Genomic DNA, 115,343 nt, shown 5'->3' on the forward strand with positions numbered 1-115,343 from the left:
CGGAGCAACTGTATGACTTTCCTTTTAGTTCCCATCTAACTGTTAAAAAAGGTTTCTTGTTTGCTGCAGAAAAAACAGTGCAAGGCCAATGTGATGACCCTGAACTGGAAGCAGCTGTTAGGAAAAGTATAACATTCGACGGAAGTCCCATACTCGTGATTATCCAGATACATGACCCTACGATAAGGTCTAACGTCATTTTGACAGTCAGCGACTCTTCCTACTACTTACTATACCGGAAGGCATTTTCGGGCAACATTACTATAAAAACAACGAGGGAACACAGGGAAATACCTAAAAGTGATAACGATTTCAGAGTTATAGACGATGGGATTTTTAAAATAAATCCCGATAATTTTTCTGATGAAGATATAGAAAACATCTTTCGGTACCTAGTGTTTAAACGGAAGACACTAGTCCTATCTCAAGAAGCAGGCAGAAAGGTCACAGGGAAAACTTCATGTTATATAGCCACATTAGCATACGGCAACATACTTAACAAAAATGTTGAGGAGTTTCGCCTGTTCCGTGATGTATTTTTAGCAAGATCTAAAGTAGGGAGGATTTTTATACCAAAGTACTACCGGTACTCTCCCATCCTCATAGACAAAGTCAAGTATAATGCTTGTATCAAAAGTACAATTAAAGCTATTCTAGACTGTGCCCTGCATTTTATAAGGTTCTTAAACAAAAAGAAGCAGTTACAGCTAAAAAGACGTTTTAACAAGGAAAATGCAAAAAGAAAACATGTGCACATTCCATAGTAAGCGGCTAGAATGCGAAAGGAATTAAAGAATCCCCAGTTAAGGCACGTTACTCTGGCTGTGTAAGTGAGCGTTCGAGTTCTATTTGTAGATATGAATCTGGACGGCTTTTTCTACTCGCTGGGATAGAGGTACCTCAGCGAGCCACTTCTGGAACTGAACGAAACTCTCATCACCTGCAGAAAAGGTAACAGTTCCCTCTTTTACTCTCACAAACTTATCAATGCCTGCTATGGGGTTTATGCAGAAGACAGCGAGGATTGTTTCCACTGTCATTTCTGATTCCGGGTGGCATCTTACCCTGTATTTTATGCCACGTTCTTTTTCCTTTTTTGAAGGGATTTCAAAAATTGTGTTTGACTTTATAAAATTGTTCTGACAGAGAGCATTCGGGAAAATGAGCACAACGGAATTATCAGGAAGGAAGTTGAAGAGATAAATATAACCGTCAGCGGATGATTTCACCGTGATTTGGAGTTCGTCCCCATCTTTCAGGAAATTTTTGTTGAGGCCTACCTCCAGCGACAGAGCAGGATTTCTTTCTCCTGACGGCTCTGCGACGTTGGCTTTAAGTTTTACCCGATAGTGGTAAATATTTTTCTCAAGTTTTTCAACTTTCGAGTACAGAATTTTTTCATCAACTATGTGACCAGTGGTGGATAGAATGGAAAATATGCTGTAAGCGGTCTGTTCTTCCACATCATTACCTTTCTCGAAGATGCGGTCATTCAGTGCAGAGGCTATCAACACCTCTGCAGGTATGGCTTTTTTAACAGCTCCTTGCCTGGCGGCGTTGAGCGTTTTTTCTCTTGCAGTTGATATTGGGACATCAGTTGTGAAGGCGAGGGTTGTATCTATATAAATCCATTTGCTCTTCTTACTCTCCTGTCCCAAAGAGCTTTTCGGGATGGTGATGAGCAAAATGATAGACAGTAAAGCAACAACGCTGATAGTTAAATTGTTTTTACATTTGCTCATGTTCTCCTCTGTCTACTTACCTGTTAATATATTTCAATCCTGAGAAAATGACAATTGATTATTAGAAGATCACTGTTTGATTCAAGAAATGGTAGACACTTTGATTGCACATTTTACAATAATCTGATATGAAAAGATCAAGAACTACTATTCTTACTAGCTCCATTATTTAAGGCTAACTCCATCACTTCCCTATATAAATCGTAATTATTTTTATTCTATTAATTTTTCTTTTCTCCATCAATAACATTAGCCTTATAAAATATATACAATGTGAATAAGCTGTAAAAAAAGGAGTGAAACAGCCAGAAGAGAGGTATAGAAATATTTATTCAATATCTAGAACAGTAGGGGGTAACAAAGGGTTTGTTCAATCTCCAGAAAAAAGTCTGAGGGAATATCCATTTTTAATTACAATAAAATGGAAGAAAGGTCTTAAAGTCCCATTTTACCTTGAAAGCAAAGCTCAGTTAAACTCCTGACTTCTTAATATATCATTTTGATGTGATAATTAAAGCTGAAAAAATAGATATTTTTTTATTTTCGGCGTTGTTAATATTATCTCCCGAGGAATTTAGATCAAAAATTTTTACTTGGTCACGGAATGTGTAAATTGATAAAAAAGAAAAGAATAATAAATCTATTTAAAACATATTGATAAAATTAGTAATAATTATTTTCCCTACATCAGTGAGTATGCTCTCAGGGTGAAACTGTAAGCCTATTATTGGGTATTTCACGTGCGCAATTCCCATTATAACGCCATCTTCAGTCCACGCGATTAGTTTCAATTGATCTGGTAATGAGTTTTTATCTATAATTAATGAATGATATCTTGTGGCTATAAAAGGTGAATCAATGCTTTTAAATATGGAATGACCATTATGATAGATTTTTGATGTCTTTCCATGAAAAACACTACCTGATTTAACTATATTAGCACCAAATGCGTATCCTATAGCTTGATGTCCAAGACAAATTCCCAGAATTGGAATTTTATCTTTGAAGTATTTTATCAATTCAACAGATATTCCAGCATTTTCTGGTCTACCTGGACCTGGAGATATTATTATACAATTTGGTTTTAATTTTTCAATCTCGCTAATGTTTATTTTGTCATTTCTGCTAACAATAACATCATTGCCCATAGAAGCTACAAGCTGGAATAAGTTATATGTGAAGGAATCATAATTATCTATCAAAAAGATTTTTTTTGTCATTATCTCCCCGTAACCTTTTATTTTTCAATATCTATATTTGTTGCAGCAAAAAGTGCAGAAAGTTTATTGATTGTCTCCTGGTATTCAAACTCCGGATCGGAATCAGCTACGATACCGGCGCCAGCCTGAATAAAGCCTCTATTTTTGTTTATAAAAATTGTTCTGATTGCTATGCAGAAATCCATGTTACCGTTAAAATCGAAGTAGCCAACAGCCCCGGCGTAGACACTTCGTCTTAAATCTTCGAGTTCATCTATTATCTCCATTGCTCTGATCTTGGGTGCGCCCGTTACTGTGCCTGCTGGGAAACATGCTGAGAATAGTGAAAAAGCATCTTCATTATCCATCAACTCTCCCTCGACTGTTGATACAATATGCATGACTTTAGAATATCTACCAATTACCATTAATTCTGTTGGCTTAACCGTACCGGGCTTGCAGACTCTGCCAAGGTCGTTTCTTCCAAGGTCAACGAGCATAATGTGTTCTGCCCTCTCTTTTTCACTATTTATGAGTTCGATTTCAAGTTTTTTATCCTCATCTGGTGTCTTCCCTCTTGGACGAGTGCCAGCGATAGGCCTTGTAATAGCCACTCTGTTGATTAATTTAACAAGTGTTTCAGGAGAGGAACCAAGTATATAATAATCACCAAATTTTTGATAATACATATAAGGTGATGGATTGGTAATTCTCATTTTTTTGTATAGAAGGTATGGATCATTTTCTATTTTAAATTCAAATCTCTGAGACAAAACCACCTGGAAGATGTCTCCTTCAAAAATATAATCCTTGGCTTTTTTAACTATGTCTAGGAAGTAATTCCTTTCCATACAGTTTGTCATGTAATTTATTATTGGTTTATCGTCTAGTCTAATGTTATTTTTTGTTGATAGAAGTTCCCTTATTTCTGAAATTCTGTATTTATCAAGGGTGTCATAGTACTGGATTAAATATAAATTTTTCTCAAAATGGTCGACTACAAAAATTTCCGAAGGAAATATGAAGAATAAATCGGGAAAACCTGTATTGTCTGGATTTTTGTCAGGTATTTCTTCGAAAAATCTGATAAAATCATACGATATGAATCCAACTACTCCTCCTGAGAATACTGGAAATGTATGATGGTGTCTCCCAGATGCGACAAGCTCCTTTATAATTTTATAGGGGTTATCTTTTATTTTAAGGATTTCATTATTTTCAATAGTTATATTCTTACCTTTACTGCAAGCGGTCAGGAATGGTCTGCCGCCTAAGATTGAGAATCGACCTGTTTCTACATTTTTATCAAGGGATTCGTATAAAAAGGAGTATTTCTCGCTTATATAAAGTCGTTCATAAATCTCTGTCGGGTTCATAAAAAGATTTAGCTTGTTAATTGATAAATTTTTTCTAGGCAGATGTATCTTGTTCATTCCAGTACTAATAAATTTGGTTTATAGAATTTTGTTTTAACTCCTTATAATCGACAATAATTCCGTTTAATTCCAGATTTCTAGCTATTTTTAAATAATGGTCAATTTCCTTTTTTGTTTCAAAATTTTCTATATCCATAAGTACAGGCAGATATGTCTTTTCTTTCATATATAATATCGCTTCAATATCAGGAATTACTCTATTATGAACTGTCAGTGTACCACTTTCACACAAGATTACATTTAAATTTCCTTCATAAATTATATATTCAACAGACAGCAGGTATTCTTCGATGGATGCTGCAGGTGCCTTTTTGACTATTACTGGTTTTCTCGTTTTTCCTAATGCCCTGAGCAGTGAAAAATTTTGCATCTGGTTTTGTTCAATTACATAGGCATCAACATACTTTGAAGCAACTACAATCGAATCTGGTGAGTTTATTGAAAATATAATGGCAACATCCTGTAGGGTGTCGATAAATTTTTTTAAAAATTCAATATCGGATGGTAAGATATATTTGTTTTTTAGGTAGATTATTTTTATTCCTTTCGATATGAATTTATTTATTGATACCTTAATTTCATTTAAATTTACATTTTCGATATTGAAGGAAATAATTGGCGTAAAAGTTAAGGCTGAAATTTCTGTATTTTTGAGTTTTATAGAATACCCTTCTGGTTTGATCTCTCTGTGTATTAGTTTATATGATTTTGTAAAGTCGTAAACCTTGCTGATAGAATCGAAGGAAATTAGTTCTACCATATCTATTTTTTTAGAATCGGGGATATGAATTACAAGAAGTTCTTCCTCTCCGCCCCTTAGTATTCTTATCTCACTGGGATTTATATTAAATTTATTAAGAAAACTCTCCTTATCAAATTTTTTACTCTTTTCAAGAAGAGCTACTATCACTGCCATTACAATGCTTCCTGGTATTGTTTTATTAAATCTTCAATATTTTCATTGTTTCTAATAGCCTCAATTATTTTTGAACCGATGATTACCCCATCGGCATATTTTTTTAATTGTGTAATATGTTCCTTTTTTGAAATGCCAAATCCAACAGCCACTGGTTTATCTACTAATTTTTTTAATTTTTGTAGAAACGAAAAAACCTCCGAGTTCAACTGGTCTCTTGCACCTGTGACACCTGTTAGTGATACACAGTAAATAAAACCGGTAGAATTTTCATTGATCAGCTTTATCCTTAGCAGGTCAGTTACAGGAGTAACCAGGTTTATAAAATTTATACCTTTTGTGTCATAATTTTTCTTAATCTGGTTAATTTCTTCTACAGGTAAGTCAGGTATGATAATACCATCGAATCCTGCTTCTTTCATATCTGTAAATATTCTATTAAGGCCGTAGGCTATTACAGGATTGTAGTATGTCATCATAACCAGGGGCATTTGAAGGTTGATTTTGCATACTTCATCGAACATTCTTGTGATTGAAGCACCATTCCTAAGAGCCATTTCTGATGCATACTGTATGGTTTTTCCATCAGCAACAGGATCGGAAAATGGAATTCCAACTTCTACAATATCTACATTTAGTTCACTGAACTTTTTTATAAGGTCAACACTTTCAGCAATAGAGGGGTAGCCGAAGGTTAGATACAGAATTAGAGCGATTCTGTTATCTTTTTCAAGCTGATTGAATTTGTCTTCTATTTTCATCTTCCATCTCCCAGAATAATGCCCAGGTCTTTATCACCTCTACCAGATAGGTTAACGACAATTATTTTGTCTCTTTCAGCTATCTTCGACAGTTTTTCTGCATATGCAAGAGCGTGTGATGGTTCCAAGGCTGGTATAATTCCTTCATACATTGTAAGATTTTTAAATGCCTGCACTGCTTCTTCATCGTATGCAACGGTGTATTCGACTCTGCCCGTATCCCTCAGGTAAGAATGCTCAGGTCCCACACCCGGATAATCAAGCCCTGCAGAAATTGAGAATGTTTCCTCAATTTGTCCATCATTGTTTTGTAAAACATAGCTGAAACTTCCATGCAAAGCTCCTGGTTTACCATAATTTAATGATGCTGCATTTTTATTTTTATTCATTATACTCCCACCTGCCTCAACCCCAATGAGTTTTACTGATGTATTCTCAATAAAGTGGTAGAATATACCAATTGCATTGCTTCCTCCACCAACACACGCTACGATATAATCAGGTAGACATCCCTCTAGTTCTAATATTTGTTGCTTTGTTTCTTTGCCAATTACAGATTGGAATGTCCTTACTATTACCGGATATGGATGTGGACCAACTACAGAGCCAAGGAGATAATAGGTATCTCTAACATTTGTAACCCAATACCTTATTGCCTCATTGATTGCATCTTTTAATGTACCTGTACCTTTATCTATTGGAACTACCTTAGCCCCAAGAAGCTCCATTCTCTGGACATTGATCCTCTGCCTTAATGTATCCTTAAGCCCCATGAATACAATACATTCCATTCCAAATAATGCACAGGCAGTTGCTGTTGCAACACCATGCTGTCCTGCACCTGTTTCGGCGATTATCTTCTTCTTCCCCATTTTTTTTGCGAGGAGTATCTGTCCGATCGTATTATTTATCTTGTGTGCTCCTGTGTGTAAAAGATCTTCCCTCTTAAGGTATATTTTGGCATTACCAACATTTTTTGAATATCTTTCTGCGTAATAAAGAGGAGTTGGTCTGCCAGCATAATGTTTCAAATAGTAATCTAATTCCTCCCAGAAGAATTCATCATCGCAAATGTCTTTGAATGCTTCCTCGAGTTCTTTTAAAGCGGGTATAAGTGTTTCGGGTACATACTGACCTCCGAACTTTCCGAAATACCCCCTTTCATCAGGAAGTTTATTCATACCTATATCCTTTCACATTTTGTATAAAATTCTTTACCAGCTTTTCATCCTTTTTCCCGGGTTTAGATTCAACTCCGGATGAAACATCGACCGCATAGGGTTTATATATTTTCAGTAATTCAACGACGTTTTCTGGATTTAATCCACCAGCAATTATATAGTCTCCTTCAATATTTTTTAACATTTCCCATTTAAATTTTATCCCACTGCCAGTGCCAGGATCAAGAAGTATCATGCTGGCTGAATTATATTTTTTTGCAAATTCCTTTATATCATCCGGGCTAGTTTCATTAGTAATTTTTAATCTCTTTATGTAGCGTTTATTGAATGACTCACACAGTTCCGGTGTTTCTTCTCCATGAAATTGAAGAATATCTACGGGCACTTTCTTCAATAATTTTTCTATGAAGTTATAAGAATTATCCATGAGTACAGCAACTGTGATGACAAATGGTGGTATAGAGCTTATAATTTCTCTGGCAGTATCGATGGAAACTTTTCTTTTTGATTCAGCAAAAATTAACCCAATGGCATCAGCTCCATATTTTGCAGCTATTAAGGCATCTCCAGTGTTTGTAATACCACAGATTTTCACCCTTATCATGGGTCAGTACTCCAGTAGGTTTTTTAAAAATTCTTGTTTATTTGTTGATTTCATTAAAGATGTGCCAATAAGTATTGCATCAAACCCAGCCTCAGTCAGTAGTTTAACATGGACTTTTGACTTTATCCCACTCTCGCTGATTTTTATTATATCATCTGGAATTAGCTCTATCAGCCTTAGTGAATTCTCTAAATCCACTTTAAAAGTTTTAAGGTTTCTATTGTTTATACCAACAATGTACGCTCCACAGTCCAGAGCAATTTCAAGTTCTGATCTATCATGTACCTCCACTACCGGATCAATCGAAAGGTTTCTTGAAATTTTTATATAATTTTTCAACTGTTTTTTTGATAGAATTGATGTGATCAAAAGCATCGCATCTGCTCCTGCATAGCATGATTCATAAATTTGATATTCGTCGATTATAAAATCTTTCCTTAAGACAGGTACACCAGAAATATTATCTTTTATCTGTTTTAAATGTTTAATAGAACCTCCAAAATACTTTTCATCAGTAAGTACCGAAATGCAGCTTGCTCCCCCTTTCACATAGTCTTTAGCAATTTTAACTGGGTCAAAATCTTCTGCTATTATCCCAAATGAAGGAGATTTCCTTTTTACTTCTGCTATAATTTTAATTTTATCCCTTTCCCTTAATTTTTTATAGAATCTCCCTTTACTATAATTATCTGCTCTGATAGGCTTTAATGGGTTTTCGCGCTTTAAATGTTCCACTTCATGCCTTTTTTTCTGTACTATTTCATCAAGTATGTTCAAGCCTCACCTCTTGTAAAACGAATTAGTTCATTTAGTTTTTCCATTGCCCTGCCTGAATCAATAGATTCTTCTGCCATGGTGATTCCATCCTCTATTGATCCTGCTTTGCCTGCCACGTAGAAACCTGCAGCGGCGTTAAGGACAATGGCATCTCTGTATGGACCCATTTCACCTTTTAATAACCTCAATGTGATCTCCGCATTTTCCTTTGCATCACCACCTTTTATGGATTCAATAGGATGTCTGGAAATACCAAAATCTTCTGGAGTGATTTCATAGCTTTTTACTTCATTGTCTCTAAGTTCATAAATGATGGTGCTATTGGAGATGGATATTTCATCTACGCCATCTTTGCCGTAAACAACAAGGCAATGCTTGTGTCCCATCTTTTTAAACACTTCGATGACTTTTTGTATAAGATCTTCCGAGAAAACCCCCATCAATTGTCTTTTGACATTTACAGGATTTGCCAGTGGTCCAATAACATTGAAAAGCGTTTTGAATTTTAGCTCTCTTCTTGGATTCATTACATTTTTCATTGCGGTGTGAAAAACAGGTGCAAACAGGAAACCGATTCCAATCTCTGTAATTGCCTGAACAGCTTTCATTGGGGGTATACTTATATCGACACCGAGTTCAGCCAGTAGGTCTGCACTACCACATTTACTTGTAATTGACCTGTTGCCGTGTTTAGCTACCCTCACACCTCCACCGGCGAGAACGATAGAAGCTACTGTGCTGATATTAAAGGTGCCTTTTTTATCGCCACCGGTACCACATGTATCTATCAAATCATAACAATCCAGATGAAATTCACTCACTTTATCCTTGAGAGATTTTGCAAATCCATATAATATCTCCGGAGTTTCTCCCTTTAATTTAATTGCAGTTAGTATGGCACCAATCTGCGCTTCCGTCATCTCTCCATTCATCATTTTATTCGCTAACAAATATGCTTCTTCCTCATCAATCGGTGACGGGTCCTCTACAAATCTTATCAATAATTGTTCAACTTCCATTTTTTAACCCTCCTATTTAAAAACAAAAAAGCCGTGGTAGTTATCCACTATCCACGGCTCCCAAAAAGGAAATTGATAGAGCCTACGGATAGTGGACAAATCCTCTCTGCCACCACCACCATTTTAATAGATAACCAAATTCTATTTTTAATTTAAACTTGCTACTCACACTCATGGCAATCAATAATATATAATAATTTAATTAAGTGCAATAAATAATTAATCATTTTATATAATTAAATTTATAGTTATAGTGTTGAAATTAAAGTTAAATTTTATTATAGAATAAAGTGAATTAAATTAAGAATGCTAATGTTTTCCTTGTATTGAAGGCGTTATTTTATTACCATCGTGTCGGACTTTTATTTTGTGCTGTTTTCTGAAGAGTAAAAATTAAAATTATTAGGTCAAAATGAAAGATAAATTAAAGAATAAAGATAGTGTACGTTTAAATAATAGTTACTTAGCTAAAGGCTTAGAGGGAGTTGTAGTAAAAGAGACTACTATATCTATGGTTGATGGTGTTAACGGGGTTTTAATATATCGTGGCTATGATGTCAAGGAGCTGGCAGAATATTCAAATTTTGAAGAAGTAGCTTTTCTTATTTATAATGGATACCTGCCTACATTTAAAGAGTTAACTATTTTTCAGAAAAAACTCAGAGAGTATAAATACCTTGATAAAAAATATATTGATTTTCTTCAAATTATTTCGGAAGCCCATGACTATATGGATATTCTAAAAATTGCAGTTGCATACATAGGTGCTTTGGAAAATGAAAAAGATGATATTTTTAATATATCCTGTAGACTTGTATCAATAATGCCAATGATTTTATCCTATTCTTATAGAATAAAAAATAAATTACCAATTATTGAGCCGTCTGATAAGTTGACTCATATAGAAAACTTTTATTATATGTTTCATGGCAAGTTGCCTGAAGATGATATAAAGAAAGCTCTTGATATATCAATGATTTTACATGCAGAGCAGGGTATAAATGCTTCGACATTTTCTGCTTTAGTAATTTCTTCCAGCATGACTGATATTTATTCTGCTATCTCTGGAGCAATTGGTTGCCTCAAAGGATATCTTCATGGTGGTGCAAACAGAAAAGTATTGGATATGCTTGATGAGGTTGGCTCAGTGGAAAATGTTTCAGAATATGTTGAAAATTGCATAAAAAATAAAAAAAGGGTAATGGGATTTGGACACAGAATATATAAGACCTATGATCCACGTTCTATAGTCTTAAAAAAAATTGCTACTAATTTATCTAAGAAATATAGTTCCAAGTACCTTGATATTGCGATTAAAATGGAAGAGGAGGTTGTGAAACGACTGGGTCCTAAAAAGATTTTCCCAAATGTTGATTTTTATTCTGGCATAGTATATGATATGCTCGGATTCCCCAGTGAGGTTTTTACTCCGCTGTTTGCTGTGGCAAGGATTGTAGGATGGACAGCTCATATTATGGAATACAGAAAAGATAACAGAATATTTAGGCCCGTTGCCAAGTACACAGGACCTGAGAATCTGAAATATGTTCCAATTGAGGAGAGAGGATAATGGGAAAGAATGTAGTTGAAAAAATTATTTCCAGAAATATTGGTAAGGATGTAAATCCTGGAGAGATAGTCCTTGTAAAATCCGATATTGCCTTTGTGCAGGATGGTACAGGACCACTTATGATCAACGAGTTTCACAATATGGGTTTTAGAGAAATAAAAGCGCCAAAGACTTTTCTTTTTTGTGATCATGCATTTCCAAGCCCGAGAATGGAGTTATCAAATACTCAAAAGAAGATGTTTGAGTTTGCAAATAAATATAATTCAAAAATTTTTTACGCATGCGAAGGTATAAGCCACCAGATTGTTTTTGAAGAATATGCTATTCCAGGAAATATAATTATTGGTGCAGATTCCCATACTTGTAGTTTGGGTTGTCTTGGATGTCTTGCTACGGGAATGGGCTCAACGGATGCTGCGATAGCCTTTGGACTTGGGAAAGTCTGGTTAAAAGTGCCTGAAACGATTAAAGTTATTCTTAATGGCAAGTTACAAAAGGGAGTAACTGCTAAAGATGTTATCCTTTCTTTAATAGGAAAAATAGGGGCGGATGGTGCAATATATAAAACTTTGGAATTTTTAGGTAGCTTCGTAAGAAGTAGTACAATGGATGATAGGTTCACATTGTGCAATATGGCAGTAGAATGTGGAGCAAAAACCGGGATCGTGCCGCCGGATGATATAACTTTAGAATTTTTAAAAGAAAGGGGAAGAGAAGTAGATATAGGCTGGCTTACACCTGATGAGGATGCTGACTATTGTGAAGTTGTCGAAGTGGATGTTTCAGAGATTGAGCCTGTTGTCGCATATCCTCATCGTGTTGATAATATTAAAAAGGTAAAGGAATTTGAGAATGTAAAGGTTGACCAGGTCTTCATTGGTACCTGCACAAATGGCAGGCTAAGTGATCTGAGAATTGCCGCTGATGTTATTAAAAAGGGGAAAAAGGCTCCTTGGGTAAAATTTATTGTTGTTCCAGCTTCTAAATCAATTTACAAGCAATCTGTGAAAGAAGGGTTGATTGACGTGTTTATTGATTTTGGTGGAATTGTTTTACCACCAGGATGTGGTCCCTGCGTGGGGACACATGAGGGAGTATTAGCGGATGGGGAGGTAGCCTTATCAACTCAAAATAGAAACTTTAGGGGTCGAATGGGTAATCCGAATTCAGAAATATATCTATCATCACCGTTAACGGCTGCTGCAAGCGCTATAACAGGGTATATAACCGACCCGAGGGAGTTTATATAAATTCTTTAGGAGATTATAACATGAAGATAAGGGGTAGAGTTTGGAAATTTGGTGATTCCATATCAACTGATGACATTACTCCAGGTAGATTTTTTCACTTGCGTTCAAATTTATCCGAATTGTCAAAGCATACATTAGAGGATGTTCGAGAAGAGTTTGCTAAGAACGTAAAACAGGGCGATATTGTAGTCGGTGGCATGAATTTTGGCCTCGGCTCATCTCGAGAGCATGCCGCCCGTGTATTCAAAGTACTCGGAGTATCCTGTATTATTGCCAAATGTTTTTCGAGGATTTTCTTCAGGAATTGTATAAACATTGGTTTGCCCGTCATTGAGTTGAAAGAAGCTGATGAAGTAACGGATGGTAATATACTTGATGTTGATCTTGAGAATGGGATCTTGAAAAATGAAACAACAGGCAAAGTTTATAACTTTCCAAAACTACCATCGTTTGTTTTAAAAATTATTAATACCGGCGGCATTGAGGAAATGATAAAAGGGTATGGGGATATAGAGGTATAATTAATTAAATATTTGATTGCAGGTGGTGAATAAAATTTCTATTTCACTATCGAACAAATCCTCATTCTCTCAAAACTACTTAAATCATTCTATTATCATGTATAACAATAAAATGGATTAAATAGATAGTATTACTTCTTAATAGTTTTTCTCCACCCAATTAAATATCCTTTCCTCTGATATTCCCAGACTACCTGTCTGACAGTGGAGTTCTGCTGCCTCTTTTTCGGTAAATAATAGATAATCTTTTGGGCATTTGAGCTTTTCATATAAAAGTTTTGCCTGACTGAATTCATCCTTTTCGCTATCTACGACCAAAAATTTGCACTTTATTTTATCGACAACATCTTCATTGGTATATTTTTTCAATTCAATAATAAGGTCATAAGGGTTGTCAACGCCATGTTTCCACATGGTATCCGCTATGCCCCATTTTATCAAAGGTATTTTTTCAGCTACCTGGCTTATTAATCTGTTGAAATATTCTCTCCCCTTCTCAAGTTGTGTTTCAAAATCAGATATCATTTGATTTAAGTAACCTATTATTATATCACTCCATCTGTAAACACCCGGATTGGCAATACAAAAGCTAATTCTTTTTTCAAATGCAACTGCTCTCGGTGTCAGTGACCCGCCCATACTTATACCCATAAGTCCGATTCTTTTTCTGTCCACAAATTTGAGATTACTTACAAAATCTACGACAGGAGTTATTACTTTTTCCCAGTCCGGTCTAAAAGGCAATCCAAGGATTCTTAAGCCTTTACCAATCCCAGGTCCGTCAAAAATTAAACAGTGCATTCCTCTTTTATTGGCTGCTTCGCCGATATATTTACATTGCTCTGCCCAGCCGTCTCTTCCCTGATGAACAATCAGTATTGGTGCTTTACCTTTTACATTTGCTTTAAAAAGATAACCTGGGAGATTTTTTCCCTCATAAGGGATATTTACTACTTCAATAGGTAATTTAAGAAGCTTAATCCCACTTTTGTAATTATTGAAACTTCTTATAGCAATCTTTTTTATTTTTTTGTCATAAGGATTCGGATATCTATGGAGTGCAGCGATAAAGTAATTTGACGAACGCAGATAACACTCGCCTGCACTGATATTGTGACCATTGGATTCAAATTCTTTTGCTAGGTTTTCAAGCCTTTCTGAAGTTTTCATCCATTCCTCAGCCCATGAGTAGGGATTTGACATATCAACTTTTGAGACAGTTTGCAATACTTCTCCAACATCAGCAAGCTTTTGCCAGCTATGATTCAGATAATATAAAAAGACCTGATCTAGAATAGGATCAATAAAACCAAATTCATACCAGTGTTTTTCTCTTTTTTGATTTTTAAAAAAGTTGACAGAATCACTGTTCATGTTCACACCATTGTTCAACAATAATACACCGCTTAATAAACCAAGAGATTTCAATAATTCTCTTCTTGTAATTTTTTCCTTCATCTTTGCCTCCTTATTTAAAGTCCCGGCAGGAATATAAACAGAATGTAGTCATTCCGTCGTCTTTCCCAATTGGGAAGAACCTTCTTTGTATGATGGTATAATTTTTCTGTAATGTATCTAAGCTTGCTTTCTATCTAAAATTTAAACTATTTCAAATTCATCGAGATAATTAGGGATGATAGTTTCCCAGCCAAACATTGCATTAATTCTGCTTGCAAGTGCCTTAGATTGGTCTGGCTCTCCGTGGATTATAAAAACTTTTTTAGGTGGATTGTAAAAATTAGATAGCCATGCAAGTATTTCATTGTAATCTGCATGGGCAGAAAATCCTGTTATATTTTCAACTTTTGCGCGAACAGGTATATGTTTTCCATGTATTTTTACCGTTTCTGCCCTATCGAGTATCAATCTTCCCCTGGTTCCTTCCGCTTGGTATCCTATGAATAGAACGGTATTCTTTTCATCAGGAAGTAATCTTTCGAGGTGATGCAGGATTCTTCCACCGGTAACCATACCGCTTGCAGAAATTATAATGGCATTTGATTTAAGTTTATTAAGGGATACTGATTGTTCTCTTGTTTTCATAAAATGAAGATTACTAGTCTGAAATATATCTTCACCCCCTATCTCAAGAACTTTGGATTCGAGATCATAATCTTCAAAATGTTTTCTAAAAATGTTTGTAGCTTCTATTGCCATGGGACTATCTATGTATACAGGGAGCAAAGGGATTTTTCCCTCTTTCTCAAGTTCTCTGATGTAAAAGAGTAGCGTCTGGGTTCTGCCGACAGCGAAGGACGGTACAACGAGGATTCCACCTCTATCCGCACTTTGATTTATGACTTCTGCCAACCTTTCCTTTATATTATTTCGCTCATGTAGTCTATTTCCGTAGGTAGATTCTATTATAAGGTAATCTGTTCCAAATACTGTATGTGGGTCTCTTAGGATTGGTTGTCCCGGTCTCCCAAGGTCTCCTGTAAATAGGATTCTTCTTTCATTGCCTTTTATCTTTACCCTTATGTCAGCGAACGCAGACCCAAGGATATGTCCTGCATCTCTAAAGGTAACGTCAATATTGTCAGCTAGCTTTATTGTTTTGCCATAAGGTAGTGGATTAAATAAGCCTATAGCTTTTTGTGCATCTTCTGAGGTATAAAGAGGCAATGCTGGAGTGTGTTTTGAAAACTTTTTGAAATTCGCATATTCGGCATCTTCCTCCTGTAGATGAGCAGAATCCAATAGCATTATTCTGCATAGATCAGTAGTTGTTGAGGTTGCGATTATCTCTTTTCTAAAACCATATTTTACTAATCTTGGAATATATCCGGAATGGTCTATATGAGCGTGTGTCAGGATGATTTTATCTATTGTGTTTACATCAATTGGAAAATCTTCCCAGTTCATCAGTCTTAATTTTTTTAAGCCCTGAAACATACCGCAATCAATTAAAAATCTGGAATTGTCTACTTCTAAGAGTGTTTTGGAGCCTGTTACAGTTCCGGTAGCTCCCATGAATTTTAATTTTACCATTTATTTCCCCTTATATTCGTATTTTATAAATCCCGGTTGAAATTGAGCATTCCATTTATCAATTGCATTTTTAAGATTGGTTAGAAAACCTCTATGATGAGAAGATAAATTCTTGATTAATTCTCTTACCCATATTCTCTGGCTTTTTTCTCCATAGTTACAGTTAAAATTATTTATCTGGATATTATTTTCTTTAGCATAACTTGTTATCCATTTTTTCTTTACTATAATCAAAGGTCTTATAATATTGACAGTTTTATTAAACATATATTCCTGAATTGAAAGTGATAATAGATTCCCATGATATATAAGATTTAATAGTCCAGTTTCAATATAATCATCTTCATTATGCCCCACTGCAAGTGCATTAAATTTGTTTTGATAATAATAAGTGATCAGACGTTTTCTTCTTTCTTTTGAGCATGTATAGCAACCAACTTCATATCCCTCTCGTATTTTTCCATCCAGTATAGTGAAGGGTACGTCCCATTCTTCTAAATATTTTTTGGTTTTTTCTATAATTGTGTCATCAAGCCTCGTCTCAGGTATTCTAACATGTGCTGCTTCAATGTATATATTATATCGTGATGAGTTACGAAGTCTTTTAAATAGGTGTGTTAAAACGAGGCTGTCGATTCCACCGGATACTGCAATGAGAATTCTATTGTTGTGACTTATTAATTTGTATTTATAAATAGAACGGCTGAAGAATGAATACAAAGTAGCCATTATTATTGTCTTAGTTTAAAAGTCATAATATCACCGTCCTGAACAATGTAGTCTTTTCCCTCTATTTTGATTTGCCCCGCTTCTCTTAGCTTTGACTCCGATTTTACTTTCTCGAATAAAGACCAATGCCTAACCTCAGCTTTGATAAATCTTTCTTCAAAACTTGAGTGAATAATACCAGCTGCTTTAACAGCGGTGGTACCTCGATTGATAGTCCACGCTTGGCAAATATTTGATTCTATTGTGTAGAAAGTTATGAGTTCAAGGATCGAGTATCCTGCTCTGATAAGTTCGTTTATACCAGGTTCTTTCAGGTTCCATTCTTTTAAAAAGTATTTTTTCTCTTCATCCGATAATCTTGAAAGCTCATACTCCAATTTAGCGGATAGTGTTAAAAATATATTGCCGGTTGAAAGTGTAAATTCTTTGAATTTTTTTGTTATTTCTGATTCCGTTCTTGATACTATTTCATCTTCACTTACATTTCCAACTACTATAACAGGTTTGGTAGTTAATAAACCCAATTCTTTTATAAACGGAATCTCTTCAGGGCTTGCATGGTACGTCTTTGCAAGTTTACCCTGATTTAGTAGAGAGAGTAGTTTCTCGAGAATTTCAAGCTGTTTTTTTGTTTTTTGGTCACCCGCTTTTGCTCTGTGTGATATCTTGTTTATCCTGTTTTGCACTACTTCGATATCTCGTAGAATAATTTCTGTCTCGACAATTTCGTAATCCCTTTGAGGATCAAGTATAGAATCGATATGGGAAATACTGTTATCCTGAAAACATCGTACTACATGTATAATCGCATCCACACTTTGTATATGGCTTAAGAATTGGTTACCAAGCCCCTCCCCTTTTGAAGCACCTTTGACAAGCCCTGCTATATCTACAAATTGTAGGGTTGTTGGGATTACTTTTTGAGGTTTATAAACCTGCTTTAATATTTCTAACCGCATATCAGGTAATGGAACAATTCCAATGTGCGGCTCTATTGTGCAAAAAGGGTATTTTTCCATTGGTACCGAAGAGTTTGTGAGAGCATTAAAAAGTGTTGATTTACCAACATTGGGTAGTCCGATTATTCCACATTTGAATCCCATAATAATACTCTTTTTACTCCAAGATAAAAATATTTATTTTATTTTTTTTCTCATAGATATTTTTAAAAATTAGTCTTGTTTAACATTTTTAGACCATTTGCAATTCTAAATTATTTAGGTTTTTAAAGTTTAAAAGCATGTCTAAGTTTTAATGATGAAAACAGTGAAAAATCTGAGCATATTTCTTTTATTAATCATTATCCTTGCTCCTCTTATAGCAAAAGATAGTGTATTTGTGAGTATTGCTTTTGTTGGCGATATAATGGTTAGTGAATCGCCACCTGATAGTGGCAAGTGTTTATTGGCTGAAGCTAAACCGATACTTGAGAAAGCTGATATAACCATAGGGAATCTTGAAGGTGTTCTATGTGATAGTTGTCATCCAAGATACAAAGGTAAGAATGCCTTCAATTTCCGTATGCCAGAGTATTTTGCAGATGTTTTGAGATGGGCTGGTTTTGATGTTATGCATATCGGGAATAATCACATAAGAGATTTTGGAGATGATGGACTAAGAAAGACAAAAAGGATTTTGACTCGGTCAGAGCTAAAATATATTGGATTGCGGGGGGATGTTGTAAATTTTAGAATAAAAAGCGTAAATGTTTCTATTGTGGGCTTCAGTGTTTATAAGGATATGTATAGTCTTCTGGACAGTAACGAGACAGTAAACGTGATAAGAAAATTGAGTAAGGATTTTGATATTTTAATTGTGTCCTTTCATGGGGGGAGAGAAGGTAAAGATGCATATCTTGTCCCTGATAGTATGGAGTATTTTTTCGGTGAGCCGAGGGGGAATCTGATAAAATTTTCCAGATGGTGTATTGATAACGGAGCGGATCTTGTTGTGGGACATGGTCCTCATACCCCCAGAAAGGTTGAGCTATATAAGAACCGTCTGATCGCATATAGTCTTGGGAATTTTTGTACATGGAAACGGATTAAGCTCAATGACAATTTGGGATACGCCCCTCTTTTATGGGTTGAGCTTGGCGAAGATGGAAGGTTTATATCGGGTAAAATATATTCGTATGTCCAGTATCCGCCTGGTGGGGTTCGTGTTGACCCGGAAAATAGAGCCTACAGATTCATGATTGATCTATCTGGTGAGGAATTTCTAAAATGTGGAGAGTTCAATTATTAATTAGTTATATTCATAATTTTTTATAATTTTCACCTGTTATGAATAATCTGTTTGATGTAATTTTAATCGGTGCAGGTCCAGCAAATCTTTTCGCTGCTGATGTTCTTGCTGAGGAAAATCTGACTGTACTTGTTATTGAAAAAGGGGATACCCCTGATAAGAGGAAGAATGTGAGTTATGGCGTCGGTGGGGCTGGAGTATTTTCAGACGGAAAATTAAACCTTACTCATAGGATAGGTGGAGACCCTTCGAGTTTTGGTCGATCAGCTGATGAAGTAGAGGAGATAATAAATAAGATCGACTCCACTTTTACAGAACTTGGTGTGGAAGGAGGTTATTCAAAGACAGATGGACAGAAGCTTAACGAACTTTTAAAGAAATCATCTGCTGCCGGGGTAGAGTTTATTTATTCCAAGCAGAGACATATAGGGACTGATAGGCTGAATATTGTAGCTAAAAATTTTTATGATAAGCTTTTATCAAAGGGTATAGAGTTTTCAGTCAATAGCGAAGTCATAGATATTAAGAAAGTGGATGGTTTGTTTAATGTTATATGTAAAGATGGAAGCTATAAAGCAAAAGCTCTAATTGCAGCACCGGGCAGAGCAGGAGCTTACTGGTTAAGAGAGGTCGCCAGAAAGCTTGGAGTTAGGACGGTCTATGGTCCTATAGATGTAGGCATAAGGGTTGAATTCCCAGCTATTATTTATGCCGAGATTGCCGAGGTTATGTATGATGCGAAATTTCGATTTTATACTAAATCATACGATGATCTGGTTAGAACCTTTTGTACGAACCCCAATGGTTATATAGTAAAAGAGGAGTATGATGAATTTGTACTCGTCAATGGACATGCGAAATGGGGTTCGAAAACTGATAATACAAATTTTGCATTGCTATCAAGAGTGGTATTAACTGATCCTGTGGAAGATACAACAAAATATGGGAGAGATATTGCCAGACTTGCAACTACTATTGGTGGAGGTAGACCAATTATACAACGTTTGACGGACTTCATATCTAGAAGGCGTTCGACGCCTGGGAGGCTTTCAAAGTCTACTATAACTCCGACTCTTCTTGATGCAACCCCCGGTGATATAGCAATGGCTTTTCCCCATAGAATAGTGAAAAATTTAATCGAGGGTCTGGAGCTACTTGATAAAGTAATATATGGTTTGAATTCCAGTAATACTCTATTATATGCTCCAGAGATTAAATTTTATGATACAAGGTATATTGTTAATAAATTTATGGAAACGAATTTGAAAAACTTTTTCGTGGCGGGAGATGCCAGTGGGCACAGCAGAGGAATAGTTTATTCGGCAGTCACAGGTATCTTTGCTGCAAAAGGCGTATTAAGGAATCTTTCTAAGAGATAGATAAAGATAAATGGCTATGCAATAGTTTATGATTTGATACTTTTGGGACTTATGAGTATTCTTTACAAAAAAAGAATTTTTATTATATAACACATAGGAGGCTATGAATAAAGAAAAATATTTCACACAAGTTCAGCAGGAGATCTGTTCGTTACTTGAAAAAAATCTTTGTGTAAATGATGCTCGTAAGAGAATATGTGAAATTTTACGTAAAATTCCTGGATATGACTGGGTTGGTTTTTACATTGCTGATAATGAAAAGCAGATTTTAATTCTGGATCAGTTTGTGGGAGAACAGACTGAACATGTGAAAATTCCGTTCGGCAAAGGTATATGTGGTCAATCGGCAATAAGTAGTAAAAGTCTTGTAGTTAAAGATGTATCCAAAGAAGATAATTATATCGCTTGTAGTTATGATGTAAAATCGGAAATAGTGATACCTATTTTCAAGGATGGAGTGTTTGTTGCACAGCTTGATATAGATTCTCACAATTCAGGAAATTTTGATAATGTTGATAAGGAATATTTAGAGAAAATTTGTGATAAAATTTCCTGTTTGTTCTAACGGAACTTTGCATAAATTTATATGTAGACATAGGTGATTTTTTTAATAATTTGAGTTATTTATGAGAAAAATACTTAAGCGATCATCATTAATAGCCATAATTTCCCTTTTTGTAATCTTTTTAATCATCTACGGACATAGGATAATTGCATCTGTTAATGATCTACGATTAAAGCTGGATGTCTTTAATGATATATTGAGAATTATTAACGATCAGTATGTTGAAAAACCTGACTGGGATGAGCTGATGGAGGGGGCATTCAGGGGTATGTTGGAACGACTTGATCCACATTCTGTTTATATTTCAGCTGAGGAACTGAAGGATATACAGGAGCAATTTGAGGGTAAGTTTGAGGGAATAGGTATAGAGTATGATATACTTGATGGTTATATAACAGTGATAGCTCCAATTGCTGGTAGTCCGTCAGATAAGGCAGGGTTGCAACCAGGTGATAAGATAATTAAGATTAATGGAGAGTCTGCATATGGGATCACACGGGAGGATGTTTATAAGAAATTAAGGGGACCAAAGGGTACAAAAGTCACAATTACAATTAGAAGAAAGGGGAGTGAAGATTTTGATGTAGTAATTATAAGAGATGAGATACCGATTTATAGTGTGCCTGCATATTTTATGGTCGATGATTCAACAGGTTATATAATGATTACAAGATTTAGTAGTACCACTTCTGATGAACTCGAAAAGGCGTTGCAAGAGTTAGAGAAGAAAGGAATGAAACGGTTATTGCTGGATCTAAGAAATAATGGTGGTGGACTGCTAGATCAGGCGATAAAAGTAGCTGATAAGTTTATACCCGGTAGGGAAGTAATTGTATACACAAAGGGCAGGATTGAGAGCGCAAATCAGGTTTTTTATACAATGGATGATGATCATCACCCTCTTTTTCCTTTGATTGTTTTGATAAATAGAGGCTCTGCAAGTGCAAGTGAAATTGTCGCCGGTGCTGTCCAGGATCTTGATAGGGGGTTGATAGTTGGTGAGGTGAGCTTTGGTAAGGGACTAGTTCAGAGACAATATCCAATGAAGGATGGCTCTGCTGTGAGAATAACTGTAGCGAAGTATTACACACCAAGTGGTAGGCTTATTCAAAGACCTTATGAAAACGGAACTATAGATTATTTTAGATCACTTGCCGATGAGAACAGGGATTCCATAATGACTGAAAAAGCAACTGAAGAGTTGCCAAAATATTTAACAAAACATGGAAGAGTAGTTTATGGAGGTGGTGGAATAATTCCCGATTATCATATAAAATATAAAGTGGAGCTTAATAGTGAAACTATTAGGCTTGTTAGGTCACCAGAAAGATTTATTTTTGAATATGCAAATAGTCTAGTGAAGCAGGATAAATTCAAGTCTATAGATGAGATGTCTTTTTTTTATGAGCATGTGATTGATGATTCTCTTTATTTGGAGTTTAAAGATTTTGTAATGGGTGAAGACTCAACGTTTAATTTCGACAAAATCGATAAGGATAAAGAATATTTAAAGACCCTAATAAAAGCTGAAATTGCAAAAGAAATGTGGGGTTATAATAGCTATTATAAGGTTTTGAGGATAAGTGATAATCAGGTTATGGAATCAATCACTTATTTCCAGGAAGCAAAAGAAATGATATTGCGATATAAATAATTTTTTAGTAATGTTTATTGTATTGACTTTTAGGGATTATTAAATTAAAATTGCCTTGCTATTTAAAGAAATAAAATTTTTGAAAATATGGAGGAAGGAGAGACATGCTTATTGAATTATTCGTAAAAGGCGGTATCTTTATGTGGCCAATATTGATCCTGTTTATATTTGGCCTGGCAATAGTGTTCGAAAGAGTATATACTTTGACAAAAGCATCGGTAGGTACAAAGAGGTTTTTAACAAGAGTTAAGGCAGCTTTAGAAGAAGGTGGTATTAATGCTGCTTTAAAGGTATGTGAAGAGACTCCTGGTCCGATAGCTGAGATTTTCCATGCAGGTTTATCCAGAGCAGATGAGGGTAGTGAAGCTGTTGAGAAAGCTATAGAAAGCGCAGGTTCCATTGAGATGGCATTTCTTGAAAGAGGTATGATATGGCTTGCTACCGTTGTTACATTAGCACCAATGTTAGGGTTTACAGGGACAGTTTCTGGTATGGTTAGAGCATTTAGTGATATAGAAAAAGCGAATGATATTTCCCCATCGATTGTTGCTGGTGGTATTTCAGAAGCTCTATTAACCACTCTATTTGGACTTGTGGTAGCGATTATTATACAATTTTTCCATAATCTTTTTGTATCCCAAGTCGATAAAATCATCATTGATATGGAAGAAAGTTCAATTAGTTTAGTTGAAACCATATCTAAACTGCAAAAAAAGAAAGAGTAAAAAATGGCTTTAATAAAGAAAAAGCCAAGAAAGAGTGAAATACCCACTGCATCCTTGGCTGATATTGCATTTCTAATTTTGATTTTTTTTCTTGTTTCCACAACTATAGATATGGATAAAGGTCTTGGGTTGGTTTTACCTGCGAAAGGACAGGAAATAAAAGTAAGGTCCGAGAATATTTGCAATTTATTAATAGATGCACAGGGGAATATTTTGCTGGATAAGAAGGAAATAGATATAAAGGATATTAAACCAAAAGTGGAGTCAATGTTAGCCAAAAATCCAAAGCTAATAATTTCAGTAAAATCTCACCCAAGAACTGATTACCAAGTTTATATTTCAGTAATTGATCAACTTAAGCAGGCAAAAGCAACAAGGATTTCTATAGCCGAATAAGAGGTAACCTATGCGATTTAAAGCAAAACATAAAGCGGAGACCGAGATACCAACAGCGTCTCTCCCTGATATCATTTTTATGTTGTTACTGTTTTTTATGGTCTCATCGGTTCTACGTCAATACGAGGGATTAAATGTTGTATTACCATCGGCGAAACAAATTGAGAAACTTGAGACCAAAAGACACGTTTCTTATATCTGGATATCAAAAGGTGGACTGATTTCTATAGATGGAAAATTGGTTGAAATAAAGAGTATCAGAAACATTATGTATGAAAAGCGTGTTAGCGATCCTCAGTTAATAGTATCGATAAGGGCTGATAAACAGGTGAAAATGGGGTTAATAGCTCAGGTACATAATGAATTAAGAGAAGCTGATGCGTTAAAAGTTAATTATTCTTCAAAGACTGCTTTATAGAGGGTAGTGGGAGATGATTCTTAGAAAAAAGCCGGAGGCAAGCTTAAAGTTAAGATATAAACTCATTATAAGGACTGGATTCGTTATCAGTCTGGGATTGATCATTGTGCTATTTGCAGCAATACCAAAGACAGGTCCGAAGAGAAGCATAAATAAAGAAGTTAAAATATATGTTGAAACAGAAGAAATTCCTGAAACACAGCAGCAGATTGAGTCAGCTCCACCACCATCACGACCAAGTATTCCAATAGAATCAGAAGATGAAAATTTATCAGAAGATATTACTATTGAGGAAACAACTGATTTGGATAAATACGAAGTATGGGATACCCCTCCTCCACCACCATCGGAAGAGCAAGATAAACGGTATATATTTATACCTTATGACGAGCCACCGGAACCAATAGGTGGGTATTCTGCTATACAAAGAAATGTAGTTTATCCTGAAATTGCTCGAGAAGCTGGTATAGAAGGGACAGTGGTTGTTCGAGCGTTCGTTAATGAGTTTGGTATTGTTACAGATTGTATAGTAATGAAGGGTATCCCAAATACGGGTCTGGATGAGGCTGCTGTGAATGCTATAAAGAAGACCCGTTTTAAACCAGCCAAACAGAGGGATAGAAACGTTGGTGTTTGGATTTCTATTCCTGTTGTATTCAAACTAAAGAGCTAATTTTCAGCTAGCTGTTTTTTCGAAAAAAGTATTGTAATGAATGCCTAACCGGCGAAATAAATATAAAATTCTCGATAAAGTAAAATAAGTTATATAATTGTTTTTATTTATTAGAATTGTGCATCAACAAACATATATAAAACTCTTTAGAGTAACACAGTAGTTAGATTGTTAAAGATACAGCATAAAAATTATCATTAATTATCTTTTGCCCCATCCAGAATCCACTGTTCAATTATTGAAATGTCTGAATGAGAAAGTTGATTTCTACCATACGGCATCCTTTGTCCTATAGGAGGATTTTCACTTGCTATTTTTTGATACAGTAGACTGTTTTCTGGTCGGTATGGTATTACAACAGGTCCGTTGTTACTCTCCCCGCTCATTAAGTCTTCGTAGGTGGAAAGGTTTAGATTGGCGCTACCATTTTGCCCGTGGCATTCAATACAATTGAGCTCAAAAATTGGTTTTATGTCATAAGTAAAACTAATTGACTCCTTTTTATTTTCATTATCGCAAAGTTGAATTGATATTGTTAAGACAAAAAGCGATGTTAATATAATCTTTGTTTTCATTTATTCCCCCTGTTATATTTTTATTGATATACTTGATGAAAAGATGTATCCCATTTCCCCAAGGCTATGTAATGCAAGGTCTATGTTATATCTTCCGAGATTATACCCACAACCAATAGATGATCCACCGAAAAACGATGTGAAGGTCTGGTAGGTTGAGATCTGAAACCTATTGGTGGATGTCCCCCATCTAAGAAAAAAATTATTGGTTATGATAAATTCACCTCCGACCTTCACTGTGATATTCTGAATGTCAGTTGATTCTGCCTGGAGGCCGATTCTAAGGGGAAGATGAGCTAATTTTTTTGAAACGGATGCTATATATTGGTTTGGTATTTGTTCGTCATAGTTTTTGCCAATTGCCAGTAGTTTTGATAGTATGGAGAAGCCCACTGAAAAAGTTGTTTTTGGCTCATATATTATAATGCCGATACGGGAGAAGAAAAAAGACTTTGTAATTGATTCTATATTTGTATTGAAATAGATGAATGATATTCCATAGTTTATTTTTCTTTTTATATTTGATGTGTATGTTGCTGACAAGATGAAATCATTTACCGAATATTTACCGGAAAAATTACCCTGATTGTCATAACCGTTAAAGTTCCCATAATTAACAAATTTACTACCTATGGCCAGACTTCTTTTTGAATTACTGAATAATAAAATGAAGTTAGTGCTATTTATATCAAGCAGGTAATCTGTATAGCAAGCCGATATCTGTTGATCAGCAGTCGATATAGTAGCAGGATTAAGGTATAATCCACTTATGTCACCAATAAAAGAGGAGGTAACGTTGTTACTACCCCACCCTTTTGCGTCCGATGGCAAATTGATCGATCTTATTATTGACATTGATAAAAGGGTTTCATTCGACAGTATCAAGGTAGTTATTATACATATCAGAAATTTCATTCTCATCTTCATGACTCTTTAATTTAGCAATTTTATTTCTAAATTTTATAGTTATAAAAATTATTATAGTCAATAGCGGTAAAATGACCCAGATGACCCTGTTTATATCAAAATACAGTAGTTTTTTGTAATATTTATCGAGGTATTTTATCCATAAATCTTCAAATTCTTCAAGATTAAGTCCTGTTACATTCTGGAATGCAAGTCCAAAAACTTTCAGATTTTTTGAAAGTTCAACAATTTTCCATACAGTTTGGTCGTCGAATATATGAACTAAAAATTCAATAATGGTTGCCGATTCTTCATAGGCAAGTCTTGCCTGTTCTGGATTCATTGTGAGAAATTTTTCCAAATCACTCATTTTTATTAATTGTTTTGAGGCTATGGCTCTGGCGATAATTATTTTATCACTTATTCTTAGATCTTCTGAGTAGTATTTAGCTATTCCTTCATTAAACCATGATGGGAATATGTTCAATGGTGCGATCGAGTTCTGAAGCATATGAATTATCTCGTGCCTTAGAACTCTGGTGTATTCACTTAAATTGTTATGGGCAAATTCGGGAGATTTTATTACTATTAAATTTTGTGGGAAAATTGAAACTGCTTCTGACCAATCCGGTAGCGGGGTTTTTGTAAAGTTTGTGTACTCTTGTTTATTATGAGCAATTTTTATTGTTAAAGTGTCTATGGAAATTTTTAAATTTTGTTTTTTCAAAAAGCTATTGATAAAATTACGGCAATAACTACTGGTATAATCAATTAGTTTTTTATCATTTATTCTTCTGCTTTCGACATTTATAACCATTGGAACAAGTGTCTTAAAAAGTATTAAAATTGTGAGATTAAGATATAGTATCTTTTTCATTATAATAAATCCAAGGGATCTATATCGATACTTATTCTTGATTTTCTACTTATCCTGTGGTAAAGTGATGAATTGAGGAGGTTTTTTATAATTGTACGAAGTCGAATTCCCTTTGGATCTTCTTTTTTGCTGGATTTAATTAATATCATGTATCTGTATCTATTTTTCATTTTGAATATAGGTGCCTCGGCAGGTCCTATTACATCTACCTTGCCCTTATTGGTATCCAGGAACTTTTTTATCTTAATTGCGGCAGCTTTTGCAGCGTCGCTTTTTGTGTTTGATATTATGATATTAGCCATCCTGCTAAATGGTGGGTAGTTTAGAGCAATACGTTCGCTTAGTTCGAGATTTTGAAAGATTTTAAAATTAAACTGTGCAGCATATTTAATTGCAATGTTGTCGGGATTAAAAGTTTGTATTACCACCTCACTCTTGATATCACCTCTGCCAGCTCTACCAATTACCTGGTATAGAAGTTGAAATGTTCTCTCCCTGGCTCTAAAATCTGGTAGATTCAGTCCTACGTCGGCATTTAGAATACCAACAAGTCCAATATTCGGGAAATCGAGTCCCTTTGCTATTATTTGTGTTCCGACGAGTATTTGAATGTCCCCTTTTTCAAAGTTTTTCAGTGTTCTTTCAGTGAATCCTCTTTCCCTTGCTGTGTCTAAGTCAAGTCTTGTTATTGAGATACCATCGAATAAACTGCTTAGTGCCTCTTCTACTTTTTCTGTCCCATATCCAGGATATACAAGATGTGTACCCCCGCATTTATTACAGAATGATGGTGGATTCATGTAATAACCACAATAATGACATACCAGTTTTTTTTCCCTTTTGTGATAAGTCAATGTTATACTGCAGTTGAGACAGATTGGGGTCCAACCACAGTTGAGGCACATTATAAAATTAGAGAATCCTCTTCTATTCTGTAATAATAATATCTGATTATTTTTCTTGAGGTTTTCTTTTATTTTATAAATCAATAGCTTCGATAATGGAAAATCTATGTTTTCAACTTTTTCATACTCCTTTTTCATATCAACAATATGAACCATTGGATTAGGGCTTTTTGAATATTTCGTAGTGATTTCAAGTTTTTGATATTTTCTTGTTATGGCATTATAAATGCTTTCCATACTTGGAGTAGCAGAGCCCAGTATTACTGTTGCATTATTTATTTGAGCTCTAAAAAGAGCTGCGTCCCTTGCATTGTATTTTGGATCCATACCAGTTTGTTTATAGCTCTGATCCTGCTCTTCATCTATAATTATGAGTCCTATGTTTTGAAGTGGCAGGAAGATGGAGCTTCTCACACCAACAACAATTTTAATCTTTCCCTCTCTTATTTGATTCCAGATGGTAAACCTATCCTGTGAAGAAAGATTACTGTGCCAGATGGCAACACTTGCACCAAACTCTCCTCTGAATCTTCCAGCGAAGTAAGTAGTAAGTGTAATTTCCGGGACAAGTATGAATACACCTTTATTTTTTAGGATTGTGTCTTTTATTAATTTTATGTAAATCTCAGTTTTACCGCTACCTGTGACCCCGTGAAGTAGGAAACATCGGAATTTATTTTTCTCAATGTTTTCCTTAATAGTATTATATATATTCTGTTGCTCTGTAGTTAAAATTACCTCTTTTTGTTTGAGATCAAATTGCTTCCATAGTTTACCGTAATCATATTCAATCTTTTCTATTTTTATGTATCCCTTTTTGACGAGTGCGTCAAGGCTACTCCTTGAGAAGTTTTTCAGTTTGCCTTTTTCTAAAAATTTATTAGTAGAGAGAAATGAGACTATTTCATATTGCTTTGGTGACCTCTTTAGTAGAACCTGTAGCTCATCCTTAGAAGGTTCCTTAATTAGTCGAAAGATGGTTCTTTGTGGTGGATTTTTCTGTTTGAATAATACCTTTTCCTCAATAAATCCATTTCTTTTTAGATAAACTATACCCTTTCTAAAGTAATCTGAATTGAAGTGCTTTATGGCCGTTGAATACAATATTTCTCTTTTATCTTTAATATATGATAGGATATCCTGATATTTTATTTTTTCTAAATCCGCACTTTTTTTTGAGAATATTAGTTTTCTGTTTTTTACTAGCCTTATCTCTTTTGGGACAGCTTGCATTAGTACTTTCCCAATAGGAGTTTGATAGTAGTCAGATACCTTCATCAGAAATTTCAATAACTCTTCAGGTAGGATTGGAGCAATATCAATAAGTTCTTTTATGTATTTCAGTTCCTTTTTGTAATCCGATTCAGTTTTTATCTGAACTATAAAGCCTGTATTCAGGCTATTTCTAACGGGGACTATTACTCTCTGACCAGGTTTGGCAAGTTCCTGTAAGTCTTCAGGAATTGTGTATGTAAATAGATTGAAACTCGGTAGAGGAATTGCTACATCAGCAAAAAGATTTTTCATATAAAAAAGATAGTAAATTTATATAGGAAAATATAGCTTTTTGAGACTTTTAAATTTTAAGATTTTACAACCCAGAGTTTAATAGTTGCTGTAACCTCTGAATGCAATTTTATTGGGATATCATAAATACCAAGTGCTTTTATAGGTTCTTCTAATAAAATATTTTTCTTATCTATGTCAAATCCCTTTTCCTTTAGACTTTCTGCTATCTCATGGGATGTTACAGAACCAAATACTTTATCTTCTTCTCCTACCTGTACTGGAATGGTCAAAGAAATTTTTTGGAGTTTTTCCGCTAGCTGTTTTGCTTGTCGCAGTTTTTTCTCCTCCTTAAATTTTTGCATATTTAATCTGTTTTCAATAATCTTCAGGTTTTGTTTTGTAGACTTTATTGCAATGCCTTTTGGAATTAGGAAATTTCTTGCATATCCATCCTTTACTTCAACCTCATCATAAGCCTTTCCCAGGTTTTCATAGTCCTGAAGTAAAATTATTTTCACTTTTTATCCTCCATATTCAAAATAGTTTACATGTGTTTTACATCAGTTTGATAAGGCAATAATGCAATGTTTCTTGCCCTTTTAATAGCCTTTGCCAGTTGCCTCTGATGTTTGGAACAAGTTCCAGTTATTCTGCTCGGTATTATTTTCCCCTGTTCAGTTACAAATCTTCGTAGCAGTCTGTAATTTTTGTAGTCAATCTTTTCATGAGGGTTCTCACAAAATTTGCAAATTTTCCTTTTATTTAAAATCGGCATGCTTTTACCTCCATTTTTTTCCTATTTATTCTCCAGTTTTTCGGCTTTAGGTTTTTCCTTCAGCCTTACGGTAATACATGATAGTATCCCTGTTTTTAATCGCATCCATCTTTCGAGGACTTTTGGAAGATCCGTATTTTCTGTTTCATATTGCACTAAGTAGTATTGACCATATCTTTGTTTTTCAATTGGATATGCAAGTTTTCTTTTGCCCCAATCTTTCATAACCAAGACATTGCCACCCATTTTCTGTATTTCTTCTTTTACATCATTAAGGATTTGAGTTACTCTTTCCGCCTCATAGTTTGAATTTATTATGAATAGATTCTCGTAGTATCTCAAGGTTTTCTCTCCTTATTTTTATTTAATAAGTGGTGCTATGACGAGACTAACAACAGACATTAATTTTATTAATATATTTAAGCTAGGTCCTGCGGTATCTTTAAATGGATCACCGACGGTATCGCCTGTTATGGCAGCTTTATGAGTATCACTTCCCTTACCACCGAGATGTCCTGCTTCAATATACTTTTTTGCATTATCCCATGCTCCGCCAGCGTTTGCCATAAAGATTGCCATTAAGACACCTGTAACAGTTACACCAGCTAGGAGTCCACCAAGCATCTCTTTGTTGATAAAACCAAGAATAACGGGTATCGCTACAGCCAGAGTTCCCGGCAATATCATTTTTTTTATTGCGGCGGCAGCAGAAATATCAACGCACTTCCTGTAATCAGCTGTGGCTTTGCCTTCCATTAGACCTTTAATTTCTTTGAACTGTCTCCTTACCTCTTTAATCATATCGAATGCTGCTTCACCAACGGCTCTTAAGACAATTGATGTGAACAGGAACGGTAGCATTGCCCCCATGAGTAAACCTGCTATTACATATGGATTTGTGAGATCAATTGTTTTGATACCAGCGGATGTTTGAAATGCAGAGAATAATGCTAATGCAGTTAGTGCTGCAGAGCCGATTGCGAATCCTTTACCGATAGCAGCTGTTGTATTTCCAACAGCATCGAGCCTATCTGTTCTAGCTCTCACATCACTACCCAGTTCAGCCATTTCGGTAATACCACCAGCATTATCGGCCACAGGTCCATAAGCATCAATGGATAGCTGTATTCCAGTAGTAGAAAGCATTCCAACCGCTGCAATAGCAATTCCGTATAGTCCAGCAATGTAGTATGCTATCATTATTGCAGCAGCGATAAAAAGAATAGGTAAGAGTGTGGAAAACATTCCAATGCTTAGTCCAGCAATTATGTTTGTTGCATGACCGGTCTGGGATTGTTCAGCTATCCATCTTACAGGTTTTCTTAATTCAGAAGTATAATACTCTGTTAATAGTCCAATTGCGACTCCAGCTACTAGTCCAGAAACTATTGCTACAAAAATATTTAGAGCACTTAATTGCCCATCTTTAGCGAAATAGAAAATTATCGGATAAGAAATTAAAAGCATCAAAATGTCAGCAGTGAAAATACCTTTGTTTAGTGCAACTTGTGGGTCCCCCTCTTCGCGGGTTCTGACCAAAAACGTACCGATAAGTGAACAGATTATACCCACTCCTGCAATTATTAATGGTAGTATTACATAGTTTATGTTAAAAAGCGCACCGAGAACCATTGTACTTACAATAGATCCGACGTAACTCTCAAAAAGGTCAGCTCCCATACCCGCTACATCTCCTACATTATCACCAACATTATCAGCAATTACCGCGGGATTTCTTGGGTCATCTTCTGGTATACCAGCTTCGACTTTTCCAACAAGATCTGCGCCGACATCAGCAGCCTTTGTATATATACCTCCACCAACACGTGCAAATAGTGCTATCGAGCTTGCTCCGAGGCTGAACCCACTTATAATTGGTAAGACAAGAGAATTAAGTAAATCCTCGCTGCTCCCAAAGCTCTTTGTATATATAAGAAAAAGAATACTCAATCCAATAACACCAAGCCCCACAACACTCATACCCATAACGGTGCCACTTGAAAAAGCAACTTGAAGGGCTCTATTTAGGCTAGTTCTTGCGGCTTGAGCTGTGCGTACATTAGAAAGAGTAGCCGTTTTCATTCCTATATAACCAGCTAAGGCTGACGAAAAGGCACCCAGGATAAATGATATAGCAACTAATCTATTCCAGCCTTTATTACCTACCACTAACAGTATGGCAACTGCTATTAAGAAGAATATAAGTGTTTTGTATTCACGGAAGAGAAATGCAGTGGCTCCTTCTCTTATGTATTGAGCAATGGATTTCATTTTATCGGTACCTGCATCCTGTTTTGTTATCCATATATTTTTTATAATGGCATAAATGATCGCGAGGATACCGACTGCCATTGGTGCAACTACCCATAAGATTGAATTATCCATTTGAAACCTCCTTCTTTAAATTGTCCGTTTTTTCTAGAACTGTGGTATTGTATTTACTCATAGCAAAGTCTATTCCTTTTTCGGAAATATCCATTATAGCACTATAAAGTTTGCTAAAAACTTCCTTGACAATTATAAGTTCATCTTCTCTGAAGTCTTCCAATACAAATACCTCGCTTGGGATACCAACTGGCTGGGGTCCGATACCCAGTCTTATTCTTGGGATGTTTTCAGTTCCCAACTTTTCAATAATCGATTCCATCCCTTTATGACCGCCGGATGATCCTAATTTTCTTATTCTAATAGTTCCGAGAGGAAGATCAATATCATCATATATTATAACCATATTTTTCGGTTTAATCGAGATGAATTCAGAAATCCTAGAAACTGCCATTCCACTATTATTCATATATGTTTTAGTTTTAAAGAAATATAAATCCTTATCTTTGTATTTTTGAGTGTGAAAATATGCGAAATATCTTGTGTTAAAATATTTTTTCTTTTCTCTTTTTGCAATGTAATCGATGGCCATATGTCCGAAGTTATGTCTATTTTTATTGTATTCCATTCCAGGATTTCCAAGTCCAATGAAAATGTAAATATTCATTTCTTATTTTTCCTCTTTATCCGGTTCCTTCTCTTCCTCAGCAGATTCCTCTGTCACTTCTTCCTCTACAACCCCGACCTCAGCCTCAGCTGCTCCTGTAGGTTTAACAATAGAAACTATTGCTACATCCTGAGGTGTTAGAATCTGTAGATTTTCCAATTTCAGATCCCTTACATAAATCGCATCCCCTAAGTTTAGTTGAGTAACATCTATTTCTATTGCATCAGGTATCATGTCAGCTTCGCATTTTATCTTAAGTGACCATAGGTGTTGTTCAAGTATTCCACCAAATTCCTTAACCCCTATTGAAGTACCGACGACATGAATCGGAACTTCTACCTCTATAATCTCTTTCGCTGTTACACCCATAAAATCCACATGAATAATCTCGTCAGTTATAGGATGATGTTGTAATTCCCTAATTAGTGCTTTGTGTGTCTTATTGTCAAGTTTCAGGGTTATCATATGGGTTTTTTTATGTATTACTTTTATCAAATCTTTTTTATCAACATATAAAGGGATAGGCTTTTCCTTGTGAAAGTAGTAAATACCTGGTACTTTACCATCCCTTCTTAACTTATTTGTCTCACCTTTTGTTAGAATTTCTCTTTTTTTTGCCTCAAGTACTATTTCTTTCATCATGTTAAAACTCCTGATTTAGAATTCAAATAAAATGCTTATAGATTCTTCGTTGTTTATCCTTCTAATAGCCTCAGCCAATAGTGGCGCAGCCGATATTATTTCAAGCTTTGGGAAAATTTTACTATCATTAATTTTTATTGAATTTGTAACAATAACCTTTTCTATTGGTGATTTCATTATTTTCTCTTTTGCTTGCCCTGAAAAAAGGCCGTGTGATGCGACAGCTATAATTTTATCGCATCCTTTTTCTTTTAGTAATTTGCTCGCCTCAACGATAGTACCACCAGTATCAATCATATCATCAATTATAAGAGCATTTTTAGGGCTTTGGTCGCCGATTATATTTAATACCTCAGCTTTATTAGGTCCGGTTCTTCTCTTATCTATTATCGCAAAAGGAAGATTGAGCACTTTTGCGTATGATCTTGCAAACTTGATACCTCCCACATCTGGAGAAACGACTGTAAAGTGGTCACTTTTTACAATATCTTTTAACCTGTCTATAAAAATTGACTTGGCGTATAGATGATCAAATGGAATATTTACAAAGCCTTGTATCTGGATTGAGTGAAGGTCCATTGTAAGGATTCTGGATGCTCCAGCCGTAACTATTAAATCCATTAATAGCCTTGCAGAGATCGGTACCCTGGGTTGATCTTTTCTATCCTGTCTCGCATATCCACAGTATGGTACAACTGCGGTAATTCTTTTAGCAGATGCACGTTTGGCGGCATCCAGAATCAATAGTAATTCTAGAATATTGTCCGATGGAGGTACTGTTGGTTGTATGATAAATACGTCCTCACCTCGGATGTTCTCTTCTATTTTAACCCATATTTCTCCGTCGCTGAAATTCCTGATAGTTATCTGGCCGGGTTCAACATCTAATTCTTTACAAATTTCGAAGGCAAGTTCTGGGTTGGCTCTACCGGTAAATATTTTACCGTTAAATTTCATCTTTTCTCTACCTCATAAGCTTTAAAAATCTGCTCGGGGACCAGGATTCGAACCTGGATAAACGGCTCCAAAGGCCGCTGTCCTGCCGTTGGACGATCCCCGAATAAAATTTACTTTTCAATACCTGGGAAGGGCTATGGATGTATGGAAATTTTTGAAATTCTTTTCCACCTCTTTTGCTGAGGCTATGTTTTCGTATATCCCAAACACAGTCGAGCCACTTCCCGACAAGCCGGCATATATTGCTCCAGATTTTAAAAGTTCCTGTTTTATTCTGCCGACCTCTGGATGTGTTTGAAAAACTATATCTTCAAATTGATTTTCAAATAACTCAAAATTGAATCCATCACTATTAAAAAGAGTATCAAATTTATGTCTATAGCTTTTTTTTGTCAAGTCAAATTGAGTGTATGCCCATTTAGTTGATATATTTATTCCAGGATATACAATCAGGAATGTATAAGGGAATTTAACCTTTATAGGCGTTAGAATTTCTCCCCTGCCCTCGACAAGCTGTAATCCGCCTCTTATAAAAAAAGGAACATCACATCCTATATAAAGAGCAATTTCTTCCATCTGTTTATTTGATAATTTTAGATCATAGAACATGTTAAGAAATTTTATTATAGCTGCTGCATTAGAACTGCCCCCTCCGAGGCCAGCACCATATGGGATATTCTTTTCTACGGTAATTGCAAAATTATCTTGTAGGCTAAATTTTTCTTTCATTAAGTATGTTGTTTTAATAATTGTATTATTCTTATCTGACGTATAATCAGTTCCTTCTATTAACAATTTCATACTTTTAGATGGAGTGATGTATATATTGTCATGAAGGTCTATTTCTATAAAAACTGAACTCAATGAATGGTAACCGTCTTCATATTTACCAGTAATTCTTAGGCAGAGGTTTATTTTTGCGTAAGATTTTAGCTCAATAGTTTTTGCTGTTTGTATACGGGAGGGCATCTTTTAACCTTTTTAATATATTGTCCTTTTGTAATATATCAACAATTTTTACAAGTTCAGGTCCATGTAACTGACCTGTAGTAGCTACACGGACAGACATCCATAAATCCTGCCCCTTTATTTTTGTTTCCTTTGAAATTTCTCTCATTATTTCTATAAAGGTTTTTCCATCTATCGATTCAACTTTTTGTAAATGGTTTATCAGTCTTTCTATAACAATCTTTGATGATGGTTTTTTTAAAATCGATAAGCAATCTCTGGTTGTGTAATCAACTTTATCCTGGTAAAATATTTTTGCCTTTTCAGTAATTTCAGATAAAGTATGTATATTATCTTTTGTTGCATTCAAGACTTTTTTTAGCTTTTCGACATCTTGTAAGTAAGATTCGGGTACGAATTCCTTAGAGTATTCTATTAATTTTTCAACTGGCATGTTTCTTATATAATATCCATTCATCCACTTCAATTTCTCCAGATTGAATACTGCCCCGGCTTTATTCACTCTCTCAAGGGAAAATAATTCTATTAAATTTTCCATTGAAAAAATTTCTCTATCACTCCCTGGATTCCATCCAAGCAATGCAAGGAAGTTTACTAAGGCTTCGGGTAGATATCCCTTTTTTCGATAGTCCTCGACAGCTATATCTCCTTGCCTTTTTGAGAGTTTACTTCTATCTGGATTTAAAAGAAGTGGTAGATGGGCAAATTTAGGTTTTTCCCATCCGAGATACTCGTATAGAAGAATGTGCTTTGGTGTACTGGGTAACCATTCTTCTCCTCTTATTACATGGGTTATTTTCATATGGTGGTCATCCACAACATTTGCAAGATGATATGTGGGAAAGCCATCAGATTTTACAAGAATCTGATCATCTAGAACACTCGCGACGAATGATACTTTCCCTCGTATTAAATCATCAATAACTATGTTTCCATGAAGTGGGCTTTTCATTCTTATAACGTGGGATTCGCCGGCTTCTACTCTTTTCTTAGCTTCAGCTTCCGGGATAGATCTGCAATAGTTATCATAACGAGGCGGCTCGTTGCGAGCAACCTGTGCTTTTCTTAATGTTTCAAGACGTTCTGGGGTGCAGAAGCAATAGTAAGCATTCTTATTTTCTAAAAGTATATTTGCGTATTTTTGATATAAAGGAATCCTTTCAGATTGTATATATGGACCATATTTGCCATTGAATCCAGGTCCCTCATCAGGTATGATACCTGCCCATTTCAGAGTCTCTATCAAGTTTTCAATAGCTCCTTTTACCTTTCTTTTTTGATCTGTATCTTCAATTCTAAGTATAAACTTGCCATTATTCTTTTTTGCAAAAAGGTAATTGTACAAAGCCGTTCTTAATCCACCAACATGAAGATAACCAGTAGGACTTGGTGCAAATCGTGTTCTGGTCATTTTTTAGTTTGCCCTTGCCTTTGAATTTTTAATAAGCCAGAAAATTATATAACCTGCAATAATAGTAAAAACTATTGATGTAATCAATATATTATATCTTGAAAGGATAGACTTTATCTCTTCTATATTTTTCCCGATAACTATTCCCAATGACATAAGGAAGCTTGACCACAATATCACGCTCAGCGTATTCAATAAAAGTGATTTTTTGAAATCAATTTTTAAAAAACCAGCTGTAAGTGTTATGAAAAATCTAGTGCCAGGGAGAAAACGATTAACAAAGATTAGCCAGTAGCCATATTTTTTGAAGTGATTCTCTGTTTTTATTATCTTTTCATGGGAAAAGAATCTGAAATTTCTCCTTTCAAAGTATTCTCTTCCCCATTTGCAGGCAAAGTAGTATACCATGATAAAACCAAAGATATTTGCCGCAATGACCAGAAAAAGCGTTAGAATGGGGTTTAAAGTCCCTACTCCAGCTAAATATGCCGAAATTACAAGGAAAGTATCTCCTGGTACAAATGGTGTAACATATTCCATAAAAAGCAGAATAAATAGAATTGCATAGATGATTATTATAGGTAGTGATTCTAATGATAATAATAAGTTATCCATTTTTTTTGAGCAATAACGAGGTGGAAAAAGCTGCTATGCCTTCCTTTCTGCCGATGAAACCGAGCCCTTCTGTCGTGGTTGCCTTTATTGAAATCCTTTCCCGGTCAATTTCAAGTATTTTGGAGATATTCATGCGCATTTTTTCTATATATTGATTTATCTTTGGCTTTTGTGCTATAATTGTCAAGTCTATATTAATTATTTCAAATTCCTTTTTCCGAACGAGTTCATTCACTTTTTTAAGTAATATCATGCTGGATATGTTTTTAAATTCGTTTGAGGTGTCAGGGAAATGTTTACCAATGTCTCCAAGTGAAGCAGCTCCAAGTAATGAATCTATTATGGCATGGGTTGCAACATCGGCATCAGAATGTCCTCCAAGTCCCAGTTCAAAGTTTATTTCTTCACCGCAAAGGATTAATTTTCTGTCCCTCTGAAAGGGGTGAACATCTATACCGTTACCTATTCTGAAATTCATGGAATATTCCTTTTTTAATTATTATCTCTGCTATCTCAAGGTCTATAGGTGTTGTTATTTTTATATTGATCTCCTCACCAGGGATGACTTTTACCTTTCCACCAATTTTCTCAACAAGATAAGCATCATCTGTACCGATTATATTGTTCCTAATTGCATAGTTGTAGGCTTTTAATAGTATTTCTTTTTTGAAAATTTGTGGCGTCTGTACACTGACAAGTTTCGATCTGTCCCTTGTTTTTATCACCAAGTTTTTATTTATTTCTTTTATCGTTTCTTTTGGGCTAAGTCCGGGAAAGACTCCGTCGCAGTTTTTTAACTCATTAATTAGTTTTTTCAGTAAGCTCTGACTCACAAATGGTCTAACTCCATCATGTACAAGAATTGAATCTGCATCATTACTGACGTTTTTCAGGGCATTATATACCGAGAATTGTCTTTCAGGACCACCTTGGATGATTTTAACCGGGACATCCACCTTATTTTGTATATCCTTGGGCAATTTATTAGTATCGTATCCTTCAGGTATGACAAGTATTAATTCTATAAGGTTTATACATTTTGAAACGTTTTCTATAGTGTATGAAACAATCGATCTTCCTGCTATTGTTATAAATTGTTTTGGTAGGAGCTTACCCATTCTTTTTCCACTTCCAGCTGCTACAATGATTCCTGAAATTTTCATTGGTAGTACTATAATATTAGCATTGCATCGCCGAAGCTAAAAAATCGATATTTTTTTTCAATAGCTTCACGGTAAGCTTTCATGATAAGTTCATGGTCTGCAAATGCAGATACCATCATTAGAACTGTTGATTTGGGCTGATGGAAGTTTGTTATCAATGCATCGATGATTTTAAACTGATATGGTGGATAAATGAATTTATCTGTCCAACCTCTTTTTGGGCTTATCTGGAAACCTGAAACGCTTACAGTTTCAAGACATCTCACCACACTTGTTCCTACCGCAATAATCCTTTTGCCTCTTTCTTTTGCTTCGTTAATTGCAAGTGCTGTTTCGGGAGAGACTTCGAAATATTCGGAGTCCATTCGGTGTCTCGATAGATCCTCAACAGTTACAGGTCTGAATGTTCCGAGACCAATATGAAGTAAAATTGGAGCAATCTTAACCCCTTTCTGTTTTATTTTTTCAAGAAGTTCCTTGGTGAAATGTAGACCAGCCGTGGGAGCGGCTACTGCGCCTCTTCTTTTTGCGTAAACTGTCTGGTATCTTATTTTATCTTCCTCTATTGGTTCCCTTTTTATATATGGTGGTAGTGGTGATTGCCCAATTTTATCTATTAATTTATATAACTCCTCCTGTGTAATGTTTGTAAATCTTACAACTCTACCTCCAGATACAGTGTTGTCAATTACATCACACTGGACACCATCAGCAATAGTGAGTTTATTGCCTATTCTAACTTTTCTTGCTGGTTTTACAAGTACTTCCCACAAGTTATTTTCAAGCTCCCTTAAAAGAAAAACCTCAACCTTTGCATCTGTTCTATCTTTGACCGCAAAAAGACGAGCTGGGAAAACCTGTGTTTCATTTATAACAAGTAAATCACCCTGTTTAAAATAATCTACGATTTCATAAAATTTTTTATGTTCTATTTCACCGCTATCACGGTGAACTACCATAAGTCTTGAATGATCTCTTTTTTCAAGAGGATGTTGTGCAATTAACTCCTCTGGTAATTCATAATCAAAATCTGATAGTTTCATTTTACCTCCTGCTTTTTATTGAAATAATCTTCCTTGGGATCCTTTTTCTTTTATGTTAAAATATTGATAAGCTCGAGGGGTTACCTCTCTTCCACGAGTGGTTCTTTTAAGTAAGCCTTTTTGTATTAAGTATGGTTCATACACATCTTCTATAGTTTCTGGTTCTTCGCCAACTGCCACTGCCAGGCTATTCAACCCTACAGGACCGCCGGAAAATTTATCCAGTATGGTCATAAGAATAAGCCTGTCCATAGAATCCAAACCGAGTTCATCTATATCAAGCATTTCGAGAGATTTCCTGGCGACATCGATTGTTATTATACCTCCTGCTTTTACTTGAGCATAATCTCTTGTTCTCTTCAAAATGCGGTTTGCAATCCTTGGTGTACCCCTTGCTCTTTTTGCAATTTCCTCTGCTCCTTCAGGGGTTATTCTTACATCTAATATTTTTGCACTTCTAAGGACAATTTTATACAATTCTTCAGGAGTATAATAATTAACTCTTAAAACAACTCCAAACCTATCTCTCAGTGGAGATGTAATTCTACCAAGACGAGTTGTGGCACCAATGAGTGTAAATCCTTCAAGATTAAGCTGAATGGTTCGTGCATTTGGACCCTTATCGATAACAATATCTATATGGAAATCCTCCATAGCCGAGTATAGATATTCTTCGACTACATTATTCAGTCTGTGTACCTCATCAATGAAAAATACATCCCTATGCTTGAGGTTAGTTAACATACCTGCAAGGTCACCTGGTCTTTCTATAACGGGACCTGATGAAACTTTAATATTACTGTCGAGCTCATTTGCTATGATATGAGCCAGGGTTGTTTTCCCCAGGCCAGGTGGACCAAAGAGCAGGACGTGATCCAGTGGTTCTTTTCGCTCATTGGCCGCTTTTATATATAACTTCAGGTTTTCTACAACAGATTTCTGACCTATGAAATCCTTGAAACTTGTAGGTCGTATACTTTTTTCTATCTCTATATCGTCTTCTATCTGCTTTGGATTTAAAAGTTCATCTTTCAATTGATTCCCTGCTTATTTTTTAATGTAAACAAATTGTTGTTTTATGTAGGTAACGAGTTTATTTTTTAAATTCTTTAAAATATCCTCTCTATTGTCCTTCTTATTCATAATAAAGAACGTTTTGTAATTTAATAAAAAAAGTCCTCTAAATCAATTAGAAAGGGAAATTTGACAAATGTTAAAATAATGTTCTAATTTTTAGTATAATTATTAAATTAAATGCGATAATTTGTGATTTTCTTGAAACTAATATGGAATCGAGAGGGTAATGAGGGTAAAGTTAATATTTTGGTTTACCATAATTCTTTTTGGTTATTCTTGCTCGATCATATCCACAGGCCGGGTCAGTTTAAATGATCATGAGAGGCCAGATTGGATAGATAATATTCCCGAGGGCTATTTTGTTGGTGTATCAACAATATCGGGTGATATTTCAGTTGCTAGGGATAAGGCTGTTTTGAATGCAAGGAAGCAGATAGTAGAATCTCTCGGCGGTATAGTTCAAAGTGAGTTTATTGATTATATTTACGAGGGTAAGGATACCCAAGGGATAGATGAGTTTTCAAAATCTAAAATAAAAATTTTAGCGAAAAACATTGTAAGTGTAGTACCCGAAAAAATATTTATCGAAAAGTTAGAGACAAGAAGGGGATATAAAAAAAGAATTTTATATCGTGCCTACGTTCTTGTTCCTTTTTCCAGAAAAGATTATGACAGGTTCACTCTAGAGCTTATTGCTAGCACAACATTAGCTGGAAGAAAACTTCTTGATGAAGCAAGGGAAAGTGTATCCAGTGGTGACATAATTTCTGCAGTTAATATTCTTAAAAATATTGAAAAAAATATAAATCCTATCTTTGAATTAACAGGAATCAGGCCTTCTTTAAAGCTTGATTTAATGTATTTGAAAGAAGATATAGACAAATTGAAAAGAGATGTGAATAATAAACTTATAATACAACCGGCAAAAGATTTTTATACTGGCGTATGGGGTAATGGCAAACTTAAAGTACAGGTTAAAATTAGCCTTATAAGTAAAGGCAAGTCGATACCGATTCCAGAGGCTGGAATAAAATTTGAATTACTGGAAGGCTCTGCTGATATTACAGAAAGTGCAATTACGAATAGGAATGGGATAGCTGAATGCATAGTAAGTGAGATAAAAAAACCGAATGATATAGTCATAATGGCAAGCACAGATTTTAACCCCTCCGCTGGTTTAAGCAATAAAAAATGTAAGATTTATATTAAATTAAACAATTCTGTTTGTTCCATTATCAGAGAGAAATACATCAGCCAGAATGAAACACCCTGTATTTTCAGAGATATTATACTATCAAAATTTGCTGATAAAAATTTCGATATTTATGACTTAAGTGACCAGATTTCGGTTAATTTTGCCGATTATGATGATATTACCCTAGAAAAGGTAAGACTTTTTGTTAATGATAAATATCAGTTTATTGCTCTTGGGTACATGTATATTACACGATATAAGAAGATAGATGACGGTTTCTATTTTGTCTGGGCTAATACTGGAATCAAATTCTACAATCTGAAAACGGGACAATTGTTGGTAGGTTTTACAAGGGAAGAGAAAGTTGCTGGGAACTCAATGGAAGACGCTGAAATAAAAGCTGTAAGGAAGGTAGCGGATAATTTGTTTAAACAAATAGAAAGAGATCTGGGATTTAATTAATTCTGTTTGCAGTAAAGTTGTCCACAGGCTCCTTTAATAGAGCGACCCTGGCTCCTCCTTACAGTAACTGCAAAGGGAGCTTTGTATATTTCTTCAATGAATTTATCCATAGTTTTTTCATCCGACGATTGAAATTTTGAAAATTCATTTTCGTTAAAAGGAATTATATTCAACTTGCATGGTATACCTGATAAGAGTGATTTCAACCTTTTCGCATCATTAACTGAATCGTTGAAACCTTTAATTATAACATATTCAAAAGTTACTCTTCTTTTCAAATTTGAAGTATAATAGTTTATTGCTTTTAGGATATCCTTGATTGGGTATTTTTTATTTATTGGCATTATTTTATTTCTTTGCTCATTTGTTGTAGCATTTAAAGATATTGCCAGCTTAAACTTATGCCTTTCGTTGGCTATTCTATAAATTATCGGGACAATACCGCAGGTAGAGACGGTTATTTTTCTTGCCGATATTTCAGGACCAAGTTCACTATTAAGAATTTTAATACTTTTTATTGTATCTTCATAGTTTAAAAGAGGTTCTCCCATCCCCATGTATACGATATTGGTTATTTTTCTATCCTTAGTTCTATTTATAAATAAAAATTGATCGAGTATTTCCCCGGCTGTGAGATTTCGTTTCAATCCCATTCTGGCAGTTGCACAAAAAGTGCAGCCAAGATTACATCCAACCTGTGTTGACAGGCATACTGTCCTTCTGCCTTGACTCTCCATGTACACTGATTCTATATAGTTTCCGTCAGTAAGTCTGAATAAATATTTTTCCGAATTATCATCGGGAGATTTAATAACTTCAACGGGTTCTACAAGATTTATTATTGTCTTTTTCTCAAGATAGTTTCTCAATATCGCTGGTAGGTCAGTCATTTCTTCAAAACTTCTTGCTAATTTCCTGTATAGCCAGATATGTAGCTGTTTCGCCCTGTAGGGTTTTTCTTTCAACTTTTTCATAAATTCAGTCAATTCCTGAATATCCCAACCCTTTATTACTATTTTATCTCTATCAACCGAATTTCTCATTAAGAGCTCATATATAATGCCATTATGAATTTAAAAATCGACGAACTATTATTAAAGTAATTTAATCCAGATTGACATTTGTGAGGTCTGGGAGTAAATTTTCTAAATTAGATTTTGTTATTTCTCAAAAAAGGGGGGTGATAAGATATGCTTAATTATATCTGGTTGTTTTTGATTATAGTATCGATTGTTGTTGCTGCAGTAAATGGCAGGTTAGATGAAACGACAAAGGCGGCGCTTGACTCTGCATCATCTGCAGTGGAGATTTCTTTTGGTATGATTGGTATTATGGCTTTGTGGCTTGGTATTATGAAAATAGCCGAAGAGGGAGGGCTCATAGAGATACTTTCAAAGATTCTGAGACCTCTTGCAAGGTTTTTGTTTCCCAATATACCAAAGGATCATCCTGTAATTGGGCTGATGCTTATGAATCTCATAGCAAGCTGGTTGGGTCTCGGTAATGCTGCTACTCCTCTAGGATTGAAGGCAATGGAGTCATTGCAGAGATTGAATAAAAAGAAGGATACCGCTACAAACGCGATGGTAGTTTTTCTCGCTCTTAACACTGCCAGTATTTGTATAATACCAATGACAATAATAGCTATCAGGAATGAACTGGGTAGCCTTAGACCGTATGAAATTATTGGAGCTACATTTCTTTCAAGTCTATGTGCTACTATTGCTGCAGTAATTGCAGCTAAATCCTTCGAAAGGCTTAAAATATTTAAGGAAAATGATCCTGATTTGCTTGAATAGAAGGATTAAAATGTATAATAAAGTTAGATTAATTTTTATTATTTATTGTGGTTATATCGCATCACTCTTTGGAGGTAAATAGATGAAGGAATCAATTTTTGTGGTTCTTATTAAAGCTTTCTCAACTATATTAATACCTCTAATGCTTTTTACAATCCCTATATGGGGTTTTGTTAAAAAAATAAATGTATATGAAGTATTCATAGATGGTGCTAAGGATGGTTTTAAAATTGCGGTCAGAATAATCCCATATCTTGTTGCTATAATGGTTGCGATTGGAATGTTTAGAGCATCTGGTGCTATGGAGATCTTTGTGAGGATTTTCTCACCGATAACATCATTGATAGGAATGCCTGCAGAAGTACTACCGGTAGCTATAATGAGACCTCTTTCGGGAAGCGGTACTCTTGGTATTATAACTGAGCTATTAAAATCATTCGGACCTGATTCTTTTATTGGAAGACTTGCATCTATTATGTTTGGCAGCACTGAGACAACATTTTATGTGCTTGCTGTCTATTTTGGATCTGTGGGGATAAGAAAGACGAGGCATGCGGTAGCTTCAGGACTTGTTGGAGATTTTACAGGAATTGTAATGGCAGTACTCTTTTGCAGATTTTTGTTTGGCTAAAGATTTTCTATTAATAAAGCGCAGCCGAGGCCTCCAGCTGCACAGGAAGAAACGAGAGCATATCTACCATTTTTCTCTTTTAGTGTTCTTACAGCGTTCATTACTAATCTTATCCCAGTTGCAGAAAAGGGATGGCCAAGGGCAATTGAGCCACCAAAAACGTTTACCTTTTCCTCTTCTACTCTTCCATCTGGAGGTTCTATATTTAAAATTTTTTTACATAATTTTTTATTATTGAGGCATTTTATTGTTGCGAGTATTTGAGAGGCAAATGCCTCGTGAATTTCAAAGATATCGATATCGTTGAGAGTTAATTTATCTTTTTCTAATAATGTTGTTATCGCATAAATCGGAGCGAGTAGTAGTTTTTCATCATTGTCTGTAGCGGAGAACCGATAATTTTTTATTTTAGCCAGTGGTTTTAGATTAAATTTTTTTAATCCACTTTCCGAGCATATCAAAATAGTTGCTGCCCCATCCGTTACAGGGCTTGAATTACCAGCGGTGAGTTTACCGTTTTTCTTGAAAACAGGTTTTAATTTAGAAAGTTTTTCAAGAGATGTATCCGGTCGCAGAGTTGTATCTACTGAAATTTTCTCAGAGCCAATCTGAATATTTAAAATATCTTCTTTAAAAGTCCCTTTCATAAAAGCTTCGTAGCCTTTTTTATGGCTCTTAAGAGAAAATTCATCGAGTTCATGTCGATTAAGATGGAAAATATCAGCAAGAATTTCCCCATAGTCTCCCATGCGAAGGTTTGTTGATAATTCTCTAAATTCAGGTATTGATGGTATCAGGTACTTTGGCCGTATGGATGAAATCATTATAAATGCTTTTTCGAGAGGATTTTTCTCTTTTGAAGCCTTATATAATGATTGTATAAATTCAGTTCTATAAGGGACTGACATAAAAGAGATGGAATCAACTCCACCGGCAATAAGAAAATCTGCCTGTTTTGTATTAATACTTTCAACAGAGGTGGTGATTGCTCTGAGTCCTGATATGCAGGCAGTATTTATTGTATATGCGTTAATTTGTGGATCAAGACCAAGTTGATAGACAACCTCCCTTGCTATATTTGGCCCTTTTAGATATGGTATTACATTACCCAGTATTATTCCATCAGGTTTGAAATTTTTTAAATTTATCTTCTCAATTATACCCTTTACACAAAGTGAAGCGAGCTCAACAGGTGTTTTATCCCGGTAATAGGTGAGTGCTTTTACAAAGGGTGTTCTCACAAAGTCGACAATATAAATATTGCTCTCCTTACTTAAATTGGATTTTCTGTATCAAAGAATTCAGCCGGGATTCCAAAATTTTTTCTAATATAGTCGGTAATTGCAATTATTCCAAATTTCTCGGTAGCGTGATGTCCTGCTGAGATGAAATGGATTTTTTCTTCTTTGGCAAGATAAAAGGTTTCCTCGCTAACTTCTCCCGTAAGATACAGGTCTAATCTTTCATCAATGGCTTTTTTTATCTCCTTCTGTGCGGCGCCGGAGATTATCCCTATTGTTTTTATTTTTTCCCTGCCAAAGGGAAAAATTATAGATTCCTTTTTTATTTTATTTTTTACTATCTCAAAAAATATTTCTGCCTCTGTTAACTCAATCTCACCTTTTATACCGATATATTGATCTTTTATCTGACCAAAAGGTTCTACTTTTTTTAATCCGAGTTCTTCTGCAAGGAGTATATTGTTTCCTATTTCAGGATGGGCATCAAGGGGTAAATGATAAGCTAAAAGGTTTATATCGTGGCTTAACAGAACTTTTAATCTCTCTTTGTAGCTACCTTTTATCAGAGGTGTATTGTTAAACCATATAAGCCCGTGGTGAACAATTACTGCATTTGCGCCAACTTCAGCTGCTTTTTCAAATAATGCAAGGGAAGATGATACTCCTGTTACAATTTTATTTATTGATTGACTCCCTTCTACCTGCAGGCCGTTCGGACAGTAATCAGCGAATGAATTTATATTTAGATATTCGTTTAGGTTGTTAACCAATTCATCTCTATTCATGATTGTCTTCCTCCTTTCTATTGCATAACGCCGAGAATTTGGGGCGTAGCATAATCACGTTCTTATAATTCACTTGTTGTGCTCCTCTTAATTATTAGAGCTGGTACAGCACAAGCCGCACATGCCTCTCAGTGGCAATTTCTATTCTTGCTTTCTCCGGCTCGAGAGTATCGGCGTTACCATAATGCCTAAACACAATCCTGCAAGCATGTTTCCAATGAGTGCTATAGTAGATTCTACTAGAATAAAGAAACTGTAAGGTATAAGAAAAAGTTAAAAACATTATTAAAATATGCGTTAATCATTTCTCATTAGCCAGCGCACTAGGTTTATTGTTTGCCATAAATCTGATGAATAATTCCATTTTCCATACTTAACAATTTTACTATGAATATTGGATGAATCAAAGACAAAAGAAACATTATATCTTACTTCAATTTCTCAAGACGCGTATCAATATTATATAAAAAAGATTAAGACAATAAAATAAAATTAAAAGCTAAACTAATTATTAACCCATGCTATGCAAACTTAACCAACTTAACTTATTCATAACAAGCAATATTAAATCGTCATTTCATCAACTGTAATAATCTCTGCATATTTTAAGTAAGGGCATTTACCATTCTGAATATGTTTTAAAGCAAACTACGAAGTATATATACAAGTAATAATGAAAGCAGAATATCAATGGATTCTAATTGCGTTGTTCTATAACGTTAAATGGCTACATAAAAATCCCTTATAGTGTGACTAGATCAAAAAAATTGCACTATTTTTACTTTTACAAAATACCTTCGATGTATCTCGACTATAAACCAATTATTTTTGTTTAATAAGCTTAGTTTCTTCACAAGTTTTTTAATATCCGGTGTCTCTATCCAGTCTTCTGGAAAAGTTCATCCGTATGGTGGTACGGTAGAATTGATTGAATTAAGGATAATGAGTAATGAGAGCATGGCCCGTGGACAGACTATACACTGTAAGATTTTTGGAAAAGGAATCAAAGATAAGGAGAAAAAACATGGCCTATCCCGATTAGGGATCCTACGGACACATTACCCCAATGCTAATGCCGATGTAGAATCCTCTCACAGATTAATCGAAGACGAATTCTACTGCATAGAATCATTCAGCTCAGTAAAAGATTTCCTTGTTAAAGCTTCATCCTACCAATTCTATTTCAATTTCCTGAGAAAAAACTCATATAAAAAATTCAAGACCCCGCTTGATATCCTGAAAGATTATAAAATATCCCCAAGTATCGCATTTATGCCTCCTCTCCCGAATAGGGATTCTACGAATAATAGTCGATAAATTACTCGGCAAAAATCCATTAACCATTTACCTTAACCTTAAATTCGGTTTGTACCACCATGTACCTGAACATCTCGCAAGTACAAAACAAAATACCTGAAATGAAAATAGCTGTTGATCTTGACGGTACTATTGTTGAGCATAAATATCATTAAATAGAAGAGGGGAATTTTTTTACTTTTGAAACTTTAAAACAACTATAAAAAAGGGATCATCAAATTATTTTATGGACTTTTAGTTATAGAAAAGAACTGGAGGAGTTCGTGAAATATTGTAGAAAGAAATGGTTTGAATTTTACGCAGTAAATAAAAGTTATCCTGAAGAATAATTTGATTCTGAGACGTGTAGCAGGGAAATTTATGCTAATATTTTTATTGATGACAAAAATTTGGGTGACTTTCCCGGTTGGAGCGAAGTTTGGAAAATGTTGCATCCTGAAATTTATAGCAATAATGTTGACTTGAAAAAGGGAAAAAAGAAAAATAATTTTGTAAAAAAATTTTGAGAAAAATGATATTGTATTTAAATTAAATTATAATGAAAAGCGTTTTGAGAAACCTATATTTTTTATTTTGATGCCATTATTCTTTAATTGTCGTGATAGATGAAAAATGATGTGAATTTATGGTTAACGAAAGTAAAGACAATTACATTTACCGCACTGTTTTTCATTTCGGCGACTGGCTTTACTCAAAAGTGAACGGGATAAACCCTGATTTCTCAAGCCCGGGTTATAAAAAGATTATTATCGCACCATACGTAAATGACACTCTGAAATATGTAAATGCTTTATATAATAGCATATATGCATATATGGTAAAATAGTTTCAAACTGGAAATTTGAACAAAACCGGTTTATACTTAATGTTGAAAAACCCTTTAATACAACGGCAAACATAATTTTGCCATGTAATAGTTTTGAAAACATTGAGATTATAAAGGGAGAAAAAATCAACAAAGACAATATCTCAATAAAGTCAAACCGTGCCTGCATTAATACTGGATCGGGAAAATATACATTTACAATATCTGTTGAAAAATTAATTCAAAATTAAAAGTACATGAAAATTAAATCACTGATAATAATCATACTTATTGTTAATAGCTGCTTGAATTTATTTGCGCAGGAAAAAAGTCTGGTAAATACTTATCATAGCAAATATGCCCGTGTATTTCCGGTAGAAATGGATGATGTTGAGTTAAAAGGAGGATTTTGGGGGCATTGGTTTGATATCTGCAGAGATTCCATGATTACCCATATGTGGAAAATTTACAGTGATCCTGAAATGGCACATGCTTATCAAAATTTCAGAATTGCAGCCGGCCTTGATACCGGACATTTTAAAGGACCTCCGTTTAATGACGGCGATTTCTATAAAATGTTAGAAGCTATGGCTTCAGTTTATGCAAAAACCAAAGACAGTTATTTAGACAGTTTAATGGATACTATTATTTCGATTATAGGGCTGGTTCAACGTGAAGATGGTTATATTCATACCCCAGCATTGATTGAGCAAATTAATCATCCCGATAAAAAGCCCGAATTTAAAAACAGAATTAATTTTGAAACATATAATCTGGGGCATTTGATTACTGCAGCCATTGTACATTATCGCGCTACCGGAAAAACTACCATGCTTCAAATTGCAGAAAAGGCTGCTATGTTTTTATATAATTTTTATAAAAATTATCCAGTCGACTTTGCAAAAAGTACCATATGTCCGTCACATTACATGGGTATAACCGAATTATACCGTACTACCGGCAATCCTGTATATCTCGAATTAGCAAAAGGTTTAATTGAAATCAGAAATCTTGTGGGTGATGAGGGTACTGATCAAAACCAGGATAGAATCCCGTTTAAAAAACAAAGAAAAGCTGTAGGACATGCAGTTAGAGCAAATTATCTATATGCCGGAGTTGCCGACATATATGCCGAAACAGGCGATGATTCATTATTTATTGCCTTAAACAGCATCTGGAATGATATTGACAAACATAAATTATACATAACAGGCGGTTGCGGTGCATTATATGATGGGGTTTCGCCCGACGGAACTACCTACAATCCATCTGAAATTCAACAAGTGCACCAGGCTTACGGCAGAGAATATCAATTACCCAATATCACCGCACATAATGAAACATGCGCCAATATTGGTTATGTACTATGGAACTGGAGAATGTTTCTTATAACAGGAAATGCCCGCTACATCGATAAACTTGAACTGGCAATTTACAATAGCGTTCTTTCAGGTGTCAGTCTGAACGGTAAAAGATATTTTTATACCAATCCTTTGTGTGTTGTCAATAATCTGCCTTTTACACTTCGATGGTCAAAAGTAAGAGAAGAATTTATATCATTAAGTAATTGCTGTCCCCCAAACCTTCTCAGAACTATTGCCGAAATATACAACTACATATATGCCAGAGACGATTCAAGTGTATGGATAAACCTGTATAATAACAGTGAATTATCGGTCAGACTAAACAACAATAAAGAAATAAAACTCAAACAGGTTACCGGCTTTCCATGGGATGGAAAAGTTACTGTTAAAATAACAAAAGCGTCAGGTGGAAAAATACCAATTAAAATAAGAATACCCGGCTGGTCTGATGAAACAATTATAAAGCTTAATGGGAAAAAATATAATACAATAATAAAGACGCAACCATTTTACTATACCGTTTCAAGGGAATGGAAAGAGGGTGATAAAATCGATATTTATTTTGATGTATCGCCTAAAATTATTGTCGCAAACCCACTGGTTGAAGAAGACGCCGGCAAGGGTGCCATCAAGGCCGGTCCAATAGTATATTGCCTTGAATCACCTGACCTGCCTGATAATGTAAATATACTTGATGTACATATCCGGGCAAAAATGAAATTTCAAACAGAATATATAACAATTGAAAATTTTAAAATCAAAGCACTTAAGGGCAAAGTAAAAATAATACAGAATATACCCCATGATAAACTTTACGATAATATAAAGCAACCCATAGTTAAAAATGCCACGGTTAGATTTATTCCTTATTTTGCATGGCAAAACAGAGGAAAATCGGAAATGACAGTCTGGATGCCGATTGATTATTAAAGACATTGCCCGTAAATTGCGGGCATTTTTTTATCTTTCTCCAATTTATATAAAAACACGCCAAAAAGCACAGAAAAGGTAAGTAAAAAAATTATTAGAATAATCTACTAATTCTGCGTGAAATTAATCCTTCATTCATTTTGAATTTTAGTATTTAATAACTTTTATTTTAAATGTACCTATTTGGCTGAGTTAGCCCTCAAAATAAGTGGACAAAATCAAAGAGAACTACACTTTTATGGACATGAAAAAGAGAACATTTACAATTGAAGAGAAGCTCAAAATAATAAAAGAGGCTTCGGAAAATGGCATAGATGTCACATTGAAAAAATACGGGATATATAAGGCTTCGTATTATTCGTGGAAACGCAAATTTGAACAAATGGGCGAAGAGGGGGTTAAAACATGATATGACACCTGCTCAATTGAAGCGTATACGAAAACTTGAGAAAGAAAACCAAATGCTTAAGCAATTACTTGCCGAGAAAGAGCTTGAATACAAATTACAGGAGGAATTGTTAAAAAAGAGATATGCCCCGAGGAAAAGAAGGAACTTGTAAACAAGTACATTTCCCGGGGTCTAAAGAGAGATAAAGCTCTTTATATTGCATGTATTAGCAAACATAAGTATTATTATCAACCTTTAGGAGGCAAAAAAGGTAAAAAGGCAACTGAGCAAACATTGAAACTTACAGATGGCAATACTGAAAAGGTTGATAATAATGAAGTTATAAAAGAGATAAAAAAGATAAAAGAAGATTCAGACAAAAATTATGGGTATCGAAAAATGACCTATGAATTATTATTGCGAGGTTACATAATAAATCATAAAAAAGTTTACTGACTAATGAAAGAGAATCAATTATTGCAAGAAAAACGTAAGAAACAAAATAGAGAATTTGTAAAATACAGAAAGGTTTTACCCACACAACCATTAGAATGTTTTGAAATGATGTTTGGGTAGAAAGAGACAAAAGGCATTGCTATATTTTAAGTGTTATTGATACTTTTACAAGAGTGGTAGTTGGATGGACATGTGGATTTAACATAAAACGAGAGCAAGTAAAAAACTATGGGAACGTATTATAATAAATCATTTAATACTATTTCAGCAATGGTATATTCTCATTATCCTGAAATACTAAACTTCTTTGATAATAGAAGCAGAATCATTTAACGCTAAGATAAAAGCTTTTAGAGCTACTCAAAGAGGGGTTATTGATATACTATTTTTCTTATTTCGGCTTGCTAAAATTTATGCTTAATCCACAACTTTATGAAGTGTTCCGTTAAAACCTTGCAAAATTTTTAAAATGGTACCTGTAAAAAAAATTCAAACAGATTTTTTAAGAGGAGGTTGGATAATATATATCCCTTTTCTCAAGTACAATCAATATAAAATCATAGATTTTCAACTATCGACCTAAAATTTTTAACAAAAATTATCAGAAATAAATCTAGTTTATTTTATAATACCTTTGGCACATATTTCAAAAGTGTATTTATAATCTTTTGCAGGTATTTGATATTTTTCAAGGGGTGCTGCAAGGTAATCCCACGATGTGTTGCCTCCTACTCCCATTTGAATCAAATCGATATTTAAGGTAAGGTAACCGGGATTAACAAGCTCATTTGTATGTTTTGCATTGTTCAAATTTTCTTGTGTCCATGGCCAAACACTCATTGACAATAAACTGTCGGCCTTAATAATAAGATTTTGCTTTGGGTTTTTACCGTTATACAGCATCATCCATCGTACATCAGTTCTGTTACCTGTTTCCTGTGGCATTATATAAGGTTCGTTCATTTCCTCCACAGTCATTTCATAAATGCCCACATCAGCACCATATCTTCTATCAATATAATTTTCTTGAGGTCCTCTTCCATAGTATTTAACCATATTAAGATTATTATTAATGCCACACTGCATACCAATTGCAGGTATATTAGGCAGGGTTGTATCAATTATATCAAGAAAGTATCCCACTTTAATTATTCCCGTTTTATAAATAGTATATTTTAAGGACAATTCCGCTCTGTTTTTAATAACCGTAAAACCTGATAGTATTCCTACAGAATCATTGTTATTGTATAAAACATCAATCCTGTTTAGCTTAACACCGGTCTGATACCATTCTTTCAACTTTTTATGAGGTTTCCATCCTCTTCTGTCATTATCGGTTAAAGGTCTTGTAAAATCAGGTTTTAAAGGCTTATTTATATATTTAATGCCATTAACCGAAAATTCTGTAATTAAGCCATTTTGTTTTGAGATTGTTACGATAAACTCTTTATTTCGTATGTGATAAGTACTATCAGACTCTTCAAGTTCTAATCCGGAATCTTTAATTAAGCTCTTAAGTTTAAGCAACGGTAAAGATGTAAGATTAAACTGATTAGAAGCAATTTCGAATCCTTTCGGAGCCCAGGGTTTTTCACTTTTCAAACAAAATGAAATTTTCATTAGATATTCTTTCCCTTTTTTAAATTTGGGGAAAAAAGATTTAAAACTTATAATTGTATCTTTACCGGCTGCAAGATTAATCGAAGGTAAATATTTTTCGACTTTTAAGACTCCATCTTCAAGTATTTGTATTTTAACAAAATACCGTTGAAGTGAAACTGAAGCATGCCGGTTAACAATTTTTACCAAAACATCAGAGGTATCGATAAGAGAACATTCTACGGGTTGGAATACTCTTTTACATTCATACATAGCAGGTTTGGGTCTTCCTGAAGGGTCTACTATTCCATTTATACAAAAATTCCCGTCATGATATTTCTCGCCAAAATCACCCCCATATGCATAATACTCATTTCCTGCAGAATCTTTTTTAAGGATTCCCTGATCTTTAAAATCCCATATGCATCCGCCAATAATCCTGGGTAGTGAACGAAACAAATCCCAAAAATCTTTCAGATTTCCTGTGGAGTTTCCCATAGAATGGGCATACTCCGAAAAAAATATTGGTCTTTTATCACCAGCTTGATTAACAAGTAATTCCGGCGTAAAAATTCCCGGATAGAACCTACTTACAACATCCACATAATACTGATCTACAGGCACCTGAATACGATGTGCATGATCTTTCGGATAACCTGGCGAACCTGGCGGAATATAACCCTTGACTCTATGATTTCCCTGAGCTGGTTCGTAATGAACAAATCGGGTTATATCAAAATCATGAATCCACTCGGCCATTGCCGCATGATTCGGTCCTCTACCCGACTCATTTCCTAAACTCCAGGAAATAACCGAGGGATGATTTTTATCCCTTTCCACCATCCTTATGGCTCTTTCCATAAAAGCATTTGTCCATGCAGGATCGTTGCTTAATTTACCGCCCAGTCCATGGGTTTCAAGATTCGCTTCATCTATTACCAAAATTCCATATTCATCACATAAATCGTAAAAATAAGGATGATTAGGATAATGACTTGTACGAACACAATTAAAATTAAACCTTTTAAGAGTAATCAAATCCTGTTTAATATCATCTTTAGTCAATGCTTTACCTCTTACGGGATTATGATCATGTCGATTTACCCCATACAACATGGTTTCTTTTCCGTTAATTAACAATTTTGAATTTTTCTTTGAAAATTCAATTTTTCTGAACCCTACTCTAGTACTTTTAGTTTCCAGGATTTTTCCTTCATTATCTTCAAGGGAAACAACAAGAGTATACAAATACGGGGTTTCATCACTCCACAGATGGATGTTATAAAGAGTATCTTCGAGAATTCCGAACTTTACGTTATCAAGTCGCGGGTATGATTCATAAAGTATTCTTTCGGCCTGACATTCCATTTTACTACTTACCAATTTTTTCTCGGCATCAAATAAAAAAGCTTTAACTTTATAACCTTCGATCTTTTTTCCTGTAAAATTTTTAAGACGTGGCCGCAAGCTCAAAATAGCCGAAGTAAAAGTACTGTCAATTTTAGCTTGCCAGTGAATGTCAGCAATTCTTAATGAAGGTTCTGCGATTATCATAACATCACGAAAAATTCCACTCAACCTCCAATGATCCTGATCTTCAAGATAGGCACCGTCGCCCCACCGCATAACTTCTACTACAATTAAATTTTCATTATCGTAATCCAAATACGGAGTAATATTAAATTCGGACGATAAAAAACTGTCTTCACCATATCCTGCAAATGCACCATTCACCCAAACTTTATAAGCAGTGGCCACACCTTCGAAACGTAATGTTATATTCATTCCTTCCCAACCGGCTGGTATTCGAAAATATCGCTGGTAAATACCTATGCTATTATCTTCAACCGGTAGATATGGCGGGATAACAGGATAGAAAGGATAACGTGAACTGCGATATATTGGAAAGTCGTAACCTTTCATCTCCCAATTGGAAGGGACATCAATTTCTTCCCATTTTTCATAATATTTTTCCGTAAAATCTTTTGGTATTAAATCTTTATCTGACAAAGAAACATGAAAAAATTTCCATTTACCGTTCAAATACTTCACCCGGTTACAATATTCCGGATAATATTTTAATGCTTCTTCGACAGTGGAAAACGAACAATAAACTGACCGGGACCTATCACGGTTCAAAGATGTTATATATGAATCTTCCCACGGTTGGCAGGTATATTGGCGCGGCGGAGGGTAATTACCCGCAAATTTTCCATCTACCATTTGAGCATGAATAGAAAAAATTTTAAATATTAATAAACTAATCAAAACCTCTTTAATGCATTTATATCTCATCATTAATCTTTTTATTATCAATTTCATTTTTATCGTAATCAATAGTTTTATTACCGGTAACCAACTTTATTGCATAGGGTTGTAAAGCAGTTGTGATAGTTTTTTTTCTTATTACTTTACCTTTATTTCGTGCCACCACTTCAATTTCGCCCGGTTCATAATTTGCACGCCACATTACATGGTATGTCGAATCGTTTTTACTCCTGTCAATTGCATGGTATTTATACAATCTCTTATCATAAGAGGCACAGTAGCTCTTTCGGCAAAAGATTGTGCATAAAAACTCGACATGGCAATTGAACAAATTTCTATATTATATTTTTCCGCTTCATTCAAAAAATCATTTCTAAAAACAGGATCCAATAACTTATTATCAAAAGTATCTCTATTCCCAAGACCACCCATATCAACTTCAACTCCATCAGCTCCAATTTCAGCTGCTAATTTAAACGATCCCGGTTTTTGTCTTTTTAAAATCATCCAGTCACATATCCCTACTTTATACTTTTTTTACTTTCAGAAAAATTATTTTTATTTATTCCTTTATATGCAGAGATAAAAGGCATAGCAACAGTAAAAATCAATCCGCCTTTTATAATTTCACGTCGTTTCATATTAATTAAAATTTTGTATTAAAACCATTCTTTAATTAGTCAGGCCATTTACCATCTACAATAGGCTCCAACACAAGTTGCGAAGGATCTACCTTTACATATTTAATCCTCTCTCTTCGCCAGGCGTAAACGATATGAACCATTCCTTCATTATCTAGAATTACGGAAGGGTAGGAATATCGACCTTTTGAATTCTCAAGAATTAAAGCAGCATACCAATGAATTCCATCGTAGGATACTGCAACGTTTAAAGGTGTACGAAGCCGCTTGCTATGATTGTATACAAGTAAAAACCTTCCGTCGGCAAGAGTTACTCCATCAATTCCTGAATTATTGTTAGGCAAGGATGTCTTATTTAGAGGGTTCCAAGAAAATCCACCATCGTAAGACCAGCTCTCAAAAATTGCTCTATTTTTACTTCTGCATAATGCCTGCAATGTATCGGGACTATGAACCAATATTGTTGGTTGAATAACCTGAATTTCTTTGAAAGATTTTTTAATATCCTGCGTCTTTAACCAGTTTTTTCCAAAATCAAAGGTAAATTCAAAATGAATGTTCCAACCTCTGTTTTCTGTACTAGAGGGACAAATTAATTTATTATAACCTAACAAAACAGGTTTATTTTTGACTGGACCTATAAAGCCGTAAGGCAATTTAATTTGTTTACTCCATGTCAAACCATTATCGGCGGAGATACGCATATAACCTTCCCACGATGAGGGATTGGGACCAATTTTATAAAAAAGAAATAACTTCTTGTCAGGAGCATAAAACAAAACCGGATTCCAGCATGGGTATCTCAAAGTATCATTAATAATACCGTTAGCCACTTCAATAGGTATAGACCATTGCCCATTTATCTTTCTACTAAACCATATACCAACATCTGGTTGACCCTCATGCGTACCACCAAACCAGGCTGCAACCGGACCATCAGATGTAATAGCTACTGTAGCAGCATGACATGAAGGAAAAGGAGCTTTATCAAAGATAAATTCCTCTTCCACAATACCATTTTTAAAATTTTGTTGCGAAAAAGATATTATAAATAAACTTAATAAAAAAAAACAGCAAGCAAAATTTTTTACACATCATCTCCTCCAAACTTCATTTATTGTTATAAATCGCCACCATTTATTAATTTAATTACCTAACTTAAAATATTCTATTCATTCCGGGCAATACTATATTCTCCCGATTTCAAATTAGTCTCAGTTCTTTTTGTTCTTCTTTATAATATTCACATAAGAATAAACATATGAAAAATAATAAATCTCATCAGTAAACATATTGGATTCTGGGTATTGTCAATTTAAAAATTCAACTACAAGTAACCAATCTCTACCTTCAACCGGAGGTGTTATAGTTAAAGAACTTTTTCTTTCTATAATACTACTATGCGTTTTACTACCATTCTCGGGATTATACCATAGCAATCTGAGTTTTTTCCCTGGTAGAAGTTTCGCATTTATACAAAACTTCCTTCCAGTATAGATATAAAACAGGGCGTATTTCTCGTTTCGCGCAGATGCTATATATTCGTATTTCTGTCCCCTGTTTCCGCAAACAAGATTTGTATCTGGGACTAATTTGAAGTAGAGATATTTCTCCATTAGTTTTCGGAAATATTTCATTTGTCTGGCACCATCACTATTTAAAACATCAAACCAGTATGCTCTTACACCATATGCTTTATGACTATCCCCTGGTCTATAAAATTGCATTACTGAATTATGACCATAGGTAAAACCGCATGCACCTGCCAGTACTGACCAATAAGCGTATCTACGTACATCTCTTGCTGTCCAGCGCGGTTGAGTTGTATCATGAAGACCCTGTGGAATATCTTCATATGATGGTTCGCCGTCCAGTGTTGGTTTTGCTGGTTGTTTATTATAATCCATAAAAACATACTTCCAGTTATCCTCACCAAATTGCAAACCGGAGGTATCTTGATCATACCTTTTATGGCCCGATTGGAACATGTTAAAATCAAGCCAATTTTCATTATGAAACCATAATGAAGAGGATGTTCTCCCGAAGGGATGAAATGAAATCACTTGATTTTTGCATTTTTCGTGCAATGTGTTTCCAAGTGTATTCCAGATATTTGTTGAATCACTACCGAGTGCATCGCCACCATTAAGCCATATAATATTGTTTTTCATTCCATACCGACTTGCCAGAAAACTTGCATATCGCTCTATTTGTTTCGAATTGACCATGCCTTTTCTTACATTACTTCCCCATATAGGGACCAGTGCAAGATATAATTTGTGTTTATCAGCCAGATTAACAACGAAATCAAGATGATCCCAGAAGTCATATTCATCACTATTTTCAAATGAATTACCAGGGGTAACAAGAGGTTTTGAAATGTCCTTACCAGTAAAAGCTGAATCACCATAAAAATTTACAGGTCTCTTTAAATCGTGAATAATCATAATTTGAATAACATTAAAGCCTTGTTTTTTTCTTATCTTGAAGTATTTTTTAATATCCTCGCGTGATAACTTTTTAAGTAGTAACCACCCAGTATCTCCGAGCCAGAAAAATGGCTTTCCGTTTTCCGTAATGAAATATCTACCGTTTCCCGAAATTCTTAAAGAAGGAGTTTCCTCTTTAATCAAACAGTCAGACAAGGGATACAAAATAATACAAAAAAATAGAAAAACGCTTATTATTAATCGTTCAGTTTTTACAGACATCGTTTTTATCTCTATAATTTAATTACTCGATAATTATTCAATTTGGGTCTTGCTATTGAATTTTGATTACTATACGCTGATATCTCGTCAACGGTGGTGTACCGTTGTCCGTTACCTCACAGATGATATGAATGGTATCTCCTTTCTTGGCGTCTGCGGGTACGACAAATGAGGCATTCTGCTGGTCCGCATTTGCGATCTTGACGGTTCCCTCATAGGTATCTGCTTCCTCATACTGCCACCAACGATAGGTCAAAGCGTCTCCGTCGGGATCTGTGGACCATTTAGCACTTAGTAGAATTTTCTCTCCAGGACGAGCTTTCAAGTCGAGCGGATGGGCAAGCTTGACCACAGGTGGATGATTGGCTTCTTCATAAGACTTTACGCACCAGTCAGCTCGTGCTGCAAAGTCATTTTGAATTGCATCAATCCAACGCCACTGGGGCTTGAAATAGGCAGTAAGTAGAGTGTCGTTCTGGATTTTCTTTCTCAGGCGACTGCGTCCCCAGGCTGTTCTGGTATACCATCTTCCTTCAGGATATTGGTAGCCAGGCTCCAACACAGGATCGAGCCAGGTATTCTCGCGCACGCGTACGAACCGGCCGCCCCAGCCACCCCAGTCGGGTGACTCGGTACTTCGCAGACCGTTTGGGACTACATGCAGAAAAGCAGGGGAGTCACCCTCAGAGCGGAAGCTTCCATCATCGTTCGCCTTGTACAAGGCGAGGAGAGGTCCGCGGTCCTGCAAGATGTTTTGCATCATCCATTCTGCGGAAAAGTAAAGCTTCATTTCCTGAGGTATCGCCCGCCTCTGATGTTTGTACGCCATAGCAAGGAACTGGTCAGAGGTGATTGTGAGAATGTTGTACTTTCCCCAGTGCGGACGGATGTAGCTCTGATAGGTACTATCCTGCTCCCAGATTAAGTAAAGCCGGATCTTCTTCGCGACCTCTGCCATTTTATCAGGGTGCTCTTCTTCGATGGTTTTGAGAGCCCTGGCGATGGTATTAGGACCGCCCCAAGCCTGAAGCCAGATCGGACGGCAGTCTGTTTCATCCAGAAGGACATTTACAATGAGTTGTGAGCCGGGGGTAATCTCATCCATTTCACCCTCAGTGTTCACATTCCCGACAGCAGTGCGTGACTTCAGATACTCCGGTGTGGGATACCTGCTGTCGTGTTTAATAAGATTTGGATATACCTGTGCGTAGGCATTCAGATATGGCTTGATCCAGTCATCCCCCGCCCATTTATGTCCACGCCAGTGGTATTGCGAACTGGAGAGAATTATTGCTTCAACGTCAAATTCATTGGCATATAGCAGGAACCGTACCATAGAACACATGTCGTCGATCTCGCCATCGGTTGTGACGATAACACGAGGTCTTTCATATCCAATTTTACTCTGGGCAAATGCGTAGCAGGCATAAAAGATCAGGCTTAAAAAAATAAAAATTCTCATATACCGGTTCATTTTATTACCCTCCCTCTTATAATGAAATAGCTCCCCTTTTACAGAGACTGTAAAATATTTTTACAGATGTAATTTACATTAGACCAAATAAAAATAAGTATTTTAGCTGTGCTTATAAATGTCCCATCCTAAGTAATTTCCTATTGCTTCTTCTAGTATTTCAGCAACTTTTCCGCGTACCATTGCTACATGGTGCTCAAAACCATTCTTACATATATATTTCAATAACTGCTGAAGATTATTAACTTCTGTTACAGCAATACCGCCATCCATTCCATATTCATCTGCGGTGAACTTGCCAACGCCAAGGTATGATTTTATAGTACCCCTCAAATCATCTGTTGAGATACGAAAGAATGTGAAATCACCAGGGGCAACGGGTCCTTTTACAGCACCGAAAGTATCTTCTTGACCCAATACTGTACCTAATACATCCAAGGAACCTATTGTAGGTGTATTCTGCATGAAGCTCTTTGGATAGTTACTGCAGTGTGTGCAGACGCATTTGTTTCTTTCTTGAGCAAAGTTGTTATTCCAATCAAGCAGTGCGGATGGATTTCCAGAAGCTAACGTTAATGCGTACATAGAAACAGCACCAGTAATGTCCACTTCACAGGCGCTTGGCATTAATCTTTCACCCAGCATACTCATTGTCAAACATGATGCACACCCAAAATTATGTTGCAATGAATCCCAGCATTCAATAGCACTAGCATCAATTTCATTTGCTTGTAACCAGTTTTCTACCGCAATAGTAAATTTAGCCTGACGAATTATTTGTTCTTCTTTTGCTCGTGGATCAATTTTGCCATAGGCTTTAATTTCATTAATCTTGGACTTTAATTCTGCAGAATTATTATCTATTTTATTAGCAGATCCAATGATTTCGGAAAGATCTACTGTTACTACTGTTATACCTGATGCCTGAAGGAGCTTTTCGCTTGCACGCATTGTCTGAAAAGGGGATGGACGAGCACCAATTGCACCTATACGAGCATTCCTAAGCCCATTTACAACACGACAAATAGCAGCAAACTTTCTTACATCTTGATCGAACATCTCACTGTCTAACGGATAGGTGTGGTACGTTGTATCAGTAAACTTTATTCCATACTGATAAAAATTATTGCAAACACTTATTTTACCACAGAAAGCATCTCTTCGGCTATAGACATCTACTTTGTCATTATCATCATCACAGGCCTGAACAAGTATGGGTACATTTAATCCTGATAATTTGATTGCATTTACAATTCCTAATTCATTACTAAAATTTGGAAGAACTACAATAACTCCGTCTATTTTCTCCAGATTTTCACGGAAAAATTTCGCACATTTCTTGCCGTCTTCATAAGTATCGACAACGCCACTGGGAGTTTCTGTTGTAGGTAGAATGACATAATCATAGCCTAACTTTTCCATTTTGCGTAACAAGACCTCTCTAGCTTCTTGGGCAAGCTTTACGTTGAAAATATCTCTTGTGCCTACGATGAGGCCAAATGTAAGTTTTTGTTTGTACGCCATTGTTTACCCTCCTTTATATTGGTTTTTGTTATAAGATAGTACGTTGTATTGCTTTTTTCCAGCCATTATAAAGAGATTCAACTTTTTCTATTGACATCTTTGGTACAATATATTCATTTCCTTTTCGCAATGAAGTAACGTCTTCGAATTTAGTCCATCGTCTTAATGCGAATCCATTCATAATCACCGCACCTAAGGCTGATGCTTCCTCAATTGGTGAAACATTAATTTTTCTCTGTAACATATCCGCTTGAAATTGCATCAAGAATTTATTCCTAGTTGGTCCGCCATCAACGCGTATCTCAGTTATTTCGATACCAGACTCTTGAATAAGCGTTATTAAATCTTTTATTTGGTAGGCAATTGATTCCAACGCTGCACGTACTATGTGCGCTTTTGTGGTTCCACGATTCATTCCACAAATTAGTGCTTTTGCATTGTGATTCCACCATGGTGCACCTAATCCTGCAAATGCCGGAACAAAATAAACTCCATCTGTACTTTCAACACTATTTGCAATTTCCTCTGTTTCTTCTGCAGATTGAATAAGCATTAAATTATCTTGCAACCACTTTATTGTACCACCAGTGCAATGAATGTTGCCTTCATATTCATAAAAAACTTTTCCAAGAGAAGAAAATGCAACCGAGGTTACTAAACCTCGAGGGGGTAGCTGTACTTTTTCACCTATGTTTATTGCGATAGAAGAACCTGTACCATAAGTGGCTTTTCCCATTCCGGGAGAAAAACACATTTGCCCTACCAACGCTCCATGCGAATCACCTAATACCCCCGCAATGGGAACTTCGGGTAATAAACCGCTCATGTTTGTTGTTCCATAATGTGCATCGCAAGGTAGTACTTCTGGCATCATGGATCGTGGTATTGTAAAGAGCTCTAGTAATTCGTCGTCCCAATCCAGAGTATTTATATTAAATAGAAGTGTACGCGAAGCATTGGTATGATCAGTTGCATGTATTTTTTTTGAAGTAAGATTCCAAATTAGCCACGTATCTATCGTCCCTAAAATCAGGCGACCTTCGTACGCCGCTTGTCTGGCATTTTTCACATTATCGAGTATCCATTGAACCCCACTTGCTGGGAAATAAGGATTAATTATTAGTCCTGTTTTTTCTAAAACTTTTTGCTCATGTCCTTGCGCAATTAAGTCTTCACAAATTTTTGCACCACGATTACATTGCCAAACAACAGCATTATAAATTGGTTTCCCCGTAAACTTATCCCACACAACAACTGTTTCACGTTGATTTGTTATAGCTACAGAAGAAACCTCATTTGGAGTAATTTTACTTTTTTGCAATAGTAGTTCTACAGATTTGTATGTGTTATGGAGAATTTCTTCTGCATCATGTTCAACCCAACCAGGTTGAGGATAATATTGCTTGTGCTCAACTGATGCTCGAGCGACTAAGTTTAATTTCTCGTCAAATAACATTGATTTTGTTGCTGAAGTACTTTGATCTATGGCTACTATATATTTCATTGATTCTATCCCTCCTATAGATTTGTTGGTTTTTGACATTCAATAAAATTTAATGCTGTCTTAAAAATACCTTCACTGTCTAAACCATAATATTTGAATATCTCTGGAGGTTTACCATGAGCAGCAAACTCATCTGGTATACCGAGGATTTTAACAGGTACTGGATGATTTTGGGAGACTACTTCTGCCACAGAACTCCCCAAACCGCCGTAAATACTATGTTCTTCAACCGTAATAATTTTACCTGTTTCTACTGCAGCTTTTATCACAATATCACTATCGAATGGTTTTATTGTATGCATATCAACGACCCGAGCTTTTATGCCTCTCTCATGCAGCATTTTCCCTGCTTGGTAGCAGTGGTAAACAGTTTCTCCTGTCCCAATTAATGTCAAATCATTACCATCAAGAAGTTGGTTTGCTTTACCAATTTTAAATTCTATATTTTCATTTTCATATACATTCGGCACTGCATTTCTTCCAACACGAATATAAACAGGGGAAGGATAATCGATTAGCTCCTCTACTAACCGCTTTGTTTGATAGATATCGCATGGTAATACAATATTTAAACCGGGAAATGTTCTAAGTACTGCAATGTCATGAAGACTGTGGTGAGAATATCCTAATGCACCGTAACTAACTCCACCACTAACACCCAAAATTTTTACAGGATACCCTGAATAAACAATGTCTAATTTTATCTGTTCTAATGCGCGAGCGACGTAAAAACATGCTGGTCCACAAACAAATACCTTTTTCCCAGCTGAGGCTATCCCGGCCCCAACTCCAACGGCATTCTGCTCCGCAACACCGAGTTCTACAAATTGAGATGGAAGTTCTTTTGCAAAAGAATTAAGTGTTACAGAACCGCGGGCATCTGTGGTAATTGCAATAATGTTTTTATCCTTTTTTGCTAACTCCAATAGTGTATCTGTAAACATTCTTCGACATGGTATCGTATTTGTACCTGACATAGTCATACTCCACTAAGATCCTTCTAATTTTTGAATTTGTTCATCTATTTCTGCCATTGCTATTTTAAATTGTTCTTCATCTGGTACACCGTGATGCCATTTTGCTACTCCTTCGATAAATGATACCCCATAACCCTTTGTAGTCCTGGCAATTATCAACTTTGGCTTTTTATTTGTATAATCCAATGAGTCAAACATTTTGATTAGGTCTTCAATATTATTCCCATTTACCTCAAAAACTTGCCAACCGAATGCTTCCCACCGCGGCTTTAAGGGTTCCAATGTCATCACATCCTCTGTTCTTCCACTAATTTGTAACCTATTTCTGTCAATAATAGCTACCAGATTATCCAATCTGTAATGACTTGCTGCCATGGCAGCCTCATAAACTGAACCTTCATCTAATTCTCCATCTCCCATTAATACATAAGTATGAAACGTTTTCTTATCCATTTTAGCAGCAAGGGATACTCCTACTCCGAAGGATAATCCATGCCCTAAGGCACCAGTATTTAATTCAATCCCTGGAATTTTATTTATCGGATGGCCAGCAAGTGGTGATTTAAAAGAACCGTATGTATCAAGAAGACTATCCTCAAAAAAACCAGCTGAAGCCAATGTAGTATACAATGCTTCTACACTATGGCCTTTACTCATGACAAAACGATCTCTATCATCTTTCTTTGGATTCTTTGGGTCAATGTTCATTACATGAAAATATAAAACAGTCAATATTTCTATGCATGACAAAGAGCCACCGGTATGTCCAGATTTAGCTAAATAGATAATTTCAAGTGTTTTTTTTCTGATTTTAGCCGCTCTAAGTTCTAATTCTTTGATTCTGCTTGTTCTTAACATTATCCCCTTACCTCGCTATAGTTCAAAAGTCTACTTAAGTTACTTCAATCAAAAGGAACTAATTCATTTAATACAATGGGTATTAAACGTAATCACACAGCAACCACAATGATATCTTATCTTTCATACTATTGGCTATGTCTGGATGATTAATGCCAAGTTCTTTATGGCTTTCCATACACTGATAAGCATTTCTGAATTGTTTGTATAAGATAGTCACTTTTGGATTACATGTTTTTTTCATATTCTTTCATCTACTGATAAGGTTTTTGCATCTGCCATTATATTTTTTTCATTAAATAACTTTAGATGCAGTAATTATAACGAGACCAATCAAGTATAAGGTGAACATAATCGCAAGAATTTTATTGGTTCCTGGAGGTGCATCTTTAAACTCTTTCCATACAAATACACCCCAGAGCATTGCCACAACCGGTGCAGCATTACTGAGTGCGTACGAAACAGCTGGATCTCCAGCACCTACTGCCATAAAACTGACTGCCATGCCCGATGCCCAAATAAATCCGCCTAATACGCCTATTAAGTGTGTTTTCAGGTTACCTGAAAAATATTGTTTTATTTTAACAGGTTCGCCTTGAACTGGCTTTGCCATAAAAAATGGATTGAAAATAAATGTTGTTAGGAAAGCGCCAAGTGTGAAGAAAAACACTCCATTAAAAGGTCCGAGGTTTCCCATTCCTCCAGTTACGAATTGTGGATCAAGAGATTTCACAACAAATCCGTAGAAGAAAGCGATAAAGAGACCGGCCAGGATCGATAAAACAATACCCTTTGTGGATGTCTCCTGTTTTTGAGAAGTTAGTTTTTTATAAGCAACCATAATTAAGTAAATTGCAATTAAAACTATAATGACGCCAATGAGTAACATTACTGTTGGTAAAACCGATACCTTAGCGCCACCACTTACTTCAATAATATAATTGAAGATAATCCCACCAAGCCATGCAATACCTCCGCCGATCGGAAACGCAACTGCCATGCCTGCTACAGCAATCGCGGCTACGAGAAGCAAATTTCCAATATTCCAGACTGTGCCGCCAAGCATCGCATAAAAAATACTTTGTAAATCAGCCTGTTGCATGTCTACCCAAAAAGCCCTTCCATGTTTGCCGAGGCTTCCCAGAGTAAATCCCCACAAGAGCGATGTGAGTACCAATCCGGTTACAAAATCCCAATAGAATAATTCAAAACGCCAAGTTTTCGCTGCAAGTTTTTGAGTATTAGACCATGATCCCCAACAAATCATACAAAAGATGAATGCACATACGGCCAACCAATAATTACTTATTAATACCATAAGATCCTCCCTTTGATGTTTATATTAATTTTTTGACTAAACATGCCTTACACAAAAACCTTCAAAAATGAATATTAATTTATTGTTTTCATAAAACTATTGTTACATAAAAAATGAATAAATATTTAATATTATCGAATCAATAACATACTTTTTGTCTCTTTGAATCTACCTGCATACAGTTTATAAAAGTATAAACCACTTGGTAAACTAGAGGCATTCCATTTTACTTGATATTTCCCTGCAACCTGTTTCTTTGCTACCAAACTCACTATTTCTTGCCCCAGAATATCATAGATTTTCAATGTGACAAACGAATTGAACGGAATTTCATATTCAATGACTGTCTCGCTATTGAAAGGATTTGGAAAATTTTGATGTAACTTGAATGCTTTCGGAATTATGTCTGATTTCGATGATTCTACGCCAGTATTATTATTTACATTGATAATAATGCGTCTATATGCATAAAGATTAGGATTGCCTGAATCATGTAGTTCTAGAATTATATGTAGTTCCGCACTGTCTGCACCTGATGGAATATTTACCTTAGGAGTATCTGTGGTACTATTTTTAATGGTTACTTTTTTCTTATATGTACTTGGATTCATATAATAGAACCATTTGAACGAAAGCGAATCACCATCAGGATCGTATGAATCTTTTGCACTCAGTGTGATGGTTTCTCCAGGTCTCGCATTCATTATTAAAACCTTTTTAGTGGAATCACCATTTACTATTGCAACAGGATGATGGTTTACTTCAGAATAATTACTTGTTATCGACCAATCCATTCGCGTTGCAAAATCATTGTATATAGCATTCTTCCATCGACTTATAGAACCACTCCCTTCTGAAGTATTACCATACATGTAGTAGGGATCATATTCTTCTTCACCACTCACGGCTGACATACCTCGAATACCAGCCTTTTTCTCACGGTCAAATCGACCACCCCAGCCACCCTGCCAGACTTCATCGGGATTGTTGAGACCATTGGGAAAAACATGGAAGAATGACGGTGAATCTCCTTCTGTTGCCCATTTTCTATCAGGATATACGGCACCCAAAGGACCATGATTCTGTATATTAGTATCTATCCAAGTATCACTGTATTGCCAACCATAGACTCCTGTAGCCCTTATATAAATCACCTCTGGAAAATTTTTAGCTATCCAAGCGCCTGCATCATCTTGACCGAGAACATCATAAACGCGTATTTTACTTAAAAATTTTTGAACTTCTTCAGGAGTTCTTGTATTCTGTACTTTCCATAGTGCTTGAGCAAGTGTGTTAGCACCACCCCAACAACATATCCAAACAGGTCGTGGATCATCCTTATCAACAGCAGATATGATTAGTTCAGAACCAGGACTATCTTTGCCTGGACCAACATCGTCCATACCATAGCTGCGTTGACCCAATTTGGAAATGGACTGTAGGTATTCAAGAGATGGATAATCGGGATCATGTACTTTGAGATTGGAAACAATCTGCCCATAAGCATTTAGTATATCAATCAACATGTTTATATTTGATTGAGACTTTTTCCAGCAGCTGGTTGTTACAATAATCCCTTCAACATCGAATTCGTTACTCATTAGTAGAAAGTGAACCATCGATTGCTGGTCATCCGGATCTGCTCCAAGATCAGTCATGATTATAATTCGTGGTTTTTGTTGTATTCCATGTGCAAACTCTTGTGAAATCAGCGATAATAAAATTAACACTGGGAAAAAAATGGTTCTCATAATTATCATTATCCCCAATGCAATTATATTCTAGTAATAGAAGGAATGCTACATCTATTTCGGATAGAATATGCTGGATTCCTAGATTTTAAAGACTTTTGATGGCAATTAACCTGCGATACTTTTATTGAAACCAGAGAACTGAACCATCAGGCTACAGTTGCTATTAAAAAAGCGTTTCATTTATTCTGTTTCATTAGATCATGTCGCGTATTCAGTAATATAAAAATATTAACTTATTATTGTTGTTAATTATCAGAGATTATGATTTGAAGAATTAGTATGCCGGTTTTTATAATCACATAATTATATTCATCATTAATATATGGACGGATTCAACACGGAGGGTAATCCTGTTGAATCCGTCCATGAGATAATATTTGAAATTACTTGAGTAACAACATTTTTTTGGTCATCACATCTGAACCCGATTTCAGTCTGTAAAAGTAAATACCGTTGGCTAGATTTGTTCCGTCGAAATAAACGGTGTGTGTACCTCCCGATTTCTTCTCATTAACCAATTTAGCAACCTCATTGCCATGCAAATCGAAAACAGTCAATGTAACATAACCCGGTCTGAAAAGGGTGTAATTGATGACCGTGATTGGATTAAATGGATTCGGATAATTCTGCATAAGTTCAAAAGTCGCTGGTGTAGCGTTTGGTTCACTGGCTATCCTATTAGCAACTGATGCGTGGGTGATTCGGATCTCATCAACAGCAATCCATCCCCAGCCACCCTCAAAGGCATCCACAACCTCAATAATAACTTTCTGACCCGCCAGATCTGAAAGGTCGAGCTCAAAGGAATCTGGCTCTGCTCCAGCTTCTAGTGCTGTGGCTGCTATCAGTAAACTGGCTAGCAGTGAATTATCGTCAGCGGAGAGTACTGCTATACCACAGGAGTTTGTAGCGTAGCCTTCTCCTTCGACTGGATCAAATTCCGGGGCTATTCGGCTATCGCTACCGCCTGCAGCCCAAACCTTCAGAACTGCTCCCTCACCTAACAAAACGGGAGGAGATGTGGCAATCTGATCATTGTCTTCGGAGTGTAGATTGTCACCCCATTGGCTCAAATTGTAGGTATTGAGGTAACTGGACTGACCGCGAGCGTTTGTAAAGTCATAAGGCGGTTCGCCAAACACAGCTTTAAACGGATCGTTGCATGGACCATATTGTAATACGCCATCTACAACATGACAACCTTCTATAACTGCAGGCTGTTGGCCATCAAACTGGTTGGGAGGACCAATAGTCCAGGCTACACCAGCATACGGTAGACCTGTTTCTGGTGCTGCATTTGGCTCTGCTGGAGTCGTTACACCTGTTATTTGCTCATCACCAGCTATATCTGGATTATCGGCAGCAGGAGTCGCCGGTATTAAACACCTCAATTGAAATCCATGATCGTTTCCGTTTTCAAAATCCCAAACAACTACGTCATTGGTGGCGGACTTGATCAGGTATGGATCAGCTGAAAAGGCAAAATTCAAGTACATTAACATTAGCAAAACAACCAAACCTGGTAAAATTCTCCTCGTTTTCATAAGCATCCCCCTTTTTTTAAATTAATAATACACCTAACCGTCTAATAATTACAGTATCATCAAGAATAGTTATTTTCTTCACCTCCTTTCCCAATGGTCTAAAACTTCAACAACTGGCTCACCAAATTCTTCGTAAAAATTGTCTTGACAATTAACCTTTGTCATATTATTTTATTATATGAATAGTTTAAGGACTACCTTTTTTGAGAGCAGAATATGCTGAATTCCGAGAATTTAAAGACTTTCGATAGTAGTCGTCCTGAATTTAAACCTTATGGATTCACGGTAGAAAAGTGGATTCCTAATCTGATGCCCAGAGCTGATAGACATAATGAAATCGAAATTAATCTATTGACAGGTGGCTCTATTACCTATTTGGTTCATGACAAGAAAATCACGATACCTTCAAAGCGGCTGACGGTTTTTTGGGCACTCATGCCCCATCAAATCATACGCTTCAGTCATCAAGTGCCCTATTATGTGTGCACTATTCCTTTTGCGGAATTTATGGAGTGGCAATTGCTACCTTCATTTAAAGACCATATTTTAAAAGGCAAAGTTGTAATCGAAGCCATGGATACAAATTATCAGTATGATAAATATTTGATGGAAAACTGGCTTCGAGATATTTCGACCGGAAATTTAAAACATATCGAAGTAGCAAAGATGGAAATACGTGCTCGTTTGAACCGGTTTGCACTTAACTCAATACCTGCTGAATGTGATGCGGATAAGGAGGGAGAACATGAGTTCTCGATGATCGACAGGATTGAGAAAATTATTATTTTTATTGCTCGTAATTATACGAAGCCAATTAAAAATGAAGATATCGCAAAGGCTGTTGGACTCCATCCCGATTATGCAAATACCATATTCAAAAAATCCTTTGGCATGACGTTGAATAAATATCTACTCATGCAAAGGATCCTTCATGTACAGCGACAGCTTTGTGTGTCTAGAAAGAAAATTACCGAAATTGCTTTTGAAGCAGGTTTTAATTCCCTAAGTCGATTTAATTCTGCCTTTCGAGAAATATGTCATTGTAGTCCTAAAGAATTTAGAAAAAGACATTCACCATTACTAGACTAAAAGAATATTCCGTCACTCGATCCTCGTTGTTCACTTATTTATTTTAATTTTCAATCAGTTTTATAAGACTATCCGTTAAAATATATTAGAAAGCAATGAAAGTTTTAACTATCATCTACGTTGTATAAAACTATGCGAAAACGGTCACAAAGATGGTATGGTATAGAAATTCACATTATTCAGGAAGCAATCCTATTGTATTTCCCTCTTTGACCAAGTTATCCCCCTACTTTTTTCAAGAGATCTGGAAACAAAGATCAATTCCCTTTAATTGAGATGCGAGAGGGGTACAATATTGCTCAATACCTATTAATTACTAATTAGTTGGTATTTTGAACAAGGCTAATAATTGACTCAATTTTATAAGTTTATATATCAAAATACTTATTTCACAAGCAACATCTTTTTCTCAACGTGTAATTATTTGATTAATTTGTATAAAAATATACACTGGCAGTTAGATAACATGTATTGAAAGGTTACTGCATGATTCCATGCATCGTTATTGCCATTTATTAACATTGCTTCTTCTTTACTAAGTATATTATACACCCTCATTATTACAATATTATTTACTATTTTCTGGTATTTGATTGTCTATCCTATCCATGATGTTGGATTAAATGGATTCGGATAATTCCAAGATAACATGAAATCTTGATATTGCTGCTTTCGTATGGCTACTTAAGTGGATTCTTACATCGATCCATACGCTTGGCAAAATCATTAAGGTAATCTACTCGCCATTTGTTTATTGTTTTTGCTCCAATATGTTCCTCTTCTTTCAACTCTTCTGAGGGATTATCTGTCCACCAGTTTGGCAAGTTCGGGTCTGGGTGCAGTTTGTTTGTCTCAGGAGTAGGATATACTGTTATAGTACCCATTTTATTTCTGAGCTCTGGTATATTACTACTAATTCTGTACCTAAATTTTCCAGCATATTTAGGAGAGAAAAGGAATATAACTGTATCTTTCACAACAAATCCGGGTATATCCCTGTCTATCTGCATTATTGCCATTGGGTCTGTAACTGTTGTTGTATCAAATGGTAAGTGTAATTCAAGTACGCCAAATACCTCCAGGCTGTCGCTTTCAGTAGTAAGTCTATTGAAAAGTTTATAGGGTCGATTCCATGCACGCACGTACTGACCACCCCAGCTGGGTTGTGTAGGATCGTCAGGGTTTCCATTAATTAAACGAGCAACTGATGGTGTATCGCCCATTTTAAGTTCAGGTAGTTTTGAATAAAACAGATTCCCTAAGGCTCCATGACCCTTAACATGAGAATTCACAAAACTGCTATTACTATATTCTCCAACTTGATATCCTCCTTTAAACCAGCCCCGATATGTTGCATTTGATTCAATGATCCATAACTCTGGAAAATTCTTTGCTATATACTGATATGCATTAACTGACCATTTTTTGTTAGGACCACCGATCCAATAAACACGTAGTTTTGGCACAATCTCTGGCGCATCATGTAATGCTTGAGCAAGGTCTTCAAGACCTCCCCAAACGAGAACATGTAGAGGTCTGGAATCATCTCGTTTTGCACATTCTATAATCCAATTAGAACCTTCTGTTGGATTACTATAACCAATTGGATTGACAATTTCTATTGCTCCTTGTTTTACGATTTTACGCAATGAATCAGGATGAGGATAGTCAGAAGAATAGGTTATAAGATTGGGATAATCTTTTTCATATGCGTTAATAACTTCAAGGATATGCTGTTTACGTCCATTTCCATAGGGAGAAGAAATAAGACCTTCGATATCAAACATATCGGCATAAACTAGCAGATGCACCATTGATTGAAAATCATCATTATCTGTCCCACCTATGTCTGTGCTAACGATAATACGAGGTTTAGTTGGGTTACCATCTCCTGAAGCACAAGTACTATTAAAAATTATAAATGGTATCATAAATAATGTCAGAAAAATTTTAAATTTCATCCTTACCTCCTTTTAACTGTGCATATAGTAGATTAACACGTTTACTAAAAGCATTTTATCAATATCATCTTTTTCGATAATATTTGTTTTACACACCTTGGTCGAACTATATTTATGACACTGCTCAAATTATTTGTTTCAAAATAATCTTCCTGTATGACTGCTAGTTTCTCTCCTTTGAATACTTCAGCCACATAATTCAGTACTTATATTACTCTAGTAATACAGTAAATACTACATATATTCCGATTATAATATGCCGATATCCGAGGTACTAAAATTGTTTGACAACATTCGTCTTGAATCCAAATCTTATGGGTTTACTGTAGAAAAGTGGATTCCCAACCTGCTGTCAAGAGCTGATTGACATAACTAGATATGGATTAATCTATTGACATGTTACTCTATTACCTATTTGATTCACGACAAGAAAATCACGTTGCAGTTTGCTTCCACATTCGTTTACAATGATATTCTCAAGTATTACTTCTCGTGTGGAGATTGATTGATTCCAGATTCTCGTTTCTACACAAACAGTTGCTTCGTCTTCAGATATAGTCAGGGTGGACACATGAATGACACAAAGCGCTATATTGACGGGATTGGTTTATGTTAACTTGCACATTTGGATAAATGTCTGCACCTGAATAACAATTCTAGAAAGGTTGCTTTATATCAGCACTCTATAACAGGAAATTTTTATTGTTTCTAAGGCATTCGGTTGATTCATATTAAAGGCTGAAGTAACCATAGGGTAGGTTGCCGAGATAAGTGACATTAACCCAGGTGTCGTCATATACTCTCCATTAAATTTTATGGACACTAGCCTGCCCTAATGATCCTGGCTTTTATTGCCAATTTTTTGATAGAGGTTATAATTTCAAGCTAATTGCCGGATTTAGCAGTGGATAGGAAGTTAATATTTATATTTACCGTTATTAGCCCAAGTTTTTTTGTTATGTATCTGTTTGATATTCCTGTACTTTTCTTTGAAATTCCATATTGTTTCTTTTCAGGAATTCTAAAATTCTTGTATTGTTTAAATGACCATATAAATCTGCATGGACACTTCTGGCTTTATTGTAGATTATACTTTTCATTTTTCAATAATTAATTTCTCAAAAATATTGAAAGATTTAAAAGGATAAGATTTGAATTGAGTTTTACAACTAACCGTGTATAGTAATATGGAGTTGTGAGAAAATTTAGCTAATAATAATTTAAATCAAGTTAAAATTTTGGTAAATTTATTGGTTTTTTTGATTGGTAACGAGGTGAAAAACAAGTATATATTAGTAAAAGGGGCGAGAGAACATAATTTAAAAAACATAAATGTAAAAATACCGAGGAGTAAGCTTGTAGTCATTACTGGTTTATCTGGATCGGGGAAGTCTTCTCTTGCATTTGATACGATATATGCTGAAGGGCAGAGAAGATATGTGGAATCTCTGTCAGCGTATGCAAGGCAGTTTCTTAGCCTTATGGAAAAGCCCGATGTAGATTTTATAGAAGGATTATCACCAGCGGTTTCTATTGAGCAGAAATCTGTCTCCCGGAATCCACGTTCAACTGTGGGTACAATAACGGAGATTTATGATTATCTCAGGTTATTATTTGCGAGGATAGGAATACCTTATTGTTATTCATGTGGCAGAAGAATACAGAAACAGACACCCCAGCAGATAGTTGATGATATTCTCAGTCTGCCTGAAGAATCAAGAGTTATTATTCTTGCACCAATTGTAAGGGGACGGAAGGGAGAGTACAGAGATGTTTTTAAATTAATTAGGAGAGAAGGCTTTATTCGGGTTAGAGTAGACGGTGAGATAATGGATGTAGAACGTGATATACGTCTTGATAAAAATAAGAAGCATAATATAGAGTTGGTTGTTGACAGATTGATTATAAGAGATGGTATTAAGGAGAGATTAAGTGAATCTGTAGAGCTTGCTCTAAGAAAGGGGGATGGGCTCCTTATTGCTCTAATTAATGGGGGAGAAGAAAAAATCTATAGTGAAAACTTTGCCTGTCCAGAATGTGGTATAAGTTATGATGAAATATCTCCAAGGATGTTTTCTTTTAACAGTCCATATGGCGCTTGTCCAGCGTGCGATGGTCTGGGGATGAAAATAGAAGTTGATCCTGACCTTGTGGTTCCCGATAAAAGTAAAAGTTTGAGTGAAGGTGCTGTTGTCCCGTTAGGTGAACAGCCAAGGGGTGGTTGGTTTTCCTCTATTTTGAAAGCCCTCGCCAAAAGATATGGGTTCGATTTCGTAACACCTTTTAAGGATTTGCCAAAAGAAGCTCAAATGGCGATTCTGTATGGTACTGGTGATTCACCTCTCTCTTTTGACCTTAGATCCCAGAGAGTAATCGGTGAATATAATGCACCATTTGAAGGTGTTATACCTAATTTGCAGAGAAGATACAAAGAAACGACATCAACTGGTATTAGAATGTGGATTGAGCAATTTATGAGTATGAGACCATGCAGCGAGTGTAGTGGGAGCAGATTAAGGAAGGAGTCTCTATCGATAAAAATTAATGGATTTTCAATTAGTGATATTTCAAGAATGACAGTAAGACAGTGTTACAATTTCTTTGAAAATTTGAAGCTTTCTAAATACGAATATCAAATTGCCCGACAGATATTGAAAGAAATAAAAGAAAGGTTGCAATTTTTAATTAATGTAGGAGTAGATTATCTAACACTGGATAGGTCGGCTCAGACTTTATCAGGGGGTGAAGCACAAAGGATAAGGCTTGCTACACAGATTGGGTCTCAGCTTGTTGGAGTTTTATATATTCTTGATGAGCCGAGCATTGGTTTACATCAGAGAGATAATAAAAGATTGATTCAGACTCTAGAAAGATTAAGGGACCTTGGTAACACTGTGCTGGTTGTAGAGCATGATCGTGAGATGATTGAGTCTGCAGATCACGTAATTGACCTTGGACCTGGAGCTGGTGAGAATGGTGGTTATGTTGTCGTAGAAGGACCACCATCAAAGATAAAGATTAGTAAAAAATCTTTAACCGGTAAATACTTGAGTGGTAAGGAAGAAATCCCTGTCCCTGCTGTAAGAAGAAAACCTACTGATAAAAAACTTATTCTCTACGGTGCAAGAGGGAACAATTTAAAGAATATAAATGTGGTATTCCCTTTGGGATTATTTATTTGCGTAACAGGAGTATCAGGTTCAGGTAAGAGTTCCTTAGTTAATGAGACATTATATCCAGCCCTTCATAGATATTTTTATAATTCTCGTATGCCCACTCTTCCTTATGATAAAATAGAAGGTATCGAATATATAGACAAAGTCATTGATATCGATCAATCTCCCATAGGTAGGACTCCAAGGTCAAATCCAGCAACTTACACAGGTTCCTTTGATTATATTAGAGCCCTATTTGCTTCTTTAAAAGAATCGAAGATCAGAGGTTATAAACCGGGGAGATTTTCTTTTAATGTTAAGGGAGGCCGATGTGATGCATGTGATGGTGATGGTATAAAAAAGATTGAGATGCATTTTCTTCCTGATGTATATGTTAAATGTGAAGAATGTAAGGGGAAAAGATACAATAGAGAAACGCTTGAGATAAAGTATAAAGGTAAAAACATTGCAGATGTCCTCGATATGACAGTGGATGAGGCTTATGAGTTTTTTAAAAATATCCCAAAAATTGAAAGAAAGCTATTAACTCTTAAAGATGTCGGACTTGGTTACATAAAGCTTGGTCAGCAGGCTACAACCTTATCTGGAGGAGAGGCGCAAAGAGTTAAGCTTGCTACAGAATTAAGCCGCCATTCCACTGGAAGGACAGTTTATATACTGGATGAACCGACGACAGGTTTACATTTTCATGACATAAAAATGTTGTTAAAGGTGCTCAACAGGCTTGTTGATCAGGGTAATACTGTAATTGTAATAGAACATAATCTGGATGTTATAAAAGTTGCAGATTATATAATAGATCTGGGTCCTGAAGGTGGAGAAGATGGTGGCTATATTGTAGCCACAGGCATGCCTGAAGAAGTAGCAATGGTTGAATCTTCATATACTGGGATGTACTTAAAAAAAGTACTTGGAATTGAATAAACTTTTGTAGTATTCTTAATACATATTTGTAGTATCATAGCAACACGTTTTATCTATATGTTTTTTTTTTTATAGACGAGAGAATCGTTTGGCACACATATTGAGTAATATAATAACTAATTTGATATTTGAATACCCCCTCACCAATCCCCACAATAAATGACACTGCCCCTTAGGCTGATTGGTGTTCCGCCCGGAACACGGTCAGCCATTTTTTATATATACCCATGTGGTTAACCGAACTTGTTAAGACTCGTTAAGAACTGGATTTAAGGAAGAAAATTAGTGATTATCCGTAAAATTTTGTTATGATAAGTAAAATAGGTGAATTGTTGGAGAATAAAATCGAATCATGTTACAGTTTTGCTTAAAGGAATTTGATAATTTTGGAATTTCATTACTTTTTTAAGAACATGAGGAATTTTTGATATATTGAATGTGAATACTATTGGTAATAAATGCAGATTCAAGATTTATCCCAATTTGATGGTATGTGCAAAAAAGAGAATAGTATATAGAGTTCATCTGCGGTTTAAAGGCTAAATTTAATATATCGTTGTGACATCATAACAGGACAAGTTACAATATTGGGATATTCCTCTAGGCGACAATTCAGTCATAATGATTTTTAACGTAGAAACTGAATTATCTGAAAAAGCAATCCAGTAGCGAATTGTGTTTTGGTGATAGCACAGTTTGAATTTACTGAAAGTTGCAGCATAATTGTCTTGGATAGTATATGGTATATGCACTTTTATGAAGGTTTATAGATACAGTGATTGCAGAGTCCGAGCTATATCTGGAAGCTATTTGAAATAGAGATACTTGCCTTGAAAATAAAATATATAAAAAGTATTATAAGAAGGGATGATTTGATAGAAAGAAAGTTACTTAATAAAATTGAAAATGTGGAAATTGATAGTAAATAAGCCAATTGAGAATGTGAGCAATAATTAACAAATAAATTTGATACTTTGAAAATTTTTAATTATAATCAGGGGGTTAATTTGTATAATTTTGCTAAAATTTTTTATTGGAGTAGATGATGAATGCCAGAGAATTGATAGAGCTGGAACAAAAATATGGAGCCAGAAATTATAATCCGCTTGATATTGTAATTACAAATGCGTACGGAGTCTGGGTTGAAGATATAGAAGGCAAAAAGTATATGGATTTTCTTTCTGCTTATTCAGCTGTAAATCAAGGGCATTGTCATCCCAGACTCGTTAAAGTTATGCAGGAACAATGCGCAAAGCTGACTCTAACCAGTCGTGCTTTCAGAAACGATCAGTTACCACTCCTTGCAAAGGAATTGTGCGAGCTTACTGGCTATAGCAAAATGATACCCATGAATTCTGGTGCTGAGGCAGTAGAAACTGCAATTAAAGCAGTGAGAAAGTGGGGATATAAAGTTAAAAAGGTTGAAAAAGATAAAGCTGAAATAATAGTATGTGAGGGGAACTTCCATGGGAGAACAATATCAATAATCTCTTTTTCAGGGGAAGAACAGTATAAAAGTGGCTTTGGACCATTGACTCCAGGATTTGTTATTGTACCATACGGTGATGTTGATGCGCTTCGGAAGGTTATAAATAAGAACACTGTTGGGTTTCTGGTTGAGCCAATACAAGGAGAAAATGGGGTTGTGATACCGCCTGATGGCTATTTGAGGAAAGCTTATGAAATATGTAAAGAAAACAATGTTATATTTATGGCAGATGAGATCCAGAGCGGATTGGGAAGAGCTGGAGCTCTTTTCGCTTGTGAACTTGAAGGGGTAAGACCTGATGTATTGATAATTGGTAAAGCTCTTGGCGGCGGTATGTATCCTGTATCAGCGGTTTTATCAGATGATGAGATCTTGGGTGTTTTTAATCCTGGAGATCATGGTTCAACTTTTGGTGGTAATCCACTTGCCTGCGCTGTAGCGAGGGAAGCTTTGAAAATAATAGTTGAAGAAAACCTTCCGGAAAGATCAAGGAAGCTTGGAAAATATTTGATTGAGAGGTTAAAAAATATAAAGAGTCCTTTTATAAAGGAGATTAGAGGTAAAGGATTGTGGGTAGGTATTGAATTGAAAAAGGAAGCCGGTGGAGCAAGGAGATTTTGTGAAGCCTTAAAGGAAGAAAGGGTATTAGCTAAGGAAACCCATGAACATGTGATAAGGTTAGCACCACCACTAATTATTGAAAAAGATGAACTTGACTGGGCAATTACAAAGATTGAGAAGGTTTTAAGAAGCAATTAAAAAAATTATAGGAGGGTGTAATGGCAAAAGATGTTATTGAAGGACTAAAGCCGGAGAGATTGTGGCATTATTTTTATCAAATAAGTCAGATACCAAGAGAGTCAAAACATGAGGAGAAGATTATTGGATATATTATAAAAGTAGCCAATGAGCTTGGTCTGGAATATAAAAAAGATGAATTTGGGAATATTGTTGTGATAAAGCCTGCAACAGAGGGTAAGGAAAATTCGCCTGGGGTAGTAGTGCAGGGACATCTTGATATGGTATGCGAAAAGAATAAGGATGTTCATCATGATTTTTCCAAGGATCCAATTAAACTTAAAAGAGAAGGTGATTATATAACTGCGGATGGGACGACACTTGGCGCTGATAACGGTATTGGGGTTGCAGCGATGCTTGCACTTATGGAGTCTAAGGATGTTAGACATCCCAGATTAGAACTTTTATTCACAGTTGATGAAGAGACAGGGCTGACTGGAGCGAGTGCTTTAAAGCCAGGTTTTATTACAGGTAAATATATGATAAATTGCGATTCCGAGGAAGATAATGCTATATATATTGGCTGTGCAGGTGGAAAAGATACAGAAATAACACTTGCAATAGAGTGGGATAAAAAACCTTCAGATTATATTGATATATTATTAAAAATTACTGGTTTAAAAGGTGGGCATTCCGGGCTCGATATTCATCTGGAGAGAGGTAATGCAATAAAATTAATGAACAGGCTATTGTGGGATCTTAATAATGAAGTTGATTTTATGATGTTTTCAATAGATGGAGGTAGCAAGCACAATGCTATCCCACGTGAATGTGAAGTTAAGATTTCATTAAAATCGGATGACGTCGAAATTTTGGAGAATTACATAAAGAGATATCAGGAGATTTTTTTAAAAGAACTGGATAAGATAGAAGAGGATGTTAAGATAAGTTACCAGGTATTGGATATAAAAAATAAGACAACCTTTTCGAAGCCATTCCAGAGGAAGCTGTTAAATCTGTTATATAGCATTCCTCACGGTGTGATTAAGAAAAGCCAGCAAATACCTGATTTAGTAGAGACGAGTACAAACCTTGCAACTGTAAAAATTGTTGACGGAAAAATTAAAATAGGAACCAGTCAGAGAAGTTCGGTTTCAACAGAAATTATCGATATCGCAAATCAAGTAAAGGCATGTGGATTACTAGCGGGTGCAGAGGTTACACAGGGTGCCGGATATCCTGGATGGACACCAAATATGGATTCTGAAATTCTGAGGATAATGAAAGAAACATATAAGGAGTTATTTGGGGAAGAGCCTGAGGTTAAGGCTATTCATGCTGGTCTTGAGTGTGGTATAATTTCTGAAAAATATCCTGGTCTTGATATAGTTTCATTTGGTCCAACAATTATAGGCGCACATTCACCTGATGAGAGGGTTTTCATCCCTTCAGTTGAAAAATTCTGGAAACTTATAACAGAAGTGTTAAATAAAATATAATTTCAAAAAGTCTAGCTAAGTTTCATAGCTTGATTGAGCTTGACATTAAATACAATTATAGGTAAGATAGCTTTAGATTATTGAATAGAAAGGAGAATTAATGGTTGATATTGTATTGGCAACCAAGAATGAAGATAAGATTAAAGAAATCGAGAAGATTTTTAATGTTGAAGGTGTAAGAATTCATTATCTTTCGGAGTTTAAGGATATTGGTAATATTAGAGAAGATGGAACCTCTTATTATGAGAATGCATTAAAGAAAGCGACAGCTGTTTATAATGCAACAAAAATGCCTGCAATTTCTGATGATTCCGGTTTGGAGGTAGAAATTTTGAATGGGAGACCAGGTATTAATTCTTCAAGGTATGCCGGTGCAAAGGCGAGTTATTCTGATAATATTTATAAGTTAATTCACGAGGTAAAACGCTATCCCGTAAGTCAGCGCAGAGCTGTTTTTAAGTGTGTAGCACTTTTTTATCATCCTGATTTGATATTGCATGAAGAGGGAACTGTTGAGGGACTTATTATTACAAATCAACTTGGCAGGAATGGATTCGGGTATGATCCTATATTCTTTTTGCCTGATCTTGGAAAAACTTTTGCCGAGTTGGAAATTGATGAAAAGTGTCAGATAAGTCATAGAGGTATTGCTTTTAGAAAGCTTGCAGAATCAATAAAATCAAATCTGGATAAAATTGAACAATTAAGTTAATACCTGGGGATATAAAACCGAAACCGTTACCTAATAAATTTTCAAAAATAAATAGGAAACATAAATTGATAATGTTAAATGGGAAACTTGTAGTTATAATAGTTCTGCTGAATTTTACCCCACTAGTTATGGCTAGTGGTATATCTGGCATTACATTTCCAATTAAAGCTGATTTAATTAAAAATTGGTTTTCAGATTCTTCATTAGATAAAAGGTCAGGAATAACTTTATATGGAGATAGTTCACTGTGTAATTACATCTGCAAAGATATCTTGAAGGTTAATGTTAGAAATATTGAGAAAATATGTGAGACAGATTACAGTTATAAGAATTTTGTTTTTAGAACCTTTCATCACGAAATGGAAATTTTCCTGCCAAAGGTAATCCCAGTTGAAGATTATTACAGAATAAAATGCGGTATAAATGCAAGGAATCTTCTTGTAGAATCATTGTGGAAAGAAGAAGAGGGTGAGGAAGGTAGGAAGACGAGGCAGATAGAATTAAAAGTTGCGGATATTGCGGGTCAAAGCGTATCGTTGAGGATTTCCGGTAATATAAATATAAATGGTAAGTTACAAAATCAGTCACGCTCTCAGGTACGTACGGGTATAAGGGAGGGTAGGTCAACTACATTTATTATTGACCAAAAACAACAGTTAAATATTGAGGGACGTATTGGAGATAGGATAAATCTGCTGGTAGATCAGGATAGTGAGCGGGAATTCGATTTTGAAAATAATTTACGCATATTGTATACAGGTAATGAAGATGAAATAGTTCAGAAGATAGAAGCAGGAAATGTTACTTTAAGCTTGCCTGCAACACAATTTGCTACGTATTCAGCTAAGAACAGCGGTTTATTTGGTTTTAAAACTTTAATGAAAATTGGTGGGCTGGATATTACAACTATAGCAAGTGTTGAGAGAAGTAAGAAAAACGCATTGAGTGCTGCAGGTGGCGAGACTGAGACCACTTATGAAATCTATGACTATGAATACCGTAAAAATTTGTACTTCTTTCTTGATGAAACATTTAGGGCAAATTTTTATCCTCTGATAGATGGCAAATTCAAATATAGAAACGAGGTTGTTGATGTTATAGAAGTTTATAAATCGGTTAATGTTGAAGAACCCGGAGTTGTTTATGGTGTTGCTTATGTAGACCCAAATGACCCGTCTAAGTATCCTAATTTAGCCGAGAAGAGACTGTTTATAAGACTTGAGCCCGATAAGGATTATGAAGTTAATAGAGATCTCGGTTTCATTAAATTTAGTACTTCTTTAAGAGAGGATGAGGTTGTAGGAGTTGCCTATCGTGTCATTGATCCTATAAGTGGTAATACTGTTAGAGAATACGGTGATTGGGATAGAGATTTAGCGGATACAACTCAGATAACACTTAAATTATTGAAGCCAAAAAATATGTTGCCAAGTCATCCATGCTGGAATTTGGAGTTTAAAAATGTGTATTATCTCGGGTCGACAAATATCAAAAAGGAAGGTTTTGAATTAAAAATTGTGTACACACGGGGAAGCACCAAGAAGGATGAAGTTGCCGATGATGGACAATCATTTTTGCAGAAGTTTGGGCTCGATGTAAGAGATCAAAATGGTAATCCTACTCCGGATGATATACCCGACCTTGATATAGGGGCAATATTTAATCTTCAAACGGGTGAGTTATGGTTTCCTTATTTGAGACCATTTCAATATGGTTCACAGGATGAAAGTGGTGAAAAAAATCCTAATCTGAGCGAAAAATATAGCTGTTCTGCAATGTATGATAGTAGTAGAACAGATTACAATGATATCTATAGTGACAGTAAGTTCAAGATAATTGTAAAATATAAAAATAGAAGTTCTGTAATAAACCTTGAACCCATGATTATAGAGGGAAGCGAAGAGATTACTCTAAATGGTTCACAATTAAGAAGGGGGGTAGATTATACACTAGATTATTTTTCAGGTACACTTACCCTGCTAAATGAAGCGGCCCTTGATCCTAATGCGGATTTAAGAATAAGCTATGAGACAAATGAATTGTTCCAGGTAGATAAAAAGACTATTCTTGGTGCTCGTGCACAGTATAGCATAAATGAAAGGTCATTCATAGGTGCTACGTTACTTTATTATTCAAAGTCAGTTATGGAAAATAAGGTTGAGTTAGGCTATGAGCCCATGAGAAATTTCCTATGGGATATAAATGGAAAATATTCTACCAATTTGAACTTTTTGAATAGAGCTTTAAATATGATTCCAGGTTTAAGATTGGAACAGGAATCGAGCTTCGACATAGAAGGTGAAATTGCTCAAATTAGATCAAATCCCAATACTATCAACAATAAAAGGACTGGTGATTATAATGGTGTTGGATTTATAGATGATTTTGAAGCCTCAAAGAGGACAATTTCGCCTCCAATTATAAGAAGATATTGGTCAATCTCATCTGCACCAGTAGGAAAGACTCAAAATGAGAGAGGTTATCTGTTTTGGTTTAATCCCTTTGGTGGTGTGCCGACCCAATCAATCTGGCCTGATAAAGAGGTAAGTTATAGGAATCAATCGGATATTACAGAGGTTCTTGTATTGGGTTTTGTCCCCGATTGGGCTATATCAGTAACTGATGGGTTAGTACCAAGAGAAAGTGCATGGGGGGGAATAATTTATCCTTTTCCATCAAGTTACTATGACCAGACAAAAACTAAGTTTTTAGAAATTTGGATAAAAGGAGACCACGGAAGGCTTCATATCGATCTTGGTGAAATTAGTGAAGACGTAAACGGAAATGGTGTTTTAGATAAAGAGGATAAACCTGATCCTGGCTCTGGTTATAAGTTTGGTAACGGAATTGTGGATCCGGGTGAAGACGTTGGACTGGATGGCGTACCCGATGAGGAGGAATATATTGTCACCACAAGTGGTGATACACTCAGGTATGGCGATGAAAGATTAAAGAGATATGGACGTGATCCCGAAGACCCTCATGGAGATAACTGGAAGTGGAAGGAAACATCAACCGATTATAGAAAAATCAATGGGACAGAGGGTAACTATAATAAGGATGTAGGGGGAAATTTCCCCGATACTGAAGATATGGATAATAATTTGACGCTTGATAATAGGAATGATTATTTTACTGTATCATTTTACCTGGATGAAAGAGGTGACAAATACGTTGAGGGTAGGACATATTATGATAATGGTAGGCCAACAGGCTGGAAATTATATAGAATACCGATTAGTGAATTTACAAAGATTGATCCAGCTGGAAATATTTCATGGGATAACATACGGATGTGCAGGTTATGGGTTGATGAATTCTCTAGAAGCGATACAATTATGATTGCAAAGATGGAATTTGTATCAAATGAGTGGGAAGAACTTGGAGTTGCTAATGGTTTCGACCAGCCATTCACGCAAAATGAGGAAGCTTTCGCGATAAAGGTCATTAATACTGAGGATAATCCCGACATATATAAACCTCCAAAAGGGGTCGAAGGGGAATATGATCGTGTGAATCAGATAAGATTAAAGGAACAGTCATTGGTGTTATGGTTTGATGGGGAGGAGGGGTTAAAACCCGGACAGATAGCCGCAGCAAGAAAGGATCTCAGGGAAGCATTAAGTTTTATAAATTATAAGAAGTTAAAATTATTTGTCCATGGTAAAGATATTAAAACAGCTGATGGCTTACGATTTACAAAGAATGATACAACGGGATTAGTATTTTTTATTAGGTTTGGAGAAGATATAGATTATTATGAGTACAGACAGCCAATATTTTCAGATGAACAAATCTTTTGGGATAAAAGAAATTCTATAGTAATCGACTTTAATTTCATAACGGGATTAAAAACTTATATTAGAGAATCGGATTTCCCCGGTAATGATTCGGAGCCACAACAGTTTTTCTTATACAGAGATGAGGAGGGGAAAATTATAAGAAGAGTCTGGAAGGAAGTCAAAGGCGGCAAATATACAGGTAGGGAAATAATAATAAACAGGGAACCAACTATAACAAAAGTGAAGACATTGACGGTGGGATTGATTAATACAAATGGGGCGAAGGTATATTACAATGTTAGAAGTGGTATTGAAGAGATAAAAATATTCAGGAAGAATTCCGTTAGAAATACTCTAAAAGGTGAAGTCTGGATTGATGAATTAAGATTATCTGATGTAAGGAAGGAACCGGCTATTGCATATAGAACCAGCATCAATTTTAAATTATCTGATCTGGGGTCAATGAATATTCAGTTGAGCAGAAAAGATGCAGATTATCACACCGTGGAGCGGGGACCGTCACAAAATGCAAATGCTCTTAATACCAATAAAGATTTCAGAATAAGTACAAGCTTGAATCTTCAAAAGTTTTTCCCGAGAAGCTGGGGTTTAAGATTACCCGTCTCAGCCAGTTACAACCAGAACACTGCTATTCCCATGTACTTTATTGGGAAGGATATTCTAACGGGAGATAGTCCACCCGACAGCTTGATATCTAGTAGAAAGAGTTACGGTTATACAGTACGGTATAGCAAGACTCGCTCAGATAATTGGTTTACGAAATACACAATTGACCAGATCACTCTCAGCTTTTCCGCTTCTTTTCAGGATTTTTCGGATATTTATACAAGGTTTAATAGATCAAAAAGTTATAGAGGGAATTTTTCTTATTCTATCCCCTTTGGAAGGAATAATTATGTAAAATTATTTTCGTGGGCTGAGTCTATTCCTATAATAGGTGAAAAGATAAAAGATTTAAAGCTTTATTATACTCCTGAGAAATTTTCTGTAAATCTTTCCAGTGGTGAGTCAATTTCTAAGAAGATTAGAAGAGATAACGGGGAAATTTATAATAATTATACGTTTGGATTGAATCGAACTTTTAATTTTTCATACAAAATCTTTGATAATTTAAACTTTTCGATTAATAAAAGTATAGCTAGCGATATGCGGGAATTTGGAAATGACAAACTAAAAGCAATAAAAGAGCTAAAACCAGGGAAAGTAAATAATATTTCGGAAGGATATGATATTAATTTTAATCCAACCATTGCTTTTTTAAGGCCAAATTTTTCCTACAGCTCCAATTTTGCATGGAGTGAACCTATTAATAGTACAACAAAAAGCATTGATCAGATTAGCAATCAAAATAGAATCATGACATCAGTAAGTATAAGTCTTAAAAGATTATTGGAAACATTTTATAAACCAGAAGGCAGTTCGTCGTCTGGGAGAACAAAGAGAGGCCGTCGTAGACCTAGTCTGCCCACACCAACGGTAGATAAAAATAAAAGGGGTGAAAAGGTGAAGAATATCCCGATACTGGATCACCTATACAAGATTCTGGATAAAGTAAAACCAATATCATTTAGTTATTCATTAAGTAATTCTATTGCTAATTATGGTAGGTATGGAAGACCTGATCTTTCGTATAGGATAGGTTTTAAAAAAGATCCCGGTTTGCCAATTATTCAGGAGGAAATTGGTGCAAACATAGATAATATTGTGAATAATTTTGATCTTTCAGCTTCAACAGGTATTGATATTTCCAGAAATATAAAATTGAATTTTAATTACTCACAGAATTCCGCAATAACCAGGACTCAGTTGCAAACAAACAAAAATTTGAATAGAAGCTTTTTACCACTTGGGAAAGATGGAAGCGACGGATTCCCTTTTCCCTCATGGCGTCTGAATATTTCTGGATTACAGAAATTACCGATTTTAAATAAGTATTTAACTTCTCTTTCTTTGAGCCATTCATTTCTTGGAAAGTCTACGAAAATTATTCAGAACGGGAGGATGATTAATACAATATATGTTTCAAACTTTCAGCCACTTGCTGGTTTAACCTTTAATCTTAAAAAAGGTATAAATGGTAACTTTAACCTTAGCAAAGGTAAAACGATTTCACTCAGGCAGGGAGATACAGAAATAACTGAAAAAATGAATATGGTTTCTACATTATCATATAGAAAAAGAGGTGGTTTGAATATTCCATTGCCATTTTTAAATGATGTCCAGCTTGATAATGATATAACCTTCAATTTTAGTTTTGATTACAGCTATTCTGTTAAAAAGTCTAAAAGGAAGAATGGTACAAGATTCACAAAACAGGGAGAAAATAAAAGCTGGCGAGTGTCTCCTAAGATTAGTTACTCTTTTACGAATAAAGTGACCGGTGGTATATTTTTCGAATATGGTGAAAGCTATGACATTTATACAGGCAAGAGAATAACAAGAAATGGTGGCTTTGATATAAACATTGCAATAAGGGGATAAGATATTTTTAAACATTTGAGAATGTTAACACCTATCATTTTCATTTTTATTTTTATTATAAACTGCTCGAATGGGATGAAATTCGACGGAGAGAAAGCATATGAATATCTTAAAATGCAGTGTAACTTAGGTCCAAGATATCCGGGCTCTGATGGACATATGGCATTACGAGATACATTGATTAATCATATGATAAATCTTGCTGATACCATATTAATACAGGATTTTGAGGTGTATGTAGAACCTGATAAGAAAAGTCTGGCACTTACCAATATTATCGGTGTTTTTGAAGGAAGAAATAATAATAGAAGTATTTTACTTGGTGCCCACTGGGACACAAGACCCAGGGCAGAGCTTCATCCCGATTCTGATAAGAGGTGCTATCCAATAATCGGAGCTAATGATGGAGCCAGTGGTGTGGCTGTGCTAATGCATATTGCTGAGATATTAAATATGTTTCAACCACCGTTGAATGTCATTGTTGCTTTCTTTGATGGAGAAGACTGGGGGTATCAGGGTAGTCTCGAATATTTCTGTCTGGGATCTAAACATTTTGCTAAAAACCTACCGATTAGAAAGCCCGATGAAGCTATAATTATTGACATGATAGGGGATAATGACCTAAGGATTCCGATCGAAAGGTATTCCTATAGAATTGCTCCCGAACTTATAAAAGAAATCTGGAATATTGCTAACAAGAAAGGCTATAAACAGTTTGATTTCAGTCTGGGAAGTTTCATTTATGATGATCATATGCCTCTATATGAGATTGCAAAAATAAAGGCAGTTGTTATAATAGATTTTGAATATCCTAATAGGTGGGTTAATTACTGGCATACTTTGTATGATACTATAGATAAATGCAGTGCCAATAGCCTTGCTATCGTGGGAGAAGTTTTACTGGAATACGTCTATTCTAAATGAGAAATTATGAATTTGAAAAAGCCCTTCTGGTTCAAAGTTAAATTGTCAGGCAATTTTGATAAGGAAATTGTTACATATATTTTATCGGAAGCTGGATCGTTGGGCTGTCAGGAGGTAGATGGTGCCCTGATAGCTTATTTCTCTCAAGAACTGAACATAAATAAAGTAAAGGAAAAAATTCACGAGAAGCTTACAGTGTTTAATATAAGTGATTATGAGATAAAAATTGATACTATCGTAGATGATGGGTGGTCTACCAGATGGAGAGATTATTATAAGCCAATTTTAATAAATAATTGTTTCTATATTAGACCACCTTGGTATCCGAAATTAAGTAATGAATACATTGATATAGTTATAAATCCTGGTAGTGCTTTTGGAACAGGTACACATCCTACAACTCAGATGTCTTTATATTTTTTGAAAAAATATATTTTAAATGATTCAAGGGTTCTTGACGCTGGTTGTGGCTCAGGGATATTAACAATTGCTGCCTTAAAGCTTGGTGCTGGATTTGTTATAAGTGTTGACAATGATAGCATGGTCAAGAATAATTACATAAAAAATTTAAAACTTAACAATATCAAAAAAGGTTATGAACTAATAATAAAAGATGTTACTTTATTAGAAGATTTTAATTTTGATGTAATTGTTTCAAATATTGATATAAAGAATAACATTAAACTTTTAAATTTACTACTTGAGGAGAGGTTAAGACCTAAAGTGATGATATTTTCTGGCTTTTTAAAAAGAGAAAATAGTAAAATTATGAAATTATTAAAGGAGTATAAAATCGATGTAAAAGACTCTGGCGAATTAAGAGGGTGGTATGCAGTTGTTATATAGAAAACTTTTTGTTCTTATTTTGGTTATAATTATTTCGCTTCTAACCAATTGTTTTGACTCAAATGGCAATAAACAGGTCGAGGCTATTTTCGAGATTAGAGCTCTGGGATTTAACTACAGCTTTCAGGATACATCAATTTTTATCTGGGCTGAAGTGTTCGATCCCGAAGGAAATGAAAATATTGACTCCGTTAGATTTAGTATATATAAAATTGCCGATTATTCAGATGAGATCTTAATTGATAGCGGATTCCTCGATGACGATGGAACTGAAGGTGATATAATTTCAAATGATGGTATATATTCTAAAAAAATAATAGGTATTAATCTGGATGAAGGTTATTACAAATTAATAGTGATTGCGGTGAATAAATCTGGCGAGGAAACTGAACCGGGTATATTTTCGGGTTATATTTCTATAAATAGTGCACCTGTAATCTACCTTCTTGAGGCTCCAAAAAGTTTTGAGAAAGGTGATACTTTAATTTTTAAAATAAGAGCAAGTGATCCACAGGGGCTTGATGATATAGTATCAGTAAGGTATTTCATAAAACTACCCACAGGAGAGATAAAAACACACTATACATGGGCTTTGAGAGATGATGGACAGTTTGGCGATGAGGTTGCGGGTGATGGGATATATACGGTGTATCAACCGTCGAATAAGAACAGCAAATATCAGGGAACTTTTAGCTTTTACTTTTACGCTCAGGATTTAAGCGGGTTGTTTAGTGATACGCTCAGAGTAGATATTAGAAATCCAGGTGTTACATTGAAATCACCTAATGGCGGAGAATGTTATAATTTAGGTGATACGATAAAAATCTCCTGGGAAAGTGCTTTTATACTTCAGTTGAAGTTGGAAATTATAATAGTTGATAAAGATCAGACGATAAATATAGATACAGTATATGCAATGGTTGAAGAATATAACTGGGTGGTTGCTGCTGATTTCCCAATGCCCAGCAATTGTAAAATAAGAGTTTTTAATATAGAAAAGGACTCTCGATTTGATGAAAGTGATGGGGTTTTTAAAATAGGGGATTGTAATTAGAATTATGAAAAGGTTTATATTATTTATAATTATTTCGTTAATAGGGATTACTACAAATGTACAATTAAATGCTCAGCTTTTCAGGCTCATGAGTCCTGATATATCGGATACAACGATAACTTACCCTGGGCTTGCAAGTAATGGTGTAACGTCTATTCTGCCAATGGGAGAGGATAAAATATGGTTTGGTACTGGTAGGGGTTTGTCGGTTACTTACAATTTTGGCAATAGTTTCGAGAGCTTTTTGCCTGGTGCAGGTATAATGCCAAAAGGTGGTATATCTGCAATGGATATAGAGGATTCAACAATCTGGATAGCTGGTGTATTTGATACCCTGATAATGGGAGCTTATCTACAAGCGGGGGGTGGTCTTTCATATTCTATTGATGGTGGTAAGACATGGAGATGGATACCTCAGCCAGTTGATGATAAGTCGGATACAGTAGAAAATTGGTATGGGCATAAGGTGAAATTTTTACCTATTACGACTAATGTTCAGAATACTACATGGGATATAGAAATAACAGATAAATATGTTTACATAGTAAGCTGGGCAGGAGGGCTCAGGCGAACGTCTGATTTTGGTATGACCTGGGAAAGAGTCCCATTGCCTGATGATGATTATAATTTTCTTAAATGCGGTCCTATTGATTATCCCATTGACCCTCGGGATCCACCTAATGGAAATCATAATCATAAAGGATTTAGTGTGCTCGCGTATAAAGATACGCTATGGGTTGGCACTGCAGGTGGAATAAATCTTGGGATAGTTAATGAGAATGGATGTATTTCATGGAAAAGGTTTACTGCGCAGAATAGTGGGATATCGGGTAACTGGGTAGTTGATATAAAAAGACAGGTTTATAATGGTAAAAGCATAATCTGGGCTATAACCCTGAGGGCAGATGATGTATCAGAATTTAATGCATTAAGTAAATCAATTGATGGTGGTAGAACGTGGCAAACCACACTAAGAGGTGTCAGAGCATATAGTATCTCATTTTATGATTCTGTTGTATTTGCATGTACTGAGCAGGGTTTATATAAATCTCTTGATGGTGAAAATTGGGCTAAGTATAAACCAATTGTGGATGAGGTGAAACGAGAACGTATTTATTCTAAAGAGGTATTCTGTGTATTTATAGATAAAAGATTAACACCAAACCAAATGTGGGTTGGGACAGGTGATGGCGTAGCAAGGACAACGAATGATGGCCTGACCTGGGAAATATTTAGAGCATATCAATCTGCAAAGCAGGATGATAAAATGAAGGTCTATGCCTATCCGAATCCATTCGCTCCGAATTATCATAATAGACTAGCAAATGATGGATATGTAAGAATTCAATTTTACTTGGATAATCCTGCTGAGGTACAATTAGAGACTTATAATTTTGCTATGGAAAAGGTATATGAAAGTAATAAAAAGTATTTTCCATCTTCAGGTGATTATAGCATAGCGTGGACAGGGCGTGATAATGAGGGTAACCTAGTTGCAAATGGAGTTTATTTTTGCAAATTAAATATTGAAAGTAATGGGAGGAAAAAATCATACTGGACAAAGCTAATTATTATAAAATAATCTATATAGTATTAGCCATATTACTGATTTTTGTTCCTACAGCAGTATTTGCTGGTAATGGTGGATATGCAGGGTCTTTTTTAAGATTTGGTCTTGGTGTAGAATCTCTGGCAATGGGGAATACGGGAATAGCATCTGATCCAGATGGTTTTTCGTTTTATTATAATCCAGCCTCTCTTCCATTATTGGAAAGGAAATATTTATCTTTAAATTATTACTTCTTGACTCTGGATAGATTTTTTCATAGTGCAGGTTTTTCAATGCCCTTGAAACCATCGGCGGGTTTGTCAATTTGCTGGATAAGTGCTGGCGTAAAAAATATTGAGGGAAGAACTCTCTCCGGGCTGATTGATGAGATATATAATACCAGTGAAAATGCTTTTTATGTATCTTTTGGAAATAAATTTTTTAATAAAATTCTATTAGGTATCAATGTAAAAATTCTATATAATGATCTTGTTGAGGTGAAGGGTAAAGGTATGGGGGCAGACCTTGGGATTTTGTTTCTGGCTGGGGAAGATTTTAGAATCGGTTTAGTCGCAAAAGATCTGGGATCATCCTATTCTTATAATACCCAGAGTGTATTTGAAAGAGGTAGTAATTATATTGATAAATTCCCTGTAATTTATAAAGCTGGTGTATATAAAAAGTTTTTTGAAAAACTTGTATTTGCTATCGATGGTGGATACTCAGATAAAGAAGATTTTGTATATCATATTGGAACCTCTTATTTATTTAGTAAAATTCTTGAAATAAGAATGGGAGTAAATAATGGAAGCTTTACAGCAGGGTTTGGAACACAATATAAAGCTGGAGAAAGGATTGATTTAAATCTTGGTTATGCAATAATTTTCGGAATTGCAGGGGAAGGAGAAACACATGTCCTTTCATGGCAGTTTTTATTCTAAAGCTGTAATTGTAATGATTTTAATAGTTTTGTGTTTAAGTAATTTATTTTCTGGTGGTTTTAAAAACTATGGTATGGTATTTTTAACTATCCCTGTCTCTTCATCTTCGATATCAACTATGTCAGTTTTCTCTCCTTATTCAGGTAATCCGGGTGCAGTTTTTGAGCATCCGGCTGGGCTAAAGACCGATATGAAAAACTTCTCTTTTACACATTTATTCTGGTTTGCTGATGTTTCAGCAAATAATCTTTGTATTTCATTCCCATGGAACGAGAGCTCCTTTGGTTTAGGATTGGTAAGTTTTCGAATACCCGGAATAGAGATAAGACAAAAAGCTACCGATGATCCAGACGGGATTGTAGAAGCAAGTTATATTTCGGTGGCGGGTGGTTTTGCAAGGAAGATTTTAAATAGATTTACATTTGGTATCTCCATTAAATATATAGATGAGATAATGTACGATTATAGAAAGAATGGAATAAGTGGAGATGCAGGAATAAGAACCGATATCCCCGGAGATATGATTTTGTCAGTTCTTTTGCAAAACATTACCTTTTATGCGAAAAATAGCTTCGACGCAACTTATTTACCACGACTTTTAAAAATCGGAATTATAAGACCTGAGCTATTTGTTGGTTATCCAATAGTGGTTTCAGGTGGGATAAATTTAATCACAGAATTAAACAGTCAGATTAGTGGTTTTCAAGCGGCAGTAAAGATAAATCTCTATGATAAATTTGTAGCATCAACAGGGATGGAACAATCTGGAAATAATTCGAAATATAGTTTCGGGTTGGGAATCAATTTGCGGAAGTTTGGTTTTTATTACAGTATAATCTTACTCCCCGAAGAGCTTGGCAATACAAAGGCATTAACAATAGATATTTATCCTGATCAAATTTTTTGAGGCATTTTCTATTTTCAATTACAGCAAATAGCTAATTTATAAATATAGTGAAGAATAAGAGTAAATTTATCTTTATGCATTTTTAACCTCAGAGTCCAGCTTTTGGGTAAAAATCTCTTAGCGTTATATATTTGGGCATTATTGGAATTTATAAAAATAAATTGATGTTCTTTTTGGTGAGGCTCTATCATTTTGTTTCTATTAGACCTAACTTCAATCGAAGCAATGATTAATTTTTTTACCATTAGTTGTACTTAAAGGTTTTACTTTAATAGCAAAAGCTTCTTTGTGTCGTAGTAAGTTCCTGCGTGGAATCTACAGAAGTAAACTCCGCTTGGCAGATTAGAACAATTGAAGGAAACGGAATAGGTACCGGCATTCTCGCGCTTATTTACCAGTGTTTTAACCTTCCTTCCGAGTATGTTGTAGATCTCTATTGTTACTTTTGTAGTAATTGGAAGTTGATAGGAAATCGTGGTAGACGAATTAAATGGGTTAGGGTAAATCTGTAAGAGAGAAAAATCCCTTGTAATTGCATATTTATCTTCTACAACATCAAATACCACACCTCCCTCACGGTACACAGCAAGTCCTCCACTCTCAGCTCCGATCCATTTGTTTCCCTCTTCATCTATCGCTATTGCATTGACCCAATTATTAGGCAATCCTGAATTACTTGTGTTGTAAACAGTCCAACTTACTCCATCGAATTTTGCAAGTCCTCCACCATCTGTTCCGATCCATTTGTTTCCCTCTCCATCTACTGTTATTACATTGACATCATTATCGGGTAATCCTGAGTTACTTGTGTTATAAACTGTCCAGTTTACTCCATCGAATTTTGCAAGTCCATCGCCTGTTCCGATCCATTTGTTTCCCTCTTCATCTATTGCTATTGCTATGACATAATTATCAGGTAATCCTGAGTTACTTGTGTTGTAAACAGTCCAATTTACTCCATCGAATTTCACAAGTCCATAACCTGTTCCGATCCATTTGATTCCCTCTCCATCTATTGCTATTGCCAAGACATCATTATCATGCAATCCTGAGTTACTTGTGTTGTAAACAGTCCAATTTACTCCATCGAATTTTGCAAGTCCTCCACCCCATGTTCCGATCCATTTGTTTCCCTCTTTATCTATTGCTATTGCTCTGACATGGTCAGTGGGTAATCCTGAGTTACTTTTGTTATAAGCAGCCCAATTTACTCCATCGAATTTTGCAAGACCTCCACCCCATGTTCCGATCCATTTGTTTCCCTCTCCATCTACTGTTATTACATTGACATCATTATAGGGTAATCCTGAGTTACTTGTGTTGTAAACAGTCCAATTTACTCCATCGAATTTTGCAAGTCCATAACCTGTTCCGATCCATTTGTTACCCTCTTTATCTATTGCTATTGCTCTGACATAATTATCAGGTAATCCTGAATTACTTTTGTTGAAAAATTCTGTTTGTCCTGTCTGTTTATGTAGCTTTACAATGCCACCAGTTGTCCCAATCCAAAGATAATTTCCTTCTTCAATTATTTCAGTTATTATTTTGCCTGAAGTATAATTAATCCACTCAGGATTTTGTGAAAATGCAAAAGTGAAAAATAAAATAAAAAGTATAATGCTTAAATTTTTCATTTTTCCCCTCTAATGTTTCACTTTAAATAAAATTTATTTTTTTAATTTAAAAATACAATATTCTTAATTTGAACGAAGGTTACTGTTGAATCTTATGGTGTTGCAGGCATGGTAGTAACTCTCAATTAATCTTGAAAAGGCAAATGTTCTGCTTAACGTTGTGGGGATAAAAAGTTGCTGGAGACAATTTGGACCGAGCGTAGCGAAGCTACATATCCACATGTTAAGTGACCTGAAGGGCAGGGTGCAAGGCGCTGCGGAGCCTGAGACAAGGTGCACTAAAATCATTTAAGCCCACCTCTACATATTTCCCTACTAATCCCTTCTTTAATGATACAATTTTTCTCTTTACATCTGGCAATATAACCACAGCTTAATAAAGCTACAGGACAATATTTATCTTTTGTCGGAATGCAAATAAAATCAACACCATTTTCCCCGAAAAGACAAACATCGCATAATTTTTTATTGCACATTCTGGGAACAAAATCAAAAGTTATATCAAATTGTTCGGGATAAAAATCCTTAACATCTTTCTCATTTTTCAATTGATTATAAATCTCCCTAACTATTCTTGGCATATTCCAAGTTTTAGGAATGTTACTAAGATCTAACACATCCACAAACAAATTATCCCTGAATAGAGGACTGTTATTCCAGACATCACCTGGTAATTCTATTTGATTCATGGGCAAATTATTCCAGACATTCAATAGTTCGTTTGCATGGTCATCGGGTACTACTTCTTTTATAGCATCATTGAATATTTTGTTGTATAATCCTTTTTTATAGTCTCTAACACAACACCACAATCTCTTTTTTCCGCTCGTAGAGGTTCTTTTGAATTCATTAAGTCTTTCTTCAAATTTCTTATCATCGTTCAAAGTTTCTAGAATTTTGTAAGGTGTTGCCTTTTTTCCATCAAGATTATAAGTCAGTAAATGTAAGGCACATGCCACTCTTATAAGAAGGTCATCTTTCCCTCTAAATCGTTTAATAAAATATGATATAAAGGCGACAATATTCCTTTTATATTTATTTCCACCAATAGTTACTTCATATTTGTCTAGACATTCTAAGGTTTGGAGTATGTTTTGATAATCATCGGTGATATATCTGGATGCGAAGATAACATTATCAGTTTTAGATTTAAATCTGAATCGTTCTTTACCTTTATTATCACTATATTTTTCATAATATTCATTTAAAATCTCTTCCGGAGGTCCGTTTTGCTCTCTCGAATATTCATATATAAGTTCAGAAAAGACATATCCACCCTTATTCCATACGATTTCAAATGGCATCTGTCTGTCAGTAATATAACAAATCCAGTGTGTGAGTATTTTTTCACAGTTAGTTAAATCTTTTCTAAAGAAATTTACAAAGTTATAATTCTCTTTGGTACTCCATCTACGTGTATCTAACCAAGAAATTGTTTTGAAAATTCTAACAAGTAGTTCTTTGTTTATTATTTTTATTTTTCCCATTACAATACATTGACAGTGATTTCACTTAACGGTTGGTGGATATATATGTAGTCACATTTTACGGGATTTGGGTGAGCGCAAGCAAGTACTTATCCATCTGTTAAGTGATTCTACCTGGAGGCGTGTAGATCAAAGCATTGCAAAGGGCTGGATAGTTAAATGGTTTGGTAATTATATGACTACCTTCCATCATACTTGCGTAGAAAATTTTTACTATTTAGTCTTTTAAATATTTTCCTTATTTGTTTATTATATTCATCGTATGTTTTATTCTCTTTTATTAATATCAACAATTACTAAATCATGATTCAAAGCGGATATATCAACCTGACTTCTTCATTAACTTTCTCATGGTTTACTTCATATCTTTATTATATTTGCATTTGATTCGCCTAGCGTTCGAGGGTTCTGAAACAAGCTCTATCTTTGCTTTACTTTCCTCTTTCTATATACCTTACCCGCTACTGATTCAACATGTTTTAACTCTGTGCTAGTTTGGGTCGAGGGGGCATAGGACAACCAGCCCACAGCCCTTTAATTATGGTAAGCGTCGTCTTTAGATGAGTGTGAAAAATAGCCACTTGTGGAGTCTGTAATAGAATTTCAAGAACATTCTTGAGGATGTTGTCTCCTCAAAATCAATAGCTGCGAGGGTAAGGGATGAAGGTACCACGGTGATATAAGCTGTTTCTAATTCTTGTTTAGTGGCACTGTAAAGTTCTATCACAATATCAAATCTGAATTGTTTTGATATTTGAATCTCATTTCCTGAACCAAATGTAACCCATTAACTTTTATCCCAACTTAGACAGTCAAAAATTGTTCCTACAGCCACTCTACTCTATTATGAATAATGTGTCTAATCTCTTTCATTTTAAAGATTGTCAACCAACTTATCAACTTGCCTTAGAGTAAACCCAAACTTTTTCTCGGAAGAATCTTACATCCATTGGAGGTCCTTTACGCCGATGATCTTTATAATGAGGATAGTCGTAGCCACACCCTAATCGTCTGGTTACACATTAGACTCAAGAGTCCCTAATTCCAGTATCCAGAAGTAGCATCCTACAAGGTTCAGACTGATATAGCATTACGTCGTTAAACAAAGTCGCATAGAAGTTGTTGCTCTACTCCTTTTGAAATGTGTGCACAATGCTGATTGGCTACTCTCAACCCTTTTCTCTAATTCCTAAACATCTAAATTCTCACAGTTGAAAGACAAGTTCCGAACTGTAATATAGTATATCGGCGAAAGGAATCGTGTGCCTCAACGATGATACAACTCATTTAAGCGTCCCATGATCTTTCCTATGGGCATTGCCACACATGTTGTCCTCTACGCTTTGCTATGAGCGATCCCAGATTCTGAGAAGCTGATTGATCACCGGCACTATGACTTTCTCCAAGTCATGTCCGATGCTCATGACCACTCTTAAGTTGAGAAAAACATGCGCATCAACGTTGCGGCGAATATCAGCAAGCGTTGTTAGATGGTGAGTAAGGTCTTCTTCCTCTTGCTTTGTTATGACACCGCTGGACGTTAACTTAGAGACAAACTTCTGGATGAGGGTGCCTAATGTGTGTGAGTTAATGTTCCATAGTGATTCAATCCCTGCAGAAATCAATTGCTTCTGAAGCCACGGGTTCGACTTTGCTACCACTTTAGTGCTCAGTGCAGCCTTATATACGGTATTATACGGTGCAACAGCTGATTCGAGACGGGTCTCGAGTGCTCTGTTCTTGAGATAGAGGCACCGATGCTTTAGTAAAACTGCTTTAAGGAGGCATTCGATTCCGATGCTTATGCCAATCCATTGAAGATGTGCCATTACTGGGTCATTCATTAGCTTGCGTGCCCATTCCCTGGAGTTTTTAGCTATGAATACCTCGACAGGATTTTCTCTCATAGAAAAGGGCCCAGATCGCATCAAAAGCGCTAGACTATGTGATCTAAGAGTTTTATCCCAATTACTTATGTCTAGATATACTGTCATATAATGCCACTCGAACAGTTATTTTGACGTATCTCATAACGTTTTGGGACATTTGAAGTTTCGCGAAGCCGAATTTTGGCGGAGGTACGAAGCACCGTGGACAGATACCCGCTTGTTAGGCGACAGCACCTTAAAGGTGTGTGTTTTGACAGTGCTCATTTTATCCCCTCATTAATTTCTAAGATTTTGTACACAATCTCTTTTAATCTTCTTCTTTCTACAGCATTCTCTTCAAACCAATTTTTAAAATTATCAGACTTAGTAAATTCAATTACACCATTCGAGTTTTTATACCCATCAGGCAAAAAATCTTCTATTTCGCCATACTCAAATTTGTCTCCACCATATAGTATAAAAATATTTTTCTCCTCTTTTTGGTTTATATACTCTCTCAATTCATTAATATCTTTTTCTGTTAATCCATCTTTTAATTTCAAATGTCTATCTTTCATGTAATTCCATAAACTTTTTAGTTCTTCAGTTATTTTATTCACCTTTATTGCATCTTCAATTATTTCCGACAATCTTTTTCCATTAAGAGATTTTTTATATTTTATTGCTTTGTCGATAGATGAATAATCAATGTTAAATAATGCTTTTATTTTATGATTTTCATCTTTTTCTGCTAATTCTTTAACATAGTCAAGATCAGCAATTATGTAATATTCACAATTTATTTCTTCCAGAAGTTGCTCATATTTATCAAAATTATGTTTCCCACCAACATCTAATACTTCCACAACTTGAGGTTTGTCACTTTCTGATTGGTAAAAGCTTATCAATTTTTTAAAAATTAGTCTATCTATAACACCTTCTACTAACACGACTTTATCAGCAAAAAATAACTTTTCATTATTGTAGCTGTTCACTATATGAAGGATATCTCTTACTTGAGGTAAATATTCTTCTCTTATTTTTATGCTTTTGCTCGTCCCTGTATCATCCCTGTATATTCTTATTACGTTGGAGATCGTCTTTTCATCTATAAAAATAGCTGAATGTGTAGATACAATAAATTGATTGCTAGTCTTGATACTTAGTTCTACAAAAAGCTCTATTAGTAACTTCTGCCACTGCGGATGCAAATGTAGGTCTGGCTCATCAATAATAATTAATCCATTACTAATATTAAGGGCAAAAATACCTAGTAAGAAATTCATTATTTCTTTTTCACCAGAACTCGCTTGTGAGAGTGAGAATTCTTTTCCATCCTTTTTTAGAGTGATTTTATAAATATTTATATCAGGATTTTCAGGATTTATATCCCAATCATAGTTCAACTTTTTCAAATATCCAGTAATTAACTTGACTTCTTCATCATTTATCCAGTGATTATGGTAGCCATTATTTTTTGCACTTATTTCCATTCTTCTTCTTTTTTGAGAAAAATAGAAACACGCTAATTCTATCGCTGAAGATATAGACTTTGAAGTGGATTTTGCATAACTCTGATATAACTGATAAAAATTTCGGGCTGAAAGATTGGTCTGTAAATTGCTTACATCCATTGCTCTATACGGGGAAAAATAAAGATAAATTGGTTTTAAATTTATTTCTTCTTCGGAAAGAATCAGGAAAAGTTCAAAGTTATTTAGATAGCTTAAATAAGCTTTTTCATTATTTCCAGCTGGATTGGGTGGTTGATACTTTTGTATGATATATCTCAACTCCATTCCTTCTCTTAAATCGCTATTTTCAAAATTTTGGCAAACAGATTCTATGTTTCCAATAAAATTATATCCATTTCTGTATTTCCTTAAATTCCCTTTTAAAATTTCTTTCTTGAGTTTTATCTCATTTATATTCTTAACGTCTTCCATAGTTAACTCGAAAACAATTTCTATTGATGAGATATTACTCTCATTGCCAATAAATTTATCTAAGTAATTTTGTATTGGATTAAAAAGCGGGGATTTTTGAATGTTCCTAAAAAATCCTGTTTGATCACTCTGATCAATAACAGTGAATACTTCCACAAAATAATGTCTAATTACTATTGTTATAATATCAAGTAAGTTACTTTTACCTCCAGCATTAGGCCCTATCAAAATATTGAAGCCTTTATCAAATTCAATAGTAGTTCTTTCTCTAAAGCTTCTTATATTTTCAATTGTAATACTTTTTAACTTCATTTTATACACCTCCTTGCTCATAGAGCACGGTCAAAATGTCGTCTAACGGTGCGGCGGGTATCTGAAGTCTGAGCGTAGTGAGGATTTGGGCTAAGATACGAAGCATCGTAGCCAGATACCCGCTTGTTATCTGATGTTGCAGGCTTCTATGTTTTTTAGGGATACCACTTCCTCTTAGTTCGATAATGAACGTAGTAATGCCAAAGGAAATTATGAACCGCTGCCAATCCAAATCCAAAACCGTGTTTCTGTAATCTATCTTTCAATTTTTCCTCGTATAATCTCTTGCAAATTTCATTAATATATACATAACCATTTGCGGTATCGTTCTTGATCAAAATATCTGTGATCTTCAAATGCCTGAGTGCTTTAGAAACGTTTTTTTCAAGAACAACATATTCATTTGGATGCGCGCCTGCAAGAAGCTGAGTGATAAAGAAAATACCACCCCCCCCTTAAGTAGAGATCTCCTTTTCTGTCCAACATCTGATTAATATTAATAACGGGTTCACCCTTGAAATCACGGATAAATTTAAGAACTTTTTTGAATTTATTAAAATCATTATCAATTTGTTTGAACAGCTTATTCCTATTTGGGGGTTTCATCATTACGTTATCTCTCAAAGCATTCTTTAACTTATGTGGGGAGATAGAATCTATCTGTTTGAACACTTTATTAAATAACTGTTTGGATGCATCATCGTGCCATTTTGTGTCCTCCAAAAATTTACTTTCATTTTTAAGTCCAATAAAAAACAAATCAATCAAATTATCGATTTGAGGGGGAAAAGAAATGTATTCTACACCCGTTTTCAAATATTCGGAAGAAGGCTTTGGTGGAAAGTTTTGAAGAGGAATACTTTTTCCTTGCGAATTCCCCGTGCTATAAAACTGAAACGAACTCCCATCTGTAACACAAAAGAAAGGTACATTAAGTATAAGGCTGTATGACTCTGCCTGTGGAATAGCCTCATGGTCTAGACTGGCACCCTTTTTTTTAACTTCGATAAGCAACCATGGAACTGCTCTTTGACCTTGTTAAATATAGCAAACATAATCTGCCCAAACCGTAGACATACCAATTTGGATAGGAACACGACCATAAGAACTTATTAGCTTTTCAGGCCAACCATATTTGTCTCGAAAATAAGGCAAGACCTTTTTGATAGCGATTTCATATTCGTTCATTATCGTTCACCTTCTTGATTTCTCGAGCCTGCAATTTCTGATAACTCGTTCATATCCGAACTTTTCGAATATGTTCCCGAATGATAAGTATATGCGAATAGTTCGCATATACTTCCTTCTAGATGATCATTTCTCTTTGTTTTTATCCTCATATTTCACACCTTTTTTAAAAGATTATCAAGAGGGTTTTTTATCGTAGAAAGATTTTTTGTGCTCACATGGGTATAAATCTCAGTTGTTTTATTATGCCTGTGACGAACATATCTCGGATCTGTTCTGCTATATAATAAATGAGTGGCAAAACTTTTTCTTAAAGCATGAATTTTAACATCACTAAATGAATTAGATTGCTTCTTGGCTTTGTCCTTCGCAATGACGGGGTAGGTTGCAGCTTGCAGTGTGGGATCTACGCAAATTTCTTTGTCTTCAAAGGTTTTAGAGTCATACTCTAATGTATTATCACTATTTGGGGAGCTAAGGTATTTACCAGAAGGGTGTAAACAAGAGTCTTGAATAGTTTTTGTTTTTTCAATAGTATAAGCATCATACAAAAAGTAATCCCTGATTTCACTCGAATTAATTTTATGAACATGAATCAGATGCATTTATTTCTATTTTATCTTATCAAATTATAATAATAAAAAACTTTCCAAAAATCAAACTGTTTTTTTATCCTTTTTCTGGAGTTGAGTAATCTAAGGGTATTTTTGTATCCGGTACAAGGCGTCACAGGAGTGATTAACAAATTTATCCTGAAGATTTCAGTCTATGATATTTGAGATGCGATATATGTTCTTTGTTCGAATTTCATCGGCAAATGAGCTTGTAAGAGATAACCAATGGCAGTAAATTATTGCGTTTTTATAACAGATGGACGAAAAAAGCTTTCACAAAAATAAGGAGAGACGCAATGATAGAACTAAAAAAAGACGCTGAATTTGCTTTGCTGGTGCCAACGAGTATGGGAGTGAGAATTACTCCGCTATTTAACCAGCCTGTGCATACGAGTCCGCTTTATTATATGCAGGCTACCAGTGCAGAATCCAATGTGGCCAGTATTTCTTCTTTTCTGGGAATGAAGGTTAAGGTTTTGACTGCTTTTGTGCAGGGTAGCCCAATTGCGCGGTTCATCAAAGATGACCTGAAGAAGAGAGGAATTGAGGTCGAGGCCAAAGAGGTACCGCAGGGTGGACCCTGGGGCTATCGGCATCAGTTCAATATTGCAGATACAGGATACGGTACACGTGGACCACGTGTGCACAACGATCGTGCGGGGGAAGTCGGTCGTACGCTAAGTGCGAAAGATTTTGATCTGGATCGAATTTTTGGAAAAGAAGGAGTCCAAATAATTCATATGTCTGGTCTGATTGCTGCGCTTTCTCCAGAGACTGGAGAATTTTGTCTACAACTAGGAGAAACTGCGAAAAAATATGGCACTCGAATTTCTTTTGATTTGAACTACAGAGCTTCTTTCTGGAAAGGGCGTGAAAAAGAACTTCGAAAAATATTTACTCGCATTGCCAGTATTGCTGATATTCTGGTTGGTAATGAAGAAGATTTCCAACTTGCATTAGGAATACCCGGGCCAGAAACAGGGGGGAAAGATCTTTTGAGCAAAATTGATAGTTTTAAAGAAATGATCGGCAAGGTGCAAAAGGAATATCCTTCTGCATCGGTTTTTGGAACAACACTTCGAGAAGTATTGAGTGTAGAAAGCCACCTTTGGGGAGCAATACTTTCTGTAGATGATTCCTGGTATGAGGTTAGACCACGTGAAATTACTGTTCTTGACAGGATTGGTGGAGGGGATGGCTTTGTTGGAGGACTTCTCTACGCGATTCTCAAAGGTTGGGAACCTGAAAAATGGATACAATTTGGATGGGCTTGCGGAGCATTGGCGACCACATTGCTTACGGATTATGCACAACCCCTCAATGAAGAAGAGGTCTGGAGTATTTGGGAAGGTAACCCGAGGGTAAAGCGATAAGCAATAGTTATAAATGAAGTTCGGCATAGTAAATAGGTTTAATATCTATTAAATCTCCACGAACTTCGATTTATTCCGGGGAAAACATATTACGCAATGAGGAAAGTGCCTCATTGCGTTTTTTTCTTTCTTCAATCATGCCGTGAAAATACTTGGAATCATCGAATGGGAAAGAATCGATTATGCCCACTGGATTGCAACTAGGAGACAAGAAAAATTTTGGCGATCAAAAAAACATGGTATTTAATTTCAGCGGTAAAAAACGAAACTAATTATTAGTCCGCTTCATTTAGATGAGAAAATCATAGATAAGCCCAAAACATTTCATTCGGAATATATACACAAATGTTTCTTCACTTTGGAGTTAATTTGGCATTCTTTTGCTTTTCAATTTGAATATTGGTTTTACAATCTGCAGCACAGGATTTCAGATCACTCAGCAAAAAATCAAATTTTGTATTGTCAAAAAGAAACGTCTATACAAAAGGTACAATAGGGAGGAGAGGTATTTTATTTATTTTTTGTCTTTTGTTAATAATGTGAGCCACCCGTCGGATTCGAACCGACGACCTGCTCATTACGAGTGAGCTGCTCTACCAGCTGAGCTAGGGTGGCAAATAACATTTTAAATTTATTATATAGCAAGAAGTGTTGCAAAGGAAATAAAGGCTATATCAAGTTGTTTATTCTTCAATTTTACCTAATTCGACAATAGTAGCTCCGATCCCGGATGGATCTCCATACGCCATGTGGAAAAGTTTTACCCTGGGATTTTTTCTTAAAATACTATGAATTTTCTTCCTGAGAATTCCAGTACCTTTTCCATGTATGATGCGAATAGAATAAATTTCTTTTTTCAAACATTCTTCTATATAATCGCTTATAAGTTCTTTCACTTCCCTGGGATTAAATGTGTGTAAATCTAAAGTTCCATTTATTGGTAATTTATATATAGGTTTTTCGTTTTTCACTTTTTGATTCTTTTAGAATCAATATACATATATATACTCAGAAGTATAAACATGACAAATCCCAGTATCTCTGCACCTGAAGACTCTGCCCAATGCTCAGTCCCTATTGCTTTCATTAGTGACCAACTCTCCCCGGCGATCTGTTTACCAAAAAATATTATAAACGCGGAAATAACCCCCATAATTGCACCACCTGCTATAAACCCCGATGCTATTAATGTGCCTTTATCTTTCCTTTTAGCAGAAATATTGGGGTCTTTAGAACTTTTAGCAACAAAATGTGATATTAATCCACCGATAAGAACCGGTGTATTAAGGTATATAGGTAAGTACATTCCCAGTGCAAATGCCAAAGGAGGTACTCCTATTATTTCCAGTATAATAGCAAGGAAAATACCTGCAAGGTAAGCAAGCCAGGGAGCTGGTTGATTGCTCATTAGTGGTTTCAATACAGCAGCCATTGCTGATGCTTGTGGCGCTTCGAGTCCACCTGGGCCAAATCCATAAGTTTTATATAGTATCAGTATAACCAATCCTACTGATGCTGCGGCAAATAATGTACCCAGAAATTTAAATCGTTCCTGAGTCCTGGGAGTAGTCCCAAGCCAGTATCCAATTTTAAGATCGGTTATGAATCCACCAGCCATTGACAACGCTGTGCATACGACACTCCCGATTAATAGAGCTGCAAGCATACCCATGGGTCCTGACAGACCTATATTTACAAGTATGACAGATGATATAATCAAAGTCATAAGAGTCATGCCAGAAACGGGATTAGTACCAACAATTGCAATAGCACGTGCTGCAACCGTGGTAAAAAGGAATGCTATAATTGTTACAATTAATACACCCGCTGTTGCATGCTTTATATTAAAATCTACTGCCCCTACATAGAAAAATAAAAAAGTGGATACTATAATAAGTATTAGTAATGTTACAACCCATTTAATTTTTATATCTTTTTGTGTCCTTCTTTCATTTTCTTCTGCACTCAGGTGTTTACTTGTGAATTCTGAAAAGGCGAGTTTCAAAGCACCCCATATTATTTTCGATGATTTAATTATCCCTATTATACCGGCAGCTGCAATACCTCCTATACCAACATGTCTGACATAGTAAGTGAAGATTTCCTGAGGATTCATTTCACTAATAGGTTTTACTGCATTTAGAATAGGATGAGGTATATATTGTCCTATGAAATAGACGATTGGAATTAGTACCCACCAGGCAAGAAATGAACCGGCTGCTATTATTGATGCATACCTGAGTCCAACTATATATCCGAGCCCCATAACGGCAGCACCTATGTTCAGTTTGAATACCAGTTTCAGTTTATCAGAAAGCAGTTGACCAATTTTAAATACTTCAGTTGAAACTACTTCTTTCCAGAATCCAAATCCAGAAACAAAAAAGTCGTATAACCCACCGACAATTGCTGCTTTCACGAGAGTTTTAGCCTGCTCTCCTCCAGACTCTCCAGCGATTAGTACCTCTGTAGTTGCAGTAGCTTCAGGAAATGGGAATTCACCATGCATGTCTTTGACAAAATATTTTCTAAAGGGAATCAAGAATAATATTCCCAGTGCCCCTCCGAGGAACGATGCAATAAATATTTGCAGAAAATTGGCATTAAGTCCAAGGATATATAGGCCAGGTATTGTGAATATGGCGCCCGCAACTATTACACCTGAGGCAGCGCCTATTGATTGAATTATTACGTTTTCTTGTAAAGCATTTTTTCTTTTTAATAATACTGATGTTCCCACAGCAAGAATAGCAATTGGTATAGCGGCTTCAAAGACCTGTCCTATTTTAAGTCCAAGGTAGGCAGCAGCCATAGAGAAGAGAACAGCATAAAAAATTCCCCAAAGCAATGAATATGGGGTAACCTCTGGCATTATGACATCATCTGGTACTACTGGTATATACTCTTCTCCTGGTTTTAATTTTCTATAAGCATTTTCTGGTAGTTTTACACTACCAGAAATGTTTTTCTTTTTCATTTATGATTACCTGGTTATTTTTTACCAACTGTAATAACGACAATATAGTATTTATTTGCTTTATTCCCCTATAATTATATTCTTGGGATAGCAGTCATACAGAAAACCATTACGAACAGAGCTACTGTCTCAATAACACCAAGAACCATTATGTAGTTACCAAAACCCTTGCCTGTCTCTGCAAGTGCATCGGCAGCTCTTGCACCTGCCTTACCCTGCATAAAAGCTGATAATCCCATAGCAAGACCCGCAGCGATACCTATTATCATCTGATATAAGTAAGATTCTGGTGGTAGATTTGCGGACTGAATAGCATTTCTTAATATCATACCATAGATAGTTTGTGAAAGGGGTGCTCCTACGAACGCAATAAGAATAAAAGGAGCTGCTTTATTCTGCGCAAAAGCTTTTTTCCAGGCGCCTATAGCTGCCATTCCTGCTACACCTGTACCCAGAGCTGAACCAATTGCAGCCAATGCCAGAGATAAATTCATATCACCTAATCCTTGTACCATTTTTCACCTCTCCCTATTTAAATTTTTTCAACCTATACTACTCTTTAAAGGGTTTATAAGGTTTACCTGACCACTCCATATTTAAGTGTCCAGAGAATTCAAGCATATTGAGTCTGATGCCATGTACTATTACAGCCATTAAACCAAGCAGTATGTTTAATCCGTGTCCAAATACCAGTATAAGGGCGGAGATAAGTCCCGCTATTGGATTGCTTATCCCTGCTCCTAAAGCCATGTCATTAAAGCTTGAGGCTACGATTACAGTTGCAAGACCTACTGCGAATAAACGAATATAAGATACAATATCAGAGAATGCGCTTATTATGCTGAGGGGAAGATTTCCTATTCCTGAAAGTATACCCTTTAATATATTTTTCTGGGGATTTGCGAAACAGCCAGCTAGAATAAATCCAATTAGAAATAAATACACTGTGAATCCTGGCATAGGATTATTAAGAACAAGACCACCGGCAACAAAAAACAGTCCCCACATTATAAATATCCAGCCAATTTCTGATATTGCTTTTAAAGTATTAATGATCCTAAGTGCATTTATTAGATGTGCGAGTGATAGCTGAATAACCCCAATAAGAAAAGTTATGAACATCATGTTATTGTTATCTCTAATATATGAATTAACTTTGCCGATAAACTTAGGAATAAAAACTGCTTTATTGACATCAATAACGTAGCCAAAGAATGTTAGGGAAAGACTACCCCATAAAATGGTTGTTGCACTGAGTAGATAAAAAAGGGTAAATGGTTCTGATGGGGCAGATTTATATTTTTTCCTTAATAAAAATGTAGCGAGAAGAAAAGTAAGTCCATATCCGGCATCACCTATCAAAAGTGCAAAAAATATACTGAAGAAAATGAGGAACCAGAAACTTATATCGGTTTCGTGATAGCCGGGTAGTGTGCCCATAAATTTGAAAACAGGATCAATTATTCTTATCCACTTGGGATTTCTGATTAAGGTGGGTACTTCACTGGGATCATCCGGTTCTTCCACAATAAATCCCCAGCCATTTTTGTCAGCATTCTTTGATATGTCAGGGACATTATCTGTTGGACAAAATCCCTGAAGGAAGGCAATTCTTTCTTCACTCCCCATACCATATCGTACTAAGTTAAATTCGTGATTTTTTAAAAGTTCTGCATGATATTTTTCAAGGATTTCTTTATATGCCGTAAAATCAGCAAGTTCTTTATTTATTTTTTGGAGTTCCAATTCCAGCTGATTATAACGATTGTATATATCATCGGGATTCACCTGTGGTATTATTTCTTCCTTTAGTTCCAGCCTGTCTTCTGGGTTTTGTCCAATCAATGCTAGATATACATAGAATTTGTCCTGATTAACAATAAAAATATTTTTATCCGCTGGTATTTTTTTTAGATAGCTCTTATCTACAGTATAAAGGTGGATATAGATTCCATATTTTTCTAATTCCTTAATACTGTCAAGGGATACTTTCCCCCACTTTTCAAACCATTGAATATAGGTTCTTAACTCTTCAAGCTCATTTAGCAGGCTATCTCTTTTCTGTGTTAATTCAACAAATTTATCAACTATTTCTTCTGGATTTTTTGCTTCTTTTTGTGGTTTTAGTTGCTCAAAAGTATTTATATAGGTAATCAATTTTTCGGTATTGGATATTTTTTGTTCGATCACAGAAATATCTTCTGCAACAGGTGGTTTTATGTTTTTTATGTGTAAAGCACCGAGTTGTCTCAGTTTACGTAATGCTTCATCCTTTTCCTTTTCATAAACAAATATAGTGACTTTTTTCATCGGAACTATCATGTTCAGGAAACCTCTCTCCTCTTTTCCAGCTTAGCCTTTGCTATCTTACCTCTTACAACTTCAGCTGTTTGTAAATCACCAAGGAATATCTGGATTTTTCTGATATTTTCATTTGTTTGTGGAATCATTACCTTTTCAAATAGATTTATACGTTGTATTGTTGTTCGTAATTCCACTCTTAGAATTTTGATTTGATCTTCAAATATTTTAATTCTGATAAGCCTCTCTATTTGTTCTTTGACTGCCTCGATGGCAAAGTCAACCCAGACAGGCATTTCCATAAGGTCATAATCTTCAATTTTAAATATTACTTCCTTAAAGATTGGAATATCAATTCCTGCTACATTTCCCTCTTCAGTTTCGATTTTTTCTACACTTATTAGTTCTTTAAGATCAATATCTTCGGCAAAGACATCTACCCATTTCATTATTCTTTTTTCAGCCTGTTCGATCTCTGCTTTTATCTGGTCAATCTGTCTCGTAATAGTCCTGATTTCATTTATCAATTGCTGCTTTTTTAACTCCAGCGTGGGTAGATATCTAGTAAGGCGAGCAAGTATTTCTTTCTGTCTTTTAAGCTCGTTTTTTGTTAATCGAATTTTTGCCATTTTCTATTTTTATTTGACAGTTGCTTCTTTTATCTCTTCCTTTTCTTTTTCTACTTCTTTCAGGTCAGGCCAGAATTTTTTAATCAGTTCAGTTCTGAGTCCTGTCTCTTCGGGTTTGAAACATTCTGCCAGTATTTTCCATCCAAGATCGAGTGCTTCCTCAAGAGGTATATTTACTGATAAGTCCATCATTTTTTGTTCGAACAGCTTACCATATTTTAAGAGTTTTTTATCCCAATCAGTCATTCGGAATCCCATTGCTCTTTTTTCTTCTGTTTCTAAGTACTGAGCATAGAGCTGGATCATTCCGTCCATTATAGCTCTATGGTCTTCACGAGTTGCTGCATTGACGTTTTGCTTTAGTCGACTTAATGAACCAAATGGTTCGATTCTCCCATTCCTTAGATAAAACTGTCCTTCTGTAATATAACCTGTATTGTCAGGCACAGGATGAGTTACATCATCGCCGGGCATCGTGGTAACTGCAAGGATTGTTACTGAGCCCGCTCCCTCAAAGTCAACGGCTTTTTCATATCTGGCTGCAAGCTGGCTATAAAGATCGCCAGGATATCCCCTATTTGAAGGTACCTGCTCCATTGTAATTGCAATTTCTTTTAGCGCATCTGCAAAGTTTGTCATATCAGTGAGTAGGACAAGTACATCTTTTCCTTTTAGAGCAAACTTTTCAGCAACAGCGAGGCAGAGATCCGGAACCATTAAACCTTCAACTATTGGGTCAGAAGCTGTGTGTATGAAAAATATTGACCTGAAGAGTGCACCACCTTCCTCAAGTGTATTTCTAAAGTACATATATTCATCGTACTTTAATCCAATACCGCCGAGTATGATCATGTCCACTTCTGCCTGGAGTGCTATTCTCGCTAAAAGTTGGTTATATGGTTCACCTGATACAGAGAATATAGGGAGCTTTTGAGATACTACAAGAGAATTGAAAACATCAATCATGGGTATATTTGTCCTGATCATCCTGCGTGGAATTATTCTTTTTGCCGGGTTGACTGGTGGACCTGCTACCGGGATGAGCAAATCAGTTAAAGCAGGACCATTATCCCTGGGCATACCGCTTCCGTCGAAGATTCTACCCAGCATATTGTCGGAGAAAGTAACCAGCATAGGATGTCCAAGAAATCTTACTTCATCGTTTGTTGTGATACCCTGACTTCCAGCAAATACCTGTAAGTAGACAATGTCACCGTCAATTTTAATAACCTGTGCAAGCGACTTCCCTCGCTGAGTTGTTATTTCAGCCAGCTCCTCATAGGCTACACCTGTAGCCTTCAATGATATGACGTTACCTGTTATGCTTAATATTTTGTTATATACTCTCTTCATTTTTAGTATATTCCTCTACAAGTTGTTTAATAGATTTCTCCTGTTTATTGAATTCATCAGTGTCCATCTTAATATAGTTCCAGTCAATAAATGACTGGCGAAGTTTATAGAAGAAATCACGTGCTTGATTCTTATCTTTGAAATTGTAATCTCTTTTTAAAATATCATATACTACATCGAATACATATTTTTGTCTTTCAGGGGAAGATGCAGCGTCCACTTCATCAAATGCATTTTGTTGTAAATAGACAGCGTCAAGGAATTCAGATTTTAAATAAATTACAAAGTCCTCAAGGGATGTACCTTCCTCCCCAACTACAAGCATCATTTGATGGATTTCATTACCTTTGAATAAAATGCCTCTTGCATATTCAATTTTTTCTTTTTCTATAAAACTTCTATACTTTGACCAGCTTTCAAGAGGGTGTATCGATGGGAAACGTCGAGCATTTGCTCTCTCCCTTGAGAGCCCGTGGAATGCACCAACTACTTTTAGCGTTGCCTGTGTCACAGGTTCTTCAAAATTACCTCCAGCAGGGCTTACTGTGCCTCCGATGGTTAAGCTCCCGAGTCTTCCATCATAGAGTCTAACAAGCCCGGCTCTTTCATAGAATTGTGCTATTCTTGATTCCAGATATGCTGGAAACGCCTCTTCGCCGGGGATTTCCTCCAATCGACCTGATACCTCTCGCATTGCCTGAGCCCAGCGAGATGTCGAGTCCGCAAGAAGGAGCACATTTAATCCCATCTGCCTGTAATATTCACCAATTGTGGTTGCTGTATAAACAGAGGCTTCTCTTGCAGCAACGGGCATAGAACTGGTGTTGCATATTATTACCGTTCTTTCCATCAGAGATCTACCAGTACGAGGGTCATTAAGCTCGGGGTATTCTCTTAAAATTTCTACAACTTCCCCAGCGCGTTCTCCGCATGCAGCAATTATGACTACATCAGCTTCTGCATGTCTTGATGTGATATGTTGTAATACTGTCTTGCCGGCACCAAATGGACCTGGAATACAATATGTTCCCCCTCTTGCAATAGGGAAAAAGGTGTCAATAATTCTTACTTTTGTAACCAATGGTTCAGTAGGGACTAATTTCTCTTTATAGGCTTTTATCGGTATCTTAACAGGCCAAGAGAAATGCATGGTAATTTCAATTTCTCTTCCCCTTTCATCCTCAATTATAGCTACAATATCTTTAACTTTATATATGCCCTTTTTAACAATATGTTTTATCTTGTATTCCTTATGTAGATAAAAGGGGACAAATATGTAATGTTTGAAAATACCTTCAGGTACCCAGCCTACAGCGATACCGCCTGTTACTGTATCACCGACTTTTACGGTAGGAGTAAATTCCCATTCACTTTGGTAATCAAGGGGATTTTCCATAGCACCACGAACCAGAAAAAATCCATGTTTATCCGCAAGAGCATTTAGAGGGTTTTGCAAACCATCGTAAACCTTTGTTAGGATTCCCGGACCCAAATCCACAGATAGCATTTCTCCTGTGAATTCAACGGTATCTCCAATTCTTAACCCCTTTGTGCTTTCGAAAACCTGCATAAAGGCTCTATTGCCAGCTACTCGAATCACTTCAGATTTTAGGCTTTCTTTTTCTGTAGTGATGGCATAACCAACTTCATTTTGCATTATCTCGCCATCTACTTCCACGGCAATCATATTGCCTGTTATACCCGCTATTTTTCCAATTTTTACTTTACTCATAGTTCACTTCACATGTTTGTTTGAATTTTTCAAAACCTTTCTCTTTGTTAAAGGTGAACAATCGTTCAAGTATTTGAAGCTTTAGTAAATAAGTTATTAGCTTTTCCAGATCAAAATGATGATCTATCTCAAGCTCATCAATAAAATCCCATCTTGCTTTCATTAGTGCTTTTTCTATTTCAAGTGGAGTTGATTCTCTCAGAATTCCAGAAGGGACATACTTGGTCTTGTATTCTTGTGACATCTTCTTCGCTCTTCGATAATTTGCCATATCCAGGCGTAGTTCATATTCAAATTGTTTGTACTTTTTTACTATTTCAGGATCATACGGTTTTATCTGGTACTCATTGATATTTATGCTTTTTAAAACGTTATAATCCTTATTTGATAGCCATTTTAAACCTTCGTTGAAGAACAATTCAATATTCATATATGTTTCTTTATCGAAATGTAAATAAGGTAATTGTGCTACAAAATAGTAGTATTTATCCATTTATTTCTCAAGCAATTCTCTAACGGTTGGTGTCAAATAGTTTTTTAGTATTTCTGCCAATGTCTCATCGGTAAAGTCATAATATAGGTTTTCACCTTTGATCCCGATCTTGAATCCAGCAGTGATTGTTGGATCTGGCTTTATTGTCACGGTATTTTTCAGGTCCTTTTTTATTTTTAATGTTACCATGTCCCGAATTTTTTTTGCTTCATCCTGGCTGACAATTACATCAATGCTTTGATCTTTTACCCAGCTCTCTACTATTTTTATAATGATAGAAGAGATCAAGTCCGGTTTCAGACTGCTGGAAATTTCGCGTTGTAACGTTTTTCCAAATAATTCCATTATTTTTTCTCTGGTGGAGAGTATGGTATCTCTGGCTGCCTGCTTGATTGAGGATTCAGCATTTTTGTATAACTTCTCAGATTCAGTATTAGCATTTTCTATGATCTTTTCAGCTTCTTTTTTTGCTTTTTCAATAATTGAATTGGCGTTAGCTTTTGCTTCAGCTATTATTTTTTCTTTTTCTCTTTCAGCTTCCTCAATACCATCCTTCTTTATTTTCTCTAATAGTGAATCTAGTTTTACTTCCATTTATTTTCTCCTGCTAGGTTTTCAAGGACAGC

Annotated in this window: 98 protein-coding genes, 2 tRNA genes and 1 pseudogene; 35 read left to right on the forward strand and 66 right to left on the reverse strand. The window is 35.5% G+C overall.

Going from position 1 to position 115,343, the window contains the following annotated elements; all coding sequences use genetic code 11:
- Positions 1-56: 56 nt before the first annotated feature.
- The gene (locus H0Z29_06745) at positions 57-764 is read left to right on the forward strand and encodes a hypothetical protein (GenBank protein ID MBO8131198.1); all 708 of its coding nucleotides are present in this window, start codon (positions 57-59) and stop codon (positions 762-764) included.
- An 81-nt stretch (positions 765-845) separates the two neighbouring features.
- Here the strand turns inward: H0Z29_06745 and H0Z29_06750 are convergent, their stop codons facing one another.
- The 9 genes from H0Z29_06750 to trpD all read right to left on the reverse strand — a co-directional run bounded on the left by H0Z29_06750 (position 846) and on the right by trpD (position 9,635).
- The gene (locus H0Z29_06750; GenBank protein ID MBO8131199.1) at positions 846-1,742 is read right to left on the reverse strand and encodes a DUF4384 domain-containing protein; all 897 of its coding nucleotides are present in this window, start codon (positions 1,740-1,742) and stop codon (positions 846-848) included.
- Between the two features lie 644 nt (positions 1,743-2,386).
- Positions 2,387-2,962 (reverse strand): aminodeoxychorismate/anthranilate synthase component II, encoded by a 576-nt coding sequence (locus H0Z29_06755; GenBank protein ID MBO8131200.1) that lies wholly within the window; start codon positions 2,960-2,962, stop codon positions 2,387-2,389.
- Between the two features lie 17 nt (positions 2,963-2,979).
- The gene (locus H0Z29_06760) at positions 2,980-4,374 is read right to left on the reverse strand and encodes an anthranilate synthase component I family protein (protein MBO8131201.1); all 1,395 of its coding nucleotides are present in this window, start codon (positions 4,372-4,374) and stop codon (positions 2,980-2,982) included.
- 7 nt (positions 4,375-4,381) lie between these two features.
- Entirely contained in the window at positions 4,382-5,293 is a 912-nt protein-coding gene (locus H0Z29_06765) for a hypothetical protein (GenBank protein ID MBO8131202.1), read from the reverse strand.
- Positions 5,293-6,054, reverse strand: coding sequence for a tryptophan synthase subunit alpha (locus H0Z29_06770; protein ID MBO8131203.1), 762 nt, complete (start codon positions 6,052-6,054; stop codon positions 5,293-5,295). Before H0Z29_06770 ends, H0Z29_06765 begins: the two co-directional genes overlap by 1 nt.
- A complete protein-coding gene (trpB, locus tag H0Z29_06775) occupies positions 6,051-7,235 on the reverse strand; it encodes a tryptophan synthase subunit beta (protein MBO8131204.1) in 1,185 nt (394 codons plus the stop codon). Before trpB ends, H0Z29_06770 begins: the two co-directional genes overlap by 4 nt.
- Positions 7,228-7,839 (reverse strand): phosphoribosylanthranilate isomerase, encoded by a 612-nt coding sequence (locus tag H0Z29_06780; protein MBO8131205.1) that lies wholly within the window; start codon positions 7,837-7,839, stop codon positions 7,228-7,230. The genes trpB and H0Z29_06780 overlap by 8 nt, the downstream gene beginning before the upstream one ends.
- A gap of 3 nt (positions 7,840-7,842) precedes the next feature.
- Positions 7,843-8,616 (reverse strand): indole-3-glycerol phosphate synthase TrpC, encoded by a 774-nt coding sequence (trpC, locus tag H0Z29_06785; protein ID MBO8131206.1) that lies wholly within the window; start codon positions 8,614-8,616, stop codon positions 7,843-7,845.
- The gene (gene trpD / locus H0Z29_06790; protein MBO8131207.1) at positions 8,613-9,635 is read right to left on the reverse strand and encodes an anthranilate phosphoribosyltransferase; all 1,023 of its coding nucleotides are present in this window, start codon (positions 9,633-9,635) and stop codon (positions 8,613-8,615) included. Before trpD ends, trpC begins: the two co-directional genes overlap by 4 nt.
- 412 nt (positions 9,636-10,047) lie before the next feature.
- Here trpD and H0Z29_06795 point away from each other — a divergent pair, with 412 nt between their 5' ends.
- Genes H0Z29_06795 through H0Z29_06805 form a run of 3 tightly spaced genes read left to right on the forward strand, consistent with a single transcriptional unit; the run spans position 10,048 to position 12,976 of the window.
- A complete protein-coding gene (locus H0Z29_06795; protein MBO8131208.1) occupies positions 10,048-11,205 on the forward strand; it encodes a citrate synthase/methylcitrate synthase in 1,158 nt (385 codons plus the stop codon).
- Entirely contained in the window at positions 11,205-12,455 is a 1,251-nt protein-coding gene (locus H0Z29_06800; GenBank protein MBO8131209.1) for a 3-isopropylmalate dehydratase large subunit, read from the forward strand. The genes H0Z29_06795 and H0Z29_06800 overlap by 1 nt, the downstream gene beginning before the upstream one ends.
- A 20-nt stretch (positions 12,456-12,475) precedes the next feature.
- A complete protein-coding gene (locus tag H0Z29_06805) occupies positions 12,476-12,976 on the forward strand; it encodes a 3-isopropylmalate dehydratase small subunit (GenBank protein ID MBO8131210.1) in 501 nt (166 codons plus the stop codon).
- 138 nt (positions 12,977-13,114) lie between these two features.
- Here the strand turns inward: H0Z29_06805 and H0Z29_06810 are convergent, their stop codons facing one another.
- The 4 genes from H0Z29_06810 to ychF form a co-directional block, all read right to left on the reverse strand.
- Positions 13,115-14,434: an alpha/beta hydrolase gene (locus H0Z29_06810; GenBank protein MBO8131211.1), complete on the reverse strand. Its 1,320-nt coding sequence runs from the start codon at positions 14,432-14,434 to the stop codon at positions 13,115-13,117.
- Positions 14,435-14,575: 141 nt separating this feature from the next.
- Positions 14,576-15,967, reverse strand: coding sequence for an MBL fold metallo-hydrolase (locus H0Z29_06815; GenBank protein MBO8131212.1), 1,392 nt, complete (start codon positions 15,965-15,967; stop codon positions 14,576-14,578).
- Positions 15,968-16,696, reverse strand: coding sequence for a tRNA lysidine(34) synthetase TilS (gene tilS / locus H0Z29_06820; protein MBO8131213.1), 729 nt, complete (start codon positions 16,694-16,696; stop codon positions 15,968-15,970).
- Between the two features lie 2 nt (positions 16,697-16,698).
- Entirely contained in the window at positions 16,699-17,799 is a 1,101-nt protein-coding gene (gene ychF / locus H0Z29_06825; GenBank protein ID MBO8131214.1) for a redox-regulated ATPase YchF, read from the reverse strand.
- A 163-nt stretch (positions 17,800-17,962) separates the two neighbouring features.
- Between ychF and H0Z29_06830 the strand changes: the two genes are divergently transcribed.
- From H0Z29_06830 to H0Z29_06865, 8 genes are all read left to right on the forward strand, one after another.
- Complete coding sequence (locus H0Z29_06830; protein MBO8131215.1) at positions 17,963-18,943, forward strand: CapA family protein; 981 nt, start codon at positions 17,963-17,965, stop codon at positions 18,941-18,943.
- 38 nt (positions 18,944-18,981) lie between these two features.
- Entirely contained in the window at positions 18,982-20,322 is a 1,341-nt protein-coding gene (locus H0Z29_06835; protein ID MBO8131216.1) for an NAD(P)/FAD-dependent oxidoreductase, read from the forward strand.
- 103 nt (positions 20,323-20,425) lie between these two features.
- Positions 20,426-20,887 carry a GAF domain-containing protein gene (locus H0Z29_06840; protein MBO8131217.1) on the forward strand — a complete coding sequence of 154 codons (462 nt, stop codon included), beginning with the start codon at positions 20,426-20,428 and terminating at the stop codon, positions 20,885-20,887.
- A gap of 61 nt (positions 20,888-20,948) precedes the next feature.
- Positions 20,949-22,541, forward strand: a complete 1,593-nt coding sequence (locus H0Z29_06845; GenBank protein ID MBO8131218.1) for a S41 family peptidase — start codon at positions 20,949-20,951, stop codon at positions 22,539-22,541.
- A 104-nt stretch (positions 22,542-22,645) separates the two neighbouring features.
- Complete coding sequence (locus H0Z29_06850) at positions 22,646-23,266, forward strand: MotA/TolQ/ExbB proton channel family protein (protein ID MBO8131219.1); 621 nt, start codon at positions 22,646-22,648, stop codon at positions 23,264-23,266.
- 3 nt (positions 23,267-23,269) lie between these two features.
- The gene (locus tag H0Z29_06855; GenBank protein ID MBO8131220.1) at positions 23,270-23,662 is read left to right on the forward strand and encodes a biopolymer transporter ExbD; all 393 of its coding nucleotides are present in this window, start codon (positions 23,270-23,272) and stop codon (positions 23,660-23,662) included.
- Positions 23,663-23,672: 10 nt separating this feature from the next.
- Positions 23,673-24,080: a biopolymer transporter ExbD gene (locus tag H0Z29_06860; protein MBO8131221.1), complete on the forward strand. Its 408-nt coding sequence runs from the start codon at positions 23,673-23,675 to the stop codon at positions 24,078-24,080.
- A gap of 13 nt (positions 24,081-24,093) precedes the next feature.
- Complete coding sequence (locus H0Z29_06865; GenBank protein MBO8131222.1) at positions 24,094-24,753, forward strand: energy transducer TonB; 660 nt, start codon at positions 24,094-24,096, stop codon at positions 24,751-24,753.
- 197 nt (positions 24,754-24,950) lie between these two features.
- Here the strand turns inward: H0Z29_06865 and H0Z29_06870 are convergent, their stop codons facing one another.
- The 19 genes from H0Z29_06870 to ruvB all read right to left on the reverse strand — a co-directional run bounded on the left by H0Z29_06870 (position 24,951) and on the right by ruvB (position 41,127).
- On the reverse strand, positions 24,951-25,328 hold the full coding sequence (locus H0Z29_06870; GenBank protein MBO8131223.1) for a hypothetical protein: 378 nt from the start codon (positions 25,326-25,328) through the stop codon (positions 24,951-24,953).
- Between the two features lie 12 nt (positions 25,329-25,340).
- Positions 25,341-26,243 carry a hypothetical protein gene (locus tag H0Z29_06875; GenBank protein MBO8131224.1) on the reverse strand — a complete coding sequence of 301 codons (903 nt, stop codon included), beginning with the start codon at positions 26,241-26,243 and terminating at the stop codon, positions 25,341-25,343.
- On the reverse strand, positions 26,197-27,111 hold the full coding sequence (locus H0Z29_06880; protein MBO8131225.1) for a hypothetical protein: 915 nt from the start codon (positions 27,109-27,111) through the stop codon (positions 26,197-26,199). The genes H0Z29_06875 and H0Z29_06880 overlap by 47 nt, the downstream gene beginning before the upstream one ends.
- Positions 27,111-29,543, reverse strand: coding sequence for a primosomal protein N' (gene priA / locus H0Z29_06885; GenBank protein ID MBO8131226.1), 2,433 nt, complete (start codon positions 29,541-29,543; stop codon positions 27,111-27,113). Before priA ends, H0Z29_06880 begins: the two co-directional genes overlap by 1 nt.
- 56 nt (positions 29,544-29,599) lie before the next feature.
- A complete protein-coding gene (locus H0Z29_06890) occupies positions 29,600-30,043 on the reverse strand; it encodes a 50S ribosomal protein L9 (GenBank protein MBO8131227.1) in 444 nt (147 codons plus the stop codon).
- Between the two features lie 26 nt (positions 30,044-30,069).
- Positions 30,070-30,300, reverse strand: coding sequence for a 30S ribosomal protein S18 (locus H0Z29_06895; protein ID MBO8131228.1), 231 nt, complete (start codon positions 30,298-30,300; stop codon positions 30,070-30,072).
- 21 nt (positions 30,301-30,321) lie between these two features.
- A complete protein-coding gene (rpsF, locus tag H0Z29_06900) occupies positions 30,322-30,642 on the reverse strand; it encodes a 30S ribosomal protein S6 (protein MBO8131229.1) in 321 nt (106 codons plus the stop codon).
- 18 nt (positions 30,643-30,660) lie between these two features.
- Entirely contained in the window at positions 30,661-32,685 is a 2,025-nt protein-coding gene (locus H0Z29_06905; GenBank protein MBO8131230.1) for a sodium-translocating pyrophosphatase, read from the reverse strand.
- On the reverse strand, positions 32,678-33,292 hold the full coding sequence (locus H0Z29_06910; GenBank protein ID MBO8131231.1) for an aminoacyl-tRNA hydrolase: 615 nt from the start codon (positions 33,290-33,292) through the stop codon (positions 32,678-32,680). The genes H0Z29_06905 and H0Z29_06910 overlap by 8 nt, the downstream gene beginning before the upstream one ends.
- 3 nt (positions 33,293-33,295) lie before the next feature.
- Positions 33,296-33,934, reverse strand: coding sequence for a 50S ribosomal protein L25 (locus H0Z29_06915; GenBank protein ID MBO8131232.1), 639 nt, complete (start codon positions 33,932-33,934; stop codon positions 33,296-33,298).
- 15 nt (positions 33,935-33,949) lie between these two features.
- On the reverse strand, positions 33,950-34,891 hold the full coding sequence (locus tag H0Z29_06920) for a ribose-phosphate pyrophosphokinase (GenBank protein MBO8131233.1): 942 nt from the start codon (positions 34,889-34,891) through the stop codon (positions 33,950-33,952).
- Between the two features lie 32 nt (positions 34,892-34,923).
- A tRNA-Gln gene (locus tag H0Z29_06925) sits at positions 34,924-34,994 on the reverse strand.
- Between the two features lie 14 nt (positions 34,995-35,008).
- Positions 35,009-35,860: a 4-(cytidine 5'-diphospho)-2-C-methyl-D-erythritol kinase gene (ispE, locus tag H0Z29_06930; GenBank protein ID MBO8131234.1), complete on the reverse strand. Its 852-nt coding sequence runs from the start codon at positions 35,858-35,860 to the stop codon at positions 35,009-35,011.
- Positions 35,826-37,271, reverse strand: coding sequence for a glutamate--tRNA ligase (locus H0Z29_06935; protein ID MBO8131235.1), 1,446 nt, complete (start codon positions 37,269-37,271; stop codon positions 35,826-35,828). The genes ispE and H0Z29_06935 overlap by 35 nt, the downstream gene beginning before the upstream one ends.
- A gap of 3 nt (positions 37,272-37,274) precedes the next feature.
- Positions 37,275-37,886: a DedA family protein gene (locus H0Z29_06940; protein ID MBO8131236.1), complete on the reverse strand. Its 612-nt coding sequence runs from the start codon at positions 37,884-37,886 to the stop codon at positions 37,275-37,277.
- Positions 37,879-38,364, reverse strand: a complete 486-nt coding sequence (locus H0Z29_06945) for a 2-C-methyl-D-erythritol 2,4-cyclodiphosphate synthase (GenBank protein MBO8131237.1) — start codon at positions 38,362-38,364, stop codon at positions 37,879-37,881. Before H0Z29_06945 ends, H0Z29_06940 begins: the two co-directional genes overlap by 8 nt.
- Complete coding sequence (gene ispD / locus H0Z29_06950) at positions 38,345-39,049, reverse strand: 2-C-methyl-D-erythritol 4-phosphate cytidylyltransferase (protein ID MBO8131238.1); 705 nt, start codon at positions 39,047-39,049, stop codon at positions 38,345-38,347. The genes H0Z29_06945 and ispD overlap by 20 nt, the downstream gene beginning before the upstream one ends.
- An 8-nt stretch (positions 39,050-39,057) precedes the next feature.
- The gene (gene queA / locus H0Z29_06955) at positions 39,058-40,092 is read right to left on the reverse strand and encodes a tRNA preQ1(34) S-adenosylmethionine ribosyltransferase-isomerase QueA (protein ID MBO8131239.1); all 1,035 of its coding nucleotides are present in this window, start codon (positions 40,090-40,092) and stop codon (positions 39,058-39,060) included.
- Positions 40,093-40,107: 15 nt separating this feature from the next.
- The gene (gene ruvB / locus H0Z29_06960) at positions 40,108-41,127 is read right to left on the reverse strand and encodes a Holliday junction branch migration DNA helicase RuvB (protein ID MBO8131240.1); all 1,020 of its coding nucleotides are present in this window, start codon (positions 41,125-41,127) and stop codon (positions 40,108-40,110) included.
- A gap of 268 nt (positions 41,128-41,395) precedes the next feature.
- On the opposite strand from ruvB, the gene H0Z29_06965 reads away from it, so the two are divergent.
- Positions 41,396-42,826: a hypothetical protein gene (locus tag H0Z29_06965; GenBank protein ID MBO8131241.1), complete on the forward strand. Its 1,431-nt coding sequence runs from the start codon at positions 41,396-41,398 to the stop codon at positions 42,824-42,826.
- Here the strand turns inward: H0Z29_06965 and rlmN are convergent.
- Positions 42,823-43,869 (reverse strand): 23S rRNA (adenine(2503)-C(2))-methyltransferase RlmN, encoded by a 1,047-nt coding sequence (rlmN, locus tag H0Z29_06970; protein ID MBO8131242.1) that lies wholly within the window; start codon positions 43,867-43,869, stop codon positions 42,823-42,825. The genes H0Z29_06965 and rlmN overlap by 4 nt on opposite strands.
- A gap of 147 nt (positions 43,870-44,016) precedes the next feature.
- Between rlmN and H0Z29_06975 the strand changes: the two genes are divergently transcribed.
- Both H0Z29_06975 and H0Z29_06980 read left to right on the forward strand, forming a co-directional pair.
- A complete protein-coding gene (locus H0Z29_06975) occupies positions 44,017-44,625 on the forward strand; it encodes a nucleoside recognition protein (GenBank protein ID MBO8131243.1) in 609 nt (202 codons plus the stop codon).
- An 82-nt stretch (positions 44,626-44,707) separates the two neighbouring features.
- Entirely contained in the window at positions 44,708-45,256 is a 549-nt protein-coding gene (locus H0Z29_06980; protein MBO8131244.1) for a spore maturation protein, read from the forward strand.
- On the opposite strand, the gene H0Z29_06985 is transcribed toward H0Z29_06980, so the two are convergent.
- Together H0Z29_06985 and H0Z29_06990 are read right to left on the reverse strand one after the other, a co-directional pair.
- Positions 45,253-46,497 (reverse strand): thiolase family protein, encoded by a 1,245-nt coding sequence (locus tag H0Z29_06985; GenBank protein ID MBO8131245.1) that lies wholly within the window; start codon positions 46,495-46,497, stop codon positions 45,253-45,255. The two genes, H0Z29_06980 and H0Z29_06985, sit on opposite strands and share 4 nt — an antisense overlap.
- Before the next feature lie 32 nt (positions 46,498-46,529).
- A complete protein-coding gene (locus H0Z29_06990; GenBank protein MBO8131246.1) occupies positions 46,530-47,282 on the reverse strand; it encodes a Nif3-like dinuclear metal center hexameric protein in 753 nt (250 codons plus the stop codon).
- 924 nt (positions 47,283-48,206) lie between these two features.
- On the opposite strand from H0Z29_06990, the gene H0Z29_06995 reads away from it, so the two are divergent.
- The 6 genes and pseudogenes from H0Z29_06995 to H0Z29_07020 all read left to right on the forward strand — a co-directional run bounded on the left by H0Z29_06995 (position 48,207) and on the right by H0Z29_07020 (position 52,542).
- Positions 48,207-48,599 carry a hypothetical protein gene (locus tag H0Z29_06995; GenBank protein MBO8131247.1) on the forward strand — a complete coding sequence of 131 codons (393 nt, stop codon included), beginning with the start codon at positions 48,207-48,209 and terminating at the stop codon, positions 48,597-48,599.
- A 625-nt stretch (positions 48,600-49,224) separates the two neighbouring features.
- Positions 49,225-49,425, forward strand: a complete 201-nt coding sequence (locus tag H0Z29_07000; GenBank protein ID MBO8131248.1) for a hypothetical protein — start codon at positions 49,225-49,227, stop codon at positions 49,423-49,425.
- Positions 49,404-49,655, forward strand: a complete 252-nt coding sequence (locus tag H0Z29_07005) for a hypothetical protein (protein ID MBO8131249.1) — start codon at positions 49,404-49,406, stop codon at positions 49,653-49,655. The genes H0Z29_07000 and H0Z29_07005 overlap by 22 nt, the downstream gene beginning before the upstream one ends.
- A 6-nt stretch (positions 49,656-49,661) precedes the next feature.
- Positions 49,662-51,698 carry a glycoside hydrolase family 127 protein gene (locus H0Z29_07010; protein MBO8131250.1) on the forward strand — a complete coding sequence of 679 codons (2,037 nt, stop codon included), beginning with the start codon at positions 49,662-49,664 and terminating at the stop codon, positions 51,696-51,698.
- A 244-nt stretch (positions 51,699-51,942) separates the two neighbouring features.
- Positions 51,943-52,258 (forward strand): annotated as a pseudogene (locus H0Z29_07015) (transposase).
- A gap of 122 nt (positions 52,259-52,380) precedes the next feature.
- A complete protein-coding gene (locus H0Z29_07020; GenBank protein MBO8131251.1) occupies positions 52,381-52,542 on the forward strand; it encodes a transposase in 162 nt (53 codons plus the stop codon).
- Positions 52,543-53,160: 618 nt separating this feature from the next.
- On the opposite strand, the gene H0Z29_07025 is transcribed toward H0Z29_07020, so the two are convergent.
- The 14 genes from H0Z29_07025 to H0Z29_07090 form a co-directional block, all read right to left on the reverse strand.
- Positions 53,161-56,463, reverse strand: coding sequence for a DUF4981 domain-containing protein (locus H0Z29_07025; protein ID MBO8131252.1), 3,303 nt, complete (start codon positions 56,461-56,463; stop codon positions 53,161-53,163).
- The gene (locus H0Z29_07030; GenBank protein MBO8131253.1) at positions 56,426-56,611 is read right to left on the reverse strand and encodes a hypothetical protein; all 186 of its coding nucleotides are present in this window, start codon (positions 56,609-56,611) and stop codon (positions 56,426-56,428) included. Before H0Z29_07030 ends, H0Z29_07025 begins: the two co-directional genes overlap by 38 nt.
- A complete protein-coding gene (locus tag H0Z29_07035; GenBank protein ID MBO8131254.1) occupies positions 56,611-56,916 on the reverse strand; it encodes a hypothetical protein in 306 nt (101 codons plus the stop codon). The genes H0Z29_07030 and H0Z29_07035 overlap by 1 nt, the downstream gene beginning before the upstream one ends.
- Positions 56,917-57,085: 169 nt before the next feature.
- A complete protein-coding gene (locus H0Z29_07040) occupies positions 57,086-58,099 on the reverse strand; it encodes an exo-alpha-sialidase (protein MBO8131255.1) in 1,014 nt (337 codons plus the stop codon).
- Between the two features lie 261 nt (positions 58,100-58,360).
- On the reverse strand, positions 58,361-59,761 hold the full coding sequence (locus H0Z29_07045; GenBank protein ID MBO8131256.1) for a glycoside hydrolase family 140 protein: 1,401 nt from the start codon (positions 59,759-59,761) through the stop codon (positions 58,361-58,363).
- Positions 59,762-59,813: 52 nt separating this feature from the next.
- Positions 59,814-61,235, reverse strand: a complete 1,422-nt coding sequence (locus tag H0Z29_07050) for a DUF1593 domain-containing protein (protein MBO8131257.1) — start codon at positions 61,233-61,235, stop codon at positions 59,814-59,816.
- A gap of 102 nt (positions 61,236-61,337) precedes the next feature.
- The gene (locus tag H0Z29_07055; GenBank protein MBO8131258.1) at positions 61,338-62,759 is read right to left on the reverse strand and encodes a fucose isomerase; all 1,422 of its coding nucleotides are present in this window, start codon (positions 62,757-62,759) and stop codon (positions 61,338-61,340) included.
- 28 nt (positions 62,760-62,787) lie between these two features.
- Positions 62,788-64,263 carry a glycerol kinase GlpK gene (gene glpK, locus H0Z29_07060; GenBank protein ID MBO8131259.1) on the reverse strand — a complete coding sequence of 492 codons (1,476 nt, stop codon included), beginning with the start codon at positions 64,261-64,263 and terminating at the stop codon, positions 62,788-62,790.
- A 14-nt stretch (positions 64,264-64,277) separates the two neighbouring features.
- On the reverse strand, positions 64,278-65,240 hold the full coding sequence (locus H0Z29_07065; protein ID MBO8131260.1) for a transketolase family protein: 963 nt from the start codon (positions 65,238-65,240) through the stop codon (positions 64,278-64,280).
- A gap of 12 nt (positions 65,241-65,252) precedes the next feature.
- Positions 65,253-66,080: a transketolase gene (locus H0Z29_07070; protein MBO8131261.1), complete on the reverse strand. Its 828-nt coding sequence runs from the start codon at positions 66,078-66,080 to the stop codon at positions 65,253-65,255.
- 100 nt (positions 66,081-66,180) lie between these two features.
- Entirely contained in the window at positions 66,181-66,342 is a 162-nt protein-coding gene (locus tag H0Z29_07075; GenBank protein ID MBO8131262.1) for a hypothetical protein, read from the reverse strand.
- A gap of 51 nt (positions 66,343-66,393) precedes the next feature.
- A complete protein-coding gene (locus H0Z29_07080) occupies positions 66,394-67,416 on the reverse strand; it encodes a multidrug DMT transporter permease (GenBank protein ID MBO8131263.1) in 1,023 nt (340 codons plus the stop codon).
- 131 nt (positions 67,417-67,547) lie between these two features.
- Positions 67,548-69,167: a DUF1593 domain-containing protein gene (locus H0Z29_07085; GenBank protein ID MBO8131264.1), complete on the reverse strand. Its 1,620-nt coding sequence runs from the start codon at positions 69,165-69,167 to the stop codon at positions 67,548-67,550.
- A 386-nt stretch (positions 69,168-69,553) separates the two neighbouring features.
- Complete coding sequence (locus tag H0Z29_07090; protein ID MBO8131265.1) at positions 69,554-70,561, reverse strand: T9SS type A sorting domain-containing protein; 1,008 nt, start codon at positions 70,559-70,561, stop codon at positions 69,554-69,556.
- 369 nt (positions 70,562-70,930) lie between these two features.
- On the opposite strand from H0Z29_07090, the gene H0Z29_07095 reads away from it, so the two are divergent.
- The gene (locus H0Z29_07095) at positions 70,931-71,803 is read left to right on the forward strand and encodes a helix-turn-helix domain-containing protein (protein MBO8131266.1); all 873 of its coding nucleotides are present in this window, start codon (positions 70,931-70,933) and stop codon (positions 71,801-71,803) included.
- A 680-nt stretch (positions 71,804-72,483) separates the two neighbouring features.
- On the opposite strand, the gene H0Z29_07100 is transcribed toward H0Z29_07095, so the two are convergent.
- On the reverse strand, positions 72,484-73,734 hold the full coding sequence (locus tag H0Z29_07100) for a DUF1593 domain-containing protein (GenBank protein MBO8131267.1): 1,251 nt from the start codon (positions 73,732-73,734) through the stop codon (positions 72,484-72,486).
- Between the two features lie 1,304 nt (positions 73,735-75,038).
- Here H0Z29_07100 and uvrA point away from each other — a divergent pair.
- The 12 genes from uvrA (at position 75,039) to H0Z29_07160 (ending at position 94,807) form a co-directional block, all read left to right on the forward strand.
- Positions 75,039-77,864: an excinuclease ABC subunit UvrA gene (gene uvrA, locus H0Z29_07105; protein ID MBO8131268.1), complete on the forward strand. Its 2,826-nt coding sequence runs from the start codon at positions 75,039-75,041 to the stop codon at positions 77,862-77,864.
- Positions 77,865-78,643: 779 nt separating this feature from the next.
- On the forward strand, positions 78,644-78,793 hold the full coding sequence (locus H0Z29_07110; GenBank protein ID MBO8131269.1) for a hypothetical protein: 150 nt from the start codon (positions 78,644-78,646) through the stop codon (positions 78,791-78,793).
- A gap of 113 nt (positions 78,794-78,906) precedes the next feature.
- Positions 78,907-80,112: an ornithine--oxo-acid transaminase gene (gene rocD, locus H0Z29_07115; GenBank protein MBO8131270.1), complete on the forward strand. Its 1,206-nt coding sequence runs from the start codon at positions 78,907-78,909 to the stop codon at positions 80,110-80,112.
- Between the two features lie 20 nt (positions 80,113-80,132).
- Positions 80,133-81,590, forward strand: coding sequence for an aminoacyl-histidine dipeptidase (locus H0Z29_07120; protein ID MBO8131271.1), 1,458 nt, complete (start codon positions 80,133-80,135; stop codon positions 81,588-81,590).
- Positions 81,591-81,690: 100 nt separating this feature from the next.
- The gene (rdgB, locus tag H0Z29_07125; GenBank protein ID MBO8131272.1) at positions 81,691-82,302 is read left to right on the forward strand and encodes an RdgB/HAM1 family non-canonical purine NTP pyrophosphatase; all 612 of its coding nucleotides are present in this window, start codon (positions 81,691-81,693) and stop codon (positions 82,300-82,302) included.
- A gap of 65 nt (positions 82,303-82,367) precedes the next feature.
- Positions 82,368-88,586, forward strand: coding sequence for a cell surface protein SprA (gene sprA, locus H0Z29_07130; GenBank protein MBO8131273.1), 6,219 nt, complete (start codon positions 82,368-82,370; stop codon positions 88,584-88,586).
- 75 nt (positions 88,587-88,661) lie between these two features.
- On the forward strand, positions 88,662-89,510 hold the full coding sequence (locus H0Z29_07135; protein MBO8131274.1) for a M28 family peptidase: 849 nt from the start codon (positions 88,662-88,664) through the stop codon (positions 89,508-89,510).
- Positions 89,511-89,516: 6 nt separating this feature from the next.
- Positions 89,517-90,356: a 50S ribosomal protein L11 methyltransferase gene (locus H0Z29_07140; GenBank protein MBO8131275.1), complete on the forward strand. Its 840-nt coding sequence runs from the start codon at positions 89,517-89,519 to the stop codon at positions 90,354-90,356.
- Complete coding sequence (locus tag H0Z29_07145) at positions 90,340-91,410, forward strand: hypothetical protein (protein ID MBO8131276.1); 1,071 nt, start codon at positions 90,340-90,342, stop codon at positions 91,408-91,410. The genes H0Z29_07140 and H0Z29_07145 overlap by 17 nt, the downstream gene beginning before the upstream one ends.
- Before the next feature lie 4 nt (positions 91,411-91,414).
- On the forward strand, positions 91,415-92,992 hold the full coding sequence (locus H0Z29_07150) for a hypothetical protein (GenBank protein MBO8131277.1): 1,578 nt from the start codon (positions 91,415-91,417) through the stop codon (positions 92,990-92,992).
- A 113-nt stretch (positions 92,993-93,105) separates the two neighbouring features.
- Positions 93,106-93,900, forward strand: a complete 795-nt coding sequence (locus tag H0Z29_07155) for a hypothetical protein (protein ID MBO8131278.1) — start codon at positions 93,106-93,108, stop codon at positions 93,898-93,900.
- Positions 93,872-94,807 carry a hypothetical protein gene (locus H0Z29_07160; protein ID MBO8131279.1) on the forward strand — a complete coding sequence of 312 codons (936 nt, stop codon included), beginning with the start codon at positions 93,872-93,874 and terminating at the stop codon, positions 94,805-94,807. Before H0Z29_07155 ends, H0Z29_07160 begins: the two co-directional genes overlap by 29 nt.
- Positions 94,808-95,070: 263 nt before the next feature.
- Here H0Z29_07160 and H0Z29_07165 read toward each other — a convergent pair whose 3' ends face one another.
- From H0Z29_07165 to H0Z29_07190, 6 genes are all read right to left on the reverse strand, one after another.
- Positions 95,071-96,444 carry a T9SS type A sorting domain-containing protein gene (locus H0Z29_07165; GenBank protein MBO8131280.1) on the reverse strand — a complete coding sequence of 458 codons (1,374 nt, stop codon included), beginning with the start codon at positions 96,442-96,444 and terminating at the stop codon, positions 95,071-95,073.
- A 284-nt stretch (positions 96,445-96,728) separates the two neighbouring features.
- Entirely contained in the window at positions 96,729-97,931 is a 1,203-nt protein-coding gene (locus H0Z29_07170) for a hypothetical protein (protein ID MBO8131281.1), read from the reverse strand.
- A 1,346-nt stretch (positions 97,932-99,277) separates the two neighbouring features.
- Positions 99,278-99,838 carry a hypothetical protein gene (locus H0Z29_07175; GenBank protein MBO8131282.1) on the reverse strand — a complete coding sequence of 187 codons (561 nt, stop codon included), beginning with the start codon at positions 99,836-99,838 and terminating at the stop codon, positions 99,278-99,280.
- Positions 99,839-100,080: 242 nt separating this feature from the next.
- A complete protein-coding gene (locus tag H0Z29_07180; protein ID MBO8131283.1) occupies positions 100,081-102,057 on the reverse strand; it encodes an AAA family ATPase in 1,977 nt (658 codons plus the stop codon).
- Between the two features lie 399 nt (positions 102,058-102,456).
- On the reverse strand, positions 102,457-103,071 hold the full coding sequence (locus tag H0Z29_07185) for a type I restriction enzyme HsdR N-terminal domain-containing protein (GenBank protein MBO8131284.1): 615 nt from the start codon (positions 103,069-103,071) through the stop codon (positions 102,457-102,459).
- 329 nt (positions 103,072-103,400) lie between these two features.
- Positions 103,401-103,850, reverse strand: coding sequence for a tyrosine-type recombinase/integrase (locus H0Z29_07190; GenBank protein ID MBO8131285.1), 450 nt, complete (start codon positions 103,848-103,850; stop codon positions 103,401-103,403).
- Positions 103,851-104,155: 305 nt separating this feature from the next.
- Between H0Z29_07190 and H0Z29_07195 the strand changes: the two genes are divergently transcribed.
- Positions 104,156-105,232, forward strand: a complete 1,077-nt coding sequence (locus tag H0Z29_07195) for a sugar kinase (GenBank protein MBO8131286.1) — start codon at positions 104,156-104,158, stop codon at positions 105,230-105,232.
- A 542-nt stretch (positions 105,233-105,774) separates the two neighbouring features.
- On the opposite strand, the gene H0Z29_07200 is transcribed toward H0Z29_07195, so the two are convergent.
- From H0Z29_07200 to H0Z29_07245, 10 genes are all read right to left on the reverse strand, one after another.
- Positions 105,775-105,847: transfer RNA gene (locus H0Z29_07200), tRNA-Thr, on the reverse strand.
- A 68-nt stretch (positions 105,848-105,915) separates the two neighbouring features.
- Complete coding sequence (locus tag H0Z29_07205) at positions 105,916-106,203, reverse strand: Smr/MutS family protein (protein MBO8131287.1); 288 nt, start codon at positions 106,201-106,203, stop codon at positions 105,916-105,918.
- On the reverse strand, positions 106,200-108,209 hold the full coding sequence (locus H0Z29_07210) for an oligopeptide transporter, OPT family (GenBank protein ID MBO8131288.1): 2,010 nt from the start codon (positions 108,207-108,209) through the stop codon (positions 106,200-106,202). The genes H0Z29_07205 and H0Z29_07210 overlap by 4 nt, the downstream gene beginning before the upstream one ends.
- A gap of 74 nt (positions 108,210-108,283) precedes the next feature.
- On the reverse strand, positions 108,284-108,724 hold the full coding sequence (locus H0Z29_07215; GenBank protein ID MBO8131289.1) for a V-type ATP synthase subunit K: 441 nt from the start codon (positions 108,722-108,724) through the stop codon (positions 108,284-108,286).
- Between the two features lie 37 nt (positions 108,725-108,761).
- Positions 108,762-110,519, reverse strand: a complete 1,758-nt coding sequence (locus H0Z29_07220; GenBank protein MBO8131290.1) for a hypothetical protein — start codon at positions 110,517-110,519, stop codon at positions 108,762-108,764.
- A gap of 14 nt (positions 110,520-110,533) precedes the next feature.
- Positions 110,534-111,139 carry a V-type ATP synthase subunit D gene (locus tag H0Z29_07225; protein ID MBO8131291.1) on the reverse strand — a complete coding sequence of 202 codons (606 nt, stop codon included), beginning with the start codon at positions 111,137-111,139 and terminating at the stop codon, positions 110,534-110,536.
- A gap of 9 nt (positions 111,140-111,148) precedes the next feature.
- Positions 111,149-112,492 carry a V-type ATP synthase subunit B gene (locus H0Z29_07230; protein ID MBO8131292.1) on the reverse strand — a complete coding sequence of 448 codons (1,344 nt, stop codon included), beginning with the start codon at positions 112,490-112,492 and terminating at the stop codon, positions 111,149-111,151.
- Positions 112,476-114,224 (reverse strand): V-type ATP synthase subunit A, encoded by a 1,749-nt coding sequence (locus H0Z29_07235; protein ID MBO8131293.1) that lies wholly within the window; start codon positions 114,222-114,224, stop codon positions 112,476-112,478. The genes H0Z29_07230 and H0Z29_07235 overlap by 17 nt, the downstream gene beginning before the upstream one ends.
- Positions 114,217-114,717 carry a DUF2764 family protein gene (locus H0Z29_07240; GenBank protein MBO8131294.1) on the reverse strand — a complete coding sequence of 167 codons (501 nt, stop codon included), beginning with the start codon at positions 114,715-114,717 and terminating at the stop codon, positions 114,217-114,219. Before H0Z29_07240 ends, H0Z29_07235 begins: the two co-directional genes overlap by 8 nt.
- Positions 114,718-115,311: a hypothetical protein gene (locus H0Z29_07245; protein MBO8131295.1), complete on the reverse strand. Its 594-nt coding sequence runs from the start codon at positions 115,309-115,311 to the stop codon at positions 114,718-114,720.
- Between the last annotated feature and the right edge of the window lie 32 nt (positions 115,312-115,343).

Source organism: Candidatus Neomarinimicrobiota bacterium (assembly GCA_017656425.1).
Lineage (GTDB): Bacteria > Fidelibacterota > UBA2242 > UBA2242 > B5-G15 > JACDNV01.

What these genes read in the sequence shown, in the direction of transcription:
- H0Z29_06750 (MBO8131199.1), bottom strand. Translation starts at nt 1,742, where the DNA reads ATGAGCAAATGTAAAAACAATTTAACTATCAGCGTTGTTGCTTTACTG.
- H0Z29_06755 (MBO8131200.1), bottom strand. Translation starts at nt 2,962, where the DNA reads ATGACAAAAAAAATCTTTTTGATAGATAATTATGATTCCTTCACATAT.
- H0Z29_06760 (MBO8131201.1), bottom strand. Translation starts at nt 4,374, where the DNA reads ATGAACAAGATACATCTGCCTAGAAAAAATTTATCAATTAACAAGCTA.
- H0Z29_06765 (MBO8131202.1), bottom strand. Translation starts at nt 5,293, where the DNA reads ATGGCAGTGATAGTAGCTCTTCTTGAAAAGAGTAAAAAATTTGATAAG.
- H0Z29_06770 (MBO8131203.1), bottom strand. Translation starts at nt 6,054, where the DNA reads ATGAAAATAGAAGACAAATTCAATCAGCTTGAAAAAGATAACAGAATC.
- trpB (MBO8131204.1), bottom strand. Translation starts at nt 7,235, where the DNA reads ATGAATAAACTTCCTGATGAAAGGGGGTATTTCGGAAAGTTCGGAGGT.
- H0Z29_06780 (MBO8131205.1), bottom strand. Translation starts at nt 7,839, where the DNA reads ATGATAAGGGTGAAAATCTGTGGTATTACAAACACTGGAGATGCCTTA.
- trpD (MBO8131207.1), bottom strand. Translation starts at nt 9,635, where the DNA reads ATGGAAGTTGAACAATTATTGATAAGATTTGTAGAGGACCCGTCACCG.
- H0Z29_06795 (MBO8131208.1), top strand. Translation starts at nt 10,048, where the DNA reads ATGAAAGATAAATTAAAGAATAAAGATAGTGTACGTTTAAATAATAGT.
- H0Z29_06800 (MBO8131209.1), top strand. Translation starts at nt 11,205, where the DNA reads ATGGGAAAGAATGTAGTTGAAAAAATTATTTCCAGAAATATTGGTAAG.
- H0Z29_06805 (MBO8131210.1), top strand. Translation starts at nt 12,476, where the DNA reads ATGAAGATAAGGGGTAGAGTTTGGAAATTTGGTGATTCCATATCAACT.
- H0Z29_06810 (MBO8131211.1), bottom strand. Translation starts at nt 14,434, where the DNA reads ATGAAGGAAAAAATTACAAGAAGAGAATTATTGAAATCTCTTGGTTTA.
- H0Z29_06815 (MBO8131212.1), bottom strand. Translation starts at nt 15,967, where the DNA reads ATGGTAAAATTAAAATTCATGGGAGCTACCGGAACTGTAACAGGCTCC.
- tilS (MBO8131213.1), bottom strand. Translation starts at nt 16,696, where the DNA reads ATGGCTACTTTGTATTCATTCTTCAGCCGTTCTATTTATAAATACAAA.
- ychF (MBO8131214.1), bottom strand. Translation starts at nt 17,799, where the DNA reads ATGGGATTCAAATGTGGAATAATCGGACTACCCAATGTTGGTAAATCA.
- H0Z29_06835 (MBO8131216.1), top strand. Translation starts at nt 18,982, where the DNA reads ATGAATAATCTGTTTGATGTAATTTTAATCGGTGCAGGTCCAGCAAAT.
- H0Z29_06840 (MBO8131217.1), top strand. Translation starts at nt 20,426, where the DNA reads ATGAATAAAGAAAAATATTTCACACAAGTTCAGCAGGAGATCTGTTCG.
- H0Z29_06845 (MBO8131218.1), top strand. Translation starts at nt 20,949, where the DNA reads ATGAGAAAAATACTTAAGCGATCATCATTAATAGCCATAATTTCCCTT.
- H0Z29_06850 (MBO8131219.1), top strand. Translation starts at nt 22,646, where the DNA reads ATGCTTATTGAATTATTCGTAAAAGGCGGTATCTTTATGTGGCCAATA.
- H0Z29_06855 (MBO8131220.1), top strand. Translation starts at nt 23,270, where the DNA reads ATGGCTTTAATAAAGAAAAAGCCAAGAAAGAGTGAAATACCCACTGCA.
- H0Z29_06860 (MBO8131221.1), top strand. Translation starts at nt 23,673, where the DNA reads ATGCGATTTAAAGCAAAACATAAAGCGGAGACCGAGATACCAACAGCG.
- H0Z29_06865 (MBO8131222.1), top strand. Translation starts at nt 24,094, where the DNA reads ATGATTCTTAGAAAAAAGCCGGAGGCAAGCTTAAAGTTAAGATATAAA.
- H0Z29_06870 (MBO8131223.1), bottom strand. Translation starts at nt 25,328, where the DNA reads ATGAAAACAAAGATTATATTAACATCGCTTTTTGTCTTAACAATATCA.
- H0Z29_06875 (MBO8131224.1), bottom strand. Translation starts at nt 26,243, where the DNA reads ATGAAATTTCTGATATGTATAATAACTACCTTGATACTGTCGAATGAA.
- H0Z29_06880 (MBO8131225.1), bottom strand. Translation starts at nt 27,111, where the DNA reads ATGAAAAAGATACTATATCTTAATCTCACAATTTTAATACTTTTTAAG.
- priA (MBO8131226.1), bottom strand. Translation starts at nt 29,543, where the DNA reads ATGAAAAATCTTTTTGCTGATGTAGCAATTCCTCTACCGAGTTTCAAT.
- H0Z29_06895 (MBO8131228.1), bottom strand. Translation starts at nt 30,300, where the DNA reads ATGCCGATTTTAAATAAAAGGAAAATTTGCAAATTTTGTGAGAACCCT.
- H0Z29_06905 (MBO8131230.1), bottom strand. Translation starts at nt 32,685, where the DNA reads ATGGATAATTCAATCTTATGGGTAGTTGCACCAATGGCAGTCGGTATC.
- H0Z29_06910 (MBO8131231.1), bottom strand. Translation starts at nt 33,292, where the DNA reads ATGAATATTTACATTTTCATTGGACTTGGAAATCCTGGAATGGAATAC.
- H0Z29_06915 (MBO8131232.1), bottom strand. Translation starts at nt 33,934, where the DNA reads ATGATGAAAGAAATAGTACTTGAGGCAAAAAAAAGAGAAATTCTAACA.
- H0Z29_06920 (MBO8131233.1), bottom strand. Translation starts at nt 34,891, where the DNA reads ATGAAATTTAACGGTAAAATATTTACCGGTAGAGCCAACCCAGAACTT.
- ispE (MBO8131234.1), bottom strand. Translation starts at nt 35,860, where the DNA reads ATGCCCTCCCGTATACAAACAGCAAAAACTATTGAGCTAAAATCTTAC.
- H0Z29_06935 (MBO8131235.1), bottom strand. Translation starts at nt 37,271, where the DNA reads ATGACCAGAACACGATTTGCACCAAGTCCTACTGGTTATCTTCATGTT.
- H0Z29_06940 (MBO8131236.1), bottom strand. Translation starts at nt 37,886, where the DNA reads ATGGATAACTTATTATTATCATTAGAATCACTACCTATAATAATCATC.
- H0Z29_06945 (MBO8131237.1), bottom strand. Translation starts at nt 38,364, where the DNA reads ATGAATTTCAGAATAGGTAACGGTATAGATGTTCACCCCTTTCAGAGG.
- ispD (MBO8131238.1), bottom strand. Translation starts at nt 39,049, where the DNA reads ATGAAAATTTCAGGAATCATTGTAGCAGCTGGAAGTGGAAAAAGAATG.
- queA (MBO8131239.1), bottom strand. Translation starts at nt 40,092, where the DNA reads ATGAAACTATCAGATTTTGATTATGAATTACCAGAGGAGTTAATTGCA.
- H0Z29_06965 (MBO8131241.1), top strand. Translation starts at nt 41,396, where the DNA reads ATGAGGGTAAAGTTAATATTTTGGTTTACCATAATTCTTTTTGGTTAT.
- rlmN (MBO8131242.1), bottom strand. Translation starts at nt 43,869, where the DNA reads ATGAGAAATTCGGTTGATAGAGATAAAATAGTAATAAAGGGTTGGGAT.
- H0Z29_06975 (MBO8131243.1), top strand. Translation starts at nt 44,017, where the DNA reads ATGCTTAATTATATCTGGTTGTTTTTGATTATAGTATCGATTGTTGTT.
- H0Z29_06980 (MBO8131244.1), top strand. Translation starts at nt 44,708, where the DNA reads ATGAAGGAATCAATTTTTGTGGTTCTTATTAAAGCTTTCTCAACTATA.
- H0Z29_06990 (MBO8131246.1), bottom strand. Translation starts at nt 47,282, where the DNA reads ATGAATAGAGATGAATTGGTTAACAACCTAAACGAATATCTAAATATA.
- H0Z29_07000 (MBO8131248.1), top strand. Translation starts at nt 49,225, where the DNA reads ATGGTTAACGAAAGTAAAGACAATTACATTTACCGCACTGTTTTTCAT.
- H0Z29_07010 (MBO8131250.1), top strand. Translation starts at nt 49,662, where the DNA reads ATGAAAATTAAATCACTGATAATAATCATACTTATTGTTAATAGCTGC.
- H0Z29_07025 (MBO8131252.1), bottom strand. Translation starts at nt 56,463, where the DNA reads ATGAAATTGATAATAAAAAGATTAATGATGAGATATAAATGCATTAAA.
- H0Z29_07030 (MBO8131253.1), bottom strand. Translation starts at nt 56,611, where the DNA reads ATGTGGCGTGCAAATTATGAACCGGGCGAAATTGAAGTGGTGGCACGA.
- H0Z29_07035 (MBO8131254.1), bottom strand. Translation starts at nt 56,916, where the DNA reads ATGATTTTAAAAAGACAAAAACCGGGATCGTTTAAATTAGCAGCTGAA.
- H0Z29_07045 (MBO8131256.1), bottom strand. Translation starts at nt 59,761, where the DNA reads ATGTCTGTAAAAACTGAACGATTAATAATAAGCGTTTTTCTATTTTTT.
- H0Z29_07050 (MBO8131257.1), bottom strand. Translation starts at nt 61,235, where the DNA reads ATGAACCGGTATATGAGAATTTTTATTTTTTTAAGCCTGATCTTTTAT.
- H0Z29_07055 (MBO8131258.1), bottom strand. Translation starts at nt 62,759, where the DNA reads ATGGCGTACAAACAAAAACTTACATTTGGCCTCATCGTAGGCACAAGA.
- glpK (MBO8131259.1), bottom strand. Translation starts at nt 64,263, where the DNA reads ATGAAATATATAGTAGCCATAGATCAAAGTACTTCAGCAACAAAATCA.
- H0Z29_07065 (MBO8131260.1), bottom strand. Translation starts at nt 65,240, where the DNA reads ATGTCAGGTACAAATACGATACCATGTCGAAGAATGTTTACAGATACA.
- H0Z29_07075 (MBO8131262.1), bottom strand. Translation starts at nt 66,342, where the DNA reads ATGAAAAAAACATGTAATCCAAAAGTGACTATCTTATACAAACAATTC.
- H0Z29_07080 (MBO8131263.1), bottom strand. Translation starts at nt 67,416, where the DNA reads ATGGTATTAATAAGTAATTATTGGTTGGCCGTATGTGCATTCATCTTT.
- H0Z29_07085 (MBO8131264.1), bottom strand. Translation starts at nt 69,167, where the DNA reads ATGAGAACCATTTTTTTCCCAGTGTTAATTTTATTATCGCTGATTTCA.
- H0Z29_07095 (MBO8131266.1), top strand. Translation starts at nt 70,931, where the DNA reads ATGCTGAATTCCGAGAATTTAAAGACTTTCGATAGTAGTCGTCCTGAA.
- H0Z29_07100 (MBO8131267.1), bottom strand. Translation starts at nt 73,734, where the DNA reads ATGATACCATTTATAATTTTTAATAGTACTTGTGCTTCAGGAGATGGT.
- rocD (MBO8131270.1), top strand. Translation starts at nt 78,907, where the DNA reads ATGATGAATGCCAGAGAATTGATAGAGCTGGAACAAAAATATGGAGCC.
- H0Z29_07120 (MBO8131271.1), top strand. Translation starts at nt 80,133, where the DNA reads ATGGCAAAAGATGTTATTGAAGGACTAAAGCCGGAGAGATTGTGGCAT.
- rdgB (MBO8131272.1), top strand. Translation starts at nt 81,691, where the DNA reads ATGGTTGATATTGTATTGGCAACCAAGAATGAAGATAAGATTAAAGAA.
- H0Z29_07135 (MBO8131274.1), top strand. Translation starts at nt 88,662, where the DNA reads ATGAAATTCGACGGAGAGAAAGCATATGAATATCTTAAAATGCAGTGT.
- H0Z29_07140 (MBO8131275.1), top strand. Translation starts at nt 89,517, where the DNA reads ATGAATTTGAAAAAGCCCTTCTGGTTCAAAGTTAAATTGTCAGGCAAT.
- H0Z29_07145 (MBO8131276.1), top strand. Translation starts at nt 90,340, where the DNA reads ATGCAGTTGTTATATAGAAAACTTTTTGTTCTTATTTTGGTTATAATT.
- H0Z29_07150 (MBO8131277.1), top strand. Translation starts at nt 91,415, where the DNA reads ATGAAAAGGTTTATATTATTTATAATTATTTCGTTAATAGGGATTACT.
- H0Z29_07155 (MBO8131278.1), top strand. Translation starts at nt 93,106, where the DNA reads ATGGGGAATACGGGAATAGCATCTGATCCAGATGGTTTTTCGTTTTAT.
- H0Z29_07160 (MBO8131279.1), top strand. Translation starts at nt 93,872, where the DNA reads ATGTCCTTTCATGGCAGTTTTTATTCTAAAGCTGTAATTGTAATGATT.
- H0Z29_07165 (MBO8131280.1), bottom strand. Translation starts at nt 96,444, where the DNA reads ATGAAAAATTTAAGCATTATACTTTTTATTTTATTTTTCACTTTTGCA.
- H0Z29_07170 (MBO8131281.1), bottom strand. Translation starts at nt 97,931, where the DNA reads ATGGGAAAAATAAAAATAATAAACAAAGAACTACTTGTTAGAATTTTC.
- H0Z29_07175 (MBO8131282.1), bottom strand. Translation starts at nt 99,838, where the DNA reads ATGAGAGAAAATCCTGTCGAGGTATTCATAGCTAAAAACTCCAGGGAA.
- H0Z29_07180 (MBO8131283.1), bottom strand. Translation starts at nt 102,057, where the DNA reads ATGAAGTTAAAAAGTATTACAATTGAAAATATAAGAAGCTTTAGAGAA.
- H0Z29_07190 (MBO8131285.1), bottom strand. Translation starts at nt 103,850, where the DNA reads ATGCATCTGATTCATGTTCATAAAATTAATTCGAGTGAAATCAGGGAT.
- H0Z29_07195 (MBO8131286.1), top strand. Translation starts at nt 104,156, where the DNA reads ATGATAGAACTAAAAAAAGACGCTGAATTTGCTTTGCTGGTGCCAACG.
- H0Z29_07210 (MBO8131288.1), bottom strand. Translation starts at nt 108,209, where the DNA reads ATGAAAAAGAAAAACATTTCTGGTAGTGTAAAACTACCAGAAAATGCT.
- H0Z29_07215 (MBO8131289.1), bottom strand. Translation starts at nt 108,724, where the DNA reads ATGGTACAAGGATTAGGTGATATGAATTTATCTCTGGCATTGGCTGCA.
- H0Z29_07220 (MBO8131290.1), bottom strand. Translation starts at nt 110,519, where the DNA reads ATGAAAAAAGTCACTATATTTGTTTATGAAAAGGAAAAGGATGAAGCA.
- H0Z29_07225 (MBO8131291.1), bottom strand. Translation starts at nt 111,139, where the DNA reads ATGGCAAAAATTCGATTAACAAAAAACGAGCTTAAAAGACAGAAAGAA.
- H0Z29_07230 (MBO8131292.1), bottom strand. Translation starts at nt 112,492, where the DNA reads ATGAAGAGAGTATATAACAAAATATTAAGCATAACAGGTAACGTCATA.
- H0Z29_07235 (MBO8131293.1), bottom strand. Translation starts at nt 114,224, where the DNA reads ATGAGTAAAGTAAAAATTGGAAAAATAGCGGGTATAACAGGCAATATG.
- H0Z29_07240 (MBO8131294.1), bottom strand. Translation starts at nt 114,717, where the DNA reads ATGGATAAATACTACTATTTTGTAGCACAATTACCTTATTTACATTTC.
- H0Z29_07245 (MBO8131295.1), bottom strand. Translation starts at nt 115,311, where the DNA reads ATGGAAGTAAAACTAGATTCACTATTAGAGAAAATAAAGAAGGATGGT.